The sequence below is a fragment of the Spirilliplanes yamanashiensis genome, from assembly GCF_016863475.1.
Lineage (GTDB): Bacteria > Actinomycetota > Actinomycetes > Mycobacteriales > Micromonosporaceae > Spirilliplanes > Spirilliplanes yamanashiensis.
Map to the genome: position 1 here is coordinate 112,705 of NZ_BOOY01000016.1, position 111,103 is coordinate 223,807.

Sequence of the window (111,103 nt, forward strand, 5' to 3'; positions counted from 1 at the left end):
GCTCCTTCGCGGAGATCACCTCGTTCGGCGCGGCCATCGCCTCGCTGCGCACCGGCCGGGCCAGGACGGACGGCATCATCACCCACCGCTTCGCGCTCGACGACTACGGCAAGGCCCTCGACGCGCTCGCCACGGATCCGTCCGTGCACAAGGTCGTCCTCGTTCCCTGACCCGCACCCGCCCGGGCGGGATTCGCGCCATCACGCAGCACGCGTCCGCCGGCACGCGCACCGGTGTGGCCGGTGGGATGGTGCTGACAGGGCCCACCGCCGACCGGGCGACCGGGCGACACCGCCCCGTCGCCGCACCGCCGCTCCCCTCCCCCTCCCCCTCCCTCCCCCATCCCCGAAGAGGTGACCCCTCATGCCCCCACTCCTCGAAGCCCGAGGACTGTCCCGCAGCTTCGGCCATGTCCGGGCGCTCGACAACGCGTCCTTCGACGTCGACGCCGGCGAGGTCGTCGCCCTCATCGGCGACAACGGCGCCGGGAAGTCCACCATGGTCAAGGCCCTCACCGGCAACCTGCCCGTCGACTCCGGAGAGCTGTTCTTCGAGGGCGAGCGCGTCACCATCACCAGCCCCCACCAGGCGTCGGACATGGGCATGGAGGTCGTCTACCAGGACCTCGCCCTCGCGCCGCACCTCAACCCCGTGCAGAACATGTTCCTCGGCCGCGAGATCCCCCGCCGGGGCCTGCTGGGACGCCTCGGCTTCATGGACGACAAGACCATGCGCACCCGGGCCCAGGCCGGCTTCCGGGAACTCGGCGGCACGGTGCGGTCCTTCACCGCGCAGGTCGGCGCGATGTCCGGCGGTCAGCGCCAGCAGATCGCCATCGTGCGGGCCATCACCTGGGCCAACAAGATCGTCTTCCTCGACGAGCCCACCGCCGCCCTCGGCGTGGTCCAGACGAAGAACGTCCTGGACACCATCAAGCGCGTACGGGACAAGGGCATCGCCGTCGTCCTCATCTCGCACTCCATGCCCGCCGTCCTGGAGGTCGCCGACCGCGTGCAGGTCATGCGGCTCGGCACCCGGGTGGCGACCATGCCCGCCGAGGGGACCACGGTCGAGCAGCTCGTCGGCGCGATGACCGGCGCCCTCGACTACAGCACGATCGACAGCAAAGAAGGCGCGGCATGAGCGTCATCACCCCACCCGGACAGGCGCCCGACCAGCAGGTGGTCGCCGACGCACCCCCCTCCGACTCCTACCTCAAGCGCCTGGGCAACCTGCAGTCGGTGTGGATCCTGGGCGTCCTGCTGCTCATCATCCTCGCGTTCTCCCTCGCCGCCGGCGACAAGTTCCTCTCCACCAGCAACTTCTCGCTGATCTCGCAGAACATCGCCGTGTGGGCCGTCCTCGGGGTCGGGATGACGTTCGTCATCATCACCTCCGGCATCGACCTGTCCATCGGCTCCGTCCTCGTCTTCTCGTCCGTCGTCGCGGCCAAGGTGATGGCGGCCTCCGGCGGCGACAGCTGGGGCGTCGCCGGGCTCGGCATCCTGGCCGCCATCGCGTCCGGCGTCGCGTGGGGGGTGCTCAACGGGTTCCTGGTCGCCAAGGCCAAGATCCCGGCCCTGATCGTGACCCTCGGCTCGCTGTCGATCGCCCTCGGCCTGGCGCAGGTGCTCACCGGGGGCATCGACATCCGCTCGGTGCCGGAGGCCCTGACCGACTTCAACACCTACGTCAGGATCCTCGGCGTCCCGGCGCTGCCGTTCGTCGCCCTCGTCGTCGTCGTCATCGGCGGGATCGTCCTGCACAAGACGAAGTTCGGCCGGTACACCTACGCCATCGGCTCCAACGAGCTGGGCGCCCGCCGCGTCGGCATCAACGTCGACCGCCACCTGATCATGGTCTACGCCCTCTCGGGCGCGATGGCGGGACTGGGCGCCGTCCTGGCGCTGGCGCAGTTCGGCACCACCACGATCGCCGGGCAGTCGCTGACCAACCTCAACGTCATCGCCGCCGTCGTCATCGGCGGCACGTCGATCTTCGGCGGCCAGGGCTCGATCTTCGGCACCGTCGTCGGCCTGTTCATCCCCGCGGTGCTGCAGGCCGGCTTCGTCATCATCGGCGTCGAGGCCTTCTGGCAGGGCGTCGCCGTGGGAACCGTCCTGGTCGCCGCCGTCTACGTCGACCAGTCGCGCCGCGCCGCCGCGTTGCGCGGCGCCAGTGCACCCAACCCGCTGCTCGCCATGTTCAGGACCAGGAAGTGAAGGACACCGCCATGAGTCGCAGAACCCTCGCCCTCGCCGCAGCCGGCGTGGCGCTCGTACTGCCCGTGACCGCGTGCACCAGCACCAAGCCGGCGGAGAGCGGTGCGGCCGACGGGGGCGGCGCCTCCGTCGACCCCGCCGCTCCCGCCGCCACCTCCGTCACCGTTCCCGGCAAGGCCTCGAAGAACTACAGCATCCAGTTCATCCAGGGCGTCGCCGGCGACGAGTTCTACATCTCCATGCAGTGCGGCATCGAGGCGGAGGCCGCCAAGCTCGGCGTCACCGTGAACACCCAGGGCCCCCAGAAGTTCGACCCCACCCTGCAGCGGCCCATCGTGGACTCCGTCCGGGCGAACAAGCCCGACGCCGTCCTCATCGCGCCCACCGACGTGACCGCCATGCAGTCGCCGCTGGAGGCCGTGGCGCAGGGCGGGTCCAAGGTCGTGCTGGTCGACACCACCACCGAGGACCCGTCGTACGCGGCGTCGGCGATCGCCTCGGACAACATCGGCGGCGGCAAGGCCGCCTTCGAGGCCATCAAGCAGCTCAACCCCGACGGCGGCAAGGTCATGATCATGTCGACCGACCCCGGCATCTCGACGACCGACGCCCGCGCGAAGGGCTTCGAGGACGCCGTCAAGGCGGACAGCAAGTTCCAGTACGTCGGCATCCAGTACTCGCACAACGACCCCGCCACCGCCGCCAACCTGATGACCTCCTCGCTGCAGAAGGACGCCGACCTGGTCGGGGTCTTCGCCGCCAACCTGTTCGCCGCCGAGGGCACGGCCACCGGCGTCCGCCAGGCCAACAAGGGCGCCCAGGTCAAGATCGTCGGCTTCGACGCCGGGCCGGGTCAGGTCAAGGCCCTGCGGGACGGCACGGTCAACGCCCTCGTCGCCCAGCAACCCGCCACCATCGGCCAGTACGGGGTCGACATGGCCGTGGCCGCCCTCGACGGCGGTCAGGTGACACCCAAGGTGCAGACCGGCTTCACCGTCATCACGAAGGAGAACCTCGACACCCCGGAGGGCCAGGCCGCCGTCTACAAGTCCAGCTGCTGACCACCGCGGGCACCGGCCTTCGAGGCCGGTGCCCGTACCCGGCACCCGTTGCCGGCCCTTCCGACGGAGGCTGCATGACGCGGTTCACGGTCGACGCCGTCCTGTTCGACCTCGACGGCACCCTCGTCGACTCGACGGCCAGCGTGCACCGCAACTGGCAGCGGATCGCCACGCTCATCGGCCGCGCCGGTGAGGACCTCGTCGGCGCCCTGCAGGGCATCCCCGGCTCCCAGGTCCTGCGCATCGTCGCACCGGAGCTGTCCGACGAGCGCGTCCACGAGCTGAACCGGATCCTCGTCGAGGGCGAGATCGACGACACCGCCGACGTCGTCGCCACCACGGGCGCGGCGGACCTCGTCGCGGCGATCCCCGCCCCGCGCTGGGGCATCGTCACCAGCGCACCGCTGCGGCTGGCCACGGCCCGCCTCGCCGCCGCCGGCCTGCCGGTGCCGCGGACGCTGGTGACGGCGGACGACGTGGCGACCGGCAAGCCCGACCCCGCACCCTTCCGGCTGGGCGCCGGGCGGATCGGCCACCCGCCGGCCCGCTGCCTCGCCGTCGAGGACGCGCCCGCCGGCATCGCCTCCGCCACCCGCGCCGGCTGCCGCACCGTCGGCGTCCTCACCACCTACCCCCGCCTCGACGGCGACACCGTGCCGGGCCTGTCCGCGCTGGCCGTCCGGCACACGCCGCGCGGCCTCACCGTCAGCTACTGAACCCCCCGACTGGAGGGTGGATGTCCACCGCCTCGTCATCGCCGGTCCGCCGCCTCGACCGCAAGCTGAGCGCCGTCCTGGAGGGCCGGTACTCCCCCGACGACTTCGTCATCGCCGACGCCAAGGACGCGGACATGGCCTTCGGCGTCACCGCCGCCGGTCCCGTCCCCGGCAAGAACGGCCGCCACCGCACCCGCGCGGCGTACGTCGAGGCGATGCGGGCCCAGATCGACCACGGCCGGCTCGACATCGTGCTGACGTCGGCGTCCAACGGCGAGCGGCTGGCCGGCGACGGCTCGCTCGGCGACGACGTGACGCTCGCCGTGCGGGCCAACGACACCACCGACATCTGGAACCCCCGCGGCGGCGGCTACGCCACGCGGCCGTCGCGGCCGTTCCGGACCGCCGACCTGGCCGAGGTCCGCCGGTTCTGCGACCTGGTGCTGTACTCGGTGACGTTCAACAACGACCTCGACCACGACGTGGCCACCCTGCGGGCGTACGCCGCGTTCCGCCGGGAGGCCGCGGAGCTCGGCCTGCGGCACTTCCTCGAGGTGTTCAACCCCAACGCGCCCGCCGGGCTCGCCCCCGAGCAGTTCGGCGCGTTCGTCAACGACTCCATCGTGCGCACCCTGGCGGGCGTGACCACCGCCCACCGCCCGCTGTTCCTGAAGATGGCGTACAACGGCGGCGCGGCGGTGGCCGAGCTGGTCGAGCACGACGCGTCGATCGTCGTGGGGATCCTCGGCGGCTCGGCCGGCACCACCCGCGACACGTTCGAGCTGCTGCACCGGGCCGAGCGGCACGGCGCCCGGGTCGCCCTGTTCGGCCGCAAGATCCAGCGGGCGGAGTCCCAGCTCGACCTCGTCGCTCTGCTGCGGCCCGTGCTCCGCGGCGACCTCACGCCCGCCGAGGCCGTCCGCGCCTACCACGACGCGCTCGCCGCGGCCGGCATCGCGGCCCGGCGCACGCTCGAGGCGGACCTGGAGGTCACCGACCCCGCGCTGCGTGCGGAATGACCACGCGCGCCGGCGTGCTGTGCGCGGGGTCGGTGGTCGCCGACGTCGCCAAGGTGATCGACGCGTACCCGGCGCTCGACCACCTGGCGACGATCGAGCAGGTCTCCACCGGCACCGGCGGGCCCGGCCTGAACATGGCCGTGGACCTGCGCCTGCTCGGCGCCGCCTTCGACGTCGGCATGCTCGGCGCCGTCGGCGACGACCTGCACGGCGACCTCATGCTGGCGGCGTGCGCGACGCTGCGCATCGACACCACCGGCGTCGCGCGGATCCCGGGTGCGGTCACGTCGTTCACCGACGTGATGGTCGAGCGCGACGGCGGGCGCCGGACGTTCTTCCACCATCGCGGGGCGAACGCCCTCTTCGACGGCGCGACCGCCGACCTCGGGCGGTCCTCCGCGCGGATCCTGCACGCCGGCGCGCCCGGCATCCACGAGACGATGGACACCGCCCTGCCCGGCGGCGGCAACGGCTGGTCGGCGCTGCTGCGCCGGGCCCGGGCGGCGGGGATGCACACCAACCTCGAGCTGGTCGACCTGCCGCCGCAGCGCATGCGCCGGCTCGTCGAACCCTGCCTGCCGTACGTCGACAGCCTGGTCATCAACGAGCTGGAGGCCGGCGCGCTGACCGGCCTCGACGCGCCGGTTCCCACCGCGGACGGGCCGGTGGACTGGGCGACGCTGGAGCGGATGGCCCTGCGCCTGATCGACGGCGGGGTCTCCACGCTGGCCGTGGTGCACTTCCCCGCCGGCTGCGTCGCCGCCGCCCCGGGCGGGCGCACCTGGCGGCAGGGCTCCGTCCGGCTGTCCCGCACTCAGATCCGCAGCACCACGGGCGCCGGCGACGCGTTCGCCGCCGGCGTCGTCCTCGGCCTGCACGAGCGCTGGCCGGTCGACCGGTGCCTGCGTCTCGGCGCCGCGTCGGCCGCCGCCTGTGTCACCAGCCCGCACACGTCGGACGGCATCCCCGCGGCCGGCGCCTGCCTCGCCGCCGCGGACCGCGCCGGCTACCGCCCGACCGGCCGGCCGGGCGACGACCGGGGCCGCTGACGGGAGCGGCCGCCCACTCAGACGGCCGGGGCGCCCTGGCCGGTCCGGCGCACCGCGAAGTAGTCGCTCTTCTTCGCCTGCGCCTCGTCGGTGTGGTGGCCGCGCTGCCGCGGCACCTTGAGCAGCCGCGGGATGTGCTTGGCGCAGTGGATGTACGCCTCCTCCACCCTCGCCACCACCCACAGCTGGGCCCGCCGCCCGGGCACCGGGTCCTCGGGCAGCCCGAGGTCCTCCACCAGCTCGGCGTGGCCGTTGACGTGCAGGCCGATCCGCTCGGCGAAGTCGATGAACACGAGGCCGACGTGCGGGTTCTCGGTGATGTTGCCGAGGCTCGCCATGACGCCGTTGCCGCGGTACTCCGGCCAGGTGATGCGGCGGTCGTCGAGCACCCGCACGAAGCCGGGCGGGCCGGCCCGGAACGTGTTGTCGCACTCGCCGCGGGCGTCGGACGTGGCGACGAACATCATCTCCTGGCGGACGACGAACGCCCGCATCGGCTCGTTGAGATGGTCCAGGACCTGCCGCTCGTAGAAGTCGTCCGCCCGCTCCGTGGTGCCCAGCCGTTCCTGCAGCCGCCGTTCGCCGTCGTTCATGCGCGCCTCCATGCCTCCCGCATTGCGGGGCAGTCTCGCACAGTGACATGAAAGTCGCACACAGCTGCAACTTGCACGCATGTCAGACTGGTGACCATGCCCGACGAGAACGGCTGGACCCGGCTGCTGCGCGAGAAGCCGGGCCACTCCGACTGGTACGTGGACCGGTTCCGGCGCCTCGCCGCCGAGGGCGAGGACCTGGCCGGCGAGGCCCGGCTCGTCGACGCCCTCGTCCCCCGCCGGGCCCGCATCCTCGACGCGGGCTGCGGCACCGGCCGGGTCGGCGCGGCGCTGGCCGCCGCCGGGCACGACGTCGTGGGCGTCGACCTCGACCCCGTGCTCGTGGCGGCCGCGCGCGAGGACCACCCCGGCCCGCGCTGGCTGGTCGGCGACCTGGCCACCCTCGACCTGCCGGAGGCCGGCTTCGACGCGGTGGTCAGCGCCGGCAACGTCATGGCGTTCGTCGCGCCGGACACCCGCGTCGAGGTGCTGCGCCGGCTGGGCGCCCACCTGCGCCCGGACGGCCGGGCGGTGATCGGCTTCGGCGCCGGCCGCGGGTACGCGTTCGACGACTTCCTGGCCGACGTGGCCGCCGCCGGGCTCACCCCCGACCTGCTGCTGAGCACCTGGGACCTGCGCCCGTTCACGCCGGACGCCGGCTTCCTGGTGGCCGTGCTGCGCACCTGATCCACCCGAAGCCTGGCGCGGGAGCCGCGCGCTTGCGACGCTGGGTCCGTGCATGACTACGAGGTGCTCGTTCTCGGATCCGGGCCCAGCGGGCAGAAGGCCGCCATCGCGGCGTCGAAGCTCGGGCGCCGGGTCGCCATCGTCGACCGCCGCGACATGATCGGCGGGGTGTGCATCAACACCGGCACGGTGCCGTCGAAGACCCTGCGCGAGGCCGTCCTCTACCTGACCGGGCTCAGCCAGCGCGAGCTGTACGGCAGCAACTACCGGGTCAAGGAGGACATCAGCGTCAGCGACCTGGCGGCGCGCACCCAGCACGTCATCAACCGGCAGACCGACGTCATCCGCAACCAGCTCAGCCGCAACCAGGTGGCGCTGATCAGCGGGGCGGGCCGGTTCGGCGACCCGCACACGGTGTGGATCGACAGCGGCACCGGCCGCGACACCAAGGTCACCGCCGACAAGATCATCATCGCGGCGGGCACCCGGCCGGCGCGCCCCGACAGCGTCGACTTCGACGACCGCACCATCGTCGACTCCGACGGCGTCATCAACCTGCACGCCGTCCCGCGCAGCATGGTCGTGGTCGGCGCGGGCGTCATCGGCATGGAGTACGCGTCGATGTTCGCCGCCCTCGGCACCAAGGTCACCGTCGTCGAGCGCCGCCCCGGCATGCTGGAATTCTGCGACGCCGAGATCGTCGAGTCGCTCAAGTACCACCTGCGGGACCTGTCGGTGACGTTCCGCTTCGGCGAGGAGGTCGCCGCCGTGGAACGGCACGCCACGGCCGCGCTGACCATCCTCAAGAGCGGCAAGAAGATCGCCGCCGACACCGTCATGTACTCGGCCGGCCGCCAGGGCCAGACCGACGACCTCGACCTGCCGGCGGCCGGGCTGAGCGCCGACCGGCGCGGCCGCATCGAGGTCGACCAGCACTACCGCACCGCCGTCGAGCACATCTACGCCGTCGGCGACGTCATCGGCTTCCCGGCGCTGGCCTCCACGTCGATGGAACAGGGCCGGCTGGCCGCCTACCACGCCTGCGACGAGCCCACCCGCGAGATGCACGCGCTGCAGCCCATCGGCATCTACACGATCCCGGAGATCAGCTTCGTCGGGAAGACCGAGGAGGAGCTGACCAACAGCTCCACGCCGTTCGAGGTGGGCATCGCCCGCTACCGGGAACTGGCCCGCGGGCAGATCCTCGGCGACTCCTACGGCATGCTCAAGCTGCTGGTGTCGCCGGAGGACCGCACGCTGCTCGGGGTGCACGTGTTCGGCACCGGCGCCACCGAACTGGTCCACATCGGCCAGACGGTGATGGGCTGCGGCGGCACCGTCGACTACCTCGTCGACACGGTGTTCAACTACCCGACGCTGGCCGAGAGCTACAAGACGGCGGCGCTGGACGCGGTCAACAAGATCCGGCACATCCACCGCATCGACGGCTGACCCGCGACGGCCCGGACCGGGGTCAGCCCACGGCGGCGGGGGTGGTGGCGATGCGCAGCGCCTCGACCAGGTCGCGGTACAGCGTGTCGGTGGCCAGCAGGGTGGCGTGGGTGCCCTGGGCGCGGATCCGGCCGGCCTCCAGCACGACGATGTGGTCGGCGTCCAGCACGGTGGACAGCCGGTGCGCGATCGTCACCACGGCGCCGGTGGCGGCGCGGTCGCGGATGCACGCCTGCAGCGCCGCCTCGGTGAGGCCGTCGACCTGAGCGGTGGCCTCGTCGAGCAGCAGCACGTCGGGGGTGCGCAGGATGGCGCGGGCCAGGGCGATGCGCTGGCGTTCGCCGCCGGAGACCTCGCTGCCGCCCAGCGGGGTGTCCAGGCCGCCGGGCAGGCCGTCCACCTTGCCGTCGAGGCGCACGGCACGCAGGGCGGCGCGCAGCTCCGCCTCGGTGGCGTCGGGGTGGGTGAACAGCAGGTTGTCGCGGATCGTGCCGGGCACGACGGGGGTCTCCTGCTCGACGTAGGCGAGCCGGGCCCGGATCTGCGCGGGCGACAGCGACCGGTACGGCACGCCGTCGAGCAGCAGCTCGCCCGACTGCGGGTCGAGGAAGCGCAGCATCAGCGAGAACAGCGAGGTCTTGCCGGCGCCGGACGGCCCGACGAGGGCCAGGTGCCCGCGGCGCGGCACGGCCAGGTCGACGCCGTCGACGGCCGGGGCGCCCTCCGGGCCGTACCGCAGGGTGACGCCGCGCAGCTCGACGACCGGCCCGTCCGGGTCGGGGTGCGGGGCGGGCCCGCCACCGGGGGCGGCCTGCGGCTCGCGCTCCATCGCCTCGACCTCGCGGATGCGCGCGGCGGCGGCGATGCCGGACTGCAGGGCGGTGACGTTCTGGGTCAGCTCGCCGATCGGGCCCATCAGCTGGAACGCGTACAGCAGGAACGCGATGAGGCTGGACACCTCCAGCAGGCCCAGCTCGGCGCGCCAGGCGCCCACGCCGAGCACCACGATGATGGCGACCTGGATGCCGGCCCAGGAGACGGTCCACACCCAGGCGGCCCGGCGGGCGGCCCGCACGTTGTGCGCGGCGGCGTCGCGGGCGCCGGCCTCGATCCGGCCGGACTGGCGCTCCTCGGCCCGGCTGGCCTTGACGGTGCGGATGGCGCGCAGGGTGCCCTCCAGGTCGCCGCCGAGCCGGCCGACGGACTCCTGCGCGGCCCGCTGCGCCGCGCCGATCGTGGGCAGCAGCACGCTCATCACCCCGCCGACGACGAGCACCGCGGCCAGGGTGCAGCCGAGCAGGACGAGGTCGAGCACCCCCATCAGCACGAGCGTGGCGACGAAGGCGATGCTCGCGTTGACCAGCCCGACGATGCTCGACGACGCCTCGTGCAGCAGCCCGGTGTCGGAGGTGACCCGGGTGACCAGCTCGCCGGTGGGGCGCCGGGTCAGCTCGGCGAGCCGGACGGTGAAGTACCGCCGGATGATCGACGTGCGGGCGTCCAGCACGACCCGCTCGGCCAGCGCGCCGAGCAGCATCCACTGCCACAGCCCGATGCCCGCGCCGAGCACCACCAGGCCGAGCAGCAGCCCGATGGGCCCGGCGAGCGCGCCGCCGGCGCCGAGGGTGTCGATGATCCGCTTGGTGACCAGCGGGGCCGCCAGGTTGGCGGCGTTGGCGACCAGGCCGAGGACGAGGCCGAGCAGCAGCACGCCGCGGTGGGGCCGCAGGAAGCTCAGGAGGGTGCGCACCGCAGAAGTGGAACACAGGCCGGGCCGTCCTCGACACGGCCGCCGGGCCCCGCGCGGTGTGCGCCGGCCGGAACCGGCCGGTCAGGCCGACTCGCGCAGCACCAGGCGGGTCGGCAGCACCAGGGAGTCCGGGGCGTCGCCGCCCGCCATGGCCGTGCGCAGCAGCCGCACCATCTCCAGGCCCATCGCCGACACCGGCTGGTGCACCGAGGTCAGCTGCGGGCGGGTGTGCCGGGCCACGGTGGAGTCGTCGAAGCCGATCACCGCCACGTCCTCGGGCACCCGCAGGCCGTGCTCGGCCAGCACCTGCATGGCGCCGGACGCCATCAGGTCGGAGGCGACGAACACGGCGTCCGGTGCGGCGCCCGCGGCCAGCAGCCCGGCCATCGCGGCCCGGCCGCTCTCCTCCGACCAGTCGGCGACGGCGACCAGCGACTCGTCGCGCGGGACGCCGGCCGCCGCCAGCGCGTCGTGGTAGCCGGCGAGGCGGGCCGCGCCGGCGTCCATGTCGAGCGGGCCGGTGATGGTGGCGATCCGGCGGCGGCCGGTCGCGTGCAGGTGGGTCACGGCCGCGTGCGCGCCGCCGGCGTTGTCGGCGTCCACGTACGGCAGGTCGCCCGCGATCCGGCCCACCGACACCGCGGGGATGCGCAGCTCGGTGATGAGCTGCGGCAGCGGGTCGTCGCGGTGCAGCGACGCCAGCAGCACCCCGTCGACGTGCCGGCCGGCCAGGAACCGGTGCAGCCGGTCCCGCTCGGGCGTGGTGCGCGCCATCGCCAGCAGCAGCTGCAGGCCGGACTCGGCGACGCCCTCGGTGACGCCGCGGATGAAGCCGCCGAAGAACGGCTCGGTGAAGACCCGGGAGTCCGACTCCGAGATCACCACCGCGACCGAGTCGGAGCGGCGGGTGACGAGGCTGCGGGCCGCCCGGTTCGGCACGTACCCGAGGGTCTCGATGGCCCGCCGCACCGCGGCGCGGGTGGCCTCGGTGACCTGCGGCGAGTCGTTGAGCACCCGGGAGACCGTGCCCCGGCCCACGCCGGCCAGCGCCGCGACCTCGTCGAGGGTCGGCGACCGGCCGGCGGGGGTGGAGGTCGGCATGGGCATCATTGTGCCCTCCCGCCCCAGGTGGGGGTGCTCAGAGGCCGTTGCGGGCGATGACGTCGCGGAACCACAGTGCGCTGTCCTTGGGTGTGCGCTCCTGGGTCCGGTAGTCGACGTGCACGATGCCGAACCGCTTGCGGTACCCCTCGGCCCACTCGTAGTTGTCCAGCAGCGACCACACGTGGTAGCCGCGCAGGTCGACGCCCTGGGCGATGGCGTCGTGGCAGGCGCGCAGGTGCCCGTCGAGGTAGGCGATGCGCTCGGTGTCGGCGACCCGCCCGTCCGGGCCGGGGCCGTCGGGGTAGGCGGCGCCGTTCTCGGTGATGAGCAGCGGCAGGCCCGGGTGGTCGCGGGCGACCCGCAGCAGCAGGGCGGTGAGCGCCTCGGGCTCGATCTGCCAGTTCATGTCGGTCACCGGGCCGACCGGCGCCCGGAACTCGACGCCCTCGCTGCCGGGGTAGTCGCCGGGGCGGCCGGGCGCGCCTGGCCGGGCGCCGACGTGGGTGGGGCTGTAGTAGTTGACGCCCAGCACGTCGATCGGCTGCCCGATCAGGTCCTCGTCGCCGGGGCGCAGCCACGGGGTGCCGCCGAACCGCGCGGCGTGGGTGAGCACGTCGGCGGGGTAGCCGCCGGCGAGCATCGGGCCGAGGAAGATGCGGTTGTGCAGGCCGTCGACGAGCCGCACGGCCGCCTGGTCGGCGTCGCTGGCCGGGTCGAGCGGCAGCACCGAGGCGAGGTTGAGCGTGACGCCGAGCCGCCGCGCCCCGGCGCCGCGCAGCGCCGCCACCGCGAGCCCGTGGGCCAGGTTGAGGTGGTGCGCCGCCGCGAACGCCGCGGCCGGTTCCTGCCGGCCGGGCGCGTGCCGGCCGGTGCTGTAGCCGAGGAACGCCGAGCACCACGGCTCGTTCAGGGTCGTCCAGGTCGCCACCCGGTCGCCGAGGCGCTGGTGCACGGCCAGGGCGTAGTCGGCGAACGCCTCGGCGGTCTCGCGGTTGGTCCAGCCGCCGCGGTCCTCGAACGTCTGCGGCAGGTCCCAGTGGTACAGGGTGACGACCGGGTCGATGCCCTTGCCGACGAGCTCGTCGACGAGGCGGTCGTAGAAGTCGAGGCCGCGGTGGTTGACCGGGCCGGTGCCGTCGGGCTGGATGCGCGGCCAGGCCACCGAGAAGCGGTACGAGGCCAGGCCCAGGTCGGCCATCATGGCGACGTCGTCGCGGTAGCGGTGGTAGTGGTCGCAGGCGATGTCGCCGGTGTGCCCGCGGTACACCTTGCCCGGGGTGCGACTGAAGGTGTCCCAGATGGACGGGCCCCGCCCGTCCTCGTTCGCCGCGCCCTCGATCTGGTACGCGGCCGTGGCCGAGCCCCAGACGAAGCCGGGCGGGAAGGTGAGCCCGGTGCGCGCGGGCCGTGCGTCTGTCGTCGTCATCCCTTGACCGCTCCCTGCATGATGCCGCCGATGATCTGCTTGCCGAACACGATGAACACGATGAGCAGGGGCAGGCACGCGATGGCCGTGCCCGTGAACACCTGAGACATGTCGCTGTAGTAGCCGTTGGACAGGTTGCTGAGCGACAGCTGCACCGTCGGGTTGTCGCCCCCGCCCAGCACCGCCAGCGGCCACATGAAATCGTTCCACGTCGTCATGAACGTGAGCAGCCCGAGCACCGCGGCGGCGGGCCGCAGCGCGGGCAGGACCACGTGCCAGAAGATCCGGAACGTCGTGCACCCGTCGATCCGCGCCGCCTCGATCAGCTCCGTGCTGACCGCCTGCGAGGCGTACTGGCGCATCATGAACACGCCGAAGCCCGTGACCAGAGCGGGGACGATGACGGCCTGGAGCCGGCCGTCCCAGCTGAGGGTCTCCGACGCCATGATCATGTAGAGCGGGATGATGCCGAGCTGGGTCGGGACCATCATCGTGCCGATGATGACCAGCAGCAGCGCGTTGCTGCCGCGGAAGCGCAGCTTGGCGAACGCGAACCCGGCCAGCGACGAGAAGAACACCACCGAGACGGTGACCGCCGTGGCGACGATGAACGAGTTGGTCAGGCCGGTGGCGAACATGGCGTCGGGGTTGGCGAACAGCCGCCGGGCGTTGTCGAGGAAGTTCCCGCCGGGGGTGACCGGCGGCGGGATCTGGCCCAGCGAGTCGTTGCTGCGGGTGCCGACCACGAACATGTAGTAGATCGGGAAGACCGACGCCACGGTGGCCGCCAGCAGGCCGACGTAGGTCAGCGGGGTGGCCCGCCAGAGCATCGCCGCGCTCTCCCGCGGCCGGCTCGCCCGGGCGCGGACGGGCTTGAGGGCCGCGTTCGGCGGGGGCGCGTTGGTGAAGGTGCCGGTGGCCATGGGTTACCTCTTCCCCTCGCCGCTGATCCGGCGGGTGACGAGCGCGTTCGCGATCGCGATCAGCACGATCAGCAGGAACAGCATCCACGCGACGGCGGAGCCGTAGCCGAAGTTGTAGTAGGGCGCGAAGGCGTTCTCGTACATGTACATCGTGATGGTCTGCACCTCGCGCTCCGCGCCGCCGCGGATGCTCGACGCCCCCGAGCTGAACAGCAGCGGCTCGGTGAACAGCTGCAGGTTGCCGATGGTGGACACGATGATGCAGAAGACCAGCGTGGGCTTGAGCATGGGAACCGTGATCGACCAGAACTGCCGGGCCCGGCCGGCGCCGTCGATGGACGCCGACTCGTACAGGTCGCGCGGCACGGCCTGCATGGCGGCCAGGAAGATCAGCGCGTTGTAGCCGATCCAGCGCCAGTTGACCATCGTGGACACCGCGACCCAGCCGAGGTAGCGCTCGCTGTGCCAGTTCACGTTCTCCAGGCCGGTGAAGCCGAGCGCCCAGTTCACCAGCCCGAAGTCGGTGCTGAAGATCTGGTTGAAGATGATGGCGACGGCGGCGGTCGAGGTGATGTTCGGGACCAGCGCGCTCATCCGGAAGAAGGTGCGGGCGCGCATGGTGCGGTTGAGCGTGTTGGCCAGCCACAGCGCCAGCAGCAGCTGCGGCACGGTGGCCAGCACGAAGATGCCGAGCGTGTTGACGACGGAGTTCCAGAAGTCGGGGTCGCGCAGCAGCGCCTGGTAGTTCGCCAGCCCCACGAACTGCGGGTCCTGGGCGATGAGGTCCCAGTCGTGCAGGGACACCCACGCCGTGTAGACCAGCGGGAACGCGCCGAAGATGCCGAACAGCACGAAGAACGGCGCGACGTACAGGTAGGGCGAGGCCTTGATGTCGAGGCGGGCGGGCCAGGTGCGGCCGGGCCGGTGGGTGGCCGGCGGGCGGGGCGGCGGGCCCGCCCCGGCGTCGGGGGCGGCGCCGGCGGCGGGTGGGCCGGCGTCGGTCTGCAGGGTCATGTGCGGTCCTCCGGTGCGGGGACGGGGCCCGGGCGCGGTGCGGTGCGGTGCGGTGCGTCGCGGGCCCCGTCCGGCGGCCTACTTGGCGGCGGCCTTCTTGGCGTTGGCGACCGCGTTCTGCCAGCCCTTGGCGGCGTCGGCCTTGCCCTGGTCGATCTGGGTGATGGCGTTCTCGACCTCGGTGCGGATGGCCTGGTTCTTCGGGCCCATGTAGACGGGCTTGAGCGCCTTGGCGCCCTCGCCGAAGATGGCGCCGACCGGGGCGTCGCTGAAGTAGGCGTTCTTGTACTCCTTGACGGCCGGGTCGTCGAGCGCCTGCGCGCTGGCCGGCAGGGTGCCCTTGGCCTTGAACGCGGCGATCAGGCCGTCCTTGCTGGTGAGGAACTTCGCCAGCGCGTACGCCTCCTTGTGGTGCTTGCCCTGGGTCGGCACCGCGAGGTGCGAGCCGCCCCAGTTGCCGCCCTCACCGGGGATGCGGGCGATGTCCCACTTGCCCTTGGCGGACGGGCCCGCGTTGCCCTCGATGACGCCGGTCATCCAGGCGGGGCAGGCGATGGTGGCGAACTTGGCCTGCTTGAAGGCGGTGGTCCACTCGGGGCTCCACTGCGGGTACTTGCCGCTCAGCCCGGCGCCGATGACCTGGGCGGTCTGGTCGAACGCCGCCTTGACCACCGGGTTGGTCTCGACCACGAGCTTCTCGGCGGTGTCGTAGTAGGTGTAGCCGGTGGCCTTGCCGGCCTCCTGCAGCAGGATCGTGTTGTAGATGCCGGTGCCGGAGTCGACGAACGCGGCGCCGGTGTTCCCGGCGGCGAACCTCTGCCCGGTGCTGATGTAGTCGGCCCACGTCGGCCACAGCGCCGAGACCTCGTCGCGCGCGGTCGGCAGGCCGGCCTTGGAGAACAGGTCCTTGCGGTAGCACATCGCCATGCCGCCGACGTCGGTGCCGAGGCCGATGACCTGCGCCTTGTCGGCGCTGAGCCCCGCCTCCCACTTCCACGGCAGGAAGTTGTCCTTCAACTCGGCGGCGCCGAACTGGTTCAGGTCGACGAAGTTCTTCGGGTTCGCCTTGTACTCGATCATGATGCCCTCTTCGATGGCCACCACGTCGCCGGCGCCCTTGCCGGTGGCGAGCTGCTGGGTGAGCTGCGGGGAGTACTTGTCGAGCGTCATCCCCTTGCCGCGGATCTCGACCGTGATGTTCGGGTTGGCGGCCATGTAGTCCTGCGCGAGCTGCTCGTAGCCGAACTCGCCGAACGTGTCCACGATCAGCTTGACCTTGCCGCCCGGGGCGGCGGCGCCGGCGTCGTCGTCCCCGCCGCCGCACGCGGCCATGCCGAGGGCGGTGACGGCGGCGAGGGCGGCGGCGGACAGGACGCGCCCGCGGCGCGAGGAGGTACGCATGTGAACCCCTTCCAGGGAGAGGTGGTGCCGGGGGATGGGAGCGCTTCCATGGGAGCGCTCCCATGCACGAGGGTGAGCCCCGTCACGCGCCAAGTCAAGGGCGGGCTGCCGGAAAGTTGCGCGCGTGTTACCTCCGGCGGCACCCAACGGGCACAACCCGGGCGAACCGGTTCGGTCCTTGCGTCGATCGAGCACAGTGATCCTCCGACCGCCGAACCCCGACGAGAGGCCCACCGTGCGCCGACCGCTCCCGACCCTCGCCCTCACCCTCGCCGCCGGCCTCGCCCTGCCGGCCTGCACCGCGCAGGGGGACTCCGGCGCCCCCCCCCGCGCCGTCCGCAGGCTCCGTCGCGCCGGCGTCCACCGCGCCCAGCCCGGCCGCGCCGACGGCCACCGACCCGTCGCCGTCGTCCAGCGCCGCCGGGCCCGCGTCCGGCCGCGGCTCCGGCATCCTCGAGGGCGGCCGGCAGGTCGTCATCCGGCCCACCGAGGCGTTCGAGGCGATCCTCGGCGTCGACGCCAAGGGCCGGCTCAACTCGATGGAGGGCGACGTCCCCAAGAGCCTGTTCGTCCTCGCGCCCGTCGGCACCCGGCACCAGATCAAGACGGCCGAGGCGGACAGCAGCGGCGAGCCGTCCTGCATGGGCCTGCGCGACAACGGCGCCAAGCCCGCCACGATCGTCGCCGCGCCCTGCGACACCAGCGCCGCCGGCCAGCTGTTCACGATGAAGAAGACCGGCAGGTCCGACGGCGACCTGCCCGCGTACACGATCGGCGCCGCCGGCGGCCGCACCCTGCAGGACAAGGGCGTCGGCGGGCTCGTGGCCGCCACCGGCGCGGGCTCGCCGTTCGTCCTCGTCGACAACGGGCCGTCCACCCTGCCGCGCCTCGGCGACTGACGGCGCCGACTACGGTGCGGGCATGGCCACGCAGCGCATGCCCGCCGCCGAGGTGGACGTCTCCCCCGGCCTGGCCCGCCGGCTGCTGCGCGCCCAGCACCCGGCCCTGGCCGGCCTGCCGCTGAGCCCGCTCGCCAACGGCTGGGACAACGTCCTGTTCCGGCTCGGCGACGACCTCGTCGTGCGGCTGCCGCGCCGCGCGCTCGCCGCCCGGCTGCTCGCCCACGAGCTGCGCTGGCTGCCCGGCCTGGCGCCGCGGCTGCCGCTGCCCGTGCCCGCCCCGGTCGCGGCGGGCCGGCCCGGCGAGGGCTACCCCTGGCCGTGGAGCGTCGCGCCGTACCTGCCCGGCGACACCGCCACCGACACCCCGCCCGCCGACCCGGCCGCGGCCGCCTCCGCCCTGGGCGGGTTTCTCGCCGCGCTGCACACCCCGGCGCCGCCGGACGCGCCGGCGAACCCGTACCGCGGGGTGCCCCTGGCGGCCCGCCCCGCCGCCTTCCACGACCAGGTCGCCGCCCTGGGCGACACCGTCGACGCCGCCGCGGCCGGGCGCGCCTGGGCCGCCGCGCTCGCCGCCCCCGCCTGGAGCGGGCCGGCGCTGTGGCTGCACGGAGACCTGCACCCCGGCAACATCGTCGTCGCGGGCGGCCGCGTCACCGGCGTCATCGACTTCGGCGACGTCACCGCGGGCGACCCCGCCACCGACCTGGCCGTCGCGTGGCTGCTGCTGCCGGCCGCCGCCCGCCCGGCGTTCGCGGCCGCGTACGACGCCGCGGCCGCCATCCCGGCCGACGCCGCGACGTGGGCGCGCGCCCGGGGGTGGGCGCTGGCCATGGGCGTGGCGGTGGCGGCGCACTCGGCCGACAACCCGCGGATGGCGGCCATGGGGCGGCGCACGCTGGCCGCCGTGCTCGGCTGAGCGGCTACTCGGTGTGCGGGGCGCCGCCGCCGGACGCGGCGCCGTCGCCGACCCAGACCGTCTTGAGGTTGCAGAACTCGCGGATGCCCGCCGCCGACAGCTCCCGGCCGTGCCCCGAGGACTTCACGCCGCCGAACGGCAGCTCCGGGAACGAGGTGGTCATGCCGTTGACGAACACCGCGCCTGCGTCCAGGTCCTCCACGACGCGGCGCTGCTCGTCCGGGTCGGTGGTCCAGGCGTTGGAGCCGAGGCCGAACGGGGTGCCGTTGGCCAGCGCGATCGCCTCGTCGTACGACTCGGCGCGGTAGACGCCGGCCACCGGGCCGAAGACCTCCTCGGCGAACATGCGCATCTTCGGGGTGAGGCCGGCGACCACCGTGGGCGGGTAGAACCAGCCGGGCCCGTCCGGGCGGCGGCCGCCGCACAGCACCTCGGCGCCGTGCGCCGCCGCGTCGCTCACCTGCTCGTCGAGCTCGTCGCGGCCCTGCGCGGTGGCCAGCGGGCCGACGTCGGTGCCGTCGGCCGTGGGGTCGCCGACCGTCAGCGCCGACATGTTCGCGACGAAGCGCTCCACGAACGCGTCGTACACGTCGGTGTGGACGATGAAGCGCTTCGCGGCGATGCAGCTCTGGCCGTTGTTCTGGCAGCGCGCCGTGGTGGCGACCTGGGCGGCCCGGTCCAGGTCGGCCGACGGCAGCACCAGGAACGGGTCGCTGCCGCCCAGCTCCAGCACGACCTTCTTCAGCTCGCGCCCGGCGATCGCGGCGATGGACCGGCCGGCCTGCTCGCTGCCGGTGAGGGTGGCGGCGCGCACCCGGTGGTCGCCGAGCACCCGCTCGACGGCGCCGGAGCCGATCAGCAGGGTCTGGAACGCGCCCGCCGGGAAGCCCGCCCGGCCGAACAGCTCGCCGAGGTACAGCGCGGTCTGCGGCACGTTCGACGCGTGCTTGAGCAGGCCGGTGTTGCCCGCCATCAGGGCGGGCGCGGCGAACCGCATCGCCTGCCACAGCGGGAAGTTCCACGGCATGACCGCCAGGACCGGCCCGAGCGGCCGGTACGCCGCGTACGCCCGCACGGCGTTGACGGCGCCCGCGTCGGCGGGCTCGTCGGCGAGGAAGCCCTCGGCGTGGTCGGCGTAGAACCGGCAGGCCGTGGCGCACTTCGCCACCTCCGCCTTGGCCGCGGCGAGCGTCTTGCCCATCTCGGTGGTCATCAGCGCGGCGACGTCGCCGGTCTCCGCGTCGAGCAGGTCGGCGGCGGCGCGCAGCCAGCCGGCCCGGTCGGCGAACGTGGTGCCGCGCAGCTCGCGGAACGCGCCCGCGGACCGGCCGATCGCCGCGTCGATCTGCTCGTCGCCCAGCGCGTCGAACGTCTTCAGGGTCTCGCCCGTCGCCGGGTTCACCGTCGCGATCGCCATGCCGCTCACCTCTCTCGGGACGTCACCTCAGGGCTACCCCGGCCCGGGCGGTCCGGAACGTCGCCCGCCCGGCCGCCTGCCGCGGGTGGCGCGCCCCAGCGGTCGGCGTGCAGGGCGGTGTCCAGCGGGCGGCGCCGGCGCCAGCCGTGCCGTTCCAGGTCCGGCTCGGCGGCCAGGTGGGTGACCGGGCCCAGGCACAGCCACGCCACCGGCCGCACGTCCGCCGGGATGCCGAGCAGCTCACGCAGCGCGTCCTCGCGGTAGAACGACACCCAGCCGACGCCGAGCCCCTCGGCGGTGGCCGCGAGCCACAGGTTCTGGATCGCCAGGCACACCGAGTACAGCCCCGCGTCGGCGATGGCGTGCCGGCCGAGCACCGCCGGGCCGCCCCGGGCGGCGTCGTAGGTCACGACGACGGACAGCGTCGACTCCAGCACCCCGTCGATCCGGATGCGGGCGAACCGCTCGGCCGCCTCCGGGTCGAGGGTGCCGGCGAAGACCTCCCGCTCGCGCTGCACGTGCCGGTGGAACCGCTCGCGCAGCGCCCGGTCGCGCACGAGCACGAAGTCCCACGGCTGGGACAGGCCCACGCTGGGCGCCGCGTGCGCCGCCGTGAGCACCCGGTCCAGCACGTCGGGGGCGATCGGGGCGCCGGTGAACTGGCCGCGCACGTCGCGGCGGCGGTGGATCACGTCGTACAGGTCGATGGCCGGCCTCCCGCCGCGGTCGGCCCGGGCGACGCCCGGGCGTGCCGTCCGGAGCCTACCCACCGGCTCGACGCGGGTTGCCCCGCATGCCTAGGGTGTCGATCATGCCGACGCCGTGGACGCACGCCGATGCCTGGGTTCTCGCCTCGCTCGCCGGGACGAGTGCCGACAACAGCTGCGCGCTGAGCGAGGTGGTGGCCCGCGCCGACGCGCTGAACCACGCCGTGCTGACCGAGCCGGAGTTCACCACCGCGCTGGCCCGGCTCGCCGCGGCCGGCCTGGCCGTCGCGGGCCCCGACGGCTACGCGCTCACCCCGGCCGGCGCCGCGCTCTACGAGGACCGGGCCGGCAAGGGCGGCTGGGCCGAGTCGCTGCCGGTCGGGCTGCGCGGGCACGGCGAGCCACCGGCCGCCGAGCCGCTGGCGCTGCCGCCGGGCGACTTCGACCGCGCCGTGGCCGACTACCAGGCCGCCGTGGAGCGCGCGCTCAGCTGATGCGCTACGTCCTGTTCCCCGGCCGGCACCACCTGCTCACCCGGTTCCAGGCCGGCTACCTGCGGCGGCTCGCCGGGCCCGGCGTGACCGTGGTGTGGGCCGTGACGTCGGCCAACCACGAGAACACCCGGCGCAACCCCGTGCCGTACCACCGGCGGGAGGCGGCGATCGAGCGGTTCAGCGTGCAGACCGGCCTGCGGTCGGTGGTCGTGCCGGTGTTCGACACCGCCCCGACCGACCGCTTCGCCGAGGTCACGCTGAAGACCGTCACGGTGGCCACCGGGCTGGAGCTGACGCCCGCCGACACGGTCGTCGCCTGCTCGACGCCCGAGGTCGCCGCCCTGTACGACAAGCTGGGCTTCCGCATCGCCGGGGTCGAGGCCGACGAGCCGGGCGAGCCGCCGGCCCGGCCGTGGGAGGTGCTGATGCGCCTCGCCGCCGGCGACCCCGCGTGGCGGGAGCTGGCGCACGAGGCCACGATCGACGTGTTCGACCGCTACCTGCTGGCCGGCACGGTCCGCACGGTCGTCAACGACCCGGTCGTCGGCGACGAGGGCGGCCTGACCGCCACCCGCGACTACCGCGCCTACGTGGCGGCGTTCGCCGACGGCGCGGCCCGCAAGTGGGAGCAGGTCCGCGCGCACGTGCGGCCGGGCCGGGTCGTCGACGTCGGCTGCGGCGCGGGCGCCGTGCTGGAGCTGGCCGACCGCGAGCCCGCGCTGCGCGAGAGCGACCTGATCGGCGTCGAGGTCGCCCGCCACCTGTACGAGGAGTGCGTGCACAAGAAGGCGCAGGGCGTGTTCGGCAACGCCAACGTGTTCTTCTACCGCCGCAACGTGCTGGGCGGGGCCATCTTCCCGCCGCGGTCGGTGGACACCACGCTGACGTTCGCGCTGACCCACGAGATCTGGTCCTACGGCGACCGGCTCGCGTCGGTGCGGGCGTTCGCCCAGGCCGTGTACGACCACACCGCGCCCGGCGGCGTCTGGATCAACAGCGACGTGTGCGGCCCCGACGGCAAGGACCGCCCGGTGCTGCTGACGCTGCAGCGCGGCGACGGCGCCAACCCGGCCGCCCCGCGCCGCGACCTGGCACAGCTGAGCGCCGAGGAGGTCGCCGCGTACACCGGGGGCCTGTCCACCCGCGCCCGGCTCGACCAGTTCGCGGTCGACGCCGCGTTCGACGTGCCGTACGAGCCGGCCGGCGACGGCGCGGTGACGACGACGCTCGGCGCGGCCATGGACTACCTGACCCGCAAGGACTACGTGCACAACTGGCTGTCGGAGACCCGCGAGCAGTTCTGCGGCCTGGAGTGGGCCGACTGGAAGTCGCTGCTGGCCGACGTCGGCTTCGAGCTGGACCCGGCGTCCGGCCCGTACCGCAACGACTGGGTGGTGGACAACCGCATCGCCCCGGTGGCGGCGCTGGCCCGCCCGGGCGGCGAGCCGCTCGACTGGCCGGTCACCCACGTGCTGCTCGTCGCGCGCCGCCCGCGCAACACCTGATCAGTCTTGCCGGTGCAGCGCGGCGAGCCGCTCGACGATCAGCACCGCCACGTCGTACGGCAGCGGGTCGCGGTGCGGGAAGTGGGCGGCGTCCTTCGCCCCGCGGTACGGCGCGACGGCGCGCTCGTACGCGTCGTCGCCGCCCGGCACGGGGTACAGCGCGATGTGCTTTTTCCACGCCGCCAGGTGCACCAGCGACGACCCGCCCAGCGTGACGGTCGGCATCCCGTACCGGATGGCCTCGCCCGCCCCGGGCACCGCGGCGTGGATGCGCCGGCGCAGCTCGGCGAGCCGCTCGCGGACGTCGGCGGGCTGGGCGGCGAGGTAGTCGTCGACGCTGTTCACGCCCCCACCGTAGGCGACGGGCGGCGCGGCCTGAGCGAGTTCCTGCGCGCCTGGCGGTGGGTCAGCAGACCACGCGGTCGCGGCCGCCGCGCTTGGCGGCGTACAGGTGGCGGTCGGCCTCGGCGAGCAGGGCGGCCTGGAGGTCGCCGCCGGGGGCGCCCGCGGCCGGGTGCACGGCCACGGCGCCGATGCTGACGGTGACCGGCAGGTCGCCGGTGACGGGGCGCCACGGGTGCGCGCGGACCGCCACCCGCAGGTCGTCGAGGCGGGCGTGCACCTCGCCGGGGCCGACGCCGGGCAGCACGACGAGGAACTCCTCGCCGCCCATGCGGGCCACGAAGCCGTCGGCGGCGGCGGGGCCGCCCGCCAGCCCGGCGGTGAGCACGTCGGCCACGGCCACCAGGACCCGGTCGCCGACGTCGTGCGACAGCGTGTCGTTGATGCGCTTGAAGTGGTCGAGGTCGACCAGCGCCACGGTCACCGCGGTGCCGGCCGAGCCGGCGGCGGCGAGCGTGTGCGGCAGCCGCTCGTCGACGAAGCGGCGGTTGTACAGGCCGGTCAGCGGGTCGCGGCGGGCCTGCTCGCGGTACCGCTCGGCGTCGCGGCGGGCCTCCGCCGTCTCGAACATGGCCTGCCGGGCGCGGGCGCGCGCCTCCTGCTGGGTGGAGCGCAGCTCCTCGGCGCCGGCGTGGAAGCGCTTGTACTCGGCGAAGGCGCGCTCGAAGTCGCCGGCGGCGGCGAACAGCTCGGCCTGCTCGGCCATGGCGCGCACCCGCACCCCGGCGAGCTTCTGGTCGGCGCAGACGGCGCGGCAGCGGTCCAGGCTGGCCTGGGCGCGGTCGAGGGCGCCGAGCCGCCGCTGCGCCACCGCCAGGGTGAGCGAGGCGTCGGCGACGTCGTGCGCCTCGAACCAGCGCGGCGCGTCGTGCACGTCGCGCAGGGTCTCCTCCGCGGCGGCGAACTCGCCGGTGCTGATCTGGATGTTGGCGATCGTGTCGCGCTCGACGATGAGGAAGTCGCGGCCGAGGACCTGCCGGGCGGCGTGCATGCGCTCGACGACGGCGAGCGCCGTCTCCGCGTTGCCGTCCTCCAGCTCGGTGTACGCGAGGTTGTTGAGCACGAGCAGCTGCCGGGTCCGGTCGCCGGCGGCGACGGCCAGCTCCTCGGCCTGCCGGTAGCGGTCGCGGGCGGCGTCGGTGGAGCCGGACTCGGCCAGCGAGTTGGCCAGCCGGACGAGGTAGATGATGCGCAGCCCCGGCGCGGCGCCGTCCTCGAGCAGCTCGACGGACGACAGGGCGTGTTCCAGGCTGGCGGCGTGGTCGCCCAGGTAGTGGAAGGTCAGCGCGAGGTGGAAGTGGCTGCGGGCGCGCAGCGGCCGGCAGTCGTGCTGCTCCGCCCAGGCGTGGGTGGTGAGGAAGGTGCGGGCGGCCTCGCCCACGTTGCCCTCGCGCTGATGCATGTCGGCCTGCAGCAGCCGGGCCCGGTGCAGCAGCACGTCGTCGCCGAGCATGTCGGCGGCCTTGGCGGCGTCGGTGGCGCGGGCGAGGATCGCGTCGACGTCGTGGCCCTGGTGGTTCTCAAGATCATCCAGCTCGGCCGCGAGCTCCGCCACGGCCCGCGCGGGATCCGTGGCGGGCTCCGACAGCCGCCTGCTCACACCTGTCGCTATCGGCAGGACGGGCCGGAAACCGAGCGGAACGCGGGTCACACCCGTCGGGGGCGGCTGACCAGCAGCAGGACCAGCGCCACGGCGCACAGCGCCACCCCGGCGGCGTACGCGCTGCGGTAGCCGAAGTGCTGCGCCGCGCCCAGGACCGGCCCGGCGAGCATCGCGCCGATCGGGAAGGCGTTGCTGAACAGCGTCGACGCCCGGCCCGGGTGCCGCGGCAGCATGTCCTGCACGTAGGTGACGCCGAGGCCGCCGACGACGGCGATGGAGCAGGCCAGCAGCAGTTGCCCGGCGGCGAGCTGCCAGGTCGCGTGCGCGGTGGCGGCGACGGCGAAGTAGGCGAGGCTGCACGCCGGCCCGGCCAGCATCAGCCGGCGCAGCGGGAACCGGGCGGCGAGCGCGCCGAAGCCCAGCATGAGCGGGATCTCCAGGGCGGCGCACAGGCCGAGGATGAACCCGGCGTCGCCGACCGAGCCGCCGAGGTCCTGGCTGATGAACAGCGGCATGGCCTGCACGCCGAGGTTGCCGGCGCACTGGATGAGGGCGAACGCGGCGACGGTCAGCAGGATCACCGACCGGGGGGCGTCGGGCCCGGCGGCGCGCGCGGGCGGCGGCTCGTCCGGCCCGTCCGGCCCGGCCGGCGCCGCGGGGGCCGGGCCCGCCCGCTCGGCGGGCGACGGGGCCAGCCAGGCGAACGCCACCAGCGCGGCGAGGGCGTACATGAGCGACGCCGAGCCGTACACCAGCCGGAAGCCGCCGGTCTCCAGCAGCACGGCGGCCAGCGGCGGCCCGGCCACCCACGCGATCGAGAACAGGGTGCGCAGGCTGCTCATCGTCATGGCGGCCTTCGGCGAGCCCTGCACCACCTCGCGGGCGTAGGCGAACACCTGCGGCATGAGCGCTCCCGCCACGGCGGTCGCGGTGACGGTGAGCCCGAGCAGCACGAAGTAGTCGCGGACGAACGCGGTCAGCGCGGCGCCGAGGCAGCCGGCGAGCGCCACGACGACGAGCAGCACCCGGCGCATCGGCCGCCGGTCGGACAGCCGCCCGATCAGCGTGCTGACGACCACCGACGACAGCGGCGCGGCGACGAGGAACACGGTGACCCGCACGGGCCCGGCCTGCACCTCGGTGTCGAGGAACAGCGCCAGGAACGGGAAGGCGATGGCGGTGGAGACCCCGACGGCCAGCAGCACGGCGGCCAGCGGAATCCACCGCCGTACGCTAGGCCTGCTCGGGGTTTCGGTCGTTACCGCCACAAGAATGCATCATATAGCCGGGCCATGATCACGCGCCCAGCCGGGCCGCCTCCCGCGCATCGATGGACCGCACCGCCCCGCAGTGCGCGCACTGCAGGTAGTGCTGCGCCGGCCGCACCGGGAACAGCGGCACGAAGAACAGGGTGAACTTCGTCGTGCGGCGCAGCAGCGTCTGCGCCGCCGCCACCCCGCACACCGAGCACACCAGCGACAGCACCGCCACGCGGTGGTCCTTGCTGCGGACCCCGAACAGCAGGAACATCAGCGGCCGAACGAGAAGCGGCGGCGCTTCGGCTTGCGGCCGAAGGTGCGCTGCAGGGTGTCGGCGCCCCCGGTCAGCAGGCGGGTCGCCCGGTTCGGGCCCCGCCGCGCCTCGACGGCCTGGCCGAGCTTGCGCGCACCGGCCGCCGCCAGGGGGATCGCGACGGCCATGATCACGTACCGGCGAATCAGGTTGATGAGCATGGTCCTGCAGTACCCGGTGGGGCGCGCGTCAATCGACCGGTCCGGAGACGGTGGATGACCAGGCCCGCGATCACTAGCCTGATCTGGTGTTCGAGGAGATCGCGGGAATCCCCGCCCACCCCCTGCTGGTGCACGCCGCGGTCGTCTTCGTGCCACTGCTGGCGCTGGCCGCCGTCGCGTACGCCTTCCTGCCGTTCGTCCGGCCGCACCTGCGCTGGGTGCTGGCGCTGCTCGCCGTGGCCGCGCCGGTCGCCGCCCTGCTGGCCAAGCTCTCCGGCGACGCGTTCCTGGCCCGCCTCGGCCGGGCCGGCCGGATCAGCGACGAGTACGTGCCGCGCCTGGCCCAGCACCAGGACCTCGGCACCTGGACGCTGTACGCGGCGCTCGCCCTGGGCGTGCTGACGCTGGCGCTCGTGGTGCTGGTCAGGCCGGGCGCCGGGCGGACGGTCCCCGCGCTGGCGCTGGGCGCGCTGACGCTGGTCGCCGCGGGCGCGAGCCTGTACTTCGTCGTGCGCACCGGCGACACCGGCGCCCAAGCGGTGTGGAACGGCCAGTGAGCCCGTCGCCCGATCGGGTGACGCCGCGCTCCCGGGCCGCCCGGCAGCGCCGCGGGCGTGACCGCCGCCGCCCGGCCGGCCGCCCCGGCGGTGGCCTGCTGCCCCCTGGCGGGCCCGGTGCGGGCGGCCCGGCCGAACGGCGGACCCCGTTCGGGTGGGCGTGGCGCCGCACCGCGGCCCGGCCCCACCGCCGTGGACTGGCTCGCCGCGCTCGCCGCCTTCTACACTCCGCGTGACGGACAGCGACGTCAAGATCGCTCGCAGTCGGGCGGGAGCGGGGAGGCCGGAGCTGGTGGAACGGCAGCAGCGGTACGCCGATCGCCTCGCCGAGATCGAGGCCAAGGTCCGTGCCGCGCGCCCGGCCGACGAGGTGCTCGTCGCCCAGGCGTCGGGCCTGCTCGCCGGCCGGGTCGGCTGCCGCGTCGACGAGGCCGAGGACCACCTGCTGCGCCTGGCCGCCGAGCGGGGCACCGGCCCCGCCGAGGTGGCGGCCGAGCTGCTCGCCGGCCACTCCCCCGGCGGCCCGCGCCCGGAGCCGTTTTCCCCGGCCCTCGTGCCCGCGCCCCGCACCGCCCCCGCCCGCACCGGCCCGTCCCCCGGCGGCCCGGCCCCCGGCGGAGCGCCGGCGTGGGCGGCCGGTGTGCGCGAGGTCCTCGACTGCATCCCCGGCCGGCACACGCTGCTGGAACCGGTTCGTGACGCCGCGGGCGGCATCGCCGATTTCGCCATCGTCGCCGTCAGCCCCGAGGTCCGCGACGAGCAGGCCCGCCGCGGCCGCCCCGACGTCGTCGGTCTGCGCGTCGGCGAGATCGACCCGACCACCGTCGACGGTCCCGCCTGGAAGGCATGGGTGGCGGTCGCCGGGGACGGCCGGCCGCGCGAGGTCGGGCCGGTGCCGTACCCGGGCCGCTCGGAGACCGACCCGGCGCAGATGCTCATCAGCAGCCGCATCCGGCGGGTCGGCCCCGGCGTGCTGACCAGCTGGGTCCGGCACGACGAGGAGGACCGGCTCGCCGAGCGCGCCGCCCAGACCGAACGGCTCGGCAACCTCGGCTGGGGCGAGTCCGACCTGGTCACGGGCGAGATCACCTGGTCGCCGGGCCTGTACCGGATCTACGAGCGCGACCCCGAGCTGGGCCCGCTGCCGCCCGGGGCCGCCGAGACGCTGACCGTGCCCGAGGACGCCCACGTGCACCGCCGCGCCGCCGAGCAGTTCGGCCGCGGCGAGACCGTCGACATCTCGTACCGGATCCGGGTCGGCGGCCGGCTCAAGCACCTGCGCGCGGTCGTCGACGCCGTCCGCGACGTCGCCGGCCGGCCCATCCGGCTGTACGGCCTCGTGCAGGACGTCACCGCCACGGAGACCGCCCGCGCCGAGCTGGCCGAGGCGGCGCGCCAGCTGCGCGAGCAGCGCCAGAACCTGGCCGCCGAGCACCGCCTCGCCACCCAGCTGCAGCACATCGTGCTGCCGGTGCCCGAGCAGCCCGTCGACCTGTCCGGCCTGCGGGTGGCCCTGCGCTACCTGCCCGCCGAGCAGGCCAACCGGATCGGCGGCGACTGGTACCACGCCGCCCCCGCCGAGGACGGCACGCTGATCCTGGCCGTCGGCGACGTCGCCGGCCACGGCATCCAGGCCGCCACGGCAATGGCCCAGCTGCGGCACACCCTCGCCGCGCTGACGCTCACCACCACCAGCGACCCGGCGCAGCTGCTGGGCCACCTCAACCGGCTGCTCTGCTCCGGCCGCGCCCTCACCGAGACCGCCACCGCCGTCATCGCCCGCTACGACCCGTGCTCCGGCCGGGTCCGCTGGGCGCAGGCCGGCCACCCGGCGCCGCTGCTCGCCCACGGCGGCGTCACCGCCGAGCTGCCCCGCCCTGACGGCGTCATGCTGGGCGTGCTCGACGCGGCCCGGTACGCGACCGCCGAGCTGGCGCTGGACCTCGGCGACCTGCTGGTGCTCTACACCGACGGCCTCACCGAGCTGCGCGACCACAACCGCGCCGACGGGCTGCCCTCGGTGCTGCGGACCATCGACGGCATCGCCGCCGCCGACACCGGCCACCCGCTCGCCGACCTGCTCGGCCGCCTGCACCGGGCCAACCCCGACGACGACACCTGCATCCTGGCCGCCCGCCGGCTGGCCGCTACCGCTTCCGGGCGCTGACCTCGTCGAGGTGCTGCAGCAGCTCGTACGCGGCCCGCTCCACGTCCTTGTGCCGCCACTCCGCGGCCCGGTACACGCAGGCGATCAGCCCCGAACGGTGCACCCGGCGCAGGTCGCCGTGGACGAACGCGTAGCGCCCCTTCGTCTCCTCCGACGCGCCCTCGGTCAGCCCGAGGAACCAGCCCGCGTAGTCGTCCCACGAGTGCGCCGCCAGGTACGCGTTCTCGTCCGCGGCCGACGGCTGCGCCGCGCCCCAGTCGCTGTCGAGCACGTACTGCCGGGCATCGATCAGCTGCCGCGCCCGCGCGACCCCCGCCTCGTTCACCGTGTACGACGCCATGGGCCCATCATCGCGCATTGACGATGATCAGCACGGCGGTTACGGTGCCACCAGGCCTTCCTTCACGACGTGGAAGAAGTGCCGCCGGACGGCGCCGGGAGGCGGGAGGTGGGTCCCTCCTCCCGGCGCTCCGAGCGCTCCGGGCGGCCCGTGGGGGCGCCGGGAAGTGCCGGCCGGGCGCCGGGAACCCGGTGCAGATGGCCGCCGGGAACGCCGCCGCCCACACCCCGATCACGGCGGCCGAGACCGCCAGCGCCGCCACGGCGGCGCGCTTGCCGTTCAGGGTCATGCCGGGTGGACGGGCGGCGGCGCGCCGGTGTGACGTGACGCCGCCCACCTGGGCCGGGACTAGCCGCCCAGGGTGCCCTTGCGGGCGTCCTGCCACAGGTCGACGCCGCCGTCCGTGGCGTGCTTGTCGATCTCGGTCAGTTCGGCGTCGGTGAAGGACAGGTTGTCCAGCGCCGCCACGTTCTGCTCCAGCTGCGACACCGACGACGCGCCGATCACCAGCGACGTCACCCGCTCGTCGCGCAGCGCCCAGGCCAGCGCCAGCTGGGCCAGGCTCTGGCCGCGCCGCTGCGCCACGTCGTTCAGGGCGCGCAGCCGGGCGATCATGTCGTCGGTGAGCCAGGAGCGGTCGAACGACTTGTCCTGGGTGGCCCGGCTGCCCTCGGGGATGCCGTCGAGGTAGCGGGCGGTGAGCAGGCCCTGGGCGAGGGCGGTGAAGCCGATGACGCCCGCGCCCGCCTCGGCGGCGGCGTCGAGCAGGCCCTCGGTCTCGATCCAGCGGTTGAGCATCGAGTACGACGGCTGGTGGATGAGCAGCGGCGTGCCCAGCTCGCGCAGCAGGCCGGACATCTCGCGGGTGCGCCCGGCGTCGTAGGAGGAGATGCCGACGTACAGCGCCTTGCCCTGGCGGACCGCGGCGTCCAGCGCCCGGGCGGTCTCCTCCAGCGGGGTGTCGGGGTCGAAGCGGTGCGAGTAGAAGATGTCGACGTAGTCGACGCCGAGGCGGCGCAGCGACTGGTCGAGGCTGGCGAGCACGTACTTGCGGCCGCCGCCGCCCTGGCCGTACGGGCCGGGCCACATGTCCCAGCCGGCCTTGGTGGAGATGATCAGCTCGTCGCGGTGGGCGGCGAGGTCGTCGCGCAGCAGCCGGCCGAAGTTGACCTCGGCGGCGCCGTACGGCGGGCCGTAGTTGTTGGCCAGGTCGAAGTGGGTGACGCCCAGGTCGAAGGCGCGCCGGACGATCTCCCGCTGCGTCTCGATCGGCCGGTCGTCGCCGAAGTTGTGCCACAGCCCGAGCGACAGCAGCGGCAGGTCGAGGCCGGAGCGGCCGCAGCGCCGGTACCGCATCGTGCCGTCGTAGCGGGCGGGGTTCGCGACGTAGGTCATGCCCGCAACCTACCCGGGGAGCGGGGACGCAATCCGCGTCCCGCTCCCCGGGTGGCGGGTCACGGCGCCGGGGTGCCGGTCACCGTCAGGGACCGCAGGCGGCCCCGGTTGTCGAACGAGCCGAAGCCGACCCGGCCGGAGCCGAACGTGGTGTCCCGCGCGGTCATCAGGGGGTCGCGGGAGCCGTCGACGTAGACGGCGATCTCGCCGCTGGCGGGCAGGTGCTTGACCCGCACGTCGTGCCAGCGGGTGTCGACGACGGCCGGGTTCGCGCCGCGCGAGCGGCCGTTCCACTGGTAGTCGATGCGCTCCCGGTCGGCGTTGTCGACCTTGAAGATGCCGTTGTGCGGGTAGATCGTGTTGTCGGTGGACAGGTGGGCGTAGTAGAACTCCGTGTCCGAGCGGTAGCCGAAGACGATGATCACGTCCCGGTTGGTGACCTCGACGGGTTCGTCGAGGCGCACGCTGGCCCGGATGTCCACGGCGGCGAACCGCGGGCCGGCGGTGAGGACCGCGTACTCGAACGGCCGCCGCGGGCCGGGCCGGGCGACGCCGGCCTCGGCGAGGATGACCTGCCGCCCGGTGAACCGCCACTTCGACGGCGTCACCGGCGCCCAGTTGGACGGCCGCAGGGTGTCGCGGACCCGGGTGTCGCCCGCGTCGGCGCCGGCGAAGACCCGGGTGCCGGTGACCTTCCAGATCTTGCCGTTGGCCTTGGCGAGGATGTACAGCTCGCCGGCGGCGTCGGTGCCGAAGCGCAGGTCGACCCGGTTGGGGTCGCCGGGCGCGCCGGGGCCGGACAGGTCCTGCATCCGCACGGCGGCGCCGGTGGCGGCGTCGTACAGGTGCAGGCGGTGGATGGTGGCCAGGTCGCGGCCGCGGCGCATCTCGCTGGCCTCGGTGTAGAGGACGCGGCCGTCGACGAGGTCGCCGAAGACGTACTTGCCGCGCAGGGCCGGCACGTCGCGGCCCCGGTAGACGAAGCCGCCCGCGACGGCGACGCCGACGTCGGAGGTGCAGTTCCAGCCGGGCGCCGGGTTGTGGTCGTACGCGGCGACCGGGTACTCGTAGCCGTACCGCTCGTCGTCGGCGGGCAGCGGGAAGATGCGGTCGCACGGGTCGGCCGGGGTGTTGTCGAACACGAACGCGCCCTCGCGCTCGCTCCAGCCGAAGTTGTCGCCGGCGCGCACCTCGTAGATGGCCTCGATGGCGTGCTCGCCGATGTGGCCGAGGTACATCCGGCCGGTGGCGCGGTCCCAGCTGAACCGGTGCGGGTCGCGGAAGCCGACGGCGTAGATCTCGCCGAGCGCCCCGGCCCGGCCGACGAACGGGTTCGACGGCGGGATGCCGTACCGGCCGTTGGCGGCGTTGGTGCCGCGCGGGTCGATGCGCAGGAGCTTGCCGTGCGGCAGGGCGAGGTTCTGCGGGTCGTCGTTGCGCACGCCGATGCCGCCGTCGCCGACGGCGAGGTAGAGCATCCCGTAGTCGCGGTCGCCGCGCTTCGCGGTCGGGTTGAAGTTGATCTCCTGGATGCCGTGGATCTGGCCGCCGAAGCCGATCCGCAGCACCTCCCGGTGGGTGCCGGCGAACGTGTCGGCGGCCGGGTCGGTGGCGTCCCACTCGGTGATGACGCCGTGGTAGATGGTGCCGGTCTGCTGCCAGTCCGGCGTCGCGGTCGTCTCGGCGGCGGCCTCGGTGTGGATCGTGTAGAAGACGCCGGTGCGCCGGAAGTCCGGGTGGAAGGTGACGTAGCCGAAGCCCTGGCCCAGGCCGCGGCCGGAGAAGAACTGCGGCTGGAACTGCGCGGCCACGTCGAGGTAGACCGACGGGGCGGCGCCGTCGCGCACGACGTACAGGTTGCCGTTGAGGTCGGGCACGGCGCGGCGGCCGGAGCCGTCCGGCACCTCCATGATCGTGTTGATGCGGGCGGTCCGCATGAGCCGGCGGTCGGTGGGCGCGGGGTCCGGGAAGGACTGCGGGAAGCTCGCGTACTCGGTGAGCACCAGGCCGAGGCGGGACGTCTCCGGCTCGGTGGGGATCGGGTCGTCGATGGCGTCGGCCGCGCGGGCCGGCGACGCCACCAGGGTGGACAGCACGAGCGCGGCGGCGGTCATGACCGCGGTCGTGACGGATCTGCGCAAGGAGGGTGTGCGCATCGGATGACTCCGTTCGGGGGTGGAGGAGTTATCGGCGGCCGGTCATGTGGCGGTACTGCTTCGCGACCTCGGCGGCCGACACCGAGCGGTCGAGGAACGTGAGGGCGTCCATGCGGCAGTCGCAGGGGTTCTGCTCGCGGGTGTCCTGCGGGTAGCTGCCGCCGATCTTGATGCCGCGCGGGTCGGTGGAGCTGGTGACGTGCGGGCCGGGCCCGCCGACCTGCCACGGGTCGCCGGCCGTGGTGTAGAAGCCCTCGACGGGCCGGCCGTTGCGGTAGAGCGCCATCGTGCCCGCGGAGAAGTCGAACGTGGCGGCCAGGTGCACCCACTCCCCCGCCGGCAGCAGGGTCTGCCAGGGGTCGCTCGCGGCGAACGTCTGGGACGCGCCGCCGTCGAGGCGCCGGCCGAGCGCGACCAGCTTCAGCTCGCCGTTGACGTTGATCAGCTCCAGCAGGGCGCGGACCCCGTGGCCGTCGGAGTCGCCGGTCAGCACGCCGGCCAGGCCGATCGCGTTGTAGGAGTCGGCGGGGTCGGCGGTATTGGAGTTGGGCAGCGGGCCGTCCTGGTTGACCTGGAACCAGCCCATGACGGTGGTGCCGGCGACGGCGTTGAACGGGCGCAGGGTGCGCACCCCGCTGGCCGAGAAGATGCCGGCCTTCCAGTCGTCGTTGCCGGCGGTGGCCGGGTCGACCTGCCGGGTCTGCAGGGCGCGGCCGCTGCCCCGGTACGCGTGCTCGCGCACCCGCATGGCGGCGCCGCCGTTGACCAGCTCGATCTCGGTGCCGGAGCGGCCCAGGTCGCGTTCGAGGGCGGGGTCGCCGGGCACGGGGTGGTCGAAGTCGTAGAAGGAGACGAGGTTCGCCCGCAGGGCGGGGTGGACGTCGCGCGGGCCGCGCGCGCCGGCCGTGGCGGGGGCGGCCGCGGCGGCGAGCAGCCCGGCGCCGGCGACGAGGGCGGTGAGCAGGGTGGCGCGTCTGCCTCTGGACATGGCGGGTCCTTTCGGGAGCGTTCCCAGGGGTGCCGGGCGGGCGGCGGGCGCCCGCCCGGCGGGGTGGATCAGCGTTTCGGTGCGACCGGCGGCTCGGCGGGCCGGCCGCCGAGGTACAGCTCGCCGAGCTGCGGGTCGGCCAGCAGCTCGCTCGCCGGCCCGGAGATGTGCACGCGCCCGAGGTCGAGCACGCACCCGATGTCGGCGGTCTCCAGCGCGCGCCGGGCGTTCTGCTCCACGAGCAGCACGGCGGCGCCGGCGTCGCGCATGCGCACGACCTGTTCGAAGATGGTGCTGGTGGCCTTCGGGTCGAGGCCCATGGACGGCTCGTCGAGCAGCACGACCTTCGGGTCGACCATCAGCGAGCGGGCGAACTCGACCTGCTTCTGCTGGCCGCCGGACAGCAGCCCGGCGAGCGAGCGCCAGCGGTCGGCGACCACCGGGAACAGGTCCTTGACGAACTCCACCCGCTCGGCGATCTTCGCCTTGTCGGCGATGGTGTAGCCGCCGAGCAGCACGTTCTCCTCGACGGTCATCTCGCGGAACACGCTGTGGCCCTGCAGCACCAGCGCGACGCCCTCGGCGAGCATCCGCTGCGGGCCCAGCCCGCTGACGTCGCGGCCGCGCACGAGCAGCTTGCCGGACCGCGGCTTGAGCAGCCCGCTGGCCACCTTCAGGACGGTGGACTTGCCGGCCCCGTTCGGGCCGACCAGGCAGACCACGGAACCCGCGGGCACGGCCACGCTGAACCCGCGCAGCACGGGCGCCGCCCGGCCGTATCCGGCCTGCACGTCGACGAGTTCGATCTCAGACGCCAAGGTAGGCTCCCAGCACTCGTTCGTCGGTGCGGATCATCGACGGCGGCCCCTCGGCGATCGGGCGGCCCCGGTCGAAGACGACGATGTGGTCGCTGATGCTCATCACCAGGTCCATGTTGTGCTCGACGATCACGAAGGTCCTCCCCTCGGCGTTCAGCTCGCGCACGAGCGTGCCGATGCGGTCGAGCAGGGCGGGGTTGACGCCGCCGGCCGGCTCGTCGAGCAGCACCGTCTCCGGGTCGGCCATCAGCACGCCCGCGAGCTCCAGCAGCTTCTGCTGGCCCCACGACATGTTGCGGGCCTCCACGTCGGTCAGGTGCTCGATGCCCAGCCGGGTGAGCCACTCGCGGGCCCGGTCCGTCTGGGCGCGGCTGCGCGCGCCGCGCAGACCGCCGAGCACGCCGCCCGGCCGGACGGCGGCCAGCACGTTGTCCAGCGCCGTCATCCGGGGGAACACCCGGCAGAGCTGGAACGTGCGGCCGATGCCGGCGCGGGCGATGGCGTGCGGCGCCTTGCGGGTGATGTCGGCCCCGCGGTACGTGGTGCGCCCGCTGTCCGGCCGGATCATCCCGGTGACGCAGTTGAAGAACGTCGTCTTGCCGGAGCCGTTCGGGCCGATGAGCGCGTTGACCTGGCCGTGCCGGAACCGCACGGTGGCGCCGTCGAGCGCGGTCACGCCGCCGAACGCCTTGCGCAGGTCGGTCGTCTCGAGCGAGGCGGTCATGCCTTGCCTCCGGTGGACTGGAGCCGCTGGTCGCGCAGCTCGGCGGCGCTGACCTCGCGGATCGAGCTCTGCCGGGTGCGGTCGAACCGCGCGAACAGGTTGCGGAGCGCCGGCAGCACGCCGTCCGGCATGAACATGACGACCAGGCCGAGCAGCACGCCCGTCGCCACCAGGTGCAGCGGCGTGTTGCCGAAGCTGCCCTTGAAGAACTCCAGCGCGGTGCCCACGACCAGCGCCCCGACGAGCGGGCCGAACAGGTTGCGCACCCCGCCCAGCAGCGCCATCAGCACCATGTAGGAGCCGGTGAGGATGGAGAACTGGAACACCGGGTCGAGGTCGCCGAACCAGAGGGCATACAGGCCGCCGGACAGCGCCGTGAACGCCGCCGACACCACGAACACCACGAGCTTGTACGCGAACGTCGGGGTGCCCAGGGCCTCCGCCTTGTCCTCGTCCTCGCGGATGGCCTTGAGGCCGAGGCCGAAGCGGGACCGGTCGATGAGCCACCAGACTCCCAGCGCCAGGGCGAGCAGGCCGGCGTAGAGGTAGTAGAAGACCCGGTGGTGCTCCGGGCGCAGCAGGTCGGGGAACGGCCGCGGCACGACGAGCCCGCGGGAGCCGCCGGTGACCGACGCCCAGCTCTGGAACACCAGCAGCATGATCAGCACCAGGGCGATCGACACGATGACGAACGACGCGCCGCGCACCCGCAGGGCCGCGAAGCCGATCGGCACCGCGATGAGGGCGACGAGCAGCATGGCCAGCACCAGCGCGGCGAGGCTGGGCAGCCCGGCCTTGGTGACCAGCAGGCCGGTGCCGTAGCCGCCCAGGCCGGCCAGGGCGCCGTGGCCGAGCGAGATGTAGCCGGTGAACCCGCCGACGAAGTTCCACGACGTCGACAGCACCGCGTAGTTCAGCACCACGATGCCGGCCGACAGGATGTACGGGTTGGGCGCGAGGCCGGGGAACGCGAGCACGGCGGCGGCGAGCGCCACGACGGCCGCGATGGTCAGCACCCGGCCGAGGCGGGGGCGGCCGGCGGCGGGGCCCGGCGGGGCGGGTGCGGCGCCGGGCGCCGTCACGGTGTCAGAAGCGCTGGGCAAGACGACCTCCGAAGAACCCCTGCGGCCGGAACGCCAGCGTCGCGAACAGCGCCAGGTAGAAGATCGTCTGCGCCCAGGTGGTGCCCATCGGGATCTGCAGCAGGCTCTGCATGAGCCCGAGCAGCAGGGCGGCCGCGGCGGCGCCCGGCACGCTGCCGAGGCCCCCGACCACGATGATGGCCATCAGCGGGCCGATCCAGTGCCAGTGCAGGGAGGGGTAGATGGTGGTGTCGAGCGAGAGGGCGGTGCCGCCGATCGCGGCGGTCGCCAGGCCGAGGCCGAAGCCGTACCCGGCGATCTTCTCGGTGTCGATGCCGACGAGCCGGGCGGCGTCGGGCTGCTGGATGGTGGCCCGCAGCGCCCAGCCGAACTTCGTCTTCTTCATCAGCAGGTAGAGCGCGAGCAGGGCGACGGCGGCCAGGCCGAACGCGATCAGCTTGACGACCGCGATCCGCGCGCCGAACAGCCCGATGCTGGCCGAGCCGTAGCCGAGCTGGATGCGCCGCTGGGTGCCGGTGAAGGCGTAGCCGAGCAGGCCCTCGATGAGCACGGCGATGGCGAAGGTCAGCAGCACCGACATCATCGTCAGCGTCATGGGCCGCAGCCGGGACAGCAGCCCGCGCTGCATGAGCACGCCCGCGGCGAAGAACAGCGGGACGGTGACCACCATGGACAGCAGGGGGTCGATGCCGAGTCGTTCGTGGGTGAACCAGGCGAGGTACGCGGCGAGGATGAGGAACGCCGAGTGGGCGATCATCACGACCCGCATGATGCCGAAGTAGAGCGTCAGGCCCGCCGCCAGGAGGGCGTAGAGCCCGCCCAGCAGCAGCCCGAGGATGACGCTCTGGAAGAGCAGGGCGCCGGAGGGCATCAGCGACTCACCACGCCGGCTTCGGGTAGAGGAACTCGGCCTCCTTGGCGTCGGCCGGCAGGACGATCTTGATCTCGCCGCCGCTCCACTGCTGGATCATGTGCGCACCCTTCGGCTTGCCGGTCTCGTCCCAGGTCAGGGGTCCGACCACGGTGTCCACCTTGTTCGCGCGCACCCAGTCGACCAGCTTCTGCTGGCACTCCCCCTGCTCGGCGCAGCCGACGGCGGTGACGGCGGCGGCGACGACCTGGCCGGTGGTGTAGGCGTTGGCCTGGTCCTCCTCGGGCGGGGAGCCGAACTGGGCGGTGTACTTCTCCACGAACTCCTTGTTGCTCGGGTACGGCGCGTCCTGGCTGTAGCCCGTGGGCGACAGGATGCCCTCGGTCTTGTTGCCGATCGCCGACGCGAACTCCGGGTTGGTCGGCGCGGTGGAGAACGCCGCCAGCTTGGGCTGGTAGTTCAGCTGCTGCAGGGCGACGATCAGGTTCACGCCGTCCTGGTACTGCGAGCCGCCCACAACGACGTCGGCGCGCGAGTCGGCGATCTTCGCCGCGATGCTGCTGAAGTCCGTGGTGTTCGGCGGGTAGACCTCGTTCGCCACGGTGCGCACGCCGCCCGCCTCGAGCTTCGCCTTGAGCCCGTACGCCGTGCCCTGCGCGAACGGGTCGTCCATCGCCGCGTACGCCGCCGTCTTGGGCCGCTGGTCGGCCGGCAGCGCCAGGATGTGCTCGGCGAGGTAGTTGTAGTGGTCGTTGGCCACGGCGGGAGCCGCGTAGAACAGGTTCTTGAACCCCTGCTGGAACACCTCGTTCGCCGCGCCGGCCGGCTCGACGAAGAGCATGCCGTACTCCTCGGCCACGCGCGCCGACGGCACGACGAGGCGGGTGGAGAACGGGCCGAACACGAGGTCGACCTTGTCGCTGCCGATGAGCTGCTCGTAGTCGGCGACGACGCGGTCCGCGTTGGACTGGTCGTCGAGGATCTTCAGCTCGACCTGGCGGCCGAGCAGGCCGCCGGAGTCGTTGACGATCTTCGCCCACGCCTCGTACCCCTGCTGGACGCCCTTGCCGGGCTCCGAGAAGTCGCCGGTCAGCGGCAGCGAGATGCCGACGACGATCGGCCCGTCGCCACCGGACGATTCGCCGTCGTCACCGCCGCCGCAGGCGCCGAGGGTGAGAATGATGGCGGCGCCCAGGGCCACGGCCCCGCGGGTTCGCCTGAAAGTGGTTCCCGTCATGTCCGGACGCTCCTCTGCACCGGTACGAAAGCGCTTACGAAAGCGCTTACGTAGCCTATGCTGTGCGCTGTGTCACTGGCAATAGCCGGGACCTGACGATGTTTCACGGAGGTGAACGCCTTGCCCAAGCCCGGGCCCAGGCTGCGGCTCGTCGATGTCGCCGAGCGCGCCGGCGTCTCGCTGGCGACCGCCTCCCGCGCGCTCGCGGGACGCGACGGCGTGAGCGAGGAGGTCGCCAGCCGGGTCCGGCAGGTGTCGCAGGAGCTGGGCTACGTCGCCAACCCGTACGCGCGCACCCTCGCCGGCGGCGCCAGTTCCACGGTGGGCCTGGTCGTGCACCAGGTCGACGACCCGTACTTCTCCGAGATCGCGGGCGGCGTCATCCAGATCGCCGACGAGCGCGGCCTGCTCGTGCAGATCTGCCACTCCGGCCGCGACCCCGGCCACGAGCTGCGCCAGATCCGGCACCTCATCGCCCAGCGGGTCGGCATCATCATCGTGGCGGGCTCCGGCTACCGCGACGCGCGGGTGGAGGCCGACGCCAAGGCCGCCCTGTCGGACTACCAGCGCCAGGGCGGCCGGGTGGCCGTCATCGGGCGGCACTCCCTCGGCGTCGACGCGGTGCTGCCGGACAACGAGGCCGGCGGCCGGGTGCTCGCCGAGCACCTGCTCGGCCTGGGTCACCGGCGCATCGCCGTGGCCGCCGGCGACGAGGCCCTGACCACCGTCGCCGACCGGCTCGCCGGGGTGGCCGCGGCGCTGCGCGGGCAGGGCCTCGACCTGGCCGACCTGCCGGTCGTGCACAGCGCCTTCACCCGCGAGGGCGGGCGGGCGGCGGCCGAGCGGATCCTCGCCGAGCACCCGCGCACCACCGCGATCATCGCGCTCAACGACGCCATGGCGATGGGCGTGCTGTCCACGCTGCGGGCGCAGCGCATCGCGGTGCCCGAGCGGATGAGCGTGGTCGGCTTCGACGACGTGTCCGTGGCGGCCGACCTGGCGCCCGGGCTGACCACCGTGCGGCTGCCCATGACCGACATGGGACGGATGGCGCTCGCCATGGCGCTCAAGCCGGTGTCGGCCCGGCCGCGGCGGCGCTCCACCGGCCACCAGCTCGTGGTGCGCGACTCGACCGCGCCGGTCACGCCACGTGCGTGAGGTACCCGGCCAGCGCCTCCGCCAGCACGTCGGCGCCGGGACGCTCCCAGAGCGCGGCGTCGAACACCTCGACCTCCACCGGCCCGGCGTAGCCGGCGGCGTCCACGGCCTCGCGGAAGCGGCGCAGCTCCACGCAGCCCGCCCCGGGCAGGCCGCGGCCGAGCAGCACCCCGGCCGGCAGCGGGGTCACCCAGTCGGCCACCTGGAAGCAGGCGATGCGGCCCGCCGCGCCGGCCCGGGCGATCTGCGCCCACACCGCGTCGTCCCACCACACGTGGTAGGTGTCGACGACCACCCCGACCGCCGCGGCCGGGTACGGCTCGGCCAGGTCGAGCGCCTGGCCCAGCGTCGCCACCACGCACCGGTCGGAGCAGAACATCGGGTGCAGCGGCTCGACGGCGAGCTGCACGCCCGCGTCCAGCGCGTGCGGCACCAGCGCGCCGAGGGCGTCGCCGACGTGCGCGCGGGCCGCGTCCACGTCGCGGCTGCCGGGCGGCAGGCCGCCGGAGACCAGCACCAGCGCGGGCGCGCCCAGGGCGGCCGCCTCGTCGATCGCGCGGCGGTTGTCGTCCAGCCACCCGTCCTGTTGGAAGAACCCGCCGCGGCACAGCGACGTGACCGTCAGCCCGGCGTCGCCCACCAGCGCGGCCGCGCGCCGCACCCCGTACTCCTGCACCTCCTCGCGCCACAGCCCGACGCCGGTGACGCCCGCGGCGGCGCAGCCCGCCACCAGCTCCGGCAGCGGCCAGCCCTTGGTGGTGGCCGAGTTCAGCGAGAACCGCTTCACGGCTGCGCCACCCCCGCCGTGGTGAAGAAGGCGCGCGCCCGGTGCGCGGCCAGCCCGGCGTCGGGCAGCAGGCCCGCCGCGTCGGCCAGCCGCAGCAGCCGCCCCAGGTGCGCCGGCGACCGGCCGCTCTGCAGCCCGCCCACCATCGTGAAGTGCTCCTGGTGCCCGGCCAGCCAGGCCAGGAACACCACGCCGGTCTTGTAGTAGAACGTCGGCGTGCCGAACAGGTGCCGGGCCAGCGGCAGCGTGGGCGCGAGGATCCGGTCGTAGGCGGCGGTGTCGCCCGCGTCGAGGGCGCGCAGCGCGGCCGCGGCCGGGGGCGCGATCGCGGCGAACACGCCCAGCAGCGCCTCCGAGTGGCCGTGGTCGTCGCCGCGGATCAGCGCCGGGTAGTTGAAGTCGTCGCCGGTGTACATGCGCACGCCCGCGGGCAGCCGGCGGCGCAGCGCCACCTCGAACCCCTCGTCCAGCAGCGAGAGCTTGACCCCGTCGACGCGGCCGGGGTGCGCGGCGATCAGCTCCAGCACCGTGTCGGCGGCGCGGGCCGGGTCGTCCGCGCCCCAATAGCCGGCCAGCAGCGGGTCGAACGCCGGGCCGAGCCAGTGCAGCACCACCGGCGCGTCCGCCTCGTCGAGCAGCCGGCCGTACACGTCGAGGTAGTCGCCCGCGGAGCGCGCCGCCGCGGCGAGGTGCCGGCTGCACATGAGCACCGGGCCCGCGCCCGCCTCCTGCACGTCGGCGAGCTGCTCGTGGTACGCCTTGCGGATCTCGTCCAGGGTGGCCGGACCGGCCGGGAGCTGGTCGGTGGCGACGCCCGCCACGACCGTCCCGCCCGCGGCGGCCGCCTCGCGGGCCGAGCGGCGGATCAGCTCGCGGGCGGCCGGCCAGTCCAGGCCCATGCCGCGCTGCGCGGTGTCCATCGCCTCGGCGACGCCGAAGCCGTGCGACCACAGGTGCCGGCGGAACGCCAGGGTGGCGTCCCAGTCGAGCGCGGCCGGGGCGCCGGGGACGTTCTCGGCGGCCGGGTCGGCGACGACGTGCGCGGCGGCGTAGGCCACCCGGCCGGTGAAGGCGGCCCCGGGCTCGGCGTAGCCGCCGCCGGAGCCGGACAGCGTGAGCCGCCCGTCCGGCAGGTTCACCGCGGTCATCGGCCCAGCTCCGGCACCTCGACCCGGCGGCCCTCGCGGGCGGACTGCAGGCCCAGCTCGGCGAGCTGCACGCCGCGCGCGCCGGACCACAGGTCCCAGGTGTACGGGGCGTCCTCGGCGACGTGCCGCAGGAAGATCTCCCACTGCGCCTTGAAGCCGTTGTCGTACTCGTCGTTGTCCGGCACCTCCTGCCACTGGGCGCGGAACGCGTCGGTGACGGGCAGGTCGGGATTCCACACCGGCTTGGGGGTGGTGGCGCGGTGCTGGACGCGGCAGGCGCGCAGGCCGGCGACCGCGCTGCCCTCGGTGCCGTCGACCTGGAACTCGACCAGCTCGTCGCGGTACACCCGCACGGCCCAGGACGAGTTGATCTGGGCGACGACGCCGCCGTCGAGCTCGAAGATGCCGTAGGCCGAGTCGTCGGCGGTGGCCTCGTAGGCGGCGCCGCGCTCGTCCCAGCGCCGCGGGATGTGGGTGGTGACGTGCGCGGTGACCGCGCGCACCGGCGCGAACAGCTGCTCCAGCACGTAGTGCCAGTGCGGGAACATGTCGACGACGATGCCGCCGCCGTCGGCGGTGCGGTAGTTCCAGCTCGGCCGCTGGGCGGCCTGCCAGTCGCCCTCGAACACCCAGTAGCCGAACTCGCCGCGCACCGACAGGATGCGGCCGAAGAAGCCGCCGTCGACGAGCCGCTGGAGCTTGCGCAGGCCGGGCAGGAACAGCTTGTCCTGCACGACGCCGTGCTTGACGCCCGCCGCGTCGGCGGCCCGGGCCAGCTCGACCGCGCCGTGCAGCGTGGTGGCGGTCGGCTTCTCGGTGTAGATGTGCCTGCCCGCCGCCACGGCCAGCCCGATGGCCTTCTCGCGCTCGCTGGTGACCTGCGCGTCGAAGTAGATCTGCACGTCGTCGCGGGCCAGGGCGGCGCCGAGGTCGGTGGTGAACTCGGTGAGGCCGTGCCGGGCGGCCAGGTCGCGCAGCTTGGCCTCGTTGCGGCCGACGAGCACCGGCTCGGGCCACAGCACCGTGCCGTCGGACAGCGGCACGCCGCCGCCGTCGCGGATGGCGAGGATGGAGCGCACGAGGTGCTGGCGGTAGCCCATCCTTCCGGTCACGCCGTTCATGACGATGCCGATCGGGATCCGCGTGGACATGGGCCCCACCCCTCAGGTAAGCGCTTTCCCGGAAGGCTACGACGCCGTAACACGCTAGGCAAGCGCTTTCCTGTGCCGTTCCGTGAGCTACGCTGTCGCTCGTGGCAACCCTGGCGGACGTCGCCCGGCGGGCCGGCGTCTCGACCGCCACCGTCTCGCGCATCATCAACAACAGCCCGAAGCCCGTGACCGAGGCGCTGCGGGAGCGGGTGCTGGCCGCCGTCGCCGAGCTGCAGTTCGTGCCGAACGCCAACGCCCAGCAGCTGGCCCGCGCGCACCGCAGCGCCGTCGGCGTGATCGTGCACGACGTCTCCGACCCGTACTTCGCGGAGATCACCCGCGGCCTGCAGCGGGTCGCCACCGACAACGGCCGGCTCGTCATCATCTGCAACAGCTACCGCGACCCCGAGCGCGAGCTGGCCTACGTGGACCTGCTGCACGCCCACCGCACCGCCGCCATCATCCTGGCCGGCTCCGGCTACCACGACGCGCCGATCACCGCCCGGCTCGACCGCAAGCTGCGGCTCTACCAGAGCACCGGCGGCCGGGTCGCCGTCATCGGCCGGCACGAGCACGCGGGCGACGCCATCGTGCCCGAGAACGAGCACGGCGGCTGGCTCGCCGGCGACGCCCTCTACCGGCTCGGCCACACCGCCGTCGGGGTGATCGCCGGGCCGCGCCACCTGACCACCACGACCGACCGGCTCGCCGGGCTGCGCCGCGCCGCCCGCGACCACGGCCACCGGCTCACCACCCGGCACATCGCGTACGCCGACTTCGACCGCGCCGGGGGCGCCGCGGCCGCCGCCGAGCTGCTCGGCCGGCTGCCCGGGCTGACCGCGCTGGCCGCCCTCAACGACTCCATGGCCGTCGGCGCGCTCGCCTGCCTGCGCGAGCGGGGCGTCGACGTGCCCGGGCAGGTCAGCGTCATCGGCTTCGACGACATGCCGATCAGCGTCGACGTCACCCCGCGGCTCAGCACCGTGCGGCTGCCGTTGGAGGAGATCGGCCAGCGCGCCATGTCACTGGCGCTGCGCGAGCCGGCCGACGGCCGCGACGGCCCGCTCGTCGAGCACGCCGCCGCGACCCTCGTCCTGCGCGACAGCACCGTCAGTCGGTGACCCGCGGCGCCGTGCGCGCCGCCGCCTTCAGCGCCGCCGCCGCGCCCGTGTACGGGTTGCGGGTGTACGAGCGCGACAGCGTGCCGGGCACCGCGAAGTACTCGGCCGCCAGCTTCGCCGGGTCGGTCGCGATCTCGCCGCGGCCCGGCAGGTCGTTGCCGTCGTCCCAGCCCCACGGGGCGTTCGCCGAGTTGGTGCCGCACGACCAGGTGCCCTGCCCGCAGCCGCCGGTGGTGTCGCCGGCGAACGTGCCCAGGTGCGCGAACAGGCTCGACGTGGCGCGCTGCGCCCACAGGCCGCCCGGGGCGAAGATGTCGACGAGCTGGTAGCGCACGTCGCGGTCGTTCGCGCCCGACGGCGTCTCGGCCACCGTCGACGGGTAGTAGACGACGCCGTCGCCGTTGATCCGGTACTGCGGGTGCGCCTTCAGGCCGTGGCCCTGCGCCTCCTGCGCGGTCACCGGGTGCTGGAACGCGTCGTGCGGCGACGACTGGAACGCCAGCGTGCCGTCGACGCTCTCCCGGCCGCTCGTCCAGCTGCTGCCCGCCGGGGTGTAGGAGAAGAAGTCGGAGTGCGCCACGGTGACCGCCCCGCGCAGCGTGCCGTACGGCGAGCCGTCGCGCTCCACGGCGAACAGCGCGCCCTCGCCGTCGTTCTCGTGCTCGGTCTCGCCGAACGGGTGGTCGGTCCAGTCGCGCGGGTGGAAGAACAGGTACGTCAGGTACCAGTGCGTCGGGGTCTCGACGACGGAGTAGTAGACGCGCGCGGCGAGGTCCGCGCCCGCCTGCCCGGTGCGGTCCCAGTTGTTGCGGCCGTTGAAGTCGCCGTCGAAGTCCACCGCCGTCAGGTAGTCGGACCGGCCGCCCAGCGCGTGCGTGCCGGTCGCGTCGACGTCCTGGTGGTGGATCGGCGCCCAGCGCAGCGCCAGCTCCGCGTGGCCGACGGCCGCGCGGGCCGGTGCGGCGGGCGCCACCACCGCCGCCGTCAGGCCGAGCACGGCCGCCGTCGTCGTCCTCAGTGCAGCTCTGATCACGTTTCGCCCCCTGCGCGGTGCCGGCATCGGTCGCCGGTCAGCCTGGGCGGCGCCGGCGGCCGACGGGTGTCCGGCAGGGATCGAGTGTATTGACCACAGTCGACGGATGGAACCGCTCAGACGCCGAACTCGGCCCGCAGCGCGCGCGTCACCGGCGTGTCCACCGGCCCCCGGCGCTCCCCGTCGACGGACACCTCCAGCAGGTCGTCGTAGAACGCGATCAGCCCGGCGATCGGCGGCGCGCCCGGCAGCGGGTCGGGGTAGCTCCAGGCCACGTCCGGCAGCTCCGGCGCCGAGAAGTAGCTCGCCTCGCCCTTGTACGGGCAGTAGGTGCGCAGCGCGCTCGGCGTCAGCTCGGCGGCGATCTCCGCGCGCGGCAGGTAGTAGCGCACCGGCAGGCTGGTCTCGAACACCAGCACCGCGCGGGTGGTGTCGGCGATCAGCCGCCCGTGGTGCTCCAGCCGCACGCGGCGCCCGGTGGCCCGCGCGTCGACCCGGTGGTAGGGGTCGCGCGGGTGGGCCCGGACCGGCTCGTCCTCCTCCAGCCAGTCGAAGGCGTCGAAGTCCAGCAGGACGTGCCCGGCCAGGTCGGGGTCGGCGGGCCGGAACGCCGCGCCGGGGCGGGTGGCGCCGCCGGCGGTGACGGTCAGCGCCTCGCCCGCGGTGGAGTGGACGGCGAACGGGATGCCGGGGTGCAGCAGCTCGGGGCCGTCCCCGGCGGACGCGGCGGCGGGGGTCAGCTCGGCGCGCAGGTCGGCGGCGGGGACGGCGAACACCGGGGTGATCCGGCGGGGCTCCCAGACCAGCAGGGCGCCGGTGGTGTCGGCGACGACGTGGCCGCCGAGCAGGGCCCGCACCCGCCGGCCGGCCGGTTCGTGCCGCAGCCGCGCCCGCAGGCCGGCCATGGCGTCGCTCATGCGTGTGCTCATCGGGTCATCGTGCACCGGCGGGGGCCGCCGGGCGGCCGTCGCGTCCGGCATCCGCCACTGGCGCGCGGGTCAGCCGCGGGCGACCTCCCGCTCGTAGGCGGCGGTCAGCTCGGCGAGGACCCCGGGCGTGCCGGGCGGGCGAGTGGCGCCGAGGTGCAGCTCGCGCAGCTCGTCGGCGAACCGCTCCCAGAGCGCCGGCCCGCCCTCCTCGAGCAGCCGGGCGCGCACGGACAGCTCCGGCGACGCCGGCAGGTGCCGCCGGCCCCACGCGCCGAGCGCGGCGAACACGGGCACCAGCTGGATGGCCGGTTCGGTGAGGCTGTAGACGACCTTCTGCTTGTGGCTGGGGTCGGGCGCCTTCGACACCATCCCGAGGCGCACGAGCCGGCTCAGGCGGTCGGCGAGGATGTTGCTGGCGATGCGCTCCTCCGAGCGGCTCAGCAGCTCGTTGAAGTGCCGCCGGTTGCCGAACATCATGTCGCGCAGCACGAGCAGCGACCACTTGTCGCCGAACACCTCGAGGGAGAGGTTGATCGGGCAGCCCGACCGGTGCGTCTCACCCACTCGCCATCACCTCCGCAGACCACTTGCAGAATACTACTGGTGGTCGGCGCGGCGCCGCGAATGTTAACGAGCATCGCTCGTAAAACGGGTCTTTTCGCCATGTGATCACGCAGGGCGACAAACTGTTGACAACGTTAACTGTATTGACGTTCTCTGATGGCATCCCCCGGCCCGAAGGAGCGTCATGACCCTCCGAAGAAGACTGGCGGTGCTCGCCACCGCCCTGCTCACCGCTCCGTTCATCGTCGCCGTGCTGCCGGCCTCCCCCGCCAGCGCCCACGGCTGGATCACCAACCCGCCGAGCCGCCAGGACCAGTGCGCCACCCGCTCCGTCGCCGACTGCGGCAGCATCCAGTACGAGCCGCAGAGCGTCGAGGCGCCGAAGGGCTCGCGCAGCTGCAGCGGCGGCACCGGCTTCACCGTGCTCGACAACAACAACCACGGCTGGCGGGTCGCGTCGATCGGCAGCTCGGCGTCGTTCACGTGGCGCAACACGGCCATGCACCGCACGCTCAACTGGCAGTACTACGTGGACGGCAACCTGCACCAGACGTTCAGCGGCAACGCCGCCCAGCCGCCGCAGACCGTGACGCACAACGTCACCGGGCTGCCCGGCGGCCGGCACACCGTCCTCGGCGTCTGGAACATCTACGACACCCCGATGGCGTTCTACGCCTGCGTCGACGTCAACGTCGGCGGTGGGGGCAGCCAGCCGCCGCCCCCGCCCCCGCCCCCGCCGGCCTGCGGGGCCGCGTGGAGCCCCTCGGCCGTCTACACCAACGGCATGACCGTCTCGCACCGCGGCCGCGCCTGGACCGCGCAGTGGTGGACGCAGGGCGAGGAGCCCGGCACCACCGGCGAGTGGGGCGTCTGGCGCGACAAGGGCGCCTGCTGACCAGCGACGGACACCGCCGTCCGGCCGGGGCGCTCCCCCCGGCCGGCCGGCGCCGAACGGAGGCCGCATGACGTTGAGGCCCCGGCCGGCCGCCGCGCTGCCGGCCGCCGTCCTGCTGCTGCTGGCCGGCTGCTCCGGCCCCGCCGCCGCCCCCGCGGCCCCACCGGCCCCGCCGCCCGCGGCACCGGCGGCCCCGTCGGCCGCGGGCCATCACCACCACGCCCCCGCCGCCTCCGCCGCCTCCGGCGCGCCCGGCGCGCCCGGCGGCGCGCTCGTCGTCCACGCCGCCGACCAGCTGCGCGCCACGCTGGCCGTGCTGCTCCCCCAGTTCGAGGAGGCCTACCCGGACACCGCCCTCGCCGTCGAGTACGGCGCCGGCGCCGAGCACGCCCGGCACATCCTCGACGGCGCCCCCGTCGACGTGTTCCTCTCCGCCGACGCGGCCGCCACCGCCCTGGTCACCGCCGGGCACGCCCGCGGCGAACCGGCCGTCGTCGCCCGCAACCCCATCGTCATCGCGGTGCCCCGCGACCCCGCCGGCCCCGTCGGCGGCGTCGCCGACCTGCCCGCCGTGCGGGTCGCGCTGTGCGCCGACACCACCCCGTGCGGCCGCACCGCCCGCTCCGCGCTCGCCGCCGCCCGGGTCGACGTGCGCCCGGCCGCCGTCGAGCCCGGCCCCGCCGAGGCCCTCGCCCGGGTGCGCACCGGCGCCGCCGACGCCGCGCTGGTGCACCGCACCGACATCGTGGCGGCCCGCGCCGACGTGCGCGCCGTCGACTTCGCCCAGGCCAACCGCATCGCCGACGAGTACACCGCCGTGCGCGTCCGCACCGGCGCGAACACCGCCGGCGCCGACGCCTTCGTGGCGTTCCTCGGCTCGTCGCTGGCCCGCCGCGTCCTCGCCGACGCCGGCCTGGCCCCCGCCTGACGGGACCGAGGACCCCCCGGCCCGGGCCGGGGGACCCTGCCCCGGGCCGCCGCCCCCGCGGCAGGCTGGTCGCGGGTCCCCAACCGGCGGGACCTTGGTCCCGGTGCGCTCACGGCGCCGCGGGACCGGACGACAGGCATCTCGACGGGCCCCACCGGGCGGCCCGCGGACGAGGGAGTGGGAACGATGAGGGTTCAGCTGGGGCGCGCCGCCGCCGTCGCCGGGGCGGCCGCGGCCGTGCTGGCCGTGCCGAGTCCGGCGGCCGCGCACGAGAAGTGGTTCGTCGAGAACCCGGGCAGCTACCCCACCGACTGGGCGTTCCTGCTGCGCCCCGTCACCCTCGGGCTGGTCCTGGCCGTCGTCGCCGTCTCCGTGCTGTGGCGGTGGGCCGCCCTGCGCTGGACGAACGGCCCCGAACTGCCCCAGCTGTCCCCGCTCGGCCGGCTCGCCCCGTACGTGCCGCGGCTGCTCGCCGTGCACCTGGGCGTGTCGCTGCTCGCCGCCGCCGTCTCCGGCCACTTCCTCACCCACGACCTGAGCGTGGACGGGCTGACCGGCGGCTCGGCGCTGCTGCTGCTCGAGGGCGCGCTCGGCATCTGGTTCATCACCGGGGTGCGGCTGCGCCCGGCCGCGATCGGCCTGGCCCTGGCCGGCCCGCTCGCGCTGCTGCTGACCGGCCCGGTCGGCCTGCTGTCGGCGCTCGACCTGCTCGGCGTCGCCGTGTTCCTCGCCTTCGTGCCGCCGTCGGACGCCGCGTTCGGCCGGGTGGAGCCGACCGCGGACGCGCTGCGCCGGGCGCTGCTCGGCCTGCGGCTCGGCGCGGGCGGCGCGCTCATCACCCTCGCGTTCGCCGAGAAGCTCGCCAACCCGGCCCTGGCCCGCGAGACGCTGCGCCTGTTCCCCCAGCTCGACGTGTTCGCCCTGGTCGGCATCCAGGTGCCCGCCGACACGTTCGTCGCCGTGGCCGGGGCCACCGAGCTGCTGTTCGGCCTGCTGGTGATCTCCGGCGCGCTGCCGCAGGTGGCGGTGCTGGTCGCCGGCATCCCGTTCAACGCCACCCTGCTGCTGTTCGGCGGCACCGAGCTGCTGGGTCACCTGCCGGTGTACGGCATCTTCCTGACCCTGATCGTGTACGGCTCGAACCGGGGCACCGCCCCGCTGGTCCGGTGGCTGCCGCGGCCGCGCCGGGCGACCGCCGGTCCCCGGACGGCCGAACCGGCCCTGACCGCCTGACGGCGGCGGGCCGGTCCCGCACGGCACACCCGGAGGCCATCGCTCAGGCGATGGCCTCCCGGCCGTCCACCACCGTGAACGCGCCCACCGCCGGGGCGTCGCCGGACCGTCGCAGGGTCAGCGAGACCACCCCGGCGCCGCCGGGCAGCACCGCCGACTCGGTGATCCGGTACGACGCGGGCGCGGCGCCGTCGAACAGCCGCTTGCCGGCACCCACCACCACCGGGAACTGGATCAGCCGGTAGACGTCGACCAGGCCGGCGTCGTGCAGCGACCGGGCCAGCCGCCAGCTGCCGTGCACCTGCAGCTCGCCCCCGGGCTGCTCCTTGAGCCGGCGCACCTGCTCGACTACGTCGCCGCGCAGCACGATGGTGTTGCCCCAGGCGGCGTCGGCGTCGGCGAGGGTGGTGCTGGCGACGTACTTGCGGCCGCCGTTCAGCGCGGTGGCGACCGGGTTGTCCGGGTCGGTGACCTGCGGCCAGTAGCCGCGCATCAGCTCGAACGTCGTGCGGCCCAGCAGGACGGCGTCCGCCCGGGCGAACCAGCCGTCGACCGGGTCGAGCTGGCCCTCCGAGCTGTGCGGGACGAGCCAGCCGCCCCGGTCGAAGCCGCCGCTGGTGTCCTCGTCAGGGCTGCCCGGGCCCTGCATGACGCCGTCCAGGCTGACGAAGGTGTTGACGCTGAGTTCCATGACCTGACTCCTCGGTGCCGCCGGTGCGTTTCTCGACGGGTCCCACCCTGCCCGGACGCGCTTACGGTCCGCTTCAGGTCCGCTTGCGGCAGCCGGCTCAGCCGGGCGCGGCCGGGAGCCGGACGACGAAGCGGCAGCCGCCGTGGGTGTTCTGGGCGTGCACCCGGCCGCCGTGCGCCTCGACCAGCCCGCGCACGATCGCCAGGCCCAGGCCGCCGCCGGGGGCGCCGGCGCGCTGCGGGGTGCGGGCCCGCTCGCCGCGGAAAGCGACGTCGAAGACGCGCGGCAGGTCGGCCTCGGGGATGCCGCCGCACGAGTCGGAGACGGCGAGCCAGGCGTCGTCGTGGTCCACCCCGGCGGCGATCTGCACGGTGCCGTCGGCCGGGGTGTAGCGCACGGCGTTGACCAGCAGGTTCGCCACCACCCGGGTCAGTTCCGGCTCGCTGCCGGCGACCACCGGCCAGCCCGACTCGGGGGCCAGGACGCGCACGCCGCGCCCGGCGGCGAGCGGGGCGGTCGTGGCGACGGCGGCGGACACCACGTCGCCGAGCGGGACGGTGGACACGGCGAGCCGCAGCGCGCCCGCGTTGATCCGGGACAGCTCGAACAGGTCGTCGACCAGCCGGCTCATCCGGTCGGTCTCGATGCGCATCCGGCGGTGGTAGTCGGCCACCGTCTGCGGGTCGCGGACGACGTCGTCCTCCAGCGCCTCGGCCATCGCGCGCAGCCCGGCCAGCGGGGTGCGCAGGTCGTGCGACACCCAGGCGACCAGGTCGCGGCGGCCCGCCTCGAGGCGGCGTTCGGTGGCCCGGCCCTCGGCCGCCCACATCGCCGCGGCGGCCAGCCGGCGGCCGAAGACGGCGCCGACGCCCAGGCTGACGACGGCGGCGGCGGCCACGGTCAGCAGCACCACCTGCAGGTCGTGCGGGGACAGGAACATGGCCCAGGCGACGGTGACGACGCCCGCGACGACGGCGACGACGGTCACCGCGAGCAGCACGCACACGTGCACGGCGACGGAGCGGCGGCGCAGCAGCCGCAGCGCGACCGCGCCCGCGCCGCCGACGGCCGCGCCCGCGGCCAGCGCGTACAGGGCGATCAGGAGCAGGTCGGTCACGGGCCGGCCGGTTCGTAGCGGTAGCCGACGCCCCACGCGGTGAGGATGCGCCGCGGCGCGGCCGGGTCGGCCTCGATCTTCTCCCGCAGCCGCCGCACGTGGACGGTGACCGTGGACTGGTCGCCGAACTGCCACCCCCACACCCGGTCCAGCAGGTCGGCCCGCGACCAGGCCCGGGCCGGGTGGCGCATCAGGAACACCAGCAGGTCGAACTCGCGGACGGTGAGCGCCAGCGGCGCCCCGCCCAACCGCACGACCCGCCGCCCCGTGTCGGCCACCAGGTCGCCGTCGGCGAGCACCACGGGCTCCGCCGCCGGGGCGGGCGCCGCCCGGCGCAGCACCGACCGGATCCGCAGCACCAGCTCGCGCGGCGAGAACGGCTTCGTCACGTAGTCGTCCGCGCCCACCTCCAGGCCGGCCACCCGGTCGGCCTCCTCGCCGAGCGCGGTCAGCATCACCACGGGCAGGTCCGGCAGGGTGCGGCGCAGCCGGCGGCACACGTCCAGGCCGTCGATGCCGGGCATCATCAGGTCGAGCACGACCAGGTCCGGCACCTGTTCCGCCACGGCGGCCAGCGCGTCCGGTCCGTCGAACGCCAGCCGCACCCGGCAGCCGTCCTGCTCCAGGTAGCGGCGGACGACGTCGCTGACGGTCGGGTCGTCGTCGACGACGAGCACGTGGTGGGGCACCCCCGCACGTTACCCACCGGCGGCGGCCGCGCGTCTTTCGAGATGCTTACGGATGGCGCGGACGGCGATCGCGGCCGCCGCGGCGGCCCACACCACGGCGAGGACGACCAGCAGGCGGGTCAGGGGCAGGCCGCCGGCGCCCAGCCGCAGCGGCACCGCGACGACGGTGACGACCGCGGAGCACAGCGCCGCCACCCGCACCGGGGTGCGGTGGTCCGGCGGCACCCACCGGGTGATGAGCGCCCCGGCGCCGATCGCGGCGGGCATCACCGCCGCGTCGTGCGCCACGAGCACGGCCACCAGGAACACCAGCACCCCGCCCGGCGACAGGTCCGGGTCCCCGGCGGCGCCCGCGATCGCGTACCCCGTCACCAGCACGCCGGCGACGATCAGCGCGCGCCTCACGACCCGCCCCGCACGGTGAGCCGGGCCAGCCACTTGGTCTGCAGCACGCCGGGGCGGTTCGGGGCGATGAGCCGGGCCGGGTACCCGTGGTCGGGGTGCAGCACCCCGCCGTTGACGCGCAGCGCGACCAGGGTGAGCGGGTCGCCGACGTGCTGCGGCGGCACCGTCGAGGCGCGGTAGCGGCCGCGCGCCTGCAGCGACTCCGCGTCGACCGTCGCGGTGGCGGGGTCCGCGCCCACGAGGGCGACGAGGTCGCGCAGGCGCACGCCGGTCCAGTCGGCGGTCGCGCTCCAGCCCTCCACGCAGGCGATCGGCAGCCGCACGGTGTGCTGCGGCAGGCCCGCCAGGTCGGCCAGGCCGAGCGTCACCGAGCCGCCGGGGCCCGCGACGACCAGCCGGTGGTCCGGGCCGGCCCGGACGCCGGCCTGCGCGGCGGTTCGGTTCACCGGCAGGCCCTGGGGCCCGTCGCGGGGCCGCCGCGGCGCCAGCACCGACAGGTCCTGCAGCGGCGCGACGGTCTGCCCGACCGTGGCGGCGGTGACCACCCCGGCGCCGATCCCGACGGCCGTGAACAGGCCGCGGCGGCTCAGCCCGCCCGGGCGGGTGCGGGGGCCGGGGTCGGCCCGGCGTGCCACCGGCAGCTTGACGCCGACGTGCACCAGCAGGGCGCCGACCGCCAGCCACGCCACCCAGTAGTGCCCGGCGGTGAAGAAGAACGGCATCGGCGCGTACCAGCGGGCGACGTTGAACACGCCGCTGACGACCTGGAACAGGGCGGCGGCCACCAGGGCGGCGACGGCGAGCCGCTCGGCGGCGTGGGCGATCGAGCGGGCGGGCGGCCACGCGTACAGGCGCGGCGTCACCGCCCACAGCTTCGCCCCGAGCAGCGGGATGGTGGCCAGCCCCGTCGCCACGTGCAGGCCCTGGGTGAACCGGTACAGCCCGGCGGGGCGCGACGGCCACCAGAACCAGGCCGGCGGGTGCTGGACGAGGTGGCTGATCAGCCCGGTCACGAAGCAGATCCCGAACGCCACGGCCAGGGCGGCGCCGAGCAGCCCGGCCAGCCGGGGCGAGCGCAGCGGCGACGGGAACGCGCCGGGGCGCAGCGGGCCGCGGCGCAGGGCATCCGGCGGGGCAGGCAGCGGCCGGTGCAGCAGGGCCCGCGCCCGGCGCCGGCGGCGCCACCGGGTCAGGCCGGGGTCAGCGTCGCGAACCACCGGTCCGCCTCCGTTCCGATGGTGAGCACCCGCAGCCCGGCTGCGGCGGCGAGGGCGGGCAGGTCGGGCACGGCGACGGCCGCCCACGGGAACGTCTCCTCCCGGTCCGTGCCGGCCGCGCGCAGGCCGGCCGTCCCCGACCAGGTGCGCTCCCCCGGCGCGGCGAGCTCGGCGTGCAGGCGCCCGTCCGGGGCCAGCAGGTCCCGGCAGCGGCGCAGCAGCCGGGCCGGGTCGCCGCCGATGCCGATGTTGCCGTCGGCGAGCAGCACGTGGCGCCACCGGCCGTGGCCGGGCAGCGGCGCGAAGACGTCGCGCAGCAGGGCGGCCGCGCCGCGCCGGCGGGCCAGCCGCACCGCGGCGGCGCTGACGTCGACGCCGAGCGCCGGCCGGCCCCGGCGGGTCAGGGCGGCGGTGAGCCGGCCGGGCCCGCACCCGACGTCCAGGGTGGGCCCGCCGCAGCCGGTCAGCAGCAGCCGGTCGCCGGGCAGCGCCGCCCGGCACCACGCGGCCGGGTCGAGGAGGTGCTCGCCGCCCCGGTCGTCGCGCAGCACCAGCGGCGCGGGGCGGCCGGCGGCGGCCCGGCGCAGCGCCGCCTCGTAGACGGCCAGCACGGGCCGGTCGAGCAGCGCCCCGCTCACCGCGCCACCCCGGCGGCCGTGGGGACGGCGGTGGGGACGACTGTGGCGGCGACGCGGGCCAGGGCCGCCGGGAAACGGCTGCCCGGCGCGCAGAGCGGCGCCACCGCGAGGGCGTCGGCGATCGTGTCGACGTCGCGCAGCCGGGGCAGCAGAGCGACCCGCAGGCCGAGGGCGCGCAGCGCCGCCAGGGTGCGGGCGCCGGTCCACGCGGTGGACGTCGGCACGGTGCGCAGGACGTCCGCGTGGGCGGTCTCGCGCAGCCCGAGCGCCCACCAGCCGCCGTCGTCCGCCGGGCCGAGCACCGCGTCGGCGTGCCCGAGGGCGGCCGCCGCGACGTCCAGCAGGGTCGCGGTCAGCTGCGGGGTGTCCATCCCGACCAGCACCACCGGACCTTCCGGCCCGCCGGTGTACGCGGCGGCGAGCCGCTCGCCGAGGCTGCCGGCGCACTGCGGCCGGACGGCCCACCCGGGCGGGGCGGGGTGGGATCCGTCGACGACCAGGGTGCGGGTGCGCGCCCCGCAGGCCGTCCCGGCGGCCAGCGTGTCGTCCAGCGCGGCGGCGGCCATGGCGGCGGCCTGCGCGGGGGTGCACGGCGGGCACAGCCGCGTCTTCACCCGCCCGGCGACGGGCGCCTTGGCGAGCACCAGCAGGTGGGCGCTCACCGGGCCAGCACCGCGCTCATGTCGCGGACCGCCCGCAGGGTCCCCCGCACCGTCCCGGTGACCTTCGACCGGGTCCCGGCGGCGCGCGGGTGGTAGGCGACGTCGACCTCCCGGACCCGCCACCCGGCCCGGCCCGCGGCCAGCAGCAGCTCCAGCGGGTAGCCGTACCGGCGGTCGCGCAGCCCGAGGGCGAGCAGGGCGTCGCGGCGGCACGCCCGGATCGGCCCGATGTCGTGCACCGGCAGGCCGGTGACCCGGCGCACCCGGGCCGCCAGCACGGCGTTGCCGGCGCGGGCGTGCACCGGCCAGGCGCCCCGCGCGGACGGCCGGCGGCGCCCCACCACCAGGTCGGCGGCGCCGGCGCGCACCGGACCGGCGAGCGCCGGCAGGTCGGCCGGGTCGAACGAGCCGTCGGCGTCCAGGACGCAGACGACGCCGTCGGCGGGGTCCGCGGCGAGGACTCCGGCGTGGACGGCCGCGCCGTAGCCGGGCTCGGGCACCTGCACCACGACGGCGCCCAGGGCCAGCGCCACGTCGGCGGAGCCGTCGGCGGAGCCGTTGTCGGCCACGATCACCCGGTAGCCGGCCGGCATCCGCGCCAGCAGCCCGGGCAGCGCCGGGGCCTCGTCCCGGCAGGGCAGCACCACATCGGTCATGGCTGGGAAAGCTAGCGGCGGCACCGGCCGGACAACCCTTACGAAACGATGATCGGATCGGCCGGTTCTTACCGGCCGGTGACGGCTGCGCCCGGACCGTTCCGCCGGGCGCCGGGCCGCCCTACGGTCGGCGCCGTGATGCATGTGCTCGTGACCGGCGGCGCCGGTTTCATCGGATCCCACGTGACCGTCGCGCTCGCCGCGGCGGGCCACCGGGTGACCGTGCTCGACGCGGGACACCCGGCCGCCCACCGCCGGCCGCTGCCCGGCACGGTCGCCGGCCAGCCCGTCGTGCGGGCCGACGTGCGCGACGCCGCCGCGGTCGGCCGGGCGCTGGCCGGCGTCGACGCGGTGGTGCACCAGGCGGCGCTCGTCGGGCCCGGCGTCGACCTGGACGACCTGCCCGAGTACGTCGGCTGCAACGACCTCGGCACGGCGGTGCTGCTCGCCGCGATGGCCCGGGCGGGCGTGCACCGGCTGGTGCTGGCCAGCTCCATGGTGGTCTACGGCGAGGGCGCCTACGCGTGCCCCGCGCACGGGCCGGTCGCCCCCGCCCCGCGCCCCGTCGCCGACCTGGCCGCCGGGCGCTTCGAGCCGGGCTGCCCCGCCTGCGGCGCCCCGCTGGCGCCGGGACTGGTCACCGAGGACGCCCGGCTCGACCCGCGCAGCGGCTACGCCGCCACGAAGGTGGCGCAGGAACACCTCACCGCCGTGTGGGCGCGCCGGACCGGCGGATCGGTCGCGGCGCTGCGCTACCACAACGTGTACGGCCCCGGCATGCCGCGGGACACCCCGTACAGCGGCGTGGCCGCGATCTTCCGGTCCGCCCTGGAGGCCGGGACCGCGCCGCGGGTCTTCGAGGACGGCGGGCAGCGCCGCGACTTCGTGCACGTGCGCGACGTCGCGGCCGCGAACGTGGCGGCGCTGGCGTCGACCGCGCGCTCGGCCGGGTGGCGGGCGTACAACGTCGCGTCCGGTGTGGCCACCACCGTCGGCGGGATGGCGGCGGCGCTGGCCCGCGCCATGGACGGCCCGGAGCCGGTGGTGACCGGCGAGTTCCGGCTCGGCGACGTGCGGCACGTGCTGGCGTCCCCGGCCCGCGCCGAGGCCGAGCTGGGCTTCCGGGCCGCGGTGGGCCTGGACGGCGGGATGGCCGAGTTCGCCCGGGCCGCGCTGCGCGCATGAGGACCGCGCCGGCCCGCACGCCGGCCCGCACGGCCGGCCGCCGGGCGGACGTGTGGACGGGGGCGGCCGCGCTCGCCCTGTTCGCCGCCGCGGCCGTCGCCGGCGGCCTGCTGTACCTGGCGGGCCGGCCGGTGCACGCCGGCGCGGCGCCGCTGTTCGCGCACTGGTCGCCGCACCTGGGGCCGGGCACCCCGCTCGCGCTCGGGGTGGCGGCGCTGGTGGTGTGGCGCGGCCCCGAGGTGGCGGCGGCCCTGGCGTGGCGGCGGCTGCTGGCCGCGGCGTACGCGGCGGCGGCCGCCTGGATCCTCGCCCTCGCACTGGTCGACGGCTGGGCCCGCGGGGTGGCGGGCCGGCTGACCACCCGGCACGAGTACCTGCACGAGGTGCCCGGGGTGACCGGCGTGCCGGCGCTGCTGCGCGCGTTCGGCGGCCGCATCCTCGACGGGTCCCCGGACTCGTGGACGACCCACGTCGCCGGGCACCCGCCCGGCGCCCTGCTCGTCTTCGTCGGCCTCGACCGGGCCGGGCTCGGCGGGGGCGGCTGGGCGGCGGTCGCGTGCGTGGCCGTCGGGGCCGTCACCGCGGTGGCCGTCCCGCAGACGGCGCGGCTGCTCGGCGGCGACGCCGCGGGGCGCGCGGCCGTGCCGTTCGCCGTCCTGTTCCCCGGCGCGGTCTGGGTGGGCGTCTCCGCGGACGGGCTGTTCGCCGGCGTCACCGCGGCGGGCGTCGCCCTGGTGACGGCCGGCCTGGTCCGGCGCGCCCACGGGCCCGCCCTGCTCGGCGGGGTGCTGCTCGGCGCGGGCGTGTTCCTCAGCTACGGCCTGGTCCTGATGGCGCCGATCGTGCTGGCGGCGGCCCTGGCGGCGCGGCGGTGGCGGCAGCTGGTGACCGCCGCGCTCGGCGCCGCGGCGGTGGCGGCGGCGTTCGCGGCCGCCGGGTTCTGGTGGCTCGACGGCTACCACCTGGTCGTGCAGCGCTACTACCAGGGCATCGCCGCCGACCGCCCGTACGGCTACTGGGTGTGGGCGAACCTGGCGGCGCTGGCGGTCGCGGCCGGTCCCGCCGCGTTCGCCGTCCTGCGGCGGGCCGCCGTGGGCGGCCCGGCCGCGTACCGGCTGCTCCCGCTCGGCGCCGCGGCCGCCGTGCTGGCCGCGGACCTCAGCGGGCTGAGCAAGGCGGAGGTGGAACGCATCTGGCTGCCGTTCGCGGTGTGGGCGGCGGCCGGCGCGGCCCTGCTGCCCGCCGCCGACCGGCGCGGCTGGCTGGCCGTGCAGGCGGCGGTCGCGCTGCTGGTCAACCACCTGCTGCTGACCACCTGGTGAGGCGGCGCTAGGGCTCCTCGCCGCGCAGGCGGGCGGCGTGCTGCCGCGCCACCTCCTCGTCGGCCCCGGCCGCGCGGAGCAGCTCGACCACCGGCCACAGCGCGGCCGCGTCGGCCTGCGCGCCGGTGGCGATGCGGTGCACGTAGTCACCGAGGACGACGCCGAGCACGACCGGGTCGCCCGGGCCGCCACCCAGCCCGGCCAGGGCCTCGTCGCGGGCGTCCTGCGACGCGGTCTCCAGGCCGGCCGCCAGGCGCCGCACCTCCGCGAGCCGGTGTTCGTCGAGCCGGGGGTCGCTCATGCGGTCAGCCTAGGGCCTCCCGCCGCGCGCGGCCGCGCGGAATCACGCCGGCGGCCCGGCCGGCAGGACGACGTGCAGGTGGCGGGGGCCGTGGACGCCCTCGACGCGGTTGAGTTCGATGTCGCTGGTGGCCGACGGGCCGCTGATCCAGGTGAGCGGGCGGCGCGGGTCGAGCCGGGTGAGGGCGTCCGGGACGCCCGCCACCACCTGGTCGGGACGCAGCACGCAGATGTGCAGGTCCGGCAGGAGGCTGAGGATGCGCCGGCCCTGGTCCGGGGAGCCGTCGAGGACGATCGTGCCGGTCTCGGCGACGGCGACCGCGGCGGCGGTGACGACGGCGTCGACGGTGGCGAGGCGGTCGGCGGTCAGGCCGTCGTCGGGCAGGGCGGTGATGCCGGCCGGGAGCCAGCCGGCGGGCAGGCCGGGCGGGACGGCGACGGTGGCGCCGGGCGGCAGGATCGTGGCGACGGTGGCGGCGACGGCGTCCGGGGCGCAGCGGTGCACCTCGGCGCGGTAGTCGGTGAGCCGGTCGACGAACAGGTCGGGGTCGGCCGGGGCGCCGGCGCCGCGGTAGGCGCGCGGGACTCCGCCGGCCGGGGTGGCGCCGGCGGCGCGGATCCGGGCGAGGATGAGGTCGCGGGAGCTCACCGGGCGGCCCACCAGTCGCGGAACGTCTGCGGCGGCGGTTCGGGCAGGTCGCGCCCGGCGGTCCAGCCGGACAGCGGCGGGGGCAGGCCGCGGCCGCGGGGGCCGGCGAGGCGGCTGAGCCGGGCGGCGCGCTGGGCGGCGGCGTACAGGCGGGGGTGGTCCATGGTGTACGCGGCGGCGGCCATGGCGGCGGACTCGGCGCGCGGGTGCGGGGCGGCGTCGCGCAGGTGCACCAGCATCGACGGGATGTCGATCTTCACCGGGCAGGCGTCGAAGCAGGCCCCGCACAGCGACGACGCGTACGGCAGGGAGGCGTTGTCGGCGACGCCGGTGAGCTGCGGCGACAGCACCGCCCCGATGGGGCCGGGGTAGACGCTGCCGTAGGCGTGCCCGCCGGTGCGCTCGTAGACGGGGCACACGTTGAGGCAGGCGGAGCAGCGGATGCAGTGCAGCGCCGCGCGGCCCGCCTCGTCGGCGAGCACCGCGGTGCGGCCGTTGTCGAGCAGCACGAGGTGGAACGCCTGCGGCCCGTCGCCGGGGGTGACGCCGGTCCACATCGACGTGTACGGGTTCATCCGCTCGCCGGTGGACGCGCGCGGCAGCAGCTGCAGGAACACCTCCAGGTCCTGCCAGGTCGGCACGACCTTCTCGATGCCCATGACGGTGATGAGGGTCTCGGGCAGGGTGAGGCACATGCGCCCGTTGCCCTCGGACTCGACGACGGCGAGGGTGCCGGTGTCGGCGACGGCGAAGTTGGCGCCGCTGACGGCGACGGGCGTGGTGAGGAACGTGTGCCGCAGGTAGCGGCGGGCGGCGCCGGCGAGCGCGGCCGGGTCGTCGGTGAGGTCGAGGTCGACGCCGGGCATGGCGCGGAGGAAGATCTCGCGGATCTCGGCGCGGTTGCGGTGGATGGCGGGCACGAGGATGTGGCTGGGCCGGTCGTGGCCGAGCTGGACGATCAGCTCGGCCAGGTCGGTCTCGACGGGTTCGATGCCGGCGGCCTCCAGCGCCTCGTTGAGGCCGATCTCCTGGGTGGCCATCGACTTGACCTTGATGACGCGGTCGTGGCCGGTGGCCCGGACCAGGCCGGTGACGATGCGGTTGGCCTCGGCGGCGTCGGCGGCCCAGTGCACCACGCCGCCGGCGGCGGTGACGGCCGCCTCCAGCCGCTCCAGCAGCTCGGGCAGGCGGGCCATGACGTCGGCCTTGATGGCGGAGCCGGCGTCGCGCAGCTGCTGCCAGTCGGGCAGCTCGGCGATGACCGCGCCGGACTTGGCGCGGATGGTGGTGGTGGCGTGGCCGAGGTTGCGGCGCAGCTGCGGGTCGGCCAGGGCGCGGCGGGCGGCGGCGGGGAACGGCTCGTCGCCGCGCAGGTGCCCCACCCCGGGCGGCGCGGTCGCGGGCATGCCGAGGAAGGTGCGGCTCACGGGGTCGCCGCCAGGATCTCGGCCAGGTGGACGGTGCGCACGCCGGTGCGCAGCCGGGACAGCCCGCCGCCGATGTGCATGAGGCAGGACGAGTCGCCGGCGGTGCAGACGTCGGCGCCGGTGTCCACGACGTGGCGCATCTTGTCGGCGAGCATCGCGGTGGACACGTCGGCGTTCTTGACGGCGAACGTGCCGCCGAACCCGCAGCACTCGTCGGCCCGCGGCAGCTCGACGAGGTCGAGGGCCCGCACGTGGCGCAGCAGCCGCAGCGGCTTGTCGCCGACGCGCAGCATCCGCAGCGAGTGGCAGGTCGGGTGGTACGTGACCCGGTGCGGGTAGTAGGCGCCCACGTCCTCGACGCCGAGCACGTCGACCAGCAGCTCGCTCAGCTCGTAGGTGCGCTCCGCGACGGCGGCGGCGCGGGCGGCGAGCCGCTCGTCGCCGAACCGGCGGGCCAGGGCGGCGTGCTGGTGGCGTACCGAGCCGACGCACGAGCCGGACGGCGCCACCACCACGTCGTACGGGGCGAACGCGCCGACGTGCCGGCGCACCAGCGGCAGCGCGTCACGCTGGTAGCCGGTGTTGACGTGCATCTGCCCGCAGCAGGTCTGGTCCGGCGGGAACACCACCTCGTGGCCGAGGCGCTCCAGCAGCCGGACGGTCGCCTTGGCCGCCTCCGGGAACATGGTGTCGGCCAGGCACGTCACGAACAGCGCGATGCGCATGTCACCTCCCCAGCCGGGCGGCGGCGGCGCGCCACGGGCCGTCGTCGCCGCACGGGTCGTACCGGACGATCTGTTGAGTCTGCAGCAGCAGGCCGCGCAGCGCAGCGAGATCGCCGGGGGCCACGCCGGCGGCGCGCGCCTGGACCAGCACGTTGCCGAGCGCGGTGGCCTCGACCGGGCCGGCCAGCACGGGCAGGCCGCAGGCGTCGGCGGTGAGCCGGCAGAGCAGCTCGTTGCGGGCGCCGCCGCCGACGACGTGCACCGCGTCGGCGTGCCGGCCGGACAGCTCCTGCACCTGCCGCACCGCGCGGCGGTGGGCCAGCGCCAGACTGTCCACGATGCACCGCACCACGGCGGCGGGCGTCGCGGGCGGCGGCTGGCCGGTGCGGCGGCAGGCGTCGGCGATGCGGGCGGGCATGTCGCCGGGGGCGAGGAAGACGGGGTCGTCGAGGTCGACGACGGCGGCGAAGGCGGGCTCGCGGGCGGCGGCGGCCAGCAGCGCGGGCAGGTCGGCGTCGCCCCACAGCCGCAGCGACTCCTGCAGCGGCCACAGCCCCATGACGTTGCGCAGGTAGCGCACGGTGCCGTCGACGCCGGCCTCGTTGGTGAAGTTCGCCAGCCGGCTGTCCTCGGTGAGCACCGGGTCGGCCAGCTCCGTCCCGACCAGCGACCACGTGCCGCAGGAGATGTAGGCGAAGTGCTCGCCGGTGGCGGGCACCCCGGCGACGGCGGACGCGGTGTCGTGCGAGCCGACGGCGACGACGTCGGGGCGGCCGGCCAGCCCGGCCTCCGGCAGCACGGGGCCGATCGCCTCGCCGGGCACGCGCAGCGGCGGGAACAGGTGCGCGGGGATGCCCGCGTCGGCCATCAGGTCCGTCGCCCAGGCGCGGCGGCGCAGGTCGTACAGCTGGGTGGTGGACGCGTTGGTGACCTCGGCGCCCACCTCGCCCGTGAGCCAGTACGCGATGAGGTCGGGGATCATCAGCAGCCGCTCGGCGGCTGCCAGCTGCGGGGTGCCGGCGGCGGCGGCGAGCTGGTACAGGGTGTTGAACGGCAGCTGCTGCAACCCGGTGGTGGCGTACAGGCGCTGCTCGCCGAGCCGCCCGGCGACCCGGGCGGCCACGCCGTCGGTGCGGCCGTCGCGGTAGTGCACCGGGTTGCCGAGCAGCGCGCCGATGGCGTCGAGCAGGCCGTAGTCGACGGCCCACGAGTCGACGCCGACGCTGCGCACCTCGCCCGCGGCGCGCAGCCCGGCCAGCACGCCGCGGTACAGCCGCAGCACGTCCCAGTGCAGGGTGCCGGCCACTCGCACCGGCTCGTTGCCGAACCGGTGCGCGGTGGACAGCTCCAGCCGGCCGGGGCCGACCCGGCCGACCATGACCCGGCCGCTGGACGCCCCGAGGTCGACCGCGGCGAACGCGGTCACCGCAGGAAGCCGCCGGCCACGCCGGCGTCGACGGGGATGTGCAGGCCGGTGGTCAGCGGCAGGTCGCCGCCGGTCAGCGCGAAGACGGCGGCCGCGATGTGCTCCGGCAGCACCTCCTTCTTCAGCAGGGTGCGCTGCGCGTAGAACTCGCCCAGCTTCTCCTCCTCGACGCCGTAGACGGCGGCGCGCTGGGCGCCCCAGCCGCCGGCGAAGATGCCGGAGCCGCGCACGACCGCGTCGGGGTTGACGCCGTTGACCCGGATGCCGTGCTCGCCCAGCTCGGCGGCGAGCAGCCGCACCTGGTGCGCCTGGTCGGCCTTGGCGGCGCCGTACGCCACGTTGTTCGGGCCGACGAAGACGGCGTTCTTGCTGACGATGTAGACGATGTCGCCGCCCAGGCCCTGCTCGCGCATGAGCCGGGCGCCCTCGCGGGTGACCAGGAACGAGCCGCGCGCCATGACGTCGTGCTGCAGGTCCCAGTCGCGCGCGGTGGTGTCCAGCAGCGGCTTGGAGATGGACAGCCCGGCGTTGTTGACCACCAGGTCGACGCCGCCGAACGCGAGCGCCGCCGCCCGGTACGCGGCCGCGACGGCGTCCTCGTCGGTGACGTCGAGCGGCACGCTGACCGCCACGTCGGTGCCGCCGATGCCCTCGGCGACGCCCGCCGCCGACGCGCCGTCGCGGTCGGTGACGACGACGCAGGCGCCCTCGGCGGCGAGCCGCTCGGCGATGGCCTTGCCGATGCCCGACCCGGCGCCGGTGACCAGGGCGACCCGGGTGGCGAGCGGCTTCGGCGCGGGCATGCGCCGCAGCTTGGCCTCCTCCAGCGCCCAGTACTCGATCCGGAACTTCTCCTCCTCCGCGATGGGCGCGTAGCGGGAGACGGCCTCGGCGCCGCGCATCACGTTGATCGCGTTGACGTAGAACTCGCCGGCGACCCGGGCGGTCTGCTTGTTCGCGCCGAAGCTGAACATGCCGACGCCGGGCACCAGCACGATCGCCGGGTCGGCGCCGCGCATCGGCGGGGTGTCCGCGTCCGCGTGCCGGTCGTAGTAGGCGGCGTAGTCGGCGCGGTAGGCGGCGTGCAGCTCGCGCAGCCGCGCCACGGCCTCGTCCAGCGGCGCCGACGGCGGCAGGTCCAGCACCAGCGGCCGGACCTTGGTGCGCAGGAAGTGGTCCGGGCAGGAGGTGCCGAGCGCGGCCAGCGGCGCCAGCTTCTCGCGGGCCAGGAAGTCGAGCACGGCGTCGCCGTCGGTGAAGTGGCCGACCTGCGGCCGGTCGGTGGAGGCCAGCCCGCGGATCACCGGGGCGAGGGCGGCGGCCCGGTCCCGACGCTGCGGCTCGGGCAGGGCCTCGAACCCGGGCACGACGGCGCCGAACGGCTCGGCGGCGCCGCGGGCGTCGATGTACTCCTGCGCCGCCCGGATCATCTCCAGCGAGTTGGCCTCGCACTCGGCGCTGGTGTCGCCCCACGCGGTGATGCCGTGCCCGCCGAGGACGACGCCGATGGCCCGCGGGTGGGCCCGCTTCACCGCGGCGATGTCGAGGCCGAGCTGGAAGCCGGGGCGCCGCCACGGCACCCAGACCACCCGGTCGCCGAAGATCTCCTTGGTGAGCGCCTCGCCGTCGGCGGCGGTGGCGATCGCGATGCCCGCGTCGGGGTGCAGGTGGTCGACGTGCGGGGCGTCCACCAGGCCGTGCATGGCCGTGTCGATGGACGGCGCCGCGCCGCCGCGGCCGAACAGGCAGTGGTCGAACGCGGCGACCATCTCGTCCTCGCGCTCCACCCCCGGGTAGACGTCGGTCAGCGCGCGCAGCCGGTCCAGCCGCAGCACCGCCAGGCCCGCCTCGGTGAGGGTGCCCAGGTCGCCGCCGGAGCCCTTCACCCACAGCAGCTCGGTGGGGCGCCCGGTGACCGGGTCGGTGGCCGTGCCCTTGGCGGAGGTGTTGCCCCCGGCGTAGTTGGTGTTGCGCGGGTCGGCGCCCAGCCGGTTCGAGCGGGCGACGAGGTCCGAGATCTCACTCATGAACAACGGTCTCCTGGTGGTCAGGCGCCCCAGCCGGCCTGGGTCCCGCCGACGCGGGACGAGGCGACGGCGGCGGCGTAGCCGGAGGCGGCGAAGGCGGCGATCGGGTCGCGGGGCAGGCCGCGCGCCTCGCGGCGGTCGGCGAGGGTGGCGCGGACGTCCGTCTCGTAGGCGTCCATCAGCACGGCGTGCGCCCCGAGCACGTCGCCGGAGGACTGGGCGGCGCGCAGCGCCTCGGCGTCGACGAGCAGCGCCTTGGCGAGGGCCTGCTCGACGTTGAGCACCGACCGGATCTGGCCCGGGATCTTGTCCTCGATGTTGTGGCACTGGTCGAGCATGAAGTTGACGCCCGACGCGGGCCGGTGCGCGCCGACCGCGACGATCTCGGTCATGATCCGGAACAGCTGGAACGGGTCGGCGGAGCCCACGATCAGGTCGTCGTCGGCGTAGAAGCGCGAGTTGAAGTCGAACGCGCCCAGCCGGTTCTGCCGCAGCAGCTGCATGACGATGAACTCGATGTTGGTGCCGGGCGCGTGGTGGCCGGTGTCCAGCACCACCTGCGCCCGCTCCCCCAGGGCCAGGCAGTGCAGCAGCGAGGTGCCCCAGTCGGGGATGTCCATGCTGTAGAAGTACGGCTCGAAGAACTTGTACTCCAGCAGCAGGCGCTGGTCGTCGTCCATGGCGGCGTACACCCGCTGCAGCGACTCGGCGAGCCGGTCCTGCCGGGCGCGCAGCGAGTCCTGGCCGGCGTAGTTGGTGCCGTCCGGCAGCCAGATCTTCAGGTCCTTCGAGCCGGTGGCCCGCATGACGTCGATGCAGGCGAGGTGGTGCTCGACGGCCTTGTCGCGCACGCCGGCGTGCGGGTGGGCCAGCGAGCCGAGCCGGTAGTCGTCGTCCTGGAACAGGTTGGCGTTGACGGCGCCGATGCCGACGCCCTGCTCCTTGGCGTACGCGGCGAGCCGGCCGAAGTCGTCGACCATGTCCCACGGGATGTGCAGCGACACCCGCGGCGCGAGGCCGGTGTGCCGGTGCACCTGGGCGGCGTCGGCGATCTTCTCGAACGGGTCCCGCGGCACGCCGGGGGTGGTGAACACCTTGAACCGGGTGCCCGAGTTGCCGTAGGCCCAGCTGGGCACCTCGACGGTGAAGGCGTCGAGATCATCGAGGGACATCTGATCCTCCATCAGCGGGATCCGCCGTAGCGCCTGTTGGTGAGGCCGTTGAGCAGGGCGGCGAAGACGAGCACCGTGCCCAGGGCGAGGAGTTGGTACTGGGCGCCCTCGTTGCCGACGAAGGCGAGCAGGATGCCGGCGTTGAGCCACACCACGAGCAGGGTGGCCAGCACCACGCCGGCGACCCGGCCGACGCCGCCGGTGATGGCGACGCCGCCCAGCACGGCGATCGTGATGGCGGGCAGCGCCATGCCGCTGCCGGAGACGCCGGCGTCGGGCCGGGCGGACGCGAACTGGCCGACGGTGACGACGGCGACGAGCCCGGAGATCAGCCCCGCGTACACGTACGCCTTGAACCGGGTGTCGCGGACCTCGATGCCGGCCCAGCGGGCGGCCACGTCGTTGGTGCCAATGGCGTAGAGCCGGCGGCCGTACGCGGTGCGGGTCAGCAGCACCCACACCACGACGACGGTGGGCAGCAGGAACGTGAAGATGCCCAGCGGCACGTCCGGGATGTACTGGCCGATCAGCGGCAGCTCGACGGAGCCGCTGAGCGAGTACAGGTCCTGGATCGGCGGGGTGCTGATCGGCTGCTGGTCGTTGGCGACGATCGCGATCGACTTGTACGCGTAGAACGTGGCCAGCGTGGCGATGAGCGCCGGGAAGCCGATGTAGCTGACCAGGAAGCCGTTCACCGCCCCGCACAGCGCGCCGAACACGGCGGTGACGACGATGGCGAGCCACAGCGGCCAGCCCCACTCGCCGTAGCCGAAGCCGAACACCATGCCGGCCAGCGACACGATCGCGCCGACGGACAGGTCGATGCCGCCGCGGCCGGACATGATGACCAGCAACTCGGCCAGGCCGAGCATCGCCAGCGGGACGGCGTTGATGAGCGACGCCGACATGTAGTCGAAGTCGTAGGGGGCGGTCAGGTAGCCGCCCGCGTCCTGGACGAAGAACGTGACGACGACGGCGACGATGAGCACGGCCAGCAGCGCGATGCGCTGGGTGAGCAGGACGCGCAGGACGCGCCCGGCGGCGGACTCCCGGGCCGGTTCGGCGACGGGCTGGGGGGCGGGCGGGGCGATGGTCATGACGTCCTCCGGGCCCGGGCGCGGGCGCGCAGCAGGTCGGCGCCCACCGCGACGATGATGAACACGCCGACGAACAGGTCGGACAGCTGCGACTTCCAGCCGAGCTGGGTGACGCCGGACGTGACGGTCTGCACCAGCAGCGCGCCGAGCAGGGTGCCGAGCACCGAGCCGCGGCCGCCCATGATGGACGTCCCGCCGATGACGACGGCCGCGATGACGGCCAGCTCCTTGCCGCTGCCGACGGACTGGTCGAGCGTCGAGGTGCCCTGCGCGATGAGGAAGCAGGCGGCCAGCCCGACGAGCAGGCCGGTGACGACGTAGGCGAGCAGCACCCGCCGCTGCACGCGCACCCCGGCCAGCCGGGCGGCGTGCGGGTCGCCGCCGATGGCGAAGAAGTGCCGGCCGCCGGCGGTGTGCCGCAGGTACCACCACGCGGCCGCGGTGATGGCGACGGTGATGAGGAACGCGTGCGGCAGGCCCAGCGTGCGGCCCTCCTGCCCGCGGCCGAAGAACGCCAGCGTCGCCGGGATGCCGTTGACGGTGCGGGAGCCGAAGATCTGCAGGCCGAGGAACAGGAACAGGTTCGCGGTGCCGAACGTGATGATGATGGCGTGCACCCGGCCGTACGCGATGAGCAGGCCGTTGAGCAGGCCCAGCAGGCCGCCGGCGGCGACGGCGAGCAGCACCGCGACCGGCAGCGCCACCTCCTGCTCGACCAGCGCCTTGGCGGTGATCACCGAGCTGACCATCATGGCGGCGCCGACCGAGACGTCGATGCCGCCGGTGATGATGACGATGGTCATGCCGACGCCGACCAGCGCGATCGGCGCGGTCGCCACGAGCAGCGGCTGCAGCGACCCGGCGGTGAGGAACGCCGGGGTGGTCAGCGCGAGCGCCACCCACAGCACGGCGATGACGCCGACGAGGATCAGCTCCTGGCCGGTGACCGGGGACGGCAGCACCCGGCCGCGCGGCGTGACCGGCGCGGCGGGCGGCTGGAGCGTCTGCGTGCTCACGCGGCGGCCTCCTTGTCGTGGGGCTGGTCGTCGGCGGACCCGGCGGCCGCGGCCAGCACGTCCACCTGGGTGGCGTCCGGGCCGAACTCGCGGGTGGTGGTGCCGCCGCGCACGACCTGGATGCGGTCGGCGATGCGCAGCGCCTCGGGCAGGTCGGACGTGACGACGAGGACCGCCGTGCCGCCCTCGGCGAGCTCGGTGATGATGCGGTGGATCTCCTCCTTGGCGCCCACGTCGACACCCTGGGTGGGCTCGGCGAGCACCAGCACGTCGGGGCGGCGCACCAGCTGGCGGGCCAGCACGACCTTCTGCGCGTTGCCGCCGGACATGGCGCCGATGGGCTGCCGCTCGTGCGGCGTCTTCACGGCGAGCCGCTTGATCAGGTCGACGGCGACGGTGCGCTCGCGGGCCCGGTCCAGGAACACGCCGAGGCGCGACAGCAGCTTGAGGTGCCCGGCGGAGATGTTGAACGCGATGGACTGGAACGTGAACATGCCCTCGACCTTGCGGTTGGCGGGCAGCAGCGCGATGCCGAGCCGCTGGGCCTCGCGCGGCGAGCGCGGCGCGACCGGCCTGCCGTTCAGGAGCAGCTCGCCGCCGGTGGCCCGGTCGATGCCGTAGACGCAGGCGGCGATCTCGCTGACGCCGCTGCCGACCAGCCCGTACAGGGCGACGATCTCGCCGGAGCGCACGCCGAGGTCGACGTCGTGGAACCGGCCGTCGCGGGTCAGCCCGCGCAGCTCCAGCACGGGCGGCCCGGCGGGCACCTCGCGGTGCGGGCGCTCGTCGGACAGCACCCCGCCGACCATCAGCTCGGCGATCTGCCGCACGCTCAGGTCCGCCATCGGGTACGTGCCGATGGTCTCCCCGTCGCGCATGACGGTCACCTCGTCGGCGATGCGGAACAGCTCGTCGAGGCGGTGCGAGATGTAGATGACGGCGACGCCGGTGGCGGTGAGGCGGCGCACCACGCCGAACAGCACCTCGATCTCGGCGTCGGTGAGGATGGCGGACGGCTCGTCGAGGATCAGCACGGTGGCGTCGCCGGACAGCGCCTTGGCGATGGACACCTGCTGCTGCTCGGCGATGGACAGGCTGCCCACGTCGGCGGTGGCGTACCTCGCCGGCAGCCCGAGCAGTTCCAGCAGCTCGACGACGTGGGCGTTCTGGGCGGCCCAGTCGACGCGGGGGCCCTTGCGCAGCTCGCGGCCGAGGAAGATGTTCTCGGCGACGGTGAGCTCCGCGAACAGCTGCGGTTCCTGGTAGACGGTGGCGATGCCGAGCGCCATGGCGTCGGTGGTGGTCGCGATGGCCACCTCGGCGCCGTCGAACTCGATGCGGCCGGCGTCGGCCGCCTCGACGCCCGACACGATCTTGATCATCGTGGACTTGCCGGCCCCGTTCTCGCCGACCAGGGCGTGCACCCGGCCGGCCTGGACGGTCATGTCGGCGTTGCGGATGGCGCGCACCGCGCCGAACCGCTTGGCGATGCCGGTCAGGCGCAACCGGGGGGTGTCCGCGGCGGCCGGCGGGGCGGTGGCCGGCGCGGCGGGCGTCTCGTTGACGGTCACCGTGGTCCCTTCCTCGCGGGCGCTCCGGGCGGCCGTGACCGCCCGGAGCGCCTCCACCGGCGGCTCAGTAGCTGAACTTGTCGACGTTCTCGGTGGTGATCGCGAGGGCCGGGCCGAGCAGCATGGTCTTGGTGCTCTCGTCGTAGGCGACCGCCGGCAGCGCGGAGCTGACGTTGTTGGTGGCGGCGAACGGCTTGCCCGCGGCGAGCTGGGCGCCGGCCCAGGCGGTCAGGTAGCCGAGGTTCTCGACGTCCCACAGGATCGAGGCGGACGACGACTTGTCGGCCAGGTACGGCTTCATCGACTGCGGCGTGCCGAGGCCGACGGTGAAGACCTTGCCGACCTTGCCGGCGTCGCGCACGGCCTGGGCCACGCCGGGCGCCGAGGAGGTGCACTCCCCCACCAGGCCGGTGAGGTCCGGGTGGGCGTTCATCAGGTCGGTCGCCATCTGGGTGGCCTTGGCCTGGTCCTCGCCGGCGTAGACGACGTCGACGATCTGCGCCTCGGGGTACTTCTCCTTCGTGTACGCCTGCTGCACCTTGATCCAGGCGTTGAGGTTCTCGGCGGTCTGGCCGCAGGAGACGATGGCGTACTTGCCCTTGCCGCCCATCGCGGTCATCAGCGCGTCGGTGAGGCCCTGGCCGATGCCCTCGGCGGACGCCTGGTTGACGAACACCTCGCGCACCGAGTTGGGCGCGTCGGTGTCGGAGGTGGCCACGTGGATGCCGGCGTCCTTGGCCTGCTGCAGCAGCGGCGCCATGGAGTCGGGGTCGTTCGGGGCGACGATGAGCGTGTCGACCTTCTGCTGGATGTACGAGCGCACGATGTCGGCCTGGGCGGCGGCGTCGGCCTGGGTCGGTCCCTGGTAGAGCCACTCGACGTTGCCGAGCTCCTTGGCCGCCTTCTGCCCGCCGGTGTTCATGGCCTCGAAGTAGGGCACGCCCTGCAGCTTCGGCACGAACGCGACCTTGTAGGTCTCGCCCGCGGTGGCGCCGGTACCGGTGCCGCCGTCGGTCTCGTTCTTCTTCGTGCAGCCGGTGAGGGCCAGTGCGGCCACGGCGGCGACCGCGACGCCGCGGGCGAGCGTTCCATTGAGGCGCATGAATACTCCTGGAGGTGCGGCCCGCGGGCGGGCATCGGGGAGGATGATGATGTTGAAACGTTTCATAGGAGCGGGCCCTCACGTTACGAATGTGTGAGCTACGTGTCAAGGTTTTCGCTCAGCGTGACCGCCACCGCGATTGAAACGTTGTAGTAGCCTGTCGCGGCAGACGAGCGGAGGCACATGGCAGGGGCCAGCATCAAGCAGGTCGCGCAGCGGGCGGGCGTCTCGCTCGGCACGGTGAGCAACGTGCTCAACCGGCCGGACACCGTCGCCGAGGCCACCCGGCAGCGGGTGCGCGAGGCCATCGCGGCGCTCGGATACGTCCGCAACGACTCCGCCCGCCAGCTGCGCGCCGGGCACAGCCGCACCGTCGCGATCGTCGTCCTCGACGTCGCCAACCCGTTCTTCACCGACGTGGTGCGCGGCGCCGAGGAGGTGCTGGAGGAGTCCGCCGCCATGCTCGTCGTCTGCAACAGCGGCGAGGACGCCGGGCGCGAGGGCCGGCACCTCGACGCCCTGGAGGAACAGCGGGTGCAGGGCATCCTGTTCACCCCCGTCGGCGACGACCACGCCGACCGGCTCGAACGCCTCGCCCGCCGCGGCATCCCCACCGTGCTCGTCGACCGCGGCGCCGGCGCGACCAGCCGCTGCTCCGTCGCCGTCGACGACGTCACCGGCGGCCGCCTCGCCGTCGCCCACCTGCTCTCCCGCGGCCACCGCCGCATCGGCTTCGTCGGCGGCCCGTTCGGCATCGGCCAGGTCGCCGACCGCTACGCCGGCGCCCAGGCGGCCGTCGCGGGCACCGGCGCCGAGCTGCGCACCGTCGAGACCACCGGCCTCACCGTCGCCGCCGGGCGCGCCGCCGCCGCCCGCGTCGCCGCCCTGCCCGACGCGGAACGCCCCACCGCCCTGTTCTGCGCCAACGACCTGCTCGCTCTGGGCGCCCTGCAGGAACTCACCCTGCGCGGCGTCCGCGTCCCGCACGACCTGGCCCTCGTCGGCTACGACGACATCGAGTTCGCCGGCGCCGCCGCCGTGCCGCTGTCGTCGGTGCGCCAGCCCCGCCACGAACTCGGCCGCACCGCCGCCCGGCTGCTGCTCGAGGAGACCGGCGGCGCCACCCCGCACCGCCACCAGCACGTCATCTTCCAGCCCGAACTGGTCGTCCGGCACTCCAGCGACCACGCCCGCCGCTAGTCGTCCAGGGCGGCCAGCTGCTGCTCGAGCTGGAACACCGGGGTCAGCAGCAGGAACCCCTCGTCCGGGCGGCGGTCGTCCAGGCCGGTGAAGAACCGCGCCATCTCGGCCTGCCAGCGGGCGTTCACGTCGGTGCGGGCCATCGCTGCCTGGGCGCGTTCCAGGCTCTCGGCCTCGACGTACCCGACGAGCAGGCCGTCGTCGCGGGCGAACAGCGAGTAGTTGGTCCAGCCGGCGTCGCGCAGGGCGCGCAGCATCTCCGGCCACACCCGCGCGTGCCGCTGCGTGTACTCCGCCAGCAGCTCCGGGCGCACCTGGAGCAGGAAGCAGTAGCGGTTCACCGCGGCACCGCGCCGCCCGTGCGGCGCAGCACCAGCATCGCCACGTCGTCGGTGGGGCGGTCGGCGAGCCCGGCCGCCATGATGGCGTCGCAGACCGCGTCGGCCGGCGCCGCCGACGTGGCGGCCAGGAGGCGCTCGATGCCCTCGTCGATGATCTCGCCGCGGCGCTCGACCAGCCCGTCGGTGTAGCAGACCAGCACCGCGCCGGGCGGCAGGCCGACGACCGTGGTGCGGCGGGCCCGGCCGCGCGCCGGGCGGGTGCCGGCCGGCGGGTCCACCCGGACGTCCGCCAGCCGGGCCGGCTCGCCCGGCGCCGCGACGACCGGGCGCAGGTGGCCGGCCAGCGACACGTGCGCGGCCGAGCGGTCGGGGCTGATCATCGCGTACAGGACGGTGGTGAGCTGGCCCGCCTCGAAGTGCACGATCTTGCGGTCGAGCAGCGTCAGCGCCTCGGCCGGGTCGTCGCAGATGAGCGCGTACGACCGCAGCGCGCTGCGCACCCGCCCCATGATCACGGCCGAGCCGAGGCCGTGGCCGGACACGTCGCCGACCACCACGCCCAGCCAGCCGGACGGCAGGCCGAACACGTCGTACCAGTCGCCGCCGACGCCCAGGTCGTTGCCCGGCACGTAGCGGGCGGCCAGGTCGAGCCCGGCGGCGGCGGGCAGCCGGGCCGGCAGCAGGCTGCGCTGCAGCGCCATCGCGGCGACCTGGTCGAGCCGGCGCGTCCGGGCCTGGCCGGCCGAGGCCGCCCGGTCGGCCACCAGTTGCAGCAGCTCGACGTCGTCGTCGGTCCACAGGCGCGGGATGAGGCTGCCGACGTGCAGCACGCCGGCGAGGTCGCCGCCGGCCAGCATCGGCACCCCGAGCAGCGAGCGGACGCCCTTCTGCAGCAGGATCGGGCTCACCACGTCGGCGGCGGTGACCTCGGCGAGGGTCAGCGGCCGCCGGTTCGCGGCCACCCGCCCGGCGAACCCGTGCCCGACCGGCACCCGCACGGACTGCCGGACCTCGTCCTCCAGGCCCTTGGCGGCGGTGACCACCAGGTGGTCGGTGTGCTCGTCGAGCAGCAGCACGACCGCGGTGTCGACGCCGAGCAGGTCGACGACCCGTTCCAGCAGCTCGTCGAGCAGGTCGGCCACGTCGAGCCGGGACAGCGCCGCATCGGTGACCGACTCGAGCCGGCGCAGCCGCTCGTCGCTCCTGATGCCGCGGGCCGTCTCCACGCAGCAGAGCCTAAACGGACCGCCCGATGATCGGACCGCCATCTCCCGCGCCGCTCCGGACGGCAATTCCGATCTTCATGCGTATCGGACACCACACGGGGGTACAGGAGGGCGGTGGAGACGGTGTGCCTGCGGTTCGACCACGGGACGCCCGCGTCCGTGGCCCGGCAGGCCGTGCGCGAAGCCCTGCGGACGTGGGACGTCGTGGACGACGACGGGGACACGCTGACGGTCGCGACCGAGCTGATGCAGAACGTCACCCAGCACACCGGCAACGGCGGCCAGCTGACGCTGGCGCTGCGCCGCGAGGCCGGCCGCGACGCGGTGATCGTCGAGTGCGCCGACGCCGACCCGCACCGGCCGGAGCCGCTGGCCCGCGACCTGCAGCGCCCCGGCGGGCGCGGCCTGATGATCGTCGCGGCACTGGCCCGCAGCTGGGGCACCCGCGCCGCGGTGTGGGCCGGGCACACCGGCAAGGTCGTCTGGGCGGAGCTGGTCTTCGCGGCGTCGCCCCGCACCCGCACCCGCGAGACGGAGCTCGGCCAGGCCGGCTGAGCCCCTCGGCCCGCGTCACCGCCTGGGAGCGGGCACACCTCGGACGGCCGCGGCGCTCGCCGCGGCCGTCGCCGTCCGTGTTGACGCCAGCCTGAGGTAAGCCTTACCTTACCGCCGTGTCCGATCGTCGAGAATCACCCGGGGCCACCGGCCTGCGCGGCGTCGACCTGCGCCTGGGCTACCACGGCTCGGCCGTCGTGCACGGCGTCAGCCTGGCCCTGCGCGCCGGGGCCGTGACCGCCCTGGTCGGCCCGAACGGCAGCGGCAAGTCCACCGTGCTGCGCGCCCTCGCCCGGCTGCACCGGGTGGACGGCGGCGACGTCCAGTTCGGCGACGGCGCGTCCGCCCGCGCCCTGTCCGTGAAGGACTTCGCGCGCCGCGTCACGCTGCTGGCGCAGAGCCGGCCGGTGCCCAGCGGCGTCACCGTGCGCGACGTCGTCGGCTACGGCCGCCACCCGTACCGCGGGCGCTGGCGCGCCGACGACCCCGGCGGCCCCGCGGCCGTCGCGCGCTCGATGGAGGTCACCGGCGTGTCCGCCATGGCGGACCGGCCGGTCGACGAGCTGTCCGGCGGCGAGCTCCAGCGGGTGTGGCTGGCCACCTGCCTCGCCCAGGACACCGGCGTGCTGCTGCTCGACGAGCCCACCACGTTCCTCGACCTGCGCTACCAGGTGGAGATCCTCGACCTGGTCCGCGACCTGGCCGACCGGCACGGCGTCGCCGTCGGCGTCGTGCTGCACGACCTCGACCAGGCCGCGGCCGTGGCCGACCACGTCGTGCTGCTGCGGTCCGGGCGGGTGCGCGCCGCCGGCACCCCGCACGAGGTGTTCACCGAGGACAACCTCACCGAGACGTACGGCATCCGCATCGAGGTCTGCGCGGACGCCGTCACCGGCCTGCTGTCCACCCGGCCGGTCGGCCGGCACACCCGGCGGCAGCCGGTCCTCACCCCGTCCCTCAGCGAGAAATGACGACGATGATCCGTTCCCGACTGGCGGTCCTGGCCGCCGCCGTGACCGCCGCCGCCCTGCTCACCGCGTGCGGCACCACCGAACAGGCCGCCTCCGCGCCCGCTGCGGGCGGCTCGTCCGCGCCGGCCGGGCCCGTCACCGTCACCGACGCCCGCGGCAAGGCCGTCACCCTCAAGGCGCCGGCGACCCGGGTCGTCGGCCTGGAGTGGGGCGAGACGGAGATGCTCGTCGGGCTCGGCGTCATGCCCGTCGGCGTGGCCGACACCAAGGGGTACGCCACCTGGGTCACCGCCGCCAAGCTGGACGCGGCCGTCAAGGACGTCGGCACCCGCAGCGAGCCCAGCGTCGACGCCATCGTCGCGCTGCAGCCCGACCTGGTGGTGATGGAGGCCGAACGCGACTCCGCCCTGGTCGGCCAGCTGGAGAAGTACGTGCCGGTGATCGTCGCCAAGGGCAGCGACGCCGCCGACAACCTCGCCCGCATGCGCACCGACCTGACGATGATCGCCACCGCCGTCGGCAAGGCCGACCGGGCGCAGCAGCTGCTCGCCGACTTCGACGCCGCCCTCGCCGCCGGTAAGGCGAAGATCGCCGCCGCCGGCGCCGCCGGCCGGCCGTTCGCCTTCGCCGACGGCTGGAAGGAGGGCAGCACCGTCAGCATCCGGATGTTCGGCCAGGGGTCGCTGGTCTCCCAGGTCGGCATCGGGCTCGGGCTGCGCAACGCCTGGACCGGCAAGGTGGACGAGGTGTGGGGGCTCGGCCAGACCGACGTCGAGGGCCTCACCGCCCTGAAGGCGCCGGACGTGCGGTTCTTCTACAACGCCTCCGACGGCGTCGACGTCTTCGCCGACGGCCTCGCCGGCAACGCGATCTGGACCTCGCTGCCGTTCGTGCAGCAGAAGCAGCTGCACCGGATGCCCGACGGCATCTGGACGTTCGGCGGCACCCTGTCGGCCCAGCAGCACATCGACGCGTTCGTCAAGGCCTACACGGCTTGAGCACCTCCACCGTCACCGCACCGTCCGGGCCGGCCGTCGCGCCGGCCCGGACGGCGGCGCCGGCGCGGCTGCGCACCGCCACGGCGTTCACCGCCGCGGCCGCCCTGCTCGCCGTCGTCGCCGCGGCGCACCTGACCCAGGGCACCTCCGCGGTCGGCGCCCTCGACCTGCTGCGCCTGCTCACCGGCGCCGAGGACCCGGGCACCGCCGACGCCACCCGCGTGCTGGTGTCGTCCCGGCTGCCCCGGCTGCTCACCGGCGCCGCCGTCGGCGTCGCGCTCGGCTTCGCCGGGGCCGCCCTGCAGTCCGTCGCCCGCAACACCCTGGCCTCCCCCGACACGCTCGCCGTCAACGCCGGCGCCCACCTGGCCATCGTCGCCGTGGCGGCGGCCGGCATCAGCCTGCCGGTGCTGAGCGCGGGCGGGCTCGCGTTCGGCGGCGGCCTGGCGGCGGCCGCGTTCGTCATGGCGATCTCGGCGGGCGGCCGCGCCGGCACCACCCGGCTGATCCTGGCCGGCTCCGCCACCATGCTCGCGCTGTCGGCGCTCACCACGCTGCTGCTCCTGCTGTTCGAGCAGGCCACCACCGGCCTGTTCGCCTGGGGGCACGGCTCGCTGGTGCTCGGCGACCTGACCGCGTTCAGCCAGCTCGCCCCCGTCATCGCCGGGGCCGCCGCCGCGCTGGTGCTGCTCGGCCGCCGCCTCGACATCCTCGCCCTCGGCGACGACACCGCCGCCGTGCTCGGCGTGCACGTGCGCCGGGTCCGGCTCGGCGCCACCCTGCTCGCCGTGCTGCTCTGCGCGGCGGCCGTCACCCTCGCCGGGCCGGTCGGCTTCGCCGGGCTCGTCGCCCCCGCCGTCGTGCGGCTGCTCGGCCCCCTGCTGCCCGGGCTCCAGGCGCACCGGGTGCTGCTGCCGCTGTCCGGGCTCACCGGCGTGCTCATCGTGCTCGGCGCCGACGTGCTGCTGCGCGCGGCGCTCGGCGGGCAGGCCGGGGTGGACGTTCCCACCGGCGTCGTCACCACGATCCTCGGCGCCGTCCTGCTCGTCTGGCTGGCCCGCCGGCACCGCGACGCCGGGCCCACCCGGCGCCCGCCCGGCGGCCACGCCGCCGTCCGCTCCCGCGCCTTCCACCTGACCGTCGTGGGTGTCTGCGCCGTGCTCGCCGTCGCCGCGCCCGCGCTCGGGATGCTCGCCGGCGACACCTGGGTCCTCGGCGGCGACGTCGTCAACTGGCTGCAGGGCCGCACCGGGCCCGCGTACACCTTCGTGCTGGACCAGCGGTTCCCGCGGGTCGCCGCGGCGCTGCTGGCCGGCGCCGCCCTCGCCGTCGCCGGCACCACCGTGCAGGCGGTCTGCCGCAACCCGCTCGCCGAGCCCGGCATGCTCGGCATCACCGCCGGCGCCGGCGTCGGCGCGGTCACCCTGCTGACGTTCGTCCCGCTCGCCGGGGTGTGGGTGATGACCGGCGTCGCCGGCGCGGCCGCCCTGCTCACCTTCGCGCTGGTGTACGGGCTGGCGTGGCACGGCGGGCTGGACTCCGACCGGCTGGTGCTCATCGGCATCGGCGTGTCCGCGGGCTGCGCCGCCGTCACCACGTTCGTCGTCGTGGTGTTCGACCCGTACAACACCGCCAAGGCGCTCACCTGGCTGTCCGGCTCCACCTACGGGCGCACCGCCGAGCAGGTGGCGCCCGTCGCCGTGGCGCTGGCCGTGCTCGTCCCGCTGATCGCCGCCGCCCGCCGCCACCTCGACCTGCTGACCCTCGACGACGACACCCCGCGGGTGCTCGGCGTCCGGCTCGAACCCGCCCGGCTGCTGGCGCTCGGCGCGGCCGCCGTGCTCACCTCGACCGCCGTCAGCGCCGTCGGCGTCATCAGCTTCGTCGGCCTCGTCGCCCCGCACGCCGCCCGCGCGCTCGTCGGCGGCCGGCACGCCCGCGTGCTGCCCGTGGCGGCGCTGCTCGGCGCGATCCTCGTCAGCCTCGCGGACACCGCCGGGCGCACCGTCATCGCCCCCGCCCAGGTCCCCGCCGGCCTGGTCACCGCCATGATCGGCACCCCGTACTTCGTCTGGCTGCTCTGGCGCTCCCGCTTCGCCTCCACCCGGGCCCGATAGGAGACACCGTGACATCGACCCTCGCCGTCGCCCCCTGGCGCACGTTCGCCACCGAGGTCCGCGCCGTGCGCCGGCTCAGCCCGTCGTTCCTGCGGGTCACCCTCACCGGGCCCGACCTCGACCGGTTCGCCGACAACGGCTGGGACCAGCGGATCAAGGTCGCCGTGCCGGTGCCGGGCACCCGGTTCCCGCACGGCACCGCCTGGTACGAGGGCTGGCGCGCCCTGCCCGACGCCGAGCGCCCGCCGCTGCGCACCTACACCGCCCGGCACGTGCGCGCCGACCGGCGCGAGATCGACGTCGACTTCGTCCTGCACGGCGACACCGGCCCGGCCGGGCGCTGGGCGCTGCGCGCCGCGCCGGGCGCCGAGCTGGCCGTCGTCGGCCCCGACGCGGGCTACCCCGGCACCCACGGCGGCATCGAGTTCCGCCCGCCGGCGGGCTCCGCCCTGCTGCTCGCCGGCGACGAGACCGCCGCCCCGGCCATCTGCGCCATCCTCGAACGCCTGCCCGCCGACGCCACCGGCCACGCGCTGCTGGAGGTACCCGGCGAGGCGGACGCCCTGCCGGTCGCCGCCCCTGCCGGCGTCTCCGTCACCTGGCTGCCCCGCGGCACCGCCGCGCACGGCAGCCGCCTGACCGCCGCCGTCACCGCCGACTCGCTGCTGCCGGCGCTGCGCGCGTCCGCGGCGGCGGGCCGCGACGACACCGCCGCGGACACCGGCATCCTGTGGGACGTCCCGGACGCCCCCGCCGAGACCCCGGTGTACGCGTGGCTGGCCGGCGAGGCCTCGACGATCCGCGGGCTGCGCCGCCACCTGGTCAGCGAACGCGGGCTGGACCGGCGCGCGATCGCGTTCATGGGCTACTGGCGCCGCGGCCACGCCGAGAACTAGCGGGCGAACCTCAGCGTCAACCACGGCCCGGTGGTGGCGGCGTTCGTGCCGTCGCCCGAAAACGCCGCGCGCAGCCGGTACGGCCGGCCGGCGGTGCGCCCGCCCGCTCCCCCGGGTCAGCCCCGGCCGGAGCTGCTCCGGCCGCCGACTGTTCCGGCCGCGGGCGCCGCGGGTTGAGGCGAGCGCAGCCAGCCGCGTTCGGCGAGGGCGACGCGGACCGGGCGGACGACCACGCCGTCCTCGGCGAGGCGGCGGCGCACCAGGTGGCGGGTGCGCAGGATGCCGGCCACGCCCACGACGCCGACCAGGTACTGCACCGCCATCGCGACCTTGAAGTCGGCGATGGCGTAGGTGGCGGCGCCGCCGGTGCGGGCGTCCAGGATCAGGCCGATCAGCAGGATGGTCAGCAGGGACGCGACGAAGCCGCCCACGTTGACGATGCCGGTGGCGGTGCCGAGGCGGTTCGGCGGGTTGAACGTGCGGGCGAACTCGAAGCCGATCATCGAGCCGGGGCCGCCCAGCCCGAGGGCGAGCACGAGCAGCACCAGGACGGGCAGCGGCGCCGCGCCGGGCCAGGCGAGCACCAGCGCCCACCCGGCGGCGTTGGCGGCGATCACGCCGAGCACCAGCCAGGAGCGGCGCATCGGGTGGCGCTGCACCAGCACGCCGATGACCGGGCCGGCCGCGATGCCGGTCAGCACGAACAGGGTCAGCAGCGCCCCGGCCGTCGCGCGGCTGAGGCCCTGCCCGGCGACGAGGAACGGGAAGCCCCACATCAGCGCGAACACGGTGCCGGGGAACTGGGTGGTGAAGTGCGTCCACAGGCCCAGCCGGGTGCCGGGGTGGCGCCACGCGCTGCTCAGGTCGCCGCCGAGCTGCCGCAGCGACACCGCCTCGCCGGAGCTGACCCGCCGCTGCGGGGTGTCGCGCAGGGCGGCGGCCGCGGCGGCCGCGACGACGAAGCCGGTCCCGGCGGCCGCGAGGAACGCGGGCGTCCACCCGGCGTGGCCGAGCAGGGCGGCCAGCGGCACGGCGCTGAGCACCTGACCGGCCTGGCCGACGAGCCCGGTGAGCTGGGTGATCACGGGCACCCGGCGGGACGGGAACCACTGCGGCACGAGCCGCAGCACGCTGATGAACGTCATGGCGTCGCCGGCGCCGACCAGGATGCGGGCGGCCACGGCGCCGCCGGTGTCGGCGGCGAACGCCATCAGGGCCTGGCCGGCCGCCATGAGCACCGCCCCGGCCACGATGAGCCGCAGCGAGCCGAACCGGTCGAGCAGCACGCCGACGGGCACCTGCAGGGCGGCGTAGACGAGCAGCTGGAGCACGGCGAACGAGGCCACCGCGCTCGCGCCGATGCCGAAGTGGGCCTGCGCCTCCAGGCCGGCGACGCCGAGCGAGGTGCGGTGCAGGACGGCCACGACGTACGCGGCGAGCGCCGCACCCCAGACGATCCAGGCGCGGGCTCCGGGTCGCAGGACCACTGTGCTGCCTTCCACTCGAATGCCGGGCCGTGGTCAACCCTGTCTCGCGGGCGCGCCCGGCCGCAACGGTGACGGGCCGGCAACGGCGTGTGTCCGGTCACGGTGGCCGCCGTTCAACCGCGGCGGCCCCCGCGCCCGTATCCCCCGCCGTGACGAGGGACACGGCGCGATGAGGGTGCTGCTGGTCGAGGACGACGACTCGATCGCGGAGCCGCTGGCCGACGGGCTGGCCCGGTACGGGATGGCGGTGCGGCGGGTGGCCACCGGGGCGGCGGCGCTGGCCGCGCGTCCCGGCGAGCCGCCCGCCGAGATGGTGCTGCTCGACCTGGGCCTGCCCGACATCGACGGGCTGGAGGTGTGCCGGCGGCTGCGCCGGGACGGCGACGTCCCGCTGATCATGCTGACCGCGCGCGGCGACGAGGCCGACCGGGTGCTCGGCCTGGAGCTGGGCGCCGACGACTACCTGGCGAAGCCGTTCAGCGTGCGGGAGCTGGTGGCGCGCATGCACGCGGTGGGCCGCCGCACCCGCCCGGCGGCGACCGCGGGCGACGGGTCGTTGCGGCTGGGCCCGCTGGCCGTCGACCGGCGCACCCACGAGGTGCGGCTGCGCGGCGAGCCGGTGGCGCTGGCGCCGAAGGAGTACTACCTGCTGCTGGCGCTGGCCGCCGACCCGGGCGCGGTGGTGCCGCGGCGGCAGCTGCTGGAGTCGGTGTGGGCGCCGAACTTCTTCGGCCCGGGCAAGACCCTCGACTTCCACGTGGCGAGCCTGCGGCGCAAGCTCGGCGACCCGGCGTGGATCGAGACGCGGCGCGGCGTCGGCTTCCGGCTCGTCGTGCCGGGGGCCGGGCGAACTTCAGCCGTGTAGTTCGCGCACCCGGCTTGACCAGGGCGGACAGATCAGCGCCACTGAAGGGATGGAGTCGATCTCGCCGATGCTGGCCACCGCCGGCCCGGCGCCGCGCGGCCCCGGCTGGGCCTACGAGTTCAAGTGGGACGGCGTGCGCGCCGTCGTGCACCTGCTCGGCGGCCGGGTGCAGGCGTTCAGCCGCAACGACCGCGACATCACCGCCTCCTACCCCGAGCTGGCCGAGGTGGCCGCGCTGCTCGCCGGGCACGACGCGGTGCTCGACGGCGAGATCGTGGCGCTGGACGCGGCCGGGCGGCCGTCGTTCGCGCAGCTCCAGCGCCGGATGCACGTCCACGACCCGGCCGCGAGTCTGGTGGCGCAGGTGCCGGTCCGGTACTACGTGTTCGACCTGATGCACCTCGACGGCGAGGACCTCACGGGCCTGCCGTACCGGCGCCGCCGCGAGCTGCTCGACGCGCTGGGCCCGGCCGGCGACGTCGTCCAGGTGCCGGAGGTGTTCGCCGGGGCCGACCCGGCCGCCGTGACCGCGGCCGCCGCGGCGCGCGGCCTGGAGGGCGTCGTGGCGAAGCGGCTCGACGCGGTGTACCGGCCGGGGCAGCGCTCGCCGTCCTGGGTGAAGGTCCCGTTCAGCCACCACCAGGAGGTGGTGGTCGCCGGCTGGAAGCCGGGCACCGGCCGCCGAGCCGGCACGATCGGCTCGCTGGTGCTGGCGGTGACCGGCCCGGACGGCACGCTGTCGTTCGCCGGCGGCGTCGGCACCGGCTTCACCGACGCCATGCTGCGCGACCTGCAGCGGCAGCTCGGCCCGCTGGAGCGCCGGTCGGCGCCGCTGGTGGTCCCGCGCGAGCACGCCCGCGGCGTCCGGTGGGTGGAGCCGGTGCTGGTCGGCGAGGTCGCCTACCGCAACTGGACGCCGGACGGCCGCCTGCGCCACCCGTCGTGGCGGGGCCTGCGGCCGGACCGCACCCCGGCCGAGGCGCGCCGCCCCGAGGGCGGGCCCGCCGGCGACGCGGTGCCGCCCTCGGCGAGCGTGGCCGGGGCGATGCAGACGCGCGACGGCCGGTGGCGGGTCGACATCATGCACCGGGGCGCCAGCCGCTGGTACCGGCTCAGCCACGACGACAACACGTTCGACTGGCTCGACCTGGCCGACGTGGAGCGCATCCTGCACGGCGTCGACGTGGACCTCGGCGACCTGGTCGACGCCCCGGTCGCGGGCGGGCGCCTGTCGGCCTAGGCCGGCAGCGGGGCGAGCAGCGGCGCGGGCCGGGCGCTCAGCAGGCGGTACGCCGGCACGGCGGCGGCCACCACCAGCGCCGCGAGCGCGTACCCGCCGGCGAGGGCGGCCACCCCGTGGCCCGCGGGCGGCAGGGCGACGGCCAGCACGACGCTCACCCCGGCCAGCCGGCGCACCTCCCGGACCGACCGGGCGGACGCGGCGAGCGGCAGGATCGCCCACAGCACGTACCAGGGGTGCAGCACCGGCCCGCACACCACCATGACGGCGAACAGCAGCCCGATGCCGCGCAGCGGGTCCGTGCGGCCCCGGTACACCCGCCACAGCACCCAGCCCGCCCCGGCCGCGCCCGCCACGGCCCCGGCCGTCCGGGCGGCGTGGATCGCGCCCGCGGTGAGGTCGGCGCCGGCCAGGGAGCCGGCGCCACCGATCAGGAAGCCCACCTGGTTCGTCGGGGCCAGCCAGCTGTGCACGCCGCTCGACGAGCCGAGCGCCTCGATCCACCCGAAGCCCAGCCCGGTGCCCAGGCAGATCGCCACGGTGAGGGCGGCGCCGCCGCCCGCCGCCAGCAACAGCGTCAGGGCGGGGCGGCGGTGCCGGCGGGCGAGGTGGACGGCGAGCACGCAGCCCGCCCCGGCGGCCACCACCTTGACGTTCGCGGCCAGCGTGATCAGGCCGAACCCGGCGACGACGCGCGCCGCGGCCGCGGGCGCGCCCAGGCCCGCCCCGGCCAGCACCAGTTCGACGCCGGCCAGCAGCAGGCCGAGCATGAGGGCGTCGTTGTGGACGCCGGTGACCAGGTGCCACAGCACGAGCGGGTTGAGCAGGCCCAGCCACACCGCCCGGGACGCGGGCACCCCGGCGCGGCGGGCCAGCCGGGGCAGCGCCCACGCGATCATCAGCACCCCGGCGACGGCGACGAGCCGGTACAGCAGCACGCCCGCGGCCAGGTGCTCGCCGGTGAGGCGGCCGACCAGGCCGGACAGCGCCTCCCAGCCGGGCCCGTACGGCGCGGGGGTGTCCATCCAGTACGGGCTGACGTGCCGGGTGACCGCCGAGTCCGCGCCGAGCGCCTGCGCCGGCCCGAGCGTGTACGGGTCCTGCCCGCGGGCGACGATCAGCCCCTGCGCCAGGTAGCTCCACACGTCCCCGCTGAACAGCGGCCGGCTGATCAGCAGCGGCGACGCCCACAGCGCGGCGACCGCGACCAGCCGCCGGACGGGCACGGTGGCGGCGACGGCGCCCAGCGCCAGCCAGGCGGCGGCGACCCCGGCCATGGCGAGCAGCCCGCCGGCGGTGACGGCGAGGCCCGGCAGGGGCACGCCCGACGTGACGGCGGCGAGGACGGCGGCCGCGGCGAAGCCGCCCCACCGGGCGAGGCCGAACCGGCCCGCGGGGGCGTGCGCCGCGGGTCGGGCCGCCCGGACCGGGACCGGAGGAGCGATCAACGTGGATGTCATGGCCCAAGATCGTGCCGAGCACGGCCGGTCCGGCACATCGCCCTGCGGAGGGGCCTTGCACCGCCCGTGACCGGCCCGAAAGTCGCAGGCCGGCCGCCGCGGGCTACGACTTCAGGCGGAGGCGACCTCCACCCGGTCGCTGTCGCCGCCGGACAGGAACGCGGCCAGCGCGCCCCCCTCATCGGCCACCGCGGCGCGGTCGGCCCGGCCGAGCGCGCGCAGCGGCGTCACGGTCACCGCCCCTCCGGTGACGGTCCAGGTGGCGGCGACCCGGCCGTCGACCAGGACGACGCGCTCACCGGCGACCGACAGGTTGCGGTGGGCGTCGTCGATGATCCGGCTGCGGTCGTCGTAGCCGAGGATCGCGTTGTCGAACGCCGGCAGGAATCGCACGGGGGCGGGCGTGTCCTCCGCCGGGCGCGGCGCCCCGGGCAGGTCCAGCAGCTCCCGGCCCCGCTCGTCGCGGAAGGAGACCAGCTCGTCGCGTATCGCCGCCACCGCGGCGGGCAGCCCCGCGAGGCCGCTCCAGGCGCGCACGTCGGCGGTGGCGGCGGGCCCGTACGCGGCCAGGTAGCGCCGCACCAGCTGCCGCCCGACGGGGTCGGCGCCGCCGTCGTCGGCGGCGGGCGGGTCGGCGTCGCGGCCCAGCCAGGCCGACAGCGGCACGGTGCGCACGCCGGCCCGGGTGCGCCAGAGCCCGCGCGGCGGCACCTGCACCGTCGGCACGAGCCCGGCGATCACCATCTCCCCCAGCGCCCGCGGCCCGGGCTCCGGCCAGCGCGCGGCCAGCGCCGCCGCGATCTCGGCCGTGGTGCGCGGCTCACCGTCGGCCAGCAGCACCCGGGCGTCCGCCGCGAGCCGGTCGAGGTCGACCCCGGCCAGCTCCCGGCGGTACGCGCCGAGCACCCGCTGGCGCAGCATGGGGTCGTGCCGGGCCCGCCAGGCCAGCGCGTCGGCGGCCGTGACCAGGTGCACGGTGCGGCGCATCAGGTGGGTCCGCACGACGGCGCGCTCGAGCAGCAGCCCGGACAGCGCCGCCGGGTCGAAGGCGCGCAGCCGCGACCAGAGCCCGGTGAACGGCTCCTGCGGTTCCTGCGCCTGCAGCCCGCCGAGGTGCGCGACGGCGTCGAGCACCGGCAGATCGGCCCGGTCGAGCAGCAGCTGGCGGGCGAGCGTGGCCCGGTTGAGCGCCCGGGCGCCGAGGACGGTCATCGCCAGGTCTTCGTCGTACGCATGGCCTCACCCTGGCAGCCCCAGCGGTCAGGGTGTGACCTCTTCCCCGCGTCCGCCGGGGGTTGACGGAACCCATCGGTAAGTCGTAGCTTTCCGTTCGTGGCTACTTACCAAGCAGGCGACGGCTGGGAGGCGCTGGGTGACCCGTCCCGGCGCGCCATCGTCGCGCGCCTGGCCGACGGCCCGTGCGCCGTCGGCGAGCTCGCCGACGAGCTGCCGATCAGCCGGCCCGCCGTCTCCCAGCACCTGAAGGTGCTCAAGGAGGCCGGGCTGGTCACCGACCGGGCCGCCGGCACCCGCCGGGTCTACCGGCTCAACCCGGCCGGTGTGGCGGCGCTGCGGGACCAGCTCGACACCTACTGGAGCCGCGCCCTGGCGACGTACCAGGACGTCGTCGAACAACCGGACGAGGAGTCCCCATGACCGACACCGCAGCCGTGGAGGTGCGCCGCCGGATCGTGGTGCAGGCGCCGATCGAGCGCGCCTTCACCGTGTTCACCGAGCGCTTCGGCGACGTCAAGCCGCCGGAACACAACATCCTCGGCGTCCCCATCGCCGAGACCGTGTTCGAGCCGAAGGTCGGCGGGCACATCTACGACCGCGGCACCGACGGCACCGAGTGCCGCTGGGCGCGCGTGCTGGCCTACGAGCCGCCGGACCGCGTCGTGTTCAGCTGGGACATCGGCCCCACCTGGCAGGTCGAGGACGACCCGGAGCACACCAGCGAGGTCGAGGTGACGTTCGTCGCCGAGACGCCGCAGCGCACGGTCGTCGAGCTGACGCACCGCCACCTCGACCGGCACGGGCCCGGCTGGGAGTCGCTGCGCGACGGCGTCGCCCACGACGAGGGCTGGCCGCTGTACCTGTCCCGGTTCGCCGCCCTGTTCCCGGCGGGCGGCTGACCGGCGGCCGGCGCGGTTCAGCCGGCCGGGGTCGCGGCCACGAGCGCGTTGGCGTGGCCGTGACCCAGGCCGTGCTGGTCCTTCAGCCAGGCGACCTGCTGCATGTGCCGGGCGTCCGGGTGCTCGGCCCGGTACCGGCGCAGCAGCTCCTGCCAGTGCGCGATCGGCTTGCCGTACCTCTTCTCGATGGCGGGGAAGTACGCGGTGCCCTTGGCGGGGACGGTCATGACGGTTCCTCTCCGGGGCGGCGGGCGAATCAGGCGGTGTAGCGCAGGTGGACGACGCCGCTGCGCAGCGGCGCGCAGCCGGCCAGGGCGAACCGGGCGGCGGGACCGTCGTGCGGGAACAGCCGGGCGCCCTTCCCCACCGCCAGCGGGTGCAGCAGCAGGCTCAGCTCGTCGACCAGCCCGGCGGCCAGCAGCGTGCGGGCCAGCGTGGTGCTGCCGATCACCGAGATCGAGCCGCCCGGGCGCTCCTTCAGCGCCCGCACGCCGGCCACCACGTCGCCGGTCAGCGGGGTGGAGTTCGCCCATGTCACGGTCTCCGGCGACGAGGTCACCACCACCTTGGCGGGCGCGTTCATCCGGGCCGCCACCGGGTCGTCCGGCCCCGCGCCCGCGAACGCCCCGGCGAAGCTGTCGTAGGTGGTGCGGCCCAGCAGCATCGTGTCCATGTCGCTGTCGGCCGGGTACATGACGGCGAACATCTCCTCGTCGGCGCACGGCATGTGCCAGCGCTCGGGCGACTCGACGACGCCGTCCAGCGAGGTGAATGCGGCGACGGTGATCGTACGCATGGGGGTGCTCCTTCGGGGTTGTCGTTCCGGGTCCTTCACCGACGCAGCGAACGGGCCGGGCCGGGATCGACAGGCCGCCGGAAAAAGTTTGGTTGGATGTCCCGATGCGGTTTCTCATGACGATGAACGGCGGCGGCCCGCAGGCCGACGAGCAGCTCTACGCCGACATGGCGGCGTTCGTGCAGGAGCTGACGAGCGCGGGCGTGCTGCTGGCCACCGGCGGGCTGGCGATGGAGGGCACCCACGTCACCGCCGCCGGCGGCCGGGCCACGTTCACCGACGGCCCGTACGCCGAGGCCAAGGAGACGATCGTCAGCTTCGCGCTCATCGACGTGCGGTCGAAGGAGGAGGCGGTCGAGCTGAGCCGGCGGTTCTGGGCGCTCGTCAAGGACGGCGAGGGCGACCTGCGCCAGGTGTACGGCCCGGAGTGACGCCCGAGCGCGATCCCGCCCGGGCCGCCGTCGAGGCGGTCTGGCGGCTGGAGTCCGCCCGCATCGTGGCCGCGCTGGCCCGGCTCGTCCGCGACGTGGGCCTCGCCGAGGAGCTGGCCCAGGACGCGCTCGTGGCGGCGCTGACGGAGTGGCCGGAGCGCGGCCTGCCGCCGAACCCGGCCGGGTGGCTGATGACCACGGCGAAACACCGCGCCATCGACCGGCTGCGCCGCGACGACCGGCTCGCCGCGAACGTCGCCGAGCTGGGCCGCGCCGCCGAGGCGGACCGGCGCGCGCACGGCCAGGCCGACTTCGACGCCGTGCTGGACTCCGACGCCATCCCCGACGACGTGCTGCGGCTGATCTTCGTCGCGTGCCACCCGGCGCTGCCCGCCGAGTCGCGGGTGGCGCTGACGCTGCGGGTGCTCGGCGGCCTCACGACGGCCGAGATCGCGCGCGCGTTCGTCGTCGCCGAGCCCACCGCCGCCCAGCGCATCGTGCGCGCGAAGCGCATCCTGGCCGACCGGCGGATCCCGTTCGCGATCCCGCCGCCCGCCGAGCGCCCGGCGCGGCTGTCGTCGGTGCTGGAGGTCGTCTACCTGATCTTCAACGAGGGCTACACCGCCACCGCGGGGGACGACTGGCTGCGCCCGGAGCTGACCCACGAGGCCCTGCGGCTGGGCCGGATGCTCGCCGAGCTGGCGCCGGACGAGCCGGAGGTGCACGGCCTGGTGGCGCTCATGGAGATCCAGGCGTCGCGCAACGCGGCCCGCACCGGCCCGGACGGCGAGCCGGTGCCCCTGCTGGAGCAGAACCGGGGCCGGTGGGACCCGCTGCTGATCCGGCGCGGCTACGCCGCCCTGCTGCGCGCCGAGCGGCCGGGCCGGCCGGTCGGCCCGTACGTACTGCAGGCCGCGATCGCCGCCTGCCACGCCCGCGCCCGCCGGGCCGCGGACACCGACTGGGCCACCATCGCCGCCCTGTACGCCACCCTGCACCGGCTCACCCCGACGCCGGTGGTGGAGCTCAACCGCGCCGTCGCCGTCGCCATGGCCGAGGGCCCGCGGCCGGCGCTGGCGATCGTGGACGCGGTCGCCGGCCACCCGGCGCTGCGCGGCTACCACCTGCTGCCGGCGGTGCGCGGCGACCTGCTGGCCCGGCTCGGCCGGCACGCCGAGGCCCGGGCCGAGTTCGCCCGGGCGGCCGCCCTGACCCGCAACCGCGCGGAGCGCGACACCCTGCTGCGCCGCGCGGCGCCCTGACCGCCGGGCGTCACTCGGCGGCGGGCTCCTCCGGCGGCCGCAGCGGCAGCGTGAGGCGGAAGGTCGTGCCCGCGCGGTGCGGGTTCGGGGCGACGGTGATCGTGCCGTGGTGCCGTTCGGCGACGAGCAGCGCGGTGGCCAGGCCGAGGCCGGCGCCCGGGATGGAGCGCTCGGTGGTGACCGCGCCGCGGAAGAACCGGTCGAAGACGTGCGGGCGCTCGTGCGGCGGCACGCCGACACCGGTGTCGGTGACCTCCAGCGTGGCGTCGGCGCCGGTCGCGGTGAGGCGCACGGTGATCGTCCCGCCCGCGGGCGTGTAGGTGACGGCGTTGTCGAGCAGCGTGCCGACGACCTGGGCGAGCCGGTCGGGGTCGCCGTGCATCGCGACGCGGTCGGGCAGGTCCGCCGTGACGATGAGGCCCTTGGCGTGCGCGCCGGCCTCGGCGTCGCGCACGCTGGCGGCGACGACCGCGGCGAGGTTGATCTCCAGCGGCTCGATGGTGGCGTGGCCGGAGTCCAGCGCGGACAGGTCGAGCAGGGCCTCGACCAGGCGGCGCAGCCGGTCGCTGCCGCGCTGGGCGGCGGCGACCATCGGCAGGGCGTCGGCGAGCGGGGACTGCGGGTCGCTGTCGCCGACGAGTTCCAGGTAGGACGCGATGATGGTCAGCGGGCTGCGCAGCTCGTGGCCGACGAGGTTGAGGTACTCGTCCTTGCTGCGGGTGAGCGCGCGCTGCAGCTCCTCGGCGCGGCGCGCCTCCGTGATGTCGTGGAATACCGACACGGCGCCGAGCCGCCGGCCGCCCCCCTCGGTGATCGGGTGACCGTTGACCCGGAACAGCCGGCGTCCCTGCCCGGCGACGTGGATGACCTGCTCGTCGCCGCGGACCTGCTCGCCGTCCAGCGCCCGCAGCAGCGGCATCCGCTCGGCGGTGACCGGCGCGCCGTCGGGCCGGGTCACCGGCACCCGGGCGGCCCACTCGCGGGCGCACTCCCCCACCGCCTCGATGCCGAGCCGCGACCGCAGCGACCGGTTGACGACGATGAGCCGGCCGTCCGCGTCGCACGCGACCACGCCGGTGTCGAGGCTGTCGAGCAGGGTGTCGAGGAAGTTGCGCTGGCGCCGTTCGGCCTCGCGGGCGAGCTGCTCGCCGACGAAGGTGGTGCACGCCTGGGCCCCGTCGTCCACGGCGGCCAGCTCGCCGGCCTCCCACTCGCGGGGCCGCTCGTCCATGACGGCGCAGACCCCGACGACGGCGCCGGCCGGGTCGCGCACGGGGAAACCGGCGTAGCAGCGCAGCCCGACGGTGCGGGCGGGGGCGTCAGCGGGCACCCGCACGTCCGCGTCGACGTCCGTGATGATCAGCGGGAGCCGGGTCCGCAGCACGATGCCGGCCAGCGTCGAGGAGACCGCCACCGGCCGCATCCGCTGGAACCCGGCGGGCAACTGGTGGCCGCCGATGAGGTTGAGCTGGCCGCCGTCGACGAGGTGGATGGCGGCCGTGCGGGCGCGCGCGCCCCGCGCCGTGAGGGCGGCGAGCCGGTCGGCGGCGGTCTGCGACATGCCTCCGGAGCGCAGCTCCATCGCGCCCACGGCCACGTCGTCCTCCGCGGCCGACGGGTACGCGTGCCCCGTGTCGCTCCATGCCGTCATAACTCGTCGCCCTTACCCAGCCACTAAATGCTCAAACCTTATGTATACGGCAAATCGCCCTAAGGGGTACACCGAGCGGGCTCGTCGTCACCCCTCGTCCGGGTTTGGGCCGGCACCCCAGGGAAGGCCGCCGCAGCACCGCCGAGCCCGTCCGCGCCGGCCGGCGCCCGGACGGGCTCACCCCACCCCGTGAACGAGGAGGACACGATGACCGCAGAGCACGGGTCCGGCCACGAGGCGGTCGAGCGGGGTGCCGCCGAGGACGGCGCGGACGCGCCCCTGACCCCCAGGGAGGTGGCGGCCGGCAACCGGCCGCCGAGCGCCCCCGGGCCGGACTCCGACGACGAGGTGACCGGCGGGGACGGCGCGGGCACGGCCGGCGGGTCGTCCGGCGGCAGCGGCGGCGGGTCGGGCATGCCGGGGCACCCCGACGCCGCGGACTGAGCCGCGGACTGAGCGGGTCCGGGCCTCCGGCGGGCACACCCGTGCCCGCCGGAGGCCCGGCTCAGCGCGCCGCGGAGGGCTGCGTCTGTTCGGCGTCCGTAGAGTCGGCGGTCGAGGGCAGGCCGCCCTCGCGGTCGGCGCGGCGGTCGGCCTCCTCGGCCTCGTCCTCGGCGTCGTCCGGGTCGGCCGGGCGGGTGCCCGGGGGCTCCCGGTCCGGGGTGGGCTCGCCCGACGGGTGGTCGCGCAGGTAGCGCACCGCGGTGTTGACGACCGCGAGCAGCGGGACGGCCACGAGGCCGCCGACGATGCCCGCGGTCACGATGCCGGTGGCGATCGCCAGGATGACGGCCAGCGGGTGCAACGCCACCGCCCGGCCCATGATGAGCGGCTGCAGGACGTGGCCCTCCAGCTGTTGCACGGCGATGACGATCAGCAGGATCACCAGCGCGCTGACCGGCCCCTGCGTCACCAGGGCCACGAGCACGGCGACCGCGCCCGAGACCGTGGCGCCGACGACCGGGATGAACGCGCCGAGGAACACGAGCGCGGCCAGCGGCAGGGCCAGCGGCACGTCCAGGATGACCAGGCCGATGCCGATGCCGACCGCGTCCACGAACGCGACCAGCACGGTGGCCCGCACGTACGAGATCAGGGTGTGCCACGAGTAGTGGCCCGCCCGCGCCACCGGGACCCGGGCCGGGCGCGGCAGCAGCCGGCACAGGAACGTCCAGATCCGGTCGCCGTCGCGCAGGAAGAAGAACAGGGTGAACATCACCAGGAAGAAGCCGGTGACGACGTGGCCGAGCGTGGTCGCGGTGCTCAGCGCCCCGGCGGTCAGCGCGCCCTGGTTCTCGGTCAGCTGCTGCTGACCGCGCTCCAGCAGGTCGCTGAAGCGCTGGTCGCTGATCTTCAGCGGCCCGCGGGCCAGCCAGTCCTGCACCTCGTCGACGCCCTGGCGCACCTGGGTGGCGAGGTCGTCGAACTGCGACACGAACGTCTGGACGATCAGGCCCAGCGTGCCGAAGACCGCGACCAGGCCGGTGACCAGCACCAGCCCCGCGGCGAGCGAGTCGCGCATGCCGCGCCGGTGCAGGGCGGCGGCCGCGGGCTGCAGCAGCGCGGCGAGCAGCAGCGCCACCGCGATCGGGATGACCACGACCGTCAGCATGCTGATCACGCGGAGGAGCACGTACACGCCGGCGACGAGCAGGATGAGCCGCCACGACCAGGCCGCCGCGACCTGGATGCCGCGCGGCACCAGCTCCCGCTCGCCGGACCGGTCCGGCTCGACGACCAGCACCTGCGCCTCGCGCCCGTTCAGGCCGGAGTCGTTGAACGGAGGCGGGCCCGTCCGCTGCGCGGCCTGCAGGCGCGCCCTCGCCCGCTCCCGCACTGTCGCCGTCCACCGCCGCACGCCGGCCACCCCCTTCGGGCTCGACGACAGGAGGCGCCGTCGATATCGGATGGTGAGTACCCTCCGGCGCCCCGCTGACACCCGTCCGGACACGCGAAGGCACGTGCGGCGATGCGCCGCACGTGCCTCGTCGGGTGAGTGCCGGGATCAGGACTTGAAGGCGTCCTTGATCTTCTCGCCGGCCTGCTTGACGTTCGACTTCGTCTGGTCGGTCCGGCCCTCTGCCTCGAGCTGCTCGTCGTCGGTGGCCCTGCCCAGGCCCTCCTTGACCTTGCCGCCCAGTTCCTCGGACTTGTTGTCGATCTTGTCGTCCATGCCCATGTCGAGCTCCTCAGGTCCAGGTCGACTGCGGATCGCGGCCGAACGCTTCACAGGGTGAGTACCCGCTCGGCCGCCACCCAATCCCGTCCCGCGCGGTCCGGCTCAGCCCACCTCGACCACGACGCGGCCCGTGGTGTCGACGGCGCCGCGCGCGACCAGCCCGGCCGGCTCCTCCGCCGCCGCCCGCACCACCTCCGGCCGGCGCGACCGGTACAGCCCCCCGTGCAGCCCGAGGACGCCGTAGTTCTTCACCAGGGCATGGTTGGCGGCCGCCCGCGGGATGTCGCCCGCCGCGAACGCCGCCCCGCCGACCGGGTCGTACACGACGTCGGCGCCGCCCGGCCCGCACGCCTCCCGCAGGGCGGCCACGAACGACGCGGGATCGGAGTGGGCGGTGCGGTCGACGACCACCTCGGCGCCGAGCCGCCGCGCCACCGCCGCCTTGTCCGGCCCGCCGGCCACGCCGACGACCCGGGCGCCGGCCGCCGCGCCGAGCTGCACCGCCGCGCTGCCGACCCCGCCCGCGGCGGCGTGCACGAGCAGCGTCTCCCCGGCCCGCAGGCCGGCGCGGTGGTGCAGGCCGACCCAGCCGTCTGGCACGCCACGAACAGGGCCGCGGCGCGGACGTCGTCCACCTCGGACGGGGCCGGGTACAGGTGGGCGGCGTCGGCCAGCGCGTACTCGGCGAGGGCGCCGTGGGGCAGCGCCCGGGCCGCCGGGCGGTCCTACTTCTCCGGCTTGCCGGGCTTCTCGGGCTTCTCCTTCTTGTCCTTCTTCTCGGGCTTCTCGGGCTTCGCCGGCTCGTCCGCCGCCGGGGCGGGCCCGGCCTGCGTGCCGGTGTCCGTCGCCGCCGGCTCGCCGGGGTTCCGGGCCGGCTGCTCCGCCGCTCCCCCACCCGTGGAGCGGGCGGGCGCGGTGGTGCGGACCACCGGGGCGCCCGCGAACGCGACCTCCGTCGCGCACTCCCGCCCGTTCAGCCGCGGCGCGCTGGGCGCCGTCCACTGGCCGGCGAAGGCGCCGTCGAAGCCGGTCGCGACGCTCCGGCCCGCGGGCAGCCGCTCGCCGGAGGCCTCGACGAGGGTGCCGTCCTGCCGCCACTGGTGCGACCAGCCGCGCAGCACCCGCTGGCCGGCCGGGACGGTGAAGGCGACCCGCCACGGCGCGACGTCCGCCGGACCGGTGTGGGTGACGGTGACGGCGGTCGCGGCCCGGCCGCCGGTGACGGAGCGGACGGTGTACCGGACGGTGCAGCGCGGATCTCCGGCGGGTGCGGCGGCGGGCGCCGGCGCGGCCGCCGGTCCCGCGGCGGCGGCGGCCGGCGCCGGGGTGTCGGCGCCGCCGCGGCCGAGCAGCGCGGTGGCTCCGGCGGTGACGGCGCCCAGCAGGAGCGCGGCCACCACGGCGGTGCGCCGGGTCCGCAGCCCGCCACGACGCCGCGCCGGTGCGGGCGCGGGTGGGGGGTGCGCGACGGTCGTCTCGCCGTCCGGCTCCGCGGGCCCCGCCCCGGCGAGCAGGTCGCCGGTGACGGGCACGCCGGCCGCGGTGAACAGGGCCTGCGCGACCTCGGCGGCGGCCGGCCGGTCCGCCGGGTCCTTCGCCAGGCAGCGGTGGCACAGCGCGCGCAGCTCCGCCGGCGCGACGGCCGTGTCGGGCAGCGGCGCCGGCTCCCGGTACAGGTGGGCGCGCAGCATCTCCGTCGTCGTCGACGTCTGCCAGGGCAGGCGGCCGGCCAGCATCTGGTAGATGAGCAGGCCCAGGGCGTACACGTCGCTGGCGGGCACCACCGCGGCCCCCGCGAGCCGCTCCGGGGCCAGGTAGGCGGGGGTGCCGAGCAGTTCGCCGCCCGCGCCGTCGGCCTGCCCGGCCAGCGCCGAGATGCCGAAGTCGACCAGCTTCACCCCGGCCGAGGTGACCATGACGTTGCCCGGCTTGACGTCGCGATGCACGACGCCGCGCTCGTGGGCGGCCGCCAGCGCCGCGGCGACCTGGCCGCACACCAGGGCGGTGAGCCGCCACGGCTGCGGACCGCCGGTCAGCAGCTGGCCGACCGTCCGGCCGTCGACCAGCTCCATGACGACGAACGGCGTGCGCGGGCGCCCGGGCACCTGCCACTCGCCGTAGTCGTACACGCCGACGACGTGCGGGTGGCGCAGCTGCCCGGCGGCCCGCGCCTCGGCGCGCAGGTGCCGCAGCACGGCGGCGTCGGCCGCCAACCGCGGCGACAGGACCTTGACGGCGACGTCGCGGTCGAGCACCTCGTCGTGGGCGCGCCACACCACGGACATGCCGCCCGTGCCGAGCAGCTCGACCAGCCGGTAACGGTTCGCGACGACGGCGCCGGTGTCCATCAGCGGCGCGCCAGCCGCCGCCCGGTGGCGCCGTCGTACGGCAGCCCGTAGTGCTCGAACACGGCCGGTTCGTCGGCCGCGGTCAGCTCCCCGTCGGTGTCGATGGCGGGGGCGTCGGACACGATCTTCTTGTCGTAGCGCACCCGGACGGCGTTCGGCGACACGGTCGCCCCGGCCACGGGCACGAAGACGAGCCGGTACCGGCCGATGAAGCCGACCCGCACCGTGACGAACGACGGCTGGTCGGTGGTCGTGTCGACGTACACGCCCTCCAGCTCGCCGATCTTGTCGCCGGCCGGGTCGATGACCTTCTCGCCGTGCCAGTCGCGCAAATTCTCAGCAGGGAACATGCCGTACCAGATGCCCCACCGCGCCCGGCGGAAACGCGTCGCGGTCCCGCCGCCGCCACCGGTCAGCTGTGCGAGACGGTCAGGGAGTAGAAGGCGACCCGGGCGCCGTTGGTGGTGCTGTCCGACGACGACTGGTTGTACGAGCCGGCCTTGAAGTACTGCCGGTACGGCAGGAACGAGGAGTGGATCGCGTAGCTGCTCGTGGCGCCGTTCAGGGTGATCTGGATGCGGCCGCCGACCACGGCGATGGCGTAGCTGAACTTCGTGCCGACCGGCACCCTGCCCAGCGTGTACAGCGTCTGCCCGCCGGCGGCGGTCTTCTCGATGCCGATGATGACGTCGCCGTTCGCCCGGTAGTACAGCTCGGCGAGGGGCTTGGTGGACGGGCCGCCGCTGCCGAGCTTGATCTGGCCGATGGCGACGTTGCGGGTCACCGACACCACGCGCAGGGTGGCGCTCATCCGGTGGGTGCCCTTCAGCGACCAGTCGGCGCCGCCGCCGTTGCGGTTCATCTCGCGCAGCTCGGAGCGGGCGAACTTGGAGTTCGGCGTGGTGACGCCCTTCTCCGGGGCGAAGAACGTCATCGCGCCGTCGGCGGGGTCGGTGTAGAAGAACTGGTCCTGGTAGCCGCCTTCGAGCCGGGACGGCGAGATGGTGACGGGCCTGCCGGGCGAGCCGACGGGCTGCTGGAGCTGCCAGACGGCGAGGTCGAAGTTGGCCCCGGGCGACGCGTCGCGGTCGAGCCCGCCGCCGGGCGGCGTGGTCGGCGGGGTGGTCGGCGGCTTGCTCGTCGGCGGGGTGGTCGGTGCGGTGGTCGGCGGTGCGGTGGTCGGCGGCGCCGTGGTGGGTGCGGCCGTCGGTCCGGTGGTGGGCGCGCTCGTCGGCGGGGTGGTCGGCGGGGTGGTGCTGCCCGGCAGCGTCCAGCGCTGGTTCGAGCCGCCGGTGCAGGACCACACCTGCAGGGCGGTGCGATTGGCGGAGCTGCGGTCGGTGGCGTCGAGACACAGCCCGGACCGGCCGTTGACCAGGGCGCCTGCGGCCGCCTTCCAGGTCTGGGCGGCCGACCCGGTGCAGCCGGCGAGGTGCACCTTCGCGCCGCTGCCGGTGCCGGCCCCGGCCCCGGTCATGCACTTGCCGAGCGCGCGCACGGTGCCGTCGTCGCCGACGGTCCACTTCTGGGCGCCGGTGCCGTTGCAGTCGAAGAGCTGGATCCGGGTGCCGTCGGCGGTGGCCGCACCCGCCACGTCGACGCACTTGCCGCCCAGGCCCCGGATCGGGCCGGCGGTGGCGGCGAGCGCCTGGGTGACGCCGATCGCGCCCAGCGTGCCGGCGACGGCCACGGAGGAGACGATCGCGAGGATCTTCGTGCGGTGCACCATGACTGAGCGGGCCCTTCGACGGTGGTCATGCCGTTGTGGCCCCGTAGAGCTAACACCCGCATCCATCAAGGTCAACCCGTGCGCGCCGCCGGACTGCGTGTTTCAGCAGCTCCTGACTTTGTTCAGGAGTAAGAAATAAGCTTCTGTTAAGGCGCGGTCAGTCGCGCGCCGGCGGCCGGAAGCTTTCCACCGCCACGGCGAACGCGGGCAGGTGCGCGGCCCACGCGCCGGCCGGCGCCCGCCACTCGAGCAGGTACGCCCGCCCGTCCCGGGTCACCACCCGGTCGAGGACCCGCACCCGCCGGTCCCGGGCGTCCCGGTAGGTGTACTCCCACACCCCGTCGGCCGGCTCGGGCAGCGCCTCGATCCGCAGCCGCCGGTACGCGGGCAGCTCCACCCGCCGCTCGGCCGCGACCAGCGTGGTGACCGGGTCTCCGCCGCCGGGCGTCCACGGGCCGATCCGCAGGCTGGGCTGCCCGCCGGGCGCGCTGAACAGCACGGTGCCGGCGCCCCGCGGCCCGCCCCGCCACGCCGCGGGCAGGGCCACCCGGAACCCGGTGCGGTCCTGCCGCCACGTGAAGCCGGGCGGCAGCACGAACGCGGGCGACACGGCCACGCCCCCGCCCGACCCGGCGGACGGCCCGGCGGTGCTCCCGGCGCCGGGGCCGGTGGCGGGGCCGGCCGTAGGTCCGGCGACGAGGCCGCCGCCGGGCCGCAGGTCCGGCGGGCGGTCCGCGGCGACGGCGGCGGCGGCCACGATCGCCAGCGCCGCCACCAGGACGGCGACGGGCCGGGCCCGCCGGGCCCGGCCGGCCGGACCGTCCACGGCCGCCCACCGCACCGCGAGCCGGCCGGGCGCGTCGCCCCACCGGTCGTCGGTCCGGCCGGCGGCCCGGCCATCGAAGCGGCCGGCGGCGGGAGCGCCGGCGCCGGATGCGGCCACGCCGACGGACGCGTGGCCCGCCGGCCGGGCCACGGCGGGCGGGTGGGTCGCGGGCCCGTCGGGCAGCCCCAGCGGGTCGGGCAGGGGCGGCTCCTCGCCGGACAGCGCGGCGAACCGGCGGGCCACCTCGGCCGCCGGCATGCGCGCCGCCGGGTCGCGTCGCAGCAGCCCGGCCAGCACCGGGGCGAGCGGCCCGGCGCGGCGCGTCGGGTCCGGTTCCGCGGTGGTCAGGGCGCGGATGGTGGACGCCGTGCTGTCCCGCGCGTACGGGGGCCGGCCCTCCACCGCGTGGTACAGCGTCGCGCCGAGCGACCACAGGTCCGCCAGCTCCGTGGTGCCGCCGTCGGCGAGCCGTTCCGGGGCGAGGTAGTCGGGCGAGCCGAACACGGTGCGCGCCCCGGCGAGCGGGCCGGGGCCGTTCGCCGTCACGGCCGAGCCGAAGTCGGTGAGCACGACCCGGCCGTCGTGGGCGATCAGCACGTTGCTGGGCTTGACGTCGTGGTGCAGCACCCCGGCGGCGCGGGCGGCCTCCAGCGCGGACAGCAGGGCGAGCCCGACCGAGGCGACCCGGCGCACGGGCAGCGGCCCGGCCCGCTCGATCAGCTGCAGCAGCGACCGCGACGGCACGTGCTCCATCACGATCAACGGCCGGTCCTGGTCCTCCAGCACGTCGTACACCCGGATGACGTTGGGGTGGCTGACCCGGGCGGCGGCCTGCGCCTCCTGCAGTGTCCACTCGCGGACCAGCTCGCGGGCGCCGAGCGCGAGGTGGCCGGGGATCACGACCTCCTTGATCGCGACGTCCCGGTCGAGCATCTCGTCGACGGCCAGCCACACGCGGCCCATGCCGCCGGCCCCGATGGGGCGGACGACACGGTAACGGCCGGCGATGACCGGCTCGGCACCCCGCATGGACCCCATCTTCCGCCTCCGGGTGGCGATGCGAAAGCGCGTCTCGACCGGGTCTCCCATCGGGCGTAAATTCGGGGCGACCGCAATCTCCGATCAACGTCGGGCGATGATGGACATGCGCGGAACCCGCTGGCGCCGTTTGGCGATCGTGCCGCTCACGGTGGCCGTCCTGCTGCCGACCGGGTCCGCCCCGGCCCCGGCCCACCGCCCGGCCGCACGGGCCCCGACCGCACCCGCCGGACCCGCCGACCACGCCGGACACGCCGCCCCGGCCGGCGGCCCGGCCGGCGGCCCGGCTCTCCCGGCGGGGCGGGCGGGCGCAAAACCGGCGGCGGAGCAGGCGCTGCGGCTGCAGGCCCTGCTCGGGCAGCACTCGACGCTCGCGACCGGGTTCATGCGCGGCCGGCTGCGCGGCGACGACGACTTCGTGCAGGCCGCCGACGCCGCGCTGGGCCGCAACACCCAGGCGATGACGGCGCTGGTGGGAGACATGTTCGGCGCCGCGGCCGGGCAGCAGTTCGAGCCACTGTGGCGCGACCACGTGGTGGCGCTGTTCGGCTACGCCGGCGCGGTCGCGGAGCAGGACGACGCCGCCCGCGACGCGGCCCGCAAGAACCTGACCGACTTCGAGCTGCGGCTGGGCACGTTCTTCGCCGGGGCGTCCGGCGGGCGGCTGAGCCCCGCCGACGCGCGCACGGCGGTCCTGCAGCACGTCGACCACCTGCTGGAGCAGGCCGACGCGTACGCCGAGCAGGACTTCGCCCGGGCCGACCGGACCTACCGGGAGGCGTACCGGCACACCTACGACATGGGCGGGGTGCTGGCCGGGGCGCTGCTGCCGCCCGCCGACGCGGCCACGCTGCGCGAGCCGATCTGGCAGCTGCGCGCCCAGCTGGGCAAGCTGCTCGCCGAGCACGTGTTCCTGGTGGTGGACGTGACCCGGGCGGCGGCGACGGACGCCCCCGACTTCACGGCCGCCGCCGAGCTGGTGGACGACAACACCCGCGCCCTGGCGACCGCGATGGACAGCCTCTTCGGCGCGGACGCCGCGGGCCGGTTCCAGACGCTGTGGGCGTCGCACGTCGACCAGCTGGTGGCCTACGCCGCGGCGGGTGAGGACCGGGCGAAGCGGGACCTGGCCCGGGCGAACCTGCGCGCCTTCGAGGGCAGGCTGGCGTCCTTCCTGGAGGGCGCGACGGAGCGGCGGCTGACGACGGCGGGCCTGACGCAGGCGCTGGTGGCCCACGACGACATGCTGCTGCGGCACGCCGACGCGTTCGCCGAGCGCGACTACTCCACGGCGCACACCGTCGCGTACGAGACCTACGACCACATGTCCGAGGTGGCACGGCAGCTGGCCGACGCGTTCGGGGCGACGGTCGCGGCGGGGCTGCCGGTGGGCGGCGCGCAGACCGGGCACGGCGGGATGGCGGGGCGCTGACCGTGCACGCCGCCGTCCGCGCCGCGATGCTCGCCGCGCTGGCCGTCCCCGTGGCGACCGGCCTGGCCGGCGCGGCCCCGTCGCCCGCGGCGGAGCCGGCCCCGCCGGGAGCGGCACCCGCGGTGGCGACGGCGGCGGCCCGGCACCCGGCGCAGGCGTTCCGGTCCACCCGCACCTACGCGGCCGTGGCGGCGCCGGTGCGGCTGCGGATCCCCGCGCTGCGGCTGTCCGCGGCCCCGTTGCAGCACCTGGGCCGCGGTCCGGACGGGACGGTCGCCGTGCCGGACCGGGCCGACGTCGCCGGCTGGTACGCCGCCGGCCCCCGCCCCGGCCAGGCGGGTCCCGCGGTGCTGCTCGGCCACGTGGACTCCGAGGAGGGGCCGGGCGTGTTCCTGCACCTGTCCCGGCTGCGGCCCGGCGCGGCCGTCCACGTCGACCGGGCGGACGGCACCACGGTGACGTTCCGGGTGACCGGGGTGCGGCAGGTGCCCAAGGGCCGCTTCCCCACCGACCTCGTCTACGCCCCGACCCTGCTGCCCGCCTTGCGCCTGGTGACGTGCGGCGGCGCCTTCGACCGGACCCGCGGGAGCTACCGGGACAATGTCATCGTGCTGGCCGACCGTGCCTGACCGGCGGGTCGCCGCGGCCGCGGCGGCCGTGCTGGCGGCCGCCCTCGCCGCGGGCCCGGCGGCCGCCTCCCCCGCCCCGCCCTCCCCCGCCCTGGCCGCCGACCTGCCGGTGGTCGCGGTGCTGCCGGGCGACCGGGAGACGGCCCTGGTCGCCGACCTGGGCGCCGGGCCGGCGACGACCGGCGGCGCGGGCGCCGCGACGGGCGCCGGCACGGTGACCGTGACGGTCGGCGGGGTGCCGCGGCCGGCGACGCTGCGGCCGGTGCTGTCGGACGACCTCGCGGTCGCGCTGGTCGTGGACGCGTCGGCGGACGGTGCGGCGGCGCTGCCGACCTGGCTGAGCGCCGCCGCCCGGTTCGCGCTGGAGGCGCCCGCGGCCGCCCGCACGGTGGTGGTCGCGGACACCACGCCGCCGTCGCTGCGCCCGGCGCCGCAGCCGGGCGCGGCCGGGGTGGTGCGCGCGCTGAGCACGGTGGAGCCGGGCGGCGAGCGGCGCACCGCCGAGGCGCTCACCCTGGCGGTGCGCCAGTTCCGGCCGGGCCCGCCGGGCCGGCGGCTCATCGTGCTGTACACCTCGGGCGCGGACGCCGGGCCGGAGAGCGCCGCCGCCCTCGGCCGGCGGCTGGCGCGCGAGGGCGTCATCCTCGTCGTGGCCGGCGCGGCCGCACACAGCGGCTACTGGTCGGCCGCGGTCCGGGCCACCGGCGGCTTCTTCGCCCCCGCCGCGGCCGGCGCGGCGCCCGCGGCGGGCCCGGCGCTCGACCAGGTGGCCGCCACGCTGCGCGGGCGCTGCCTGGTCACGTTCGCGACGCCCGCCGACCGGCCGGCCCCGGTGGCGGTCCGGATCGACGGCGGCGGCGCCGCGCTGGCGGGCACCGCGATCGTGCCGGCCGGCGACCCGCCCGCCCGCGAGCGCCCGTCCGCCTGGTGGTGGGCGGGCGCGGGGGTGGCCGCGGCGGCCGCGGCGCTGCTCGGGCTGCGCCTGGCCGCCCGCCGCCCGGAGGAGCTGCCGCCGCGGCGGTGACGGGGCGGTGGGGCCGGGATCGTCACCCGGCGGGCGCACGTCGCCGGGCCGCGGCGAAGGACAGGACGGCGCCGCGGAGCAGCTCGACGACCTCCGGCTCCGGCAGGCCCAGCGTGCGGGAGGTCTGCGCGAGGTCGTGGCCGCCGTACAGCGCCAGCGCCGCGACGGCGCACTGCCGGCCGGTCGGGCCGGGCGGGCGACGGTCCACGGTGTCCGTCCGGCCCGCCGCGAACGCGGCGCCGAACCGTTCCCGCGCGGCGAGCCGGCCCAGGCAGCGGTGGTAGACCGACCGGGCCAGCCAGACCCGCTCCGAGCCGGGCGGGGCGTCGCCACCGGGACCGGGGCCGGCGGCCTCGGTCAGCACGGCGGCGACGATCTCACCGGCGGCGTCCTCGTCGCCGACCAGCATCGCCGCCATCGTCAGCAGCGGCGCGCCGTGCCGGCGGCACATGGCCCTGGCACGCCACAGCCGGCGGGGGGTCATCTCGTCGGTGGCGCGCGCGGGTCGGTGCGGAGTGGAGATGCTCATGACTCACCTCGGCGGTCGACGGCAGAAGGTCGCGCGTGCCGAGGTCCGGGGCAGCAGTGACACGCTACCGATGGGACCGCCCCGGCGCACCCTGCGGCCGGAAGGCGCGCAGAGTACGGTGAGACCACCCGGATTCGGGCCCACGCAGCCCCGAGCAACCGGCGGCACCAGCGGAAGGTGCGGCCATGTCCCCCGGATCGGACCGCGACGGCACCGCGGGGCGCGCGGCGACGCCATGAGCGAGCCACAGACCGGCCCCGAGACGGTCCGGGACCTCATCGCCCGGCAACCGCCCGCCCCGGGCACCACCGGCTTGCTGCGCCGGGTCTGCCGGGCGGCCGCGCAGGCGCTCGCGGCGTCCGGCGCCGGCGCCAGCGTCATGACCGCCAACGGGACGCGCGGCATCAGCGCCGCCTCGGACCCCGCCAGCGAGCGCGTGGAGGACCTGCAGTTCGTGCTGGGCGAGGGGCCGTGCATCGACGCGTTCACCGACACGCGTCCCGTGCTGATCCCGGACCTGGCCGACCCGGCGGCCCAGCGCTGGCCGGTCTACACCCCCGCGGCCCGCGACAGCGGCGTCTGCGCGGTGTTCGCGTTCCCGCTGCAGGTCGGCGCCGCGCGCCTCGGCGTGCTCGACGTGTACCGCGACCGCCCCGGCTCGCTGACCGGCGAGGAGCTGGGCTGCGCGCTCACGTTCGCCGACGTCACCGTCCACGCCCTGCTCGACCGCGAGCGGGACGGCGACCTGCTCGGCGACGTGCGGCACCGGGCCGAGCTGTTCCAGGCCCAGGGGATGGTCATGGTGCAGCTCGGGGTACCCATCGAGGAGGCCATGATCCGGCTGCGGGCCCACGCGTACGCCGAGGAACGCCCGATCGGCGACGTGGCCCGCGACGTGGTTGCGGGCCGGCTGCGGCTCGACCGTCCATGAACACCATCAGTCCGTCCGAGGTCGCCGGGAGGCAGGCATGACCATCATCTCCGCACACCGCCTGGCAGCGGCGTTCGTCGACGTCGCCGACACGCTGATCGACGAGTTCGACCTGTTGGAGTTCCTGCACATGGTCGCCGAACGGACCGCGAGCCTGGTCGGCGCGGCGTCGGTCGGGCTGCTGCTGGCCGACGAACGCGGCGCCCTGGAGTTCGTGGCCGCCTCGGACGAGAACACCGCTCTGCTGGAGCTGTTCGCGATGCAGACGAGGGAGGGTCCCTGCCTGGACGCGTTCCGCACCGGGCAGCCGGTGATCGACGTGCGCCTCGGCGACGCCGCGGATCGCTGGCCGCGCTTCGCGCCCCGCGCGACCGCCGCCGGGTTCACCGCGGTGCACGCGTTGCCGCTGCGGCTGCGGCGCCAGGTGATCGGCGCGCTGAACGTCTTCGGCTCCCCCGCCGGCGGCACGTTCGACCCGGCCGATGTCCCGGTGATCCAGGCCCTGGCCGACGTCGCCGCGATCGGCCTGCTCCAGGAGCGCACGATCCGCCGCGGCGAGATCCTGTCCGAGCAGCTCCAGGGCGCCCTGAACAGCCGCATCGTGATCGAGCAGGCCAAGGGCGCCGTCGCGCAGGCCCACGGGGTGAGCGTGGACGAGGCGTTCGTCGTCCTGCGCGCCCACGCCCGGCGGCACAACCGGCGGCTGACCGATGTGGCCCGCCTCGTCGTGACCGACCCGGCGGCGCTGCGGGCCCTGACCCCCTGATCCGGGGGCGCCCCTCAGCGGTACGGGTCGAGCAGGGCGAGCGTGCGCCCGGGGTCCTGCACGTGGGCGTTGTGGCCGAGGCCGGGCAGGGTGACGACGGGCGCGCCGAGGGCGGCGAGCTGGGCGTCGGTGTTCATGGGGTCGTGCTCGCCGCGGGCCAGCGTCACCGCGGCCGGCACCCGGGCCAGCAGGGCCGCCATGCCGGGCTCGCCCACCCCGGCGACGGCCGGGTCGGCGGCGGGCCGCCAGCGCCCTTCGCGCTCGGTCAGCCCCTCGTCCACGGCGGGGTCGGCGGCGCTCAGCAGCCCGTCCAGGCCGGACACCCGCAGGTGGCGGGCGGCGGCCTCGTCGCGGGTGCCGAACCAGGTGACCGGCCGGCGGGCGACGGCCCGCGCCCGGTCCAGTTCCTCGGGGGTCCACGCCACCTTCACGCCCAGGCCGACGGCGGCCCGCACGCCCGCGGCGGGGTGGCCGGCGGCCAGCGCGAGCCCGACGACGCCACCGAGCGAGTGTCCCAGCACGACGGCCGGCTCGCCGGGGGTGAGCAGCCCGGCGACGGCGCCGGCGAGGGCGTCGAAGGTGTACCCGGGCAGCGCCGCGGACCGGCCGTGCCCGGGCAGGTCGGGGGCGAGCCAGCGGCCGGGCCAGCGGGCGGCGAGCAGCGGCCGCCAGCCGTCCCACACGGCGCCGGTGGCGCCGAGGCCGTGCAGCAACAGCAGCACCGGCGCCCCGGCGCCGCCGCCGCGGACGTGCAGCTGTGCCGTCATGCCCGCGAGTGTGCCACCCGGGCGGCGTCAGCCGGCGGCGCCGGCCCGGTCACGGCGGGCGAGCCGGTTGCGGCGGCGGCCGTACACCAGGTAGATCAGCAGGCCGAGGCCCATCCAGGCGAGGAACCGCAGCCAGGTCTCCACCGACAGGTTGGTCATCAGGTACAGGCAGGCCAGCGCCGCCAGGATCGGGATCACCGGCGACAGCGGCACCCGGAACGGCCGCCGGAGCTGGGGGCGGGTGCGGCGCAGGATCGGCACGGCCACCGACACGATGACGAACGCGAACAGCGTGCCGATGCTGACGAGGTTGGCCAGCGACGACAGCGGCACGAACCCGGCCAGCGCGGCGACGCCGACGGTGACGGCGGCGGTGGTCCGGAACGGCGTGCCCCACCGGGGGTGCACGGCGCCGACGGCGGCGGGCAGCAGGCCGTCGCGGCTCATGGCGAAGCCGATCCGCCCGATGGCCACGATGTCGACGAGGATGACGCTGGTCAGCCCGGCCACGGCGGCGATGGAGATGAGCGCCGACGCCCAGCCGGCGCCGACGGAGGAGAACGCCGCGGCGATGGGCGCGCCCGGGTCGATCTCCCGGTAGTCGACCATGCCGACGATGACGAAGGACACGGCGACGTACAGCAGCGCCGAGACGCCCAGCGTGCCGAACAGCCCGAGGGGCAGGTCCCGGTGCGGCCGCCGGGTCTCCTCGCCGAGGTTGGCGACGGCCTCGAAGCCGGTGTAGGCGAAGAACACGACCGCCGCCGCGGTGAGCACGCCGGCCACGCCGAACGCGGACGGCTCCATGCCGAACAGCACCTGCGACAGCGGCCTGGTCAGCCCGGCGGCGTCGTCGCGCACCGGCTCGGCGGGCGGCACGAACGGCGTGAGGTTGGCCGCCCGGACGAAGAACAGCCCGGCCACGACAACGAACAGGCAGATGGCGACCTTGACCACGACCAGCACGTTGGTGACCCGCGACGACTGCCGGATGCCGAGGGTGGCCACGGCGCCGAGCAGCAGGACGATCGCGATGGCGCCGACGTTGACGGTGCTGCTCTCGCCGAAGAACGCCGTCGGCAGCCCGAGCAGCTCGGCGAGGTAGCCGGACCAGCCGCGGGCCACGACGGCGGCGCCCAGCGCGAACTCCAGCACCAGGTCCCAGCCGATGATCCAGGCGATGATCTCGCCCATGGTGGCGTAGGCGTAGGTGTAGGCACTGCCGGCCGTCGGCACGCTCGACGCCAGTTCCGCGTAGCACAGGGCGGCGAGCAGGCTCGCCACGCCGGCCAGCGCGAACGCCACGATGACGGCCGGGCCGGCGTGGTCGCGGGCCTCGATCCCGGTGAGGGTGAAGATGCCGGTGCCGATGACGATCCCGATGCCGAACCCCATGAGGTCCAGCGGGCCGAGCCGCCGCCGCAGCCGGCCCGGGGCGTCCTCGTCGCCGCCCTGCGCGATCACATCCTCGATCGGCTTCGTCCGCATGACCGACACGCCGTTCCCCCTCCCGCGGCGAGGCCGCCGACGGCCGCAGGTACCCGCCTGCGGCCGGATCAACCCGCCGCGCGGCCCGGCGGCCGGCCCGGCGGCCGGGCCGGCAGGGTGGGCAGGGTCAGCACGACGGCCGCCGCCGAGATCCACTCCGGATCGGTGAGGCGGTCGCCGTAGATCTCGCGCAGCCGGGTCATCCGGTAGCGCACCGTCTGCGGGTGGATGAACAGCTCGGCGGCGACCTCCTCGCGCCGGCCCTGGTGCCGCAGCCAGCTGCGCAGGGTGTCGACGAGCTTGCCGGGCGGGGCGCCCGTCCCGCCGGTCAGCGGGGCGAGCACCTGCGCCCGCAGGTCGGCCAGCGCCTGCGGGTCGGCGGTGACGACGAGGGCGGCCAGGTGGTCCTCGGTGTCGACGACGCGGCCGGCCACCCGCAGCCCGGGCAGCGCGAGGGTGCGCGCCGCCCGGTCGACGGACTCGCGCGCCCGCAGCCACGGCCGGGCCGGTCCGACCACCACGCCGTGCCCGCGCAGCAGCCGCATCAGCGGGGCCCGCGCCGGTCCGTGCGCGTCGGGCGCCAGCAGCAGGGACATGTCGCCGAAGCCGGGCCCGGGCTCGCTGCGCTGCAGGGCGCGGGCGTCCAGCAGGTCGGCGACGCCGCGCAGCGACCGCTCGGGCACGAGCACCGCGGTGAGGGTCTGCGGGGCGGCCCAGTCGGCGCGCTCGGCGGCGGCCAGGACGACGTGCTCCGGCTCGCCGGCGACGAGCGCCTGGGTCAGCTGGTCGAGCAGCCGCAGCCGCTCGCGTTCGGTGGAGGCCAGCTCGTCGGCGTGCCCGGCGACGCTGGCCGCCGACAGCTCGTCGATGTAGGCGAAGACCAGCTCGGCGAAGTGCGCGATCGTCGCCGCCGGCTGGCCCGCCCGGACGCTGATCGCCGCCAGCTCCCGCCACGCCACCCGGGCCCCCAGCCGGTACGCGCTCAGCAGCGCGTCGAGGCTGCGGCCGTTGCGGGCCTCGCCGCGGCCGAGCGCGTAGGCGCCCTCCAGGGCGGGCGCCAGCGGGGCGCCCCAGTCGGGGCCGGTGTCGCGGGACACCAGCTCCAGGAAGGTGCCCAGCGCCGCCCGGACCGCCTTCTCGATGGTGGGGCCGAGTTCGCCCGCGAACGCCTCGGTGTAGGCGGGCACGGACGCGGTGATCGCGTTGATCGTCTGGACGGCGACGTGCGACAGGCCCTGCCGCAGCGGCCCCACCACCTCCGGCGTCAGGCGGAACGTCGTGACGTCCGGTAGCGCATCTGACACGGAAATCTCCGGGATTGAAGCGAGTTTTTCGTTCCGGGCGAACAAGAAGGGGGGCCGCAATTCACTTCCCCCGGTCATGACGTTACTCCCGGGACACAGGATGCTTGTTATGTGGCTGTTATCCGAACCCTGCGGACCGGCGCCCGGCGCGTCGCCGGGCTGCTGACCACGCCGCTGCTGCCCACCGACTACCTCGACGCGATCGCGCCGCTGCGCAACGCCGAGGTGCCCCGGGCGCGCGTCGAGGCGGTGCGGCCCGAGACCGCCAACAGCGCCACCCTCGTCCTGCAGACGGGCCGCGGCTGGCCCCGGCACGAGCCCGGCCAGTACGTGCGCATCGGCGTCGACGTCGACGGGGTGCGGCTCTGGCGGTCGTACTCCGTGACCAGCGCCCCCGGCCGCCCCGACGGCCGCATCACCGTCACCGTCAACGCCGTCGCCGGCGGCGCGGTCAGCACCCACCTCGTGCGCCACGCCCGGCGCGGCATGCTGCTGCACCTGGACCGCCCGGCCGGCGAATTCGTGCTGCCCCGCCCGCGCCCGGCGAGAACCCTGTTCGTCACCGCCGGCAGCGGCATCACGCCGGTCATGGGCATGCTGCGCAGCTGCCTGAACGAGCTCGCCGACGTGGTCGTGGTGCACTCGGCCCGCACCCGCGAGGACGTGGTCTTCGGCGCCGAGCTGCGCGCGCTCGCGGCGCAGGGCCGCATCCGCCTCGTCGAGCGGCACACCCGCGCCGACGGCCGCCTCAAGCCGGCCGAGCTCACCGACCTGGTGCCCGACCTGTTCGAGCGCGAGACCTGGGCGTGCGGGCCGAACGAGCTGCTCGACGACCTCACCACCCACTGGGCCGACGCCGAGGCGGCGCACCTGCTGCACGTCGAGCGCTTCCGGTCCGCCGTGGCCGTCAGCGGCGAGGGCGGCACGGTCACGTTCCTGCGGTCCGGCACCGTCGTCGAGACCGACGGCACCGAGCCGCTGCTGGACTCCGGCGAGGCCGCCGGCGTCCTCATGCCGTCCGGCTGCCGGATGGGCATCTGCTTCAGCTGCGTGCTGCCGTTGCGCGAGGGCGCCGTGCGCGATTTGCGCGACGGGCGGCTCACCACCGCCGAGCCCGGCGACAGCATCCCCGTCCAGACCTGCGTGTCGGCCGCCGCCGGCCCGTGCCGCCTGGACGCCTGAACTCCGCTCCGCCTTACCGCACGGAACCGAGGATTCGCATGACCACGATTCAGCACAAGAAGCACAACCCGATCGCGCACCTGACGCCCGAGGACATCGAGCAGATCGGCATCGAGCTCGACGCCATCCGCGACGAGGTCATGGCCAGCCGCGGGGCGCGCGACGCCGCGTACATCCGCCGCGTGATCAAGGTGCAGCGCAGCCTGGAGCTGGGCAGCCGCGGGGTCCTGCTGTTCTCGCTGTTCCCGCCGGCGTGGCTGATCGGCACGGCCGGCCTGTCGGTCGCCAAGATCCTCGAGAACATGGAGATCGGGCACAACATCCTGCACGGCCAGTGGGACTGGATGCGCGACCCGAAGATCCACTCGACGACGTGGGAGTGGGACCACGCCTCCCCCGCCGAGCAGTGGAAGCGCTCGCACAACGAGCTGCACCACACCTACACGAACGTCATCGGCCGCGACAACGACCTCGGCTACGGCATCATGCGCGTCGACGAGGAGCAGCCCTGGCACCCGCTGCACCTGGGCCAGCCGCTGTGGAACTTCGTCAACGCCTGCTTCTTCGAGTACGGCATCGCCGCCTACGACCTGGAGCTGGGCGAGAACCTGGCCACCAAGGAGAAGCGCCGCGACCCGAAGTTCCGCGCCGCGCTCAAGAAGGTCCGGCGCAAGATCGGCAAGCAGGTGCTCAAGGACTACATCGTGCACCCGGCGCTGTCCGGCCCGTCGTTCCTGCACACCATGGCCGCCAACGCCGTCGCGAACCTGATCCGCAACCTGTGGAGCCACTCGGTCATCATGTGCGGGCACTTCCCGTCCGGCGTGGAGACGTTCGAGACCACGTCGATCGACGGCGAGACCCGCGGCCAGTGGTACCTGCGCCAGATGCTCGGCTCGGCCAACATCTCGGGCAGCCGGCTCATGCACATCATGACCGGCAACCTGTCGCACCAGATCGAGCACCACCTGTTCCCCGACCTGCCGAGCAACCGGTACGCCGAGATCGCGCCGAAGATCAAGGACCTGTTCCAGCGGTACGGGCTGTCGTACACCAGCGGCCCGCTGCCCAAGCAGGTCGCGTCGGCGTGGGCGAAGGTCATCCGGCTGTCGCTGCCGAACCGCACCCCGGTCCCGGCCGCGCCCGCCGCGCCCGCCCCGGCCGCCGTCCGGTCGGCGGCGGACGACAACCGCCGCGCGGGCTGGGCCCAGAAGCCCGCCGTCGCCGCCTCCACGGCCCACACCGCCGCCTGATCCACGCCCGGCCGTCGGTGGGGTTACGGTTCACCCCACCGTTGAACGATCAAGGTCGGAGGACCGTGTGAACCTTGTCCTGTGGATCATCGCCGGCGTGCTGGCGGCCGTGTTCCTCGGCGCCGGCGTCATGAAGCTCACCCAGCCGCGGGAGAAGCTCGTCTCCTCCGGCCTCGGCTGGGCGGAGGACTTCCCGCCGAACGTCGTCAAGCTGATCGGCGCGCTCGAGGTGCTCGCCGCGGTGGGCCTGATCCTGCCCGCCGTGCTGGGCATCGCGCCGGTCCTCGTGCCGCTCGCGGCGCTCGGCCTGGTGCTGATGATGATCGGCGCGGCCGTCACCCACGCCCGCCGCCGGGAGCTGCCGGCGATCGCCGTCAACGTGGTCCTGCTGGCGCTCGCCGCCGTCGTCGCCTGGGGCCGCTTCGGCCCGCACTCCTTCACCGCCTGATCCGCCGCTGCCGGCGGCGTCAGCGCACCAGGCGCCCCAGCGCCCAGCGCGCCGCCGGCAGGTAGGCGACCACCAGCGCCGCCGGCCCCTCGACCGTCAGCCCGGTCCGTGCGCCCGCGCCCGCCGCCTCGACGGTGTGCACCAGCACCAGCCGCGCCCCGGCCGCGGACACCCGCCACGCCCAGCTGCGCACCGGCCCGTCCTCGGACACGTCGAGAACCTCGAACGGCACCCGCACCCCGAACGGCCCGCGCACCACGCCGGACGTCCCGGCCGCCAGCCGCTCCCCCGGATACTCCACCGCCCGGATCTGCGGCGACCACTCCGGCCACCGCGCGGGCCGCACGTACCGGTCCCACACCTCACCGGCGCCCCGCGGCCCCGCCACACCGATCTCCCGCCGCACGCTCACCCCACCCCCGGCCTCACCACACCGCCACCGCCGCCCCCGCGAACGCCACCACGGCCGCGACCGCCCGCACCCGGTCCGCCCGCAGCAGCCTCCCGATCCGTTGTACGTCGTGCCCCGCCCCGAGCCGGCCGTGCGCGGGCCCCGCCGCCACCGCGGTGACCAGCACCGCCACCGCCGCACCGGCCAGCGCCACCAGCGTCCACCCGCCCGGCCCGGCCAGCACCGCCCACCCGCCCGCCACCCCCAGCCCGCCGTAGACGACCGCGACGAGCGGGGTGATCGCCCGGGTGTGGGCGCGGTGCGCGGCCGCCCACGACGCGGCGGGCACCCGGGCCAGCGCCGGGTAGACGACCACGGTCACCGTCAGCTGAAAGCCGAGATGCACCGCGGCCGCCACCAGCAGCGCAACCCCGGACGACACACCCCCAGCGAACCACGCCGGCTTCGCACCCGCGCGCCGCCCCGCCCGCCATTTCGACCACACCACCCACCGGCGCGGGCCACCCATCCGCGAACCCGCGCCCCTACCGCGGCCCCACGCTCTCCCGCGCCCCGTTCCGCACCCCGGCCGCTTCCCACGACCCGGCGCCTTCCCGCTGCGCGGCGCCCTCCCGCTGCGCGGCACCCTCCCGCTGCGCGGCACCCTCCCGCTGCGCGGCACCCCCCCGCTGCGCGGCGCCCTCCCGCTGCGCGG

111 protein-coding genes and 2 pseudogenes (2 of these 113 running past the window's edge) are annotated in these 111,103 nt (G+C 75.4%); 43 read left to right on the forward strand and 70 right to left on the reverse strand.

The window, feature by feature from the left end; all coding sequences use genetic code 11:
• The 7 genes from Sya03_RS11380 to Sya03_RS11410 form a co-directional block, all read left to right on the forward strand.
• On the forward strand, positions 1-170 hold the final stretch of the coding sequence (locus tag Sya03_RS11380) for a zinc-dependent alcohol dehydrogenase family protein (protein WP_203938204.1). 856 nt of this gene lie to the left of the window's left edge; the window shows 170 of its 1,026 coding nt (coding positions 857-1,026); its start codon lies beyond the left edge, outside the window; it ends in the stop codon at positions 168-170.
• 193 nt (positions 171-363) lie between these two features.
• Positions 364-1,143 carry an ATP-binding cassette domain-containing protein gene (locus Sya03_RS11385; RefSeq protein WP_203938205.1) on the forward strand — a complete coding sequence of 260 codons (780 nt, stop codon included), beginning with the start codon at positions 364-366 and terminating at the stop codon, positions 1,141-1,143.
• Complete coding sequence (locus Sya03_RS11390) at positions 1,140-2,222, forward strand: ABC transporter permease (RefSeq protein WP_203938206.1); 1,083 nt, start codon at positions 1,140-1,142, stop codon at positions 2,220-2,222. Before Sya03_RS11385 ends, Sya03_RS11390 begins: the two co-directional genes overlap by 4 nt.
• An 11-nt stretch (positions 2,223-2,233) precedes the next feature.
• The gene (locus Sya03_RS11395; protein ID WP_203938207.1) at positions 2,234-3,283 is read left to right on the forward strand and encodes an ABC transporter substrate-binding protein; all 1,050 of its coding nucleotides are present in this window, start codon (positions 2,234-2,236) and stop codon (positions 3,281-3,283) included.
• A 74-nt stretch (positions 3,284-3,357) separates the two neighbouring features.
• Positions 3,358-3,999, forward strand: a complete 642-nt coding sequence (locus Sya03_RS11400; protein WP_203938208.1) for an HAD-IA family hydrolase — start codon at positions 3,358-3,360, stop codon at positions 3,997-3,999.
• Positions 4,000-4,019: 20 nt separating this feature from the next.
• A complete protein-coding gene (locus Sya03_RS11405) occupies positions 4,020-5,018 on the forward strand; it encodes a hypothetical protein (protein ID WP_203938209.1) in 999 nt (332 codons plus the stop codon).
• Positions 5,015-6,067 (forward strand): carbohydrate kinase family protein, encoded by a 1,053-nt coding sequence (locus tag Sya03_RS11410; protein WP_203938210.1) that lies wholly within the window; start codon positions 5,015-5,017, stop codon positions 6,065-6,067. The genes Sya03_RS11405 and Sya03_RS11410 overlap by 4 nt, the downstream gene beginning before the upstream one ends.
• A gap of 17 nt (positions 6,068-6,084) precedes the next feature.
• Here Sya03_RS11410 and Sya03_RS11415 read toward each other — a convergent pair whose 3' ends face one another.
• Positions 6,085-6,660: a pyridoxamine 5'-phosphate oxidase family protein gene (locus Sya03_RS11415; RefSeq protein WP_203938211.1), complete on the reverse strand. Its 576-nt coding sequence runs from the start codon at positions 6,658-6,660 to the stop codon at positions 6,085-6,087.
• A gap of 96 nt (positions 6,661-6,756) precedes the next feature.
• Here Sya03_RS11415 and Sya03_RS11420 point away from each other — a divergent pair, with 96 nt between their 5' ends.
• Complete coding sequence (locus Sya03_RS11420) at positions 6,757-7,347, forward strand: class I SAM-dependent methyltransferase (RefSeq protein WP_203938212.1); 591 nt, start codon at positions 6,757-6,759, stop codon at positions 7,345-7,347.
• 48 nt (positions 7,348-7,395) lie between these two features.
• Complete coding sequence (gene sthA, locus Sya03_RS11425) at positions 7,396-8,799, forward strand: Si-specific NAD(P)(+) transhydrogenase (protein ID WP_203938213.1); 1,404 nt, start codon at positions 7,396-7,398, stop codon at positions 8,797-8,799.
• A 22-nt stretch (positions 8,800-8,821) separates the two neighbouring features.
• Here the strand turns inward: sthA and Sya03_RS11430 are convergent, their stop codons facing one another.
• From Sya03_RS11430 to Sya03_RS11455, 6 genes are all read right to left on the reverse strand, one after another.
• The gene (locus tag Sya03_RS11430) at positions 8,822-10,549 is read right to left on the reverse strand and encodes an ABC transporter ATP-binding protein (RefSeq protein WP_239107351.1); all 1,728 of its coding nucleotides are present in this window, start codon (positions 10,547-10,549) and stop codon (positions 8,822-8,824) included.
• Positions 10,550-10,630: 81 nt separating this feature from the next.
• A complete protein-coding gene (locus tag Sya03_RS11435; protein ID WP_203938312.1) occupies positions 10,631-11,656 on the reverse strand; it encodes a LacI family DNA-binding transcriptional regulator in 1,026 nt (341 codons plus the stop codon).
• 31 nt (positions 11,657-11,687) lie between these two features.
• A complete protein-coding gene (locus Sya03_RS11440; RefSeq protein ID WP_203938214.1) occupies positions 11,688-13,079 on the reverse strand; it encodes a GH1 family beta-glucosidase in 1,392 nt (463 codons plus the stop codon).
• Entirely contained in the window at positions 13,076-13,909 is an 834-nt protein-coding gene (locus Sya03_RS11445; protein ID WP_203938313.1) for a carbohydrate ABC transporter permease, read from the reverse strand. The genes Sya03_RS11440 and Sya03_RS11445 overlap by 4 nt, the downstream gene beginning before the upstream one ends.
• 96 nt (positions 13,910-14,005) lie before the next feature.
• The gene (locus Sya03_RS11450; protein ID WP_203938215.1) at positions 14,006-15,016 is read right to left on the reverse strand and encodes a carbohydrate ABC transporter permease; all 1,011 of its coding nucleotides are present in this window, start codon (positions 15,014-15,016) and stop codon (positions 14,006-14,008) included.
• A 78-nt stretch (positions 15,017-15,094) separates the two neighbouring features.
• Positions 15,095-16,417: an ABC transporter substrate-binding protein gene (locus tag Sya03_RS11455; RefSeq protein WP_203938216.1), complete on the reverse strand. Its 1,323-nt coding sequence runs from the start codon at positions 16,415-16,417 to the stop codon at positions 15,095-15,097.
• 539 nt (positions 16,418-16,956) lie between these two features.
• Between Sya03_RS11455 and Sya03_RS11460 the strand changes: the two genes are divergently transcribed.
• Entirely contained in the window at positions 16,957-17,316 is a 360-nt protein-coding gene (locus tag Sya03_RS11460; protein WP_203938217.1) for a hypothetical protein, read from the forward strand.
• Positions 17,317-17,338: 22 nt separating this feature from the next.
• On the forward strand, positions 17,339-18,235 hold the full coding sequence (locus Sya03_RS11465; protein ID WP_203938218.1) for a phosphotransferase: 897 nt from the start codon (positions 17,339-17,341) through the stop codon (positions 18,233-18,235).
• A 4-nt stretch (positions 18,236-18,239) separates the two neighbouring features.
• Here Sya03_RS11465 and Sya03_RS11470 read toward each other — a convergent pair whose 3' ends face one another.
• Both Sya03_RS11470 and bluB read right to left on the reverse strand, forming a co-directional pair.
• Positions 18,240-19,652, reverse strand: coding sequence for an NADP-dependent succinic semialdehyde dehydrogenase (locus Sya03_RS11470; RefSeq protein WP_203938219.1), 1,413 nt, complete (start codon positions 19,650-19,652; stop codon positions 18,240-18,242).
• Between the two features lie 89 nt (positions 19,653-19,741).
• Positions 19,742-20,359 (reverse strand): annotated as a pseudogene (gene bluB, locus Sya03_RS11475) (5,6-dimethylbenzimidazole synthase); the annotation flags it as partial.
• Positions 20,360-20,463: 104 nt separating this feature from the next.
• Here bluB and Sya03_RS11480 point away from each other — a divergent pair.
• Entirely contained in the window at positions 20,464-20,853 is a 390-nt protein-coding gene (locus Sya03_RS11480; protein WP_203938220.1) for a hypothetical protein, read from the forward strand.
• Positions 20,853-22,358 carry a class I SAM-dependent methyltransferase gene (locus Sya03_RS11485; protein WP_203938221.1) on the forward strand — a complete coding sequence of 502 codons (1,506 nt, stop codon included), beginning with the start codon at positions 20,853-20,855 and terminating at the stop codon, positions 22,356-22,358. Before Sya03_RS11480 ends, Sya03_RS11485 begins: the two co-directional genes overlap by 1 nt.
• Here Sya03_RS11485 and Sya03_RS11490 read toward each other — a convergent pair whose 3' ends face one another.
• The 5 genes from Sya03_RS11490 to Sya03_RS11510 form a co-directional block, all read right to left on the reverse strand.
• A complete protein-coding gene (locus Sya03_RS11490; RefSeq protein WP_203938222.1) occupies positions 22,359-22,703 on the reverse strand; it encodes an iron chaperone in 345 nt (114 codons plus the stop codon).
• Positions 22,704-22,764: 61 nt separating this feature from the next.
• Positions 22,765-24,360: a GGDEF domain-containing protein gene (locus Sya03_RS11495; protein WP_239107354.1), complete on the reverse strand. Its 1,596-nt coding sequence runs from the start codon at positions 24,358-24,360 to the stop codon at positions 22,765-22,767.
• Between the two features lie 47 nt (positions 24,361-24,407).
• Positions 24,408-25,568, reverse strand: coding sequence for a sugar efflux transporter (locus Sya03_RS11500; protein WP_239107356.1), 1,161 nt, complete (start codon positions 25,566-25,568; stop codon positions 24,408-24,410).
• A 91-nt stretch (positions 25,569-25,659) separates the two neighbouring features.
• On the reverse strand, positions 25,660-25,893 hold the full coding sequence (locus Sya03_RS11505) for a zinc-ribbon domain-containing protein (RefSeq protein ID WP_203938224.1): 234 nt from the start codon (positions 25,891-25,893) through the stop codon (positions 25,660-25,662).
• Positions 25,893-26,096, reverse strand: coding sequence for a hypothetical protein (locus tag Sya03_RS11510; protein WP_203938225.1), 204 nt, complete (start codon positions 26,094-26,096; stop codon positions 25,893-25,895). The genes Sya03_RS11505 and Sya03_RS11510 overlap by 1 nt, the downstream gene beginning before the upstream one ends.
• An 86-nt stretch (positions 26,097-26,182) precedes the next feature.
• Between Sya03_RS11510 and Sya03_RS11515 the strand changes: the two genes are divergently transcribed.
• Complete coding sequence (locus tag Sya03_RS11515) at positions 26,183-26,653, forward strand: DUF2231 domain-containing protein (protein ID WP_203938226.1); 471 nt, start codon at positions 26,183-26,185, stop codon at positions 26,651-26,653.
• 292 nt (positions 26,654-26,945) lie between these two features.
• Positions 26,946-28,820 (forward strand): PP2C family protein-serine/threonine phosphatase, encoded by a 1,875-nt coding sequence (locus tag Sya03_RS11520; protein ID WP_203938227.1) that lies wholly within the window; start codon positions 26,946-26,948, stop codon positions 28,818-28,820.
• Here Sya03_RS11520 and Sya03_RS11525 read toward each other — a convergent pair.
• The 9 genes from Sya03_RS11525 to Sya03_RS11565 form a co-directional block, all read right to left on the reverse strand.
• The gene (locus Sya03_RS11525) at positions 28,801-29,160 is read right to left on the reverse strand and encodes a hypothetical protein (RefSeq protein ID WP_203938228.1); all 360 of its coding nucleotides are present in this window, start codon (positions 29,158-29,160) and stop codon (positions 28,801-28,803) included. The two genes, Sya03_RS11520 and Sya03_RS11525, sit on opposite strands and share 20 nt — an antisense overlap.
• A 348-nt stretch (positions 29,161-29,508) precedes the next feature.
• Positions 29,509-30,555 (reverse strand): L-glyceraldehyde 3-phosphate reductase, encoded by a 1,047-nt coding sequence (gene mgrA, locus Sya03_RS11530; protein ID WP_203938229.1) that lies wholly within the window; start codon positions 30,553-30,555, stop codon positions 29,509-29,511.
• A gap of 59 nt (positions 30,556-30,614) precedes the next feature.
• Positions 30,615-32,669, reverse strand: a complete 2,055-nt coding sequence (locus Sya03_RS11535; RefSeq protein ID WP_239107358.1) for a PQQ-dependent sugar dehydrogenase — start codon at positions 32,667-32,669, stop codon at positions 30,615-30,617.
• A gap of 70 nt (positions 32,670-32,739) precedes the next feature.
• On the reverse strand, positions 32,740-33,699 hold the full coding sequence (locus Sya03_RS11540; RefSeq protein ID WP_203938231.1) for a LamG-like jellyroll fold domain-containing protein: 960 nt from the start codon (positions 33,697-33,699) through the stop codon (positions 32,740-32,742).
• A gap of 68 nt (positions 33,700-33,767) precedes the next feature.
• Positions 33,768-34,517: an ABC transporter ATP-binding protein gene (locus Sya03_RS11545; RefSeq protein ID WP_203938232.1), complete on the reverse strand. Its 750-nt coding sequence runs from the start codon at positions 34,515-34,517 to the stop codon at positions 33,768-33,770.
• Positions 34,507-35,241 carry an ABC transporter ATP-binding protein gene (locus Sya03_RS11550; protein WP_203938233.1) on the reverse strand — a complete coding sequence of 245 codons (735 nt, stop codon included), beginning with the start codon at positions 35,239-35,241 and terminating at the stop codon, positions 34,507-34,509. The genes Sya03_RS11545 and Sya03_RS11550 overlap by 11 nt, the downstream gene beginning before the upstream one ends.
• A complete protein-coding gene (locus tag Sya03_RS11555; protein ID WP_239107360.1) occupies positions 35,238-36,344 on the reverse strand; it encodes a branched-chain amino acid ABC transporter permease in 1,107 nt (368 codons plus the stop codon). The genes Sya03_RS11550 and Sya03_RS11555 overlap by 4 nt, the downstream gene beginning before the upstream one ends.
• Positions 36,328-37,215, reverse strand: coding sequence for a branched-chain amino acid ABC transporter permease (locus Sya03_RS11560; RefSeq protein WP_203938234.1), 888 nt, complete (start codon positions 37,213-37,215; stop codon positions 36,328-36,330). Before Sya03_RS11560 ends, Sya03_RS11555 begins: the two co-directional genes overlap by 17 nt.
• A 7-nt stretch (positions 37,216-37,222) precedes the next feature.
• Positions 37,223-38,452: an amino acid ABC transporter substrate-binding protein gene (locus Sya03_RS11565; protein WP_239107362.1), complete on the reverse strand. Its 1,230-nt coding sequence runs from the start codon at positions 38,450-38,452 to the stop codon at positions 37,223-37,225.
• 120 nt (positions 38,453-38,572) lie between these two features.
• Here Sya03_RS11565 and Sya03_RS11570 point away from each other — a divergent pair, with 120 nt between their 5' ends.
• Complete coding sequence (locus Sya03_RS11570; protein WP_203938235.1) at positions 38,573-39,610, forward strand: LacI family DNA-binding transcriptional regulator; 1,038 nt, start codon at positions 38,573-38,575, stop codon at positions 39,608-39,610.
• On the opposite strand, the gene Sya03_RS11575 is transcribed toward Sya03_RS11570, so the two are convergent.
• From Sya03_RS11575 to Sya03_RS11585, 3 genes are read right to left on the reverse strand one after another with little or no spacing between them, the layout of a single operon-like run.
• Positions 39,594-40,397: a sugar phosphate isomerase/epimerase family protein gene (locus Sya03_RS11575; protein WP_203938236.1), complete on the reverse strand. Its 804-nt coding sequence runs from the start codon at positions 40,395-40,397 to the stop codon at positions 39,594-39,596. The two genes, Sya03_RS11570 and Sya03_RS11575, sit on opposite strands and share 17 nt — an antisense overlap.
• Entirely contained in the window at positions 40,394-41,545 is a 1,152-nt protein-coding gene (locus Sya03_RS11580; protein ID WP_203938237.1) for a DUF993 family protein, read from the reverse strand. Before Sya03_RS11580 ends, Sya03_RS11575 begins: the two co-directional genes overlap by 4 nt.
• A complete protein-coding gene (locus Sya03_RS11585) occupies positions 41,542-42,696 on the reverse strand; it encodes a Gfo/Idh/MocA family protein (protein ID WP_203938238.1) in 1,155 nt (384 codons plus the stop codon). Before Sya03_RS11585 ends, Sya03_RS11580 begins: the two co-directional genes overlap by 4 nt.
• 101 nt (positions 42,697-42,797) lie before the next feature.
• Between Sya03_RS11585 and Sya03_RS11590 the strand changes: the two genes are divergently transcribed.
• Complete coding sequence (locus tag Sya03_RS11590; RefSeq protein ID WP_203938239.1) at positions 42,798-43,817, forward strand: LacI family DNA-binding transcriptional regulator; 1,020 nt, start codon at positions 42,798-42,800, stop codon at positions 43,815-43,817.
• Here the strand turns inward: Sya03_RS11590 and Sya03_RS11595 are convergent.
• The 3 genes from Sya03_RS11595 to Sya03_RS11605 all read right to left on the reverse strand — a co-directional run bounded on the left by Sya03_RS11595 (position 43,807) and on the right by Sya03_RS11605 (position 46,343).
• A complete protein-coding gene (locus Sya03_RS11595) occupies positions 43,807-44,850 on the reverse strand; it encodes a hypothetical protein (RefSeq protein WP_239107364.1) in 1,044 nt (347 codons plus the stop codon). The two genes, Sya03_RS11590 and Sya03_RS11595, sit on opposite strands and share 11 nt — an antisense overlap.
• 116 nt (positions 44,851-44,966) lie before the next feature.
• Positions 44,967-45,779 (reverse strand): DUF427 domain-containing protein, encoded by an 813-nt coding sequence (locus Sya03_RS11600; RefSeq protein WP_203938241.1) that lies wholly within the window; start codon positions 45,777-45,779, stop codon positions 44,967-44,969.
• A gap of 69 nt (positions 45,780-45,848) precedes the next feature.
• Positions 45,849-46,343, reverse strand: a complete 495-nt coding sequence (locus tag Sya03_RS11605; RefSeq protein WP_203938242.1) for a winged helix-turn-helix transcriptional regulator — start codon at positions 46,341-46,343, stop codon at positions 45,849-45,851.
• 184 nt (positions 46,344-46,527) lie between these two features.
• Between Sya03_RS11605 and Sya03_RS11610 the strand changes: the two genes are divergently transcribed.
• The 3 genes from Sya03_RS11610 (at position 46,528) to Sya03_RS11620 (ending at position 49,399) form a co-directional block, all read left to right on the forward strand.
• Complete coding sequence (locus tag Sya03_RS11610) at positions 46,528-47,238, forward strand: lytic polysaccharide monooxygenase (RefSeq protein WP_203938243.1); 711 nt, start codon at positions 46,528-46,530, stop codon at positions 47,236-47,238.
• A gap of 67 nt (positions 47,239-47,305) precedes the next feature.
• Complete coding sequence (gene modA / locus Sya03_RS11615; RefSeq protein ID WP_203938244.1) at positions 47,306-48,166, forward strand: molybdate ABC transporter substrate-binding protein; 861 nt, start codon at positions 47,306-47,308, stop codon at positions 48,164-48,166.
• A gap of 186 nt (positions 48,167-48,352) precedes the next feature.
• Entirely contained in the window at positions 48,353-49,399 is a 1,047-nt protein-coding gene (locus tag Sya03_RS11620) for a hypothetical protein (RefSeq protein ID WP_203938245.1), read from the forward strand.
• A gap of 43 nt (positions 49,400-49,442) precedes the next feature.
• Here Sya03_RS11620 and Sya03_RS11625 read toward each other — a convergent pair whose 3' ends face one another.
• The 8 genes from Sya03_RS11625 to Sya03_RS11660 all read right to left on the reverse strand — a co-directional run bounded on the left by Sya03_RS11625 (position 49,443) and on the right by Sya03_RS11660 (position 55,474).
• Positions 49,443-50,090 carry a dihydrofolate reductase family protein gene (locus Sya03_RS11625; RefSeq protein WP_203938246.1) on the reverse strand — a complete coding sequence of 216 codons (648 nt, stop codon included), beginning with the start codon at positions 50,088-50,090 and terminating at the stop codon, positions 49,443-49,445.
• Positions 50,091-50,187: 97 nt separating this feature from the next.
• Positions 50,188-51,207, reverse strand: a complete 1,020-nt coding sequence (locus Sya03_RS11630) for a sensor histidine kinase (protein ID WP_203938247.1) — start codon at positions 51,205-51,207, stop codon at positions 50,188-50,190.
• The gene (locus tag Sya03_RS11635) at positions 51,204-51,896 is read right to left on the reverse strand and encodes a response regulator transcription factor (protein ID WP_203938248.1); all 693 of its coding nucleotides are present in this window, start codon (positions 51,894-51,896) and stop codon (positions 51,204-51,206) included. The genes Sya03_RS11630 and Sya03_RS11635 overlap by 4 nt, the downstream gene beginning before the upstream one ends.
• A gap of 9 nt (positions 51,897-51,905) precedes the next feature.
• On the reverse strand, positions 51,906-52,301 hold the full coding sequence (locus Sya03_RS11640) for a hypothetical protein (RefSeq protein ID WP_203938249.1): 396 nt from the start codon (positions 52,299-52,301) through the stop codon (positions 51,906-51,908).
• Positions 52,298-53,518, reverse strand: a complete 1,221-nt coding sequence (locus Sya03_RS11645; protein WP_239107366.1) for a molybdopterin-dependent oxidoreductase — start codon at positions 53,516-53,518, stop codon at positions 52,298-52,300. The genes Sya03_RS11640 and Sya03_RS11645 overlap by 4 nt, the downstream gene beginning before the upstream one ends.
• Positions 53,491-54,156, reverse strand: coding sequence for a class I SAM-dependent methyltransferase (locus Sya03_RS11650; RefSeq protein ID WP_203938250.1), 666 nt, complete (start codon positions 54,154-54,156; stop codon positions 53,491-53,493). The genes Sya03_RS11645 and Sya03_RS11650 overlap by 28 nt, the downstream gene beginning before the upstream one ends.
• A complete protein-coding gene (locus Sya03_RS11655) occupies positions 54,153-54,818 on the reverse strand; it encodes a TIGR04282 family arsenosugar biosynthesis glycosyltransferase (protein WP_239107368.1) in 666 nt (221 codons plus the stop codon). Before Sya03_RS11655 ends, Sya03_RS11650 begins: the two co-directional genes overlap by 4 nt.
• Complete coding sequence (locus Sya03_RS11660; protein WP_203938251.1) at positions 54,815-55,474, reverse strand: glycosyltransferase family 2 protein; 660 nt, start codon at positions 55,472-55,474, stop codon at positions 54,815-54,817. The genes Sya03_RS11655 and Sya03_RS11660 overlap by 4 nt, the downstream gene beginning before the upstream one ends.
• A 138-nt stretch (positions 55,475-55,612) precedes the next feature.
• On the opposite strand from Sya03_RS11660, the gene Sya03_RS11665 reads away from it, so the two are divergent.
• Together Sya03_RS11665 and Sya03_RS11670 are read left to right on the forward strand one after the other, a co-directional pair.
• Positions 55,613-56,659 (forward strand): NAD-dependent epimerase/dehydratase family protein, encoded by a 1,047-nt coding sequence (locus Sya03_RS11665; RefSeq protein WP_203938320.1) that lies wholly within the window; start codon positions 55,613-55,615, stop codon positions 56,657-56,659.
• The gene (locus tag Sya03_RS11670) at positions 56,656-57,981 is read left to right on the forward strand and encodes a hypothetical protein (RefSeq protein WP_239107370.1); all 1,326 of its coding nucleotides are present in this window, start codon (positions 56,656-56,658) and stop codon (positions 57,979-57,981) included. Before Sya03_RS11665 ends, Sya03_RS11670 begins: the two co-directional genes overlap by 4 nt.
• A gap of 7 nt (positions 57,982-57,988) precedes the next feature.
• Here Sya03_RS11670 and Sya03_RS11675 read toward each other — a convergent pair whose 3' ends face one another.
• The 11 genes from Sya03_RS11675 to Sya03_RS11725 form a co-directional block, all read right to left on the reverse strand.
• Positions 57,989-58,282, reverse strand: coding sequence for a hypothetical protein (locus tag Sya03_RS11675; RefSeq protein ID WP_203938252.1), 294 nt, complete (start codon positions 58,280-58,282; stop codon positions 57,989-57,991).
• A 42-nt stretch (positions 58,283-58,324) separates the two neighbouring features.
• Complete coding sequence (locus tag Sya03_RS11680) at positions 58,325-58,930, reverse strand: LutC/YkgG family protein (RefSeq protein ID WP_239107372.1); 606 nt, start codon at positions 58,928-58,930, stop codon at positions 58,325-58,327.
• Entirely contained in the window at positions 58,927-60,336 is a 1,410-nt protein-coding gene (locus Sya03_RS11685) for a lactate utilization protein B (RefSeq protein ID WP_203938322.1), read from the reverse strand. The genes Sya03_RS11680 and Sya03_RS11685 overlap by 4 nt, the downstream gene beginning before the upstream one ends.
• A gap of 17 nt (positions 60,337-60,353) precedes the next feature.
• Positions 60,354-61,082, reverse strand: a complete 729-nt coding sequence (locus Sya03_RS11690; RefSeq protein WP_203938253.1) for a (Fe-S)-binding protein — start codon at positions 61,080-61,082, stop codon at positions 60,354-60,356.
• 1 nt (position 61,083) lies between these two features.
• Complete coding sequence (locus tag Sya03_RS11695) at positions 61,084-62,508, reverse strand: rhamnulokinase (protein WP_239107374.1); 1,425 nt, start codon at positions 62,506-62,508, stop codon at positions 61,084-61,086.
• The gene (locus Sya03_RS11700; protein ID WP_203938254.1) at positions 62,505-64,535 is read right to left on the reverse strand and encodes a bifunctional aldolase/short-chain dehydrogenase; all 2,031 of its coding nucleotides are present in this window, start codon (positions 64,533-64,535) and stop codon (positions 62,505-62,507) included. Before Sya03_RS11700 ends, Sya03_RS11695 begins: the two co-directional genes overlap by 4 nt.
• Before the next feature lie 20 nt (positions 64,536-64,555).
• The gene (rhaI, locus tag Sya03_RS11705) at positions 64,556-65,707 is read right to left on the reverse strand and encodes an L-rhamnose isomerase (protein ID WP_203938255.1); all 1,152 of its coding nucleotides are present in this window, start codon (positions 65,705-65,707) and stop codon (positions 64,556-64,558) included.
• An 11-nt stretch (positions 65,708-65,718) separates the two neighbouring features.
• Positions 65,719-66,804: an ABC transporter permease gene (locus Sya03_RS11710; protein ID WP_203938256.1), complete on the reverse strand. Its 1,086-nt coding sequence runs from the start codon at positions 66,802-66,804 to the stop codon at positions 65,719-65,721.
• A complete protein-coding gene (locus Sya03_RS11715) occupies positions 66,801-67,820 on the reverse strand; it encodes an ABC transporter permease (RefSeq protein WP_239107376.1) in 1,020 nt (339 codons plus the stop codon). The genes Sya03_RS11710 and Sya03_RS11715 overlap by 4 nt, the downstream gene beginning before the upstream one ends.
• Entirely contained in the window at positions 67,817-69,391 is a 1,575-nt protein-coding gene (locus Sya03_RS11720) for a sugar ABC transporter ATP-binding protein (RefSeq protein ID WP_203938257.1), read from the reverse strand. Before Sya03_RS11720 ends, Sya03_RS11715 begins: the two co-directional genes overlap by 4 nt.
• Before the next feature lie 64 nt (positions 69,392-69,455).
• Complete coding sequence (locus Sya03_RS11725) at positions 69,456-70,493, reverse strand: autoinducer 2 ABC transporter substrate-binding protein (protein WP_203938258.1); 1,038 nt, start codon at positions 70,491-70,493, stop codon at positions 69,456-69,458.
• Positions 70,494-70,676: 183 nt separating this feature from the next.
• On the opposite strand from Sya03_RS11725, the gene Sya03_RS11730 reads away from it, so the two are divergent.
• Positions 70,677-71,693: a LacI family DNA-binding transcriptional regulator gene (locus tag Sya03_RS11730; RefSeq protein ID WP_203938259.1), complete on the forward strand. Its 1,017-nt coding sequence runs from the start codon at positions 70,677-70,679 to the stop codon at positions 71,691-71,693.
• Here Sya03_RS11730 and Sya03_RS11735 read toward each other — a convergent pair.
• Together Sya03_RS11735 and Sya03_RS11740 are read right to left on the reverse strand one after the other, a co-directional pair.
• Positions 71,690-72,034, reverse strand: a complete 345-nt coding sequence (locus Sya03_RS11735) for an L-rhamnose mutarotase (protein ID WP_203938260.1) — start codon at positions 72,032-72,034, stop codon at positions 71,690-71,692. The genes Sya03_RS11730 and Sya03_RS11735 overlap by 4 nt on opposite strands.
• Complete coding sequence (locus tag Sya03_RS11740; protein WP_239107377.1) at positions 72,031-73,260, reverse strand: PP2C family protein-serine/threonine phosphatase; 1,230 nt, start codon at positions 73,258-73,260, stop codon at positions 72,031-72,033. The genes Sya03_RS11735 and Sya03_RS11740 overlap by 4 nt, the downstream gene beginning before the upstream one ends.
• A 114-nt stretch (positions 73,261-73,374) precedes the next feature.
• Between Sya03_RS11740 and Sya03_RS11745 the strand changes: the two genes are divergently transcribed.
• The 5 genes from Sya03_RS11745 to Sya03_RS11765 all read left to right on the forward strand — a co-directional run bounded on the left by Sya03_RS11745 (position 73,375) and on the right by Sya03_RS11765 (position 78,797).
• Complete coding sequence (locus tag Sya03_RS11745; protein WP_203938262.1) at positions 73,375-73,815, forward strand: ATP-binding protein; 441 nt, start codon at positions 73,375-73,377, stop codon at positions 73,813-73,815.
• Between the two features lie 116 nt (positions 73,816-73,931).
• Positions 73,932-74,786, forward strand: a complete 855-nt coding sequence (locus Sya03_RS11750; protein WP_203938263.1) for an ABC transporter ATP-binding protein — start codon at positions 73,932-73,934, stop codon at positions 74,784-74,786.
• A gap of 5 nt (positions 74,787-74,791) precedes the next feature.
• Positions 74,792-75,784 (forward strand): ABC transporter substrate-binding protein, encoded by a 993-nt coding sequence (locus Sya03_RS11755; RefSeq protein WP_203938264.1) that lies wholly within the window; start codon positions 74,792-74,794, stop codon positions 75,782-75,784.
• On the forward strand, positions 75,781-77,901 hold the full coding sequence (locus Sya03_RS11760) for an iron ABC transporter permease (protein WP_203938265.1): 2,121 nt from the start codon (positions 75,781-75,783) through the stop codon (positions 77,899-77,901). The genes Sya03_RS11755 and Sya03_RS11760 overlap by 4 nt, the downstream gene beginning before the upstream one ends.
• A gap of 8 nt (positions 77,902-77,909) precedes the next feature.
• On the forward strand, positions 77,910-78,797 hold the full coding sequence (locus tag Sya03_RS11765) for a siderophore-interacting protein (RefSeq protein ID WP_203938266.1): 888 nt from the start codon (positions 77,910-77,912) through the stop codon (positions 78,795-78,797).
• Positions 78,798-78,913: 116 nt separating this feature from the next.
• Here Sya03_RS11765 and Sya03_RS11770 read toward each other — a convergent pair whose 3' ends face one another.
• Positions 78,914-80,284, reverse strand: coding sequence for an MFS transporter (locus Sya03_RS11770; protein ID WP_203938267.1), 1,371 nt, complete (start codon positions 80,282-80,284; stop codon positions 78,914-78,916).
• Between the two features lie 169 nt (positions 80,285-80,453).
• Here Sya03_RS11770 and Sya03_RS11775 point away from each other — a divergent pair, with 169 nt between their 5' ends.
• Positions 80,454-81,149: a response regulator transcription factor gene (locus tag Sya03_RS11775; RefSeq protein ID WP_203938268.1), complete on the forward strand. Its 696-nt coding sequence runs from the start codon at positions 80,454-80,456 to the stop codon at positions 81,147-81,149.
• A 49-nt stretch (positions 81,150-81,198) separates the two neighbouring features.
• A pseudogene (ligD, locus tag Sya03_RS11780) lies at positions 81,199-82,128 on the forward strand (non-homologous end-joining DNA ligase); the annotation flags it as partial.
• 257 nt (positions 82,129-82,385) lie between these two features.
• On the opposite strand, the gene mptB reads toward ligD, so the two are convergent.
• Both mptB and Sya03_RS11790 read right to left on the reverse strand, forming a co-directional pair.
• Positions 82,386-83,849: a polyprenol phosphomannose-dependent alpha 1,6 mannosyltransferase MptB gene (gene mptB, locus Sya03_RS11785; protein WP_203938269.1), complete on the reverse strand. Its 1,464-nt coding sequence runs from the start codon at positions 83,847-83,849 to the stop codon at positions 82,386-82,388.
• 111 nt (positions 83,850-83,960) lie between these two features.
• Complete coding sequence (locus tag Sya03_RS11790) at positions 83,961-85,061, reverse strand: winged helix DNA-binding domain-containing protein (protein ID WP_203938270.1); 1,101 nt, start codon at positions 85,059-85,061, stop codon at positions 83,961-83,963.
• A gap of 120 nt (positions 85,062-85,181) precedes the next feature.
• On the opposite strand from Sya03_RS11790, the gene Sya03_RS11795 reads away from it, so the two are divergent.
• Both Sya03_RS11795 and Sya03_RS11800 read left to right on the forward strand, forming a co-directional pair.
• Complete coding sequence (locus Sya03_RS11795; RefSeq protein ID WP_203938271.1) at positions 85,182-85,505, forward strand: ArsR/SmtB family transcription factor; 324 nt, start codon at positions 85,182-85,184, stop codon at positions 85,503-85,505.
• Positions 85,502-85,984: an SRPBCC family protein gene (locus tag Sya03_RS11800; RefSeq protein ID WP_203938272.1), complete on the forward strand. Its 483-nt coding sequence runs from the start codon at positions 85,502-85,504 to the stop codon at positions 85,982-85,984. Before Sya03_RS11795 ends, Sya03_RS11800 begins: the two co-directional genes overlap by 4 nt.
• 17 nt (positions 85,985-86,001) lie before the next feature.
• On the opposite strand, the gene Sya03_RS11805 is transcribed toward Sya03_RS11800, so the two are convergent.
• Together Sya03_RS11805 and Sya03_RS11810 are read right to left on the reverse strand one after the other, a co-directional pair.
• The gene (locus tag Sya03_RS11805) at positions 86,002-86,211 is read right to left on the reverse strand and encodes a DUF4287 domain-containing protein (protein WP_203938273.1); all 210 of its coding nucleotides are present in this window, start codon (positions 86,209-86,211) and stop codon (positions 86,002-86,004) included.
• A 29-nt stretch (positions 86,212-86,240) separates the two neighbouring features.
• Complete coding sequence (locus Sya03_RS11810) at positions 86,241-86,780, reverse strand: dihydrofolate reductase family protein (RefSeq protein ID WP_203938274.1); 540 nt, start codon at positions 86,778-86,780, stop codon at positions 86,241-86,243.
• Between the two features lie 104 nt (positions 86,781-86,884).
• Between Sya03_RS11810 and Sya03_RS11815 the strand changes: the two genes are divergently transcribed.
• Positions 86,885-87,211 carry a YciI family protein gene (locus Sya03_RS11815; RefSeq protein ID WP_203938275.1) on the forward strand — a complete coding sequence of 109 codons (327 nt, stop codon included), beginning with the start codon at positions 86,885-86,887 and terminating at the stop codon, positions 87,209-87,211.
• Positions 87,208-88,473: an RNA polymerase sigma factor gene (locus Sya03_RS11820; RefSeq protein WP_239107379.1), complete on the forward strand. Its 1,266-nt coding sequence runs from the start codon at positions 87,208-87,210 to the stop codon at positions 88,471-88,473. The genes Sya03_RS11815 and Sya03_RS11820 overlap by 4 nt, the downstream gene beginning before the upstream one ends.
• Positions 88,474-88,483: 10 nt before the next feature.
• Here Sya03_RS11820 and Sya03_RS11825 read toward each other — a convergent pair whose 3' ends face one another.
• The gene (locus Sya03_RS11825; RefSeq protein WP_239107380.1) at positions 88,484-90,124 is read right to left on the reverse strand and encodes an ATP-binding protein; all 1,641 of its coding nucleotides are present in this window, start codon (positions 90,122-90,124) and stop codon (positions 88,484-88,486) included.
• A gap of 207 nt (positions 90,125-90,331) precedes the next feature.
• Between Sya03_RS11825 and Sya03_RS30960 the strand changes: the two genes are divergently transcribed.
• Positions 90,332-90,568 carry a preprotein translocase YidC gene (locus Sya03_RS30960; protein WP_239107381.1) on the forward strand — a complete coding sequence of 79 codons (237 nt, stop codon included), beginning with the start codon at positions 90,332-90,334 and terminating at the stop codon, positions 90,566-90,568.
• 61 nt (positions 90,569-90,629) lie between these two features.
• Here Sya03_RS30960 and Sya03_RS11835 read toward each other — a convergent pair whose 3' ends face one another.
• The 7 genes from Sya03_RS11835 to Sya03_RS11865 form a co-directional block, all read right to left on the reverse strand.
• Positions 90,630-91,982 (reverse strand): AI-2E family transporter, encoded by a 1,353-nt coding sequence (locus Sya03_RS11835; protein WP_203938276.1) that lies wholly within the window; start codon positions 91,980-91,982, stop codon positions 90,630-90,632.
• Between the two features lie 147 nt (positions 91,983-92,129).
• On the reverse strand, positions 92,130-92,303 hold the full coding sequence (locus Sya03_RS11840) for a CsbD family protein (RefSeq protein WP_203938277.1): 174 nt from the start codon (positions 92,301-92,303) through the stop codon (positions 92,130-92,132).
• Positions 92,304-92,405: 102 nt separating this feature from the next.
• Positions 92,406-92,903 (reverse strand): zinc-binding dehydrogenase, encoded by a 498-nt coding sequence (locus tag Sya03_RS30965; RefSeq protein WP_239107382.1) that lies wholly within the window; start codon positions 92,901-92,903, stop codon positions 92,406-92,408.
• Between the two features lie 125 nt (positions 92,904-93,028).
• Positions 93,029-94,651: a serine/threonine-protein kinase gene (locus tag Sya03_RS30970; RefSeq protein WP_239107383.1), complete on the reverse strand. Its 1,623-nt coding sequence runs from the start codon at positions 94,649-94,651 to the stop codon at positions 93,029-93,031.
• Positions 94,651-95,001 carry a PRC-barrel domain-containing protein gene (locus tag Sya03_RS11850; protein ID WP_203938279.1) on the reverse strand — a complete coding sequence of 117 codons (351 nt, stop codon included), beginning with the start codon at positions 94,999-95,001 and terminating at the stop codon, positions 94,651-94,653. Before Sya03_RS11850 ends, Sya03_RS30970 begins: the two co-directional genes overlap by 1 nt.
• Before the next feature lie 62 nt (positions 95,002-95,063).
• Positions 95,064-96,380 carry a polysaccharide lyase family 7 protein gene (locus Sya03_RS30975; RefSeq protein WP_239107384.1) on the reverse strand — a complete coding sequence of 439 codons (1,317 nt, stop codon included), beginning with the start codon at positions 96,378-96,380 and terminating at the stop codon, positions 95,064-95,066.
• A gap of 157 nt (positions 96,381-96,537) precedes the next feature.
• Positions 96,538-98,235: a serine/threonine-protein kinase gene (locus Sya03_RS11865; RefSeq protein ID WP_203938280.1), complete on the reverse strand. Its 1,698-nt coding sequence runs from the start codon at positions 98,233-98,235 to the stop codon at positions 96,538-96,540.
• 115 nt (positions 98,236-98,350) lie between these two features.
• Here Sya03_RS11865 and Sya03_RS11870 point away from each other — a divergent pair, with 115 nt between their 5' ends.
• Genes Sya03_RS11870 through Sya03_RS11880 form a run of 3 tightly spaced genes read left to right on the forward strand, consistent with a single transcriptional unit; the run spans position 98,351 to position 101,329 of the window.
• Positions 98,351-99,676 (forward strand): hypothetical protein, encoded by a 1,326-nt coding sequence (locus tag Sya03_RS11870; protein ID WP_203938281.1) that lies wholly within the window; start codon positions 98,351-98,353, stop codon positions 99,674-99,676.
• Between the two features lie 2 nt (positions 99,677-99,678).
• Entirely contained in the window at positions 99,679-100,305 is a 627-nt protein-coding gene (locus Sya03_RS11875; RefSeq protein ID WP_239107385.1) for a class F sortase, read from the forward strand.
• The gene (locus Sya03_RS11880) at positions 100,298-101,329 is read left to right on the forward strand and encodes a vWA domain-containing protein (protein ID WP_203938282.1); all 1,032 of its coding nucleotides are present in this window, start codon (positions 100,298-100,300) and stop codon (positions 101,327-101,329) included. The genes Sya03_RS11875 and Sya03_RS11880 overlap by 8 nt, the downstream gene beginning before the upstream one ends.
• A gap of 22 nt (positions 101,330-101,351) precedes the next feature.
• Here Sya03_RS11880 and Sya03_RS11885 read toward each other — a convergent pair whose 3' ends face one another.
• The gene (locus Sya03_RS11885) at positions 101,352-101,858 is read right to left on the reverse strand and encodes a hypothetical protein (RefSeq protein WP_203938283.1); all 507 of its coding nucleotides are present in this window, start codon (positions 101,856-101,858) and stop codon (positions 101,352-101,354) included.
• 235 nt (positions 101,859-102,093) lie between these two features.
• On the opposite strand from Sya03_RS11885, the gene Sya03_RS11890 reads away from it, so the two are divergent.
• Both Sya03_RS11890 and Sya03_RS11895 read left to right on the forward strand, forming a co-directional pair.
• On the forward strand, positions 102,094-102,789 hold the full coding sequence (locus Sya03_RS11890; RefSeq protein ID WP_203938284.1) for a GAF and ANTAR domain-containing protein: 696 nt from the start codon (positions 102,094-102,096) through the stop codon (positions 102,787-102,789).
• 37 nt (positions 102,790-102,826) lie between these two features.
• A complete protein-coding gene (locus tag Sya03_RS11895) occupies positions 102,827-103,555 on the forward strand; it encodes a GAF and ANTAR domain-containing protein (protein ID WP_203938285.1) in 729 nt (242 codons plus the stop codon).
• A 14-nt stretch (positions 103,556-103,569) separates the two neighbouring features.
• On the opposite strand, the gene Sya03_RS11900 is transcribed toward Sya03_RS11895, so the two are convergent.
• The 3 genes from Sya03_RS11900 to Sya03_RS11910 all read right to left on the reverse strand — a co-directional run bounded on the left by Sya03_RS11900 (position 103,570) and on the right by Sya03_RS11910 (position 107,114).
• Positions 103,570-104,322: an alpha/beta fold hydrolase gene (locus tag Sya03_RS11900; RefSeq protein WP_203938286.1), complete on the reverse strand. Its 753-nt coding sequence runs from the start codon at positions 104,320-104,322 to the stop codon at positions 103,570-103,572.
• 27 nt (positions 104,323-104,349) lie between these two features.
• Positions 104,350-105,810, reverse strand: a complete 1,461-nt coding sequence (locus Sya03_RS11905; RefSeq protein WP_239107386.1) for an amino acid permease — start codon at positions 105,808-105,810, stop codon at positions 104,350-104,352.
• A gap of 68 nt (positions 105,811-105,878) precedes the next feature.
• The gene (locus Sya03_RS11910) at positions 105,879-107,114 is read right to left on the reverse strand and encodes a PucR family transcriptional regulator (protein ID WP_239107388.1); all 1,236 of its coding nucleotides are present in this window, start codon (positions 107,112-107,114) and stop codon (positions 105,879-105,881) included.
• A gap of 111 nt (positions 107,115-107,225) precedes the next feature.
• Between Sya03_RS11910 and Sya03_RS11915 the strand changes: the two genes are divergently transcribed.
• The 3 genes from Sya03_RS11915 (at position 107,226) to Sya03_RS11925 (ending at position 109,997) form a co-directional block, all read left to right on the forward strand.
• Positions 107,226-108,296, forward strand: a complete 1,071-nt coding sequence (locus Sya03_RS11915) for a ferredoxin reductase (protein WP_203938289.1) — start codon at positions 107,226-107,228, stop codon at positions 108,294-108,296.
• A 38-nt stretch (positions 108,297-108,334) separates the two neighbouring features.
• The gene (locus Sya03_RS11920) at positions 108,335-109,549 is read left to right on the forward strand and encodes a fatty acid desaturase family protein (protein ID WP_203938290.1); all 1,215 of its coding nucleotides are present in this window, start codon (positions 108,335-108,337) and stop codon (positions 109,547-109,549) included.
• A gap of 67 nt (positions 109,550-109,616) precedes the next feature.
• Positions 109,617-109,997, forward strand: coding sequence for a DoxX family protein (locus tag Sya03_RS11925; RefSeq protein WP_203938291.1), 381 nt, complete (start codon positions 109,617-109,619; stop codon positions 109,995-109,997).
• Positions 109,998-110,016: 19 nt separating this feature from the next.
• On the opposite strand, the gene Sya03_RS11930 is transcribed toward Sya03_RS11925, so the two are convergent.
• The 3 genes from Sya03_RS11930 to Sya03_RS11940 form a co-directional block, all read right to left on the reverse strand.
• Positions 110,017-110,403, reverse strand: coding sequence for an SRPBCC family protein (locus Sya03_RS11930; RefSeq protein ID WP_239107390.1), 387 nt, complete (start codon positions 110,401-110,403; stop codon positions 110,017-110,019).
• A 19-nt stretch (positions 110,404-110,422) separates the two neighbouring features.
• A complete protein-coding gene (locus Sya03_RS31520; RefSeq protein WP_203938293.1) occupies positions 110,423-110,830 on the reverse strand; it encodes a hypothetical protein in 408 nt (135 codons plus the stop codon).
• Positions 110,831-110,933: 103 nt separating this feature from the next.
• Positions 110,934-111,103, reverse strand: the 3' end of a protein-coding gene (locus tag Sya03_RS11940) for a hypothetical protein (RefSeq protein WP_203938294.1). 277 nt of this gene lie beyond the right edge of the window; the window shows 170 of its 447 coding nt (coding positions 278-447); its start codon lies beyond the right edge, outside the window — the gene reads right to left on this strand; the stop codon is at positions 110,934-110,936.

Excerpts from the sequence above, each read along its gene's own strand:
- Sya03_RS30960 (WP_239107381.1), top strand. The coding sequence starts at position 90,332 with ATGACCGCAGAGCACGGGTCCGGCCACGAGGCGGTCGAGCGGGGTGCC.
- Sya03_RS11670 (WP_239107370.1), top strand. The coding sequence starts at position 56,656 with ATGAGGACCGCGCCGGCCCGCACGCCGGCCCGCACGGCCGGCCGCCGG.
- Sya03_RS11535 (WP_239107358.1), bottom strand. The coding sequence starts at position 32,669 with ATGACCGCCGCCGCGCTCGTGCTGTCCACCCTGGTGGCGTCGCCGGCC.
- Sya03_RS11865 (WP_203938280.1), bottom strand. The coding sequence starts at position 98,235 with ATGCGGGGTGCCGAGCCGGTCATCGCCGGCCGTTACCGTGTCGTCCGC.
- Sya03_RS11895 (WP_203938285.1), top strand. The coding sequence starts at position 102,827 with ATGACCATCATCTCCGCACACCGCCTGGCAGCGGCGTTCGTCGACGTC.
- Sya03_RS11585 (WP_203938238.1), bottom strand. The coding sequence starts at position 42,696 with ATGTCCACGCGGATCCCGATCGGCATCGTCATGAACGGCGTGACCGGA.
- Sya03_RS11790 (WP_203938270.1), bottom strand. The coding sequence starts at position 85,061 with ATGACCGTCCTCGGCGCCCGGGCGCTCAACCGGGCCACGCTCGCCCGC.
- Sya03_RS11675 (WP_203938252.1), bottom strand. The coding sequence starts at position 58,282 with ATGAGCGACCCCCGGCTCGACGAACACCGGCTCGCGGAGGTGCGGCGC.
- Sya03_RS11415 (WP_203938211.1), bottom strand. The coding sequence starts at position 6,660 with ATGAACGACGGCGAACGGCGGCTGCAGGAACGGCTGGGCACCACGGAG.
- Sya03_RS11665 (WP_203938320.1), top strand. The coding sequence starts at position 55,613 with ATGCATGTGCTCGTGACCGGCGGCGCCGGTTTCATCGGATCCCACGTG.
- Sya03_RS11810 (WP_203938274.1), bottom strand. The coding sequence starts at position 86,780 with ATGCGTACGATCACCGTCGCCGCATTCACCTCGCTGGACGGCGTCGTC.
- Sya03_RS11400 (WP_203938208.1), top strand. The coding sequence starts at position 3,358 with ATGACGCGGTTCACGGTCGACGCCGTCCTGTTCGACCTCGACGGCACC.
- Sya03_RS11505 (WP_203938224.1), bottom strand. The coding sequence starts at position 25,893 with ATGTTCCTGCTGTTCGGGGTCCGCAGCAAGGACCACCGCGTGGCGGTG.
- Sya03_RS11660 (WP_203938251.1), bottom strand. The coding sequence starts at position 55,474 with ATGACCGATGTGGTGCTGCCCTGCCGGGACGAGGCCCCGGCGCTGCCC.
- Sya03_RS11450 (WP_203938215.1), bottom strand. The coding sequence starts at position 15,016 with ATGACCCTGCAGACCGACGCCGGCCCACCCGCCGCCGGCGCCGCCCCC.
- Sya03_RS11440 (WP_203938214.1), bottom strand. The coding sequence starts at position 13,079 with ATGACGACGACAGACGCACGGCCCGCGCGCACCGGGCTCACCTTCCCG.
- Sya03_RS11870 (WP_203938281.1), top strand. The coding sequence starts at position 98,351 with ATGCGCGGAACCCGCTGGCGCCGTTTGGCGATCGTGCCGCTCACGGTG.
- Sya03_RS11775 (WP_203938268.1), top strand. The coding sequence starts at position 80,454 with ATGAGGGTGCTGCTGGTCGAGGACGACGACTCGATCGCGGAGCCGCTG.
- Sya03_RS11385 (WP_203938205.1), top strand. The coding sequence starts at position 364 with ATGCCCCCACTCCTCGAAGCCCGAGGACTGTCCCGCAGCTTCGGCCAT.
- Sya03_RS11850 (WP_203938279.1), bottom strand. The coding sequence starts at position 95,001 with ATGTTCCCTGCTGAGAATTTGCGCGACTGGCACGGCGAGAAGGTCATC.
- Sya03_RS11815 (WP_203938275.1), top strand. The coding sequence starts at position 86,885 with ATGCGGTTTCTCATGACGATGAACGGCGGCGGCCCGCAGGCCGACGAG.
- Sya03_RS11755 (WP_203938264.1), top strand. The coding sequence starts at position 74,792 with ATGATCCGTTCCCGACTGGCGGTCCTGGCCGCCGCCGTGACCGCCGCC.
- Sya03_RS11445 (WP_203938313.1), bottom strand. The coding sequence starts at position 13,909 with ATGCTCTGGCGGGCCACCCCGCTGACCTACGTCGGCCTGCTGGCGGCC.
- Sya03_RS11395 (WP_203938207.1), top strand. The coding sequence starts at position 2,234 with ATGAGTCGCAGAACCCTCGCCCTCGCCGCAGCCGGCGTGGCGCTCGTA.
- modA (WP_203938244.1), top strand. The coding sequence starts at position 47,306 with ATGACGTTGAGGCCCCGGCCGGCCGCCGCGCTGCCGGCCGCCGTCCTG.
- Sya03_RS11560 (WP_203938234.1), bottom strand. The coding sequence starts at position 37,215 with ATGCCCTCCGGCGCCCTGCTCTTCCAGAGCGTCATCCTCGGGCTGCTG.
- Sya03_RS11710 (WP_203938256.1), bottom strand. The coding sequence starts at position 66,804 with ATGACCATCGCCCCGCCCGCCCCCCAGCCCGTCGCCGAACCGGCCCGG.
- Sya03_RS11825 (WP_239107380.1), bottom strand. The coding sequence starts at position 90,124 with ATGACGGCATGGAGCGACACGGGGCACGCGTACCCGTCGGCCGCGGAG.
- Sya03_RS11625 (WP_203938246.1), bottom strand. The coding sequence starts at position 50,090 with ATGGAACTCAGCGTCAACACCTTCGTCAGCCTGGACGGCGTCATGCAG.
- Sya03_RS11890 (WP_203938284.1), top strand. The coding sequence starts at position 102,094 with ATGAGCGAGCCACAGACCGGCCCCGAGACGGTCCGGGACCTCATCGCC.
- Sya03_RS11800 (WP_203938272.1), top strand. The coding sequence starts at position 85,502 with ATGACCGACACCGCAGCCGTGGAGGTGCGCCGCCGGATCGTGGTGCAG.
- Sya03_RS30970 (WP_239107383.1), bottom strand. The coding sequence starts at position 94,651 with ATGGACACCGGCGCCGTCGTCGCGAACCGTTACCGGCTGGTCGAGCTG.
- Sya03_RS11540 (WP_203938231.1), bottom strand. The coding sequence starts at position 33,699 with ATGTCCAGAGGCAGACGCGCCACCCTGCTCACCGCCCTCGTCGCCGGC.
- Sya03_RS11620 (WP_203938245.1), top strand. The coding sequence starts at position 48,353 with ATGAGGGTTCAGCTGGGGCGCGCCGCCGCCGTCGCCGGGGCGGCCGCG.
- Sya03_RS30975 (WP_239107384.1), bottom strand. The coding sequence starts at position 96,380 with ATGGTGCACCGCACGAAGATCCTCGCGATCGTCTCCTCCGTGGCCGTC.
- Sya03_RS11550 (WP_203938233.1), bottom strand. The coding sequence starts at position 35,241 with ATGACCGCCTCGCTCGAGACGACCGACCTGCGCAAGGCGTTCGGCGGC.
- Sya03_RS11465 (WP_203938218.1), top strand. The coding sequence starts at position 17,339 with ATGGCCACGCAGCGCATGCCCGCCGCCGAGGTGGACGTCTCCCCCGGC.
- Sya03_RS11905 (WP_239107386.1), bottom strand. The coding sequence starts at position 105,810 with ATGCGGACGAAGCCGATCGAGGATGTGATCGCGCAGGGCGGCGACGAG.
- Sya03_RS11920 (WP_203938290.1), top strand. The coding sequence starts at position 108,335 with ATGACCACGATTCAGCACAAGAAGCACAACCCGATCGCGCACCTGACG.
- Sya03_RS11410 (WP_203938210.1), top strand. The coding sequence starts at position 5,015 with ATGACCACGCGCGCCGGCGTGCTGTGCGCGGGGTCGGTGGTCGCCGAC.
- Sya03_RS11580 (WP_203938237.1), bottom strand. The coding sequence starts at position 41,545 with ATGACCGCGGTGAACCTGCCGGACGGGCGGCTCACGCTGTCCGGCTCC.
- Sya03_RS11610 (WP_203938243.1), top strand. The coding sequence starts at position 46,528 with ATGACCCTCCGAAGAAGACTGGCGGTGCTCGCCACCGCCCTGCTCACC.
- Sya03_RS11565 (WP_239107362.1), bottom strand. The coding sequence starts at position 38,452 with ATGACGGGAACCACTTTCAGGCGAACCCGCGGGGCCGTGGCCCTGGGC.
- Sya03_RS11900 (WP_203938286.1), bottom strand. The coding sequence starts at position 104,322 with ATGACGGCACAGCTGCACGTCCGCGGCGGCGGCGCCGGGGCGCCGGTG.
- Sya03_RS11700 (WP_203938254.1), bottom strand. The coding sequence starts at position 64,535 with ATGAGTGAGATCTCGGACCTCGTCGCCCGCTCGAACCGGCTGGGCGCC.
- rhaI (WP_203938255.1), bottom strand. The coding sequence starts at position 65,707 with ATGTCCCTCGATGATCTCGACGCCTTCACCGTCGAGGTGCCCAGCTGG.
- Sya03_RS11730 (WP_203938259.1), top strand. The coding sequence starts at position 70,677 with ATGGCAGGGGCCAGCATCAAGCAGGTCGCGCAGCGGGCGGGCGTCTCG.
- Sya03_RS11460 (WP_203938217.1), top strand. The coding sequence starts at position 16,957 with ATGGAGGGCGACGTCCCCAAGAGCCTGTTCGTCCTCGCGCCCGTCGGC.
- mptB (WP_203938269.1), bottom strand. The coding sequence starts at position 83,849 with ATGACATCCACGTTGATCGCTCCTCCGGTCCCGGTCCGGGCGGCCCGA.
- Sya03_RS11405 (WP_203938209.1), top strand. The coding sequence starts at position 4,020 with ATGTCCACCGCCTCGTCATCGCCGGTCCGCCGCCTCGACCGCAAGCTG.
- Sya03_RS11420 (WP_203938212.1), top strand. The coding sequence starts at position 6,757 with ATGCCCGACGAGAACGGCTGGACCCGGCTGCTGCGCGAGAAGCCGGGC.
- Sya03_RS11480 (WP_203938220.1), top strand. The coding sequence starts at position 20,464 with ATGCCGACGCCGTGGACGCACGCCGATGCCTGGGTTCTCGCCTCGCTC.
- Sya03_RS11885 (WP_203938283.1), bottom strand. The coding sequence starts at position 101,858 with ATGAGCATCTCCACTCCGCACCGACCCGCGCGCGCCACCGACGAGATG.
- Sya03_RS11690 (WP_203938253.1), bottom strand. The coding sequence starts at position 61,082 with ATGCGCATCGCGCTGTTCGTGACGTGCCTGGCCGACACCATGTTCCCG.
- Sya03_RS11470 (WP_203938219.1), bottom strand. The coding sequence starts at position 19,652 with ATGGCGATCGCGACGGTGAACCCGGCGACGGGCGAGACCCTGAAGACG.
- mgrA (WP_203938229.1), bottom strand. The coding sequence starts at position 30,555 with ATGACCTACGTCGCGAACCCCGCCCGCTACGACGGCACGATGCGGTAC.
- Sya03_RS11435 (WP_203938312.1), bottom strand. The coding sequence starts at position 11,656 with ATGCCCATGCCGACCTCCACCCCCGCCGGCCGGTCGCCGACCCTCGAC.
- Sya03_RS11455 (WP_203938216.1), bottom strand. The coding sequence starts at position 16,417 with ATGCGTACCTCCTCGCGCCGCGGGCGCGTCCTGTCCGCCGCCGCCCTC.
- Sya03_RS11725 (WP_203938258.1), bottom strand. The coding sequence starts at position 70,493 with ATGCGCCTCAATGGAACGCTCGCCCGCGGCGTCGCGGTCGCCGCCGTG.
- Sya03_RS11840 (WP_203938277.1), bottom strand. The coding sequence starts at position 92,303 with ATGGGCATGGACGACAAGATCGACAACAAGTCCGAGGAACTGGGCGGC.
- Sya03_RS11600 (WP_203938241.1), bottom strand. The coding sequence starts at position 45,779 with ATGAGCACACGCATGAGCGACGCCATGGCCGGCCTGCGGGCGCGGCTG.
- Sya03_RS11805 (WP_203938273.1), bottom strand. The coding sequence starts at position 86,211 with ATGACCGTCCCCGCCAAGGGCACCGCGTACTTCCCCGCCATCGAGAAG.
- Sya03_RS11510 (WP_203938225.1), bottom strand. The coding sequence starts at position 26,096 with ATGCTCATCAACCTGATTCGCCGGTACGTGATCATGGCCGTCGCGATC.
- Sya03_RS11390 (WP_203938206.1), top strand. The coding sequence starts at position 1,140 with ATGAGCGTCATCACCCCACCCGGACAGGCGCCCGACCAGCAGGTGGTC.
- Sya03_RS11525 (WP_203938228.1), bottom strand. The coding sequence starts at position 29,160 with ATGGCGTCGTACACGGTGAACGAGGCGGGGGTCGCGCGGGCGCGGCAG.
- Sya03_RS11685 (WP_203938322.1), bottom strand. The coding sequence starts at position 60,336 with ATGCCCGCGACCGCGCCGCCCGGGGTGGGGCACCTGCGCGGCGACGAG.
- Sya03_RS11485 (WP_203938221.1), top strand. The coding sequence starts at position 20,853 with ATGCGCTACGTCCTGTTCCCCGGCCGGCACCACCTGCTCACCCGGTTC.